Origin of the sequence: Pseudomonas sp. HPB0071 (assembly GCF_000478505.2) — a bacterium.
GTDB classification, from domain to species: domain Bacteria; phylum Pseudomonadota; class Gammaproteobacteria; order Pseudomonadales; family Pseudomonadaceae; genus Chryseomonas; species Chryseomonas luteola.
Window position 1 is genome coordinate 1770828 of sequence record NZ_KI517367.1, and the last position, 102317, is coordinate 1873144.

The 102317-nt window shown below is 57.0% G+C and carries 80 protein-coding genes, 3 tRNA genes, 3 rRNA genes and 1 pseudogene (1 of these 87 only partly in view); 54 read left to right on the top strand and 33 right to left on the bottom strand.

Annotated features, from left to right (window positions below; all coding sequences use genetic code 11):
• Positions 1–594, bottom strand: partial view of a dipeptidase gene (locus tag HMPREF1487_RS08410; RefSeq protein ID WP_010796208.1) — the 5' portion only. The gene continues 384 nt to the left of window position 1, outside the view; the window shows 594 of its 978 coding nt (coding positions 1–594); its start codon is at positions 592–594; the stop codon falls past the left edge of the window.
• Positions 595–1182: 588 nt separating this feature from the next.
• On the opposite strand from HMPREF1487_RS08410, the gene HMPREF1487_RS08415 reads away from it, so the two are divergent.
• Positions 1183–1431: a hypothetical protein gene (locus tag HMPREF1487_RS08415; protein WP_010796209.1), complete on the top strand. Its 249-nt coding sequence runs from the start codon at positions 1183–1185 to the stop codon at positions 1429–1431.
• A gap of 18 nt (positions 1432–1449) precedes the next feature.
• Here the strand turns inward: HMPREF1487_RS08415 and HMPREF1487_RS08420 are convergent, their stop codons facing one another.
• Positions 1450–2550, bottom strand: a complete 1101-nt coding sequence (locus HMPREF1487_RS08420) for a choline metabolism transcriptional regulator GbdR (protein WP_010796210.1) — start codon at positions 2548–2550, stop codon at positions 1450–1452.
• Positions 2551–3960: 1410 nt separating this feature from the next.
• Here HMPREF1487_RS08420 and HMPREF1487_RS08430 point away from each other — a divergent pair.
• The 5 genes from HMPREF1487_RS08430 (at position 3961) to betB (ending at position 9340) form a co-directional block, all read left to right on the top strand.
• Entirely contained in the window at positions 3961–4896 is a 936-nt protein-coding gene (locus HMPREF1487_RS08430; protein WP_010796211.1) for a choline ABC transporter substrate-binding protein, read from the top strand.
• Between the two features lie 88 nt (positions 4897–4984).
• Positions 4985–5827 carry a choline ABC transporter permease subunit gene (gene choW / locus HMPREF1487_RS08435; protein WP_010796212.1) on the top strand — a complete coding sequence of 281 codons (843 nt, stop codon included), beginning with the start codon at positions 4985–4987 and terminating at the stop codon, positions 5825–5827.
• Positions 5827–7062: a choline ABC transporter ATP-binding protein gene (gene choV / locus HMPREF1487_RS08440; RefSeq protein WP_010796213.1), complete on the top strand. Its 1236-nt coding sequence runs from the start codon at positions 5827–5829 to the stop codon at positions 7060–7062. The genes choW and choV overlap by 1 nt, the downstream gene beginning before the upstream one ends.
• Positions 7063–7256: 194 nt before the next feature.
• Complete coding sequence (gene betI / locus HMPREF1487_RS08445; protein ID WP_010796214.1) at positions 7257–7850, top strand: transcriptional regulator BetI; 594 nt, start codon at positions 7257–7259, stop codon at positions 7848–7850.
• Between the two features lie 17 nt (positions 7851–7867).
• Entirely contained in the window at positions 7868–9340 is a 1473-nt protein-coding gene (gene betB, locus HMPREF1487_RS08450) for a betaine-aldehyde dehydrogenase (RefSeq protein ID WP_010796215.1), read from the top strand.
• Here the strand turns inward: betB and HMPREF1487_RS27915 are convergent.
• Positions 9322–9456 (bottom strand): hypothetical protein, encoded by a 135-nt coding sequence (locus tag HMPREF1487_RS27915; protein WP_256205514.1) that lies wholly within the window; start codon positions 9454–9456, stop codon positions 9322–9324. The two genes, betB and HMPREF1487_RS27915, sit on opposite strands and share 19 nt — an antisense overlap.
• Between HMPREF1487_RS27915 and betA the strand changes: the two genes are divergently transcribed.
• The 3 genes from betA (at position 9455) to HMPREF1487_RS08465 (ending at position 12735) form a co-directional block, all read left to right on the top strand.
• Positions 9455–11179, top strand: coding sequence for a choline dehydrogenase (gene betA, locus HMPREF1487_RS08455; RefSeq protein ID WP_010796216.1), 1725 nt, complete (start codon positions 9455–9457; stop codon positions 11177–11179). The two genes, HMPREF1487_RS27915 and betA, sit on opposite strands and share 2 nt — an antisense overlap.
• Positions 11180–11208: 29 nt before the next feature.
• Positions 11209–11284 (top strand) — tRNA-Thr (locus HMPREF1487_RS08460).
• 515 nt (positions 11285–11799) lie between these two features.
• Positions 11800–12735, top strand: coding sequence for a DUF808 domain-containing protein (locus tag HMPREF1487_RS08465; RefSeq protein WP_010796218.1), 936 nt, complete (start codon positions 11800–11802; stop codon positions 12733–12735).
• A 475-nt stretch (positions 12736–13210) separates the two neighbouring features.
• Here the strand turns inward: HMPREF1487_RS08465 and HMPREF1487_RS08470 are convergent, their stop codons facing one another.
• Positions 13211–13456: a hypothetical protein gene (locus HMPREF1487_RS08470; protein ID WP_010796219.1), complete on the bottom strand. Its 246-nt coding sequence runs from the start codon at positions 13454–13456 to the stop codon at positions 13211–13213.
• A gap of 108 nt (positions 13457–13564) precedes the next feature.
• Positions 13565–17041, bottom strand: coding sequence for an acyl-[ACP]--phospholipid O-acyltransferase (locus HMPREF1487_RS08475; RefSeq protein WP_010796220.1), 3477 nt, complete (start codon positions 17039–17041; stop codon positions 13565–13567).
• 153 nt (positions 17042–17194) lie between these two features.
• On the opposite strand from HMPREF1487_RS08475, the gene HMPREF1487_RS08480 reads away from it, so the two are divergent.
• The 4 genes from HMPREF1487_RS08480 to HMPREF1487_RS08495 all read left to right on the top strand — a co-directional run bounded on the left by HMPREF1487_RS08480 (position 17195) and on the right by HMPREF1487_RS08495 (position 23508).
• Complete coding sequence (locus HMPREF1487_RS08480; protein WP_010796221.1) at positions 17195–17956, top strand: helix-turn-helix domain-containing protein; 762 nt, start codon at positions 17195–17197, stop codon at positions 17954–17956.
• 422 nt (positions 17957–18378) lie between these two features.
• Complete coding sequence (locus HMPREF1487_RS08485; RefSeq protein WP_010796222.1) at positions 18379–19995, top strand: hypothetical protein; 1617 nt, start codon at positions 18379–18381, stop codon at positions 19993–19995.
• 208 nt (positions 19996–20203) lie between these two features.
• Complete coding sequence (locus HMPREF1487_RS08490) at positions 20204–22003, top strand: sensor histidine kinase (RefSeq protein WP_010796223.1); 1800 nt, start codon at positions 20204–20206, stop codon at positions 22001–22003.
• 86 nt (positions 22004–22089) lie between these two features.
• The gene (locus tag HMPREF1487_RS08495; RefSeq protein ID WP_010796224.1) at positions 22090–23508 is read left to right on the top strand and encodes a sigma-54-dependent transcriptional regulator; all 1419 of its coding nucleotides are present in this window, start codon (positions 22090–22092) and stop codon (positions 23506–23508) included.
• Positions 23509–23658: 150 nt separating this feature from the next.
• On the opposite strand, the gene rrf is transcribed toward HMPREF1487_RS08495, so the two are convergent.
• The 5 genes from rrf to HMPREF1487_RS08520 all read right to left on the bottom strand — a co-directional run bounded on the left by rrf (position 23659) and on the right by HMPREF1487_RS08520 (position 28825).
• A 5S ribosomal RNA gene (gene rrf / locus HMPREF1487_RS08500) occupies positions 23659–23774 on the bottom strand.
• Between the two features lie 119 nt (positions 23775–23893).
• Positions 23894–26784: ribosomal RNA gene (locus tag HMPREF1487_RS08505) — 23S ribosomal RNA — on the bottom strand.
• 247 nt (positions 26785–27031) lie between these two features.
• Positions 27032–27107: transfer RNA gene (locus tag HMPREF1487_RS08510), tRNA-Ala, on the bottom strand.
• 6 nt (positions 27108–27113) lie between these two features.
• Positions 27114–27190, bottom strand: a tRNA-Ile gene (locus tag HMPREF1487_RS08515).
• Positions 27191–27288: 98 nt separating this feature from the next.
• Positions 27289–28825, bottom strand: a 16S ribosomal RNA gene (locus tag HMPREF1487_RS08520).
• Together the 16S, 23S and 5S rRNA genes with 2 tRNA genes alongside form the textbook arrangement of a ribosomal RNA operon.
• Positions 28826–29377: 552 nt before the next feature.
• Between HMPREF1487_RS08520 and HMPREF1487_RS08525 the strand changes: the two genes are divergently transcribed.
• A complete protein-coding gene (locus tag HMPREF1487_RS08525; protein ID WP_256205516.1) occupies positions 29378–29899 on the top strand; it encodes a lysozyme inhibitor LprI family protein in 522 nt (173 codons plus the stop codon).
• A gap of 31 nt (positions 29900–29930) precedes the next feature.
• Here HMPREF1487_RS08525 and HMPREF1487_RS08530 read toward each other — a convergent pair whose 3' ends face one another.
• Complete coding sequence (locus HMPREF1487_RS08530; protein WP_010796226.1) at positions 29931–30242, bottom strand: antibiotic biosynthesis monooxygenase family protein; 312 nt, start codon at positions 30240–30242, stop codon at positions 29931–29933.
• Complete coding sequence (locus HMPREF1487_RS08535; protein ID WP_244294470.1) at positions 30242–31054, bottom strand: CTP synthase C-terminal region-related (seleno)protein; 813 nt, start codon at positions 31052–31054, stop codon at positions 30242–30244. The genes HMPREF1487_RS08530 and HMPREF1487_RS08535 overlap by 1 nt, the downstream gene beginning before the upstream one ends.
• 32 nt (positions 31055–31086) lie before the next feature.
• Here HMPREF1487_RS08535 and HMPREF1487_RS08540 point away from each other — a divergent pair, with 32 nt between their 5' ends.
• Together HMPREF1487_RS08540 and HMPREF1487_RS08545 are read left to right on the top strand one after the other, a co-directional pair.
• The gene (locus HMPREF1487_RS08540) at positions 31087–31980 is read left to right on the top strand and encodes a LysR family transcriptional regulator (protein ID WP_010796228.1); all 894 of its coding nucleotides are present in this window, start codon (positions 31087–31089) and stop codon (positions 31978–31980) included.
• Positions 31981–32232: 252 nt separating this feature from the next.
• Entirely contained in the window at positions 32233–32448 is a 216-nt protein-coding gene (locus HMPREF1487_RS08545; protein WP_010796229.1) for a hypothetical protein, read from the top strand.
• 61 nt (positions 32449–32509) lie between these two features.
• Here HMPREF1487_RS08545 and HMPREF1487_RS08550 read toward each other — a convergent pair whose 3' ends face one another.
• Both HMPREF1487_RS08550 and HMPREF1487_RS08555 read right to left on the bottom strand, forming a co-directional pair.
• On the bottom strand, positions 32510–33340 hold the full coding sequence (locus HMPREF1487_RS08550) for an NAD-dependent protein deacetylase (RefSeq protein ID WP_010796230.1): 831 nt from the start codon (positions 33338–33340) through the stop codon (positions 32510–32512).
• Between the two features lie 235 nt (positions 33341–33575).
• A complete protein-coding gene (locus tag HMPREF1487_RS08555) occupies positions 33576–33989 on the bottom strand; it encodes a hypothetical protein (RefSeq protein ID WP_037029850.1) in 414 nt (137 codons plus the stop codon).
• On the opposite strand from HMPREF1487_RS08555, the gene HMPREF1487_RS08560 reads away from it, so the two are divergent.
• The 3 genes from HMPREF1487_RS08560 (at position 33988) to HMPREF1487_RS08570 (ending at position 36568) form a co-directional block, all read left to right on the top strand.
• Complete coding sequence (locus tag HMPREF1487_RS08560) at positions 33988–34665, top strand: response regulator transcription factor (protein ID WP_010796231.1); 678 nt, start codon at positions 33988–33990, stop codon at positions 34663–34665. The two genes, HMPREF1487_RS08555 and HMPREF1487_RS08560, sit on opposite strands and share 2 nt — an antisense overlap.
• Entirely contained in the window at positions 34662–36050 is a 1389-nt protein-coding gene (locus HMPREF1487_RS08565; RefSeq protein WP_010796232.1) for an ATP-binding protein, read from the top strand. The genes HMPREF1487_RS08560 and HMPREF1487_RS08565 overlap by 4 nt, the downstream gene beginning before the upstream one ends.
• 62 nt (positions 36051–36112) lie before the next feature.
• The gene (locus tag HMPREF1487_RS08570) at positions 36113–36568 is read left to right on the top strand and encodes a YiiD C-terminal domain-containing protein (RefSeq protein ID WP_010796233.1); all 456 of its coding nucleotides are present in this window, start codon (positions 36113–36115) and stop codon (positions 36566–36568) included.
• 2 nt (positions 36569–36570) lie between these two features.
• Here the strand turns inward: HMPREF1487_RS08570 and cysQ are convergent, their stop codons facing one another.
• Together cysQ and nudE are read right to left on the bottom strand one after the other, a co-directional pair.
• Complete coding sequence (cysQ, locus tag HMPREF1487_RS08575) at positions 36571–37407, bottom strand: 3'(2'),5'-bisphosphate nucleotidase CysQ (protein WP_010796234.1); 837 nt, start codon at positions 37405–37407, stop codon at positions 36571–36573.
• A 53-nt stretch (positions 37408–37460) separates the two neighbouring features.
• The gene (gene nudE, locus HMPREF1487_RS08580) at positions 37461–38027 is read right to left on the bottom strand and encodes an ADP compounds hydrolase NudE (RefSeq protein WP_010796235.1); all 567 of its coding nucleotides are present in this window, start codon (positions 38025–38027) and stop codon (positions 37461–37463) included.
• A 135-nt stretch (positions 38028–38162) separates the two neighbouring features.
• Here nudE and yrfG point away from each other — a divergent pair, with 135 nt between their 5' ends.
• The 8 genes from yrfG to HMPREF1487_RS08620 all read left to right on the top strand — a co-directional run bounded on the left by yrfG (position 38163) and on the right by HMPREF1487_RS08620 (position 46726).
• Positions 38163–38849 carry a GMP/IMP nucleotidase gene (gene yrfG, locus HMPREF1487_RS08585; protein ID WP_010796236.1) on the top strand — a complete coding sequence of 229 codons (687 nt, stop codon included), beginning with the start codon at positions 38163–38165 and terminating at the stop codon, positions 38847–38849.
• A 141-nt stretch (positions 38850–38990) separates the two neighbouring features.
• Positions 38991–39596, top strand: a complete 606-nt coding sequence (locus HMPREF1487_RS08590) for a chorismate mutase (protein WP_010796237.1) — start codon at positions 38991–38993, stop codon at positions 39594–39596.
• Positions 39597–39729: 133 nt separating this feature from the next.
• Entirely contained in the window at positions 39730–40617 is an 888-nt protein-coding gene (locus HMPREF1487_RS08595) for a LysR family transcriptional regulator (protein ID WP_010796238.1), read from the top strand.
• A 115-nt stretch (positions 40618–40732) separates the two neighbouring features.
• Positions 40733–41581, top strand: a complete 849-nt coding sequence (gene fdhD / locus HMPREF1487_RS08600; protein WP_010796239.1) for a formate dehydrogenase accessory sulfurtransferase FdhD — start codon at positions 40733–40735, stop codon at positions 41579–41581.
• A 2-nt stretch (positions 41582–41583) separates the two neighbouring features.
• Positions 41584–43905 (top strand): FdhF/YdeP family oxidoreductase, encoded by a 2322-nt coding sequence (locus HMPREF1487_RS08605; protein WP_010796240.1) that lies wholly within the window; start codon positions 41584–41586, stop codon positions 43903–43905.
• A 96-nt stretch (positions 43906–44001) separates the two neighbouring features.
• A complete protein-coding gene (locus HMPREF1487_RS08610; RefSeq protein ID WP_010796241.1) occupies positions 44002–44568 on the top strand; it encodes a nucleotidyltransferase family protein in 567 nt (188 codons plus the stop codon).
• A 120-nt stretch (positions 44569–44688) separates the two neighbouring features.
• Positions 44689–45696 (top strand): LLM class oxidoreductase, encoded by a 1008-nt coding sequence (locus HMPREF1487_RS08615; RefSeq protein WP_010796242.1) that lies wholly within the window; start codon positions 44689–44691, stop codon positions 45694–45696.
• 40 nt (positions 45697–45736) lie between these two features.
• Entirely contained in the window at positions 45737–46726 is a 990-nt protein-coding gene (locus HMPREF1487_RS08620) for a zinc-dependent alcohol dehydrogenase family protein (protein ID WP_010796243.1), read from the top strand.
• Here HMPREF1487_RS08620 and HMPREF1487_RS08625 read toward each other — a convergent pair.
• Positions 46723–47199, bottom strand: a complete 477-nt coding sequence (locus HMPREF1487_RS08625; protein ID WP_051370220.1) for a GNAT family N-acetyltransferase — start codon at positions 47197–47199, stop codon at positions 46723–46725. The genes HMPREF1487_RS08620 and HMPREF1487_RS08625 overlap by 4 nt on opposite strands.
• Before the next feature lie 141 nt (positions 47200–47340).
• Between HMPREF1487_RS08625 and HMPREF1487_RS08630 the strand changes: the two genes are divergently transcribed.
• Together HMPREF1487_RS08630 and HMPREF1487_RS08635 are read left to right on the top strand one after the other, a co-directional pair.
• Positions 47341–48453: a cobalamin-independent methionine synthase II family protein gene (locus tag HMPREF1487_RS08630; RefSeq protein WP_010796245.1), complete on the top strand. Its 1113-nt coding sequence runs from the start codon at positions 47341–47343 to the stop codon at positions 48451–48453.
• A gap of 235 nt (positions 48454–48688) precedes the next feature.
• Complete coding sequence (locus HMPREF1487_RS08635; protein WP_010796246.1) at positions 48689–49162, top strand: glycine zipper domain-containing protein; 474 nt, start codon at positions 48689–48691, stop codon at positions 49160–49162.
• Between the two features lie 59 nt (positions 49163–49221).
• On the opposite strand, the gene HMPREF1487_RS08640 is transcribed toward HMPREF1487_RS08635, so the two are convergent.
• From HMPREF1487_RS08640 to HMPREF1487_RS08670, 7 genes are all read right to left on the bottom strand, one after another.
• Positions 49222–50439, bottom strand: a complete 1218-nt coding sequence (locus tag HMPREF1487_RS08640; RefSeq protein ID WP_010796247.1) for an aldose 1-epimerase family protein — start codon at positions 50437–50439, stop codon at positions 49222–49224.
• A 184-nt stretch (positions 50440–50623) separates the two neighbouring features.
• Positions 50624–51952 (bottom strand): MFS transporter, encoded by a 1329-nt coding sequence (locus HMPREF1487_RS08645; protein ID WP_010796248.1) that lies wholly within the window; start codon positions 51950–51952, stop codon positions 50624–50626.
• Positions 51953–52032: 80 nt separating this feature from the next.
• Positions 52033–53418 (bottom strand): sugar porter family MFS transporter, encoded by a 1386-nt coding sequence (locus HMPREF1487_RS08650; RefSeq protein WP_010796249.1) that lies wholly within the window; start codon positions 53416–53418, stop codon positions 52033–52035.
• A gap of 196 nt (positions 53419–53614) precedes the next feature.
• On the bottom strand, positions 53615–54763 hold the full coding sequence (gene dgoD, locus HMPREF1487_RS08655; protein WP_010796250.1) for a galactonate dehydratase: 1149 nt from the start codon (positions 54761–54763) through the stop codon (positions 53615–53617).
• 55 nt (positions 54764–54818) lie between these two features.
• Positions 54819–55445 carry a 2-dehydro-3-deoxy-6-phosphogalactonate aldolase gene (locus tag HMPREF1487_RS08660; RefSeq protein ID WP_010796251.1) on the bottom strand — a complete coding sequence of 209 codons (627 nt, stop codon included), beginning with the start codon at positions 55443–55445 and terminating at the stop codon, positions 54819–54821.
• Complete coding sequence (locus HMPREF1487_RS08665; protein WP_010796252.1) at positions 55438–56412, bottom strand: 2-dehydro-3-deoxygalactonokinase; 975 nt, start codon at positions 56410–56412, stop codon at positions 55438–55440. Before HMPREF1487_RS08665 ends, HMPREF1487_RS08660 begins: the two co-directional genes overlap by 8 nt.
• Entirely contained in the window at positions 56405–57208 is an 804-nt protein-coding gene (locus tag HMPREF1487_RS08670) for an IclR family transcriptional regulator (RefSeq protein WP_010796253.1), read from the bottom strand. The genes HMPREF1487_RS08665 and HMPREF1487_RS08670 overlap by 8 nt, the downstream gene beginning before the upstream one ends.
• Before the next feature lie 151 nt (positions 57209–57359).
• Here HMPREF1487_RS08670 and phoB point away from each other — a divergent pair, with 151 nt between their 5' ends.
• From phoB to HMPREF1487_RS08685, 3 genes are all read left to right on the top strand, one after another.
• On the top strand, positions 57360–58049 hold the full coding sequence (gene phoB, locus HMPREF1487_RS08675) for a phosphate regulon transcriptional regulator PhoB (RefSeq protein WP_010796254.1): 690 nt from the start codon (positions 57360–57362) through the stop codon (positions 58047–58049).
• A 17-nt stretch (positions 58050–58066) separates the two neighbouring features.
• The gene (phoR, locus tag HMPREF1487_RS08680; protein ID WP_037029852.1) at positions 58067–59401 is read left to right on the top strand and encodes a phosphate regulon sensor histidine kinase PhoR; all 1335 of its coding nucleotides are present in this window, start codon (positions 58067–58069) and stop codon (positions 59399–59401) included.
• A 69-nt stretch (positions 59402–59470) separates the two neighbouring features.
• Entirely contained in the window at positions 59471–60838 is a 1368-nt protein-coding gene (locus HMPREF1487_RS08685) for a hemolysin family protein (RefSeq protein ID WP_010796256.1), read from the top strand.
• A 57-nt stretch (positions 60839–60895) separates the two neighbouring features.
• Here HMPREF1487_RS08685 and HMPREF1487_RS08690 read toward each other — a convergent pair whose 3' ends face one another.
• The 8 genes from HMPREF1487_RS08690 to HMPREF1487_RS08725 all read right to left on the bottom strand — a co-directional run bounded on the left by HMPREF1487_RS08690 (position 60896) and on the right by HMPREF1487_RS08725 (position 72029).
• Entirely contained in the window at positions 60896–62800 is a 1905-nt protein-coding gene (locus HMPREF1487_RS08690) for a sensor domain-containing diguanylate cyclase (protein WP_010796257.1), read from the bottom strand.
• A 208-nt stretch (positions 62801–63008) separates the two neighbouring features.
• Positions 63009–63911, bottom strand: a complete 903-nt coding sequence (locus HMPREF1487_RS08695) for a peptidoglycan DD-metalloendopeptidase family protein (protein ID WP_037029854.1) — start codon at positions 63909–63911, stop codon at positions 63009–63011.
• Positions 63912–64022: 111 nt separating this feature from the next.
• Positions 64023–64871: a response regulator gene (locus tag HMPREF1487_RS08700; protein WP_010796259.1), complete on the bottom strand. Its 849-nt coding sequence runs from the start codon at positions 64869–64871 to the stop codon at positions 64023–64025.
• 127 nt (positions 64872–64998) lie between these two features.
• Positions 64999–65724: a phosphate signaling complex protein PhoU gene (gene phoU, locus HMPREF1487_RS08705; RefSeq protein ID WP_010796260.1), complete on the bottom strand. Its 726-nt coding sequence runs from the start codon at positions 65722–65724 to the stop codon at positions 64999–65001.
• 322 nt (positions 65725–66046) lie between these two features.
• Complete coding sequence (gene pstB, locus HMPREF1487_RS08710) at positions 66047–66868, bottom strand: phosphate ABC transporter ATP-binding protein PstB (RefSeq protein WP_037030598.1); 822 nt, start codon at positions 66866–66868, stop codon at positions 66047–66049.
• A 74-nt stretch (positions 66869–66942) separates the two neighbouring features.
• On the bottom strand, positions 66943–68613 hold the full coding sequence (pstA, locus tag HMPREF1487_RS08715) for a phosphate ABC transporter permease PstA (RefSeq protein WP_037030599.1): 1671 nt from the start codon (positions 68611–68613) through the stop codon (positions 66943–66945).
• Positions 68614–68673: 60 nt separating this feature from the next.
• Positions 68674–70929: an ABC transporter permease subunit gene (locus HMPREF1487_RS08720; protein ID WP_010796263.1), complete on the bottom strand. Its 2256-nt coding sequence runs from the start codon at positions 70927–70929 to the stop codon at positions 68674–68676.
• 128 nt (positions 70930–71057) lie between these two features.
• Positions 71058–72029 (bottom strand): phosphate ABC transporter substrate-binding protein PstS, encoded by a 972-nt coding sequence (locus tag HMPREF1487_RS08725; protein WP_010796264.1) that lies wholly within the window; start codon positions 72027–72029, stop codon positions 71058–71060.
• Between the two features lie 299 nt (positions 72030–72328).
• Between HMPREF1487_RS08725 and HMPREF1487_RS08730 the strand changes: the two genes are divergently transcribed.
• Positions 72329–73636, top strand: a complete 1308-nt coding sequence (locus HMPREF1487_RS08730) for an MFS transporter (RefSeq protein ID WP_010796265.1) — start codon at positions 72329–72331, stop codon at positions 73634–73636.
• 30 nt (positions 73637–73666) lie between these two features.
• Positions 73667–74845 carry a M20 aminoacylase family protein gene (locus HMPREF1487_RS08735; RefSeq protein ID WP_010796266.1) on the top strand — a complete coding sequence of 393 codons (1179 nt, stop codon included), beginning with the start codon at positions 73667–73669 and terminating at the stop codon, positions 74843–74845.
• Positions 74846–74869: 24 nt separating this feature from the next.
• Here the strand turns inward: HMPREF1487_RS08735 and HMPREF1487_RS08740 are convergent, their stop codons facing one another.
• Entirely contained in the window at positions 74870–76180 is a 1311-nt protein-coding gene (locus HMPREF1487_RS08740; protein ID WP_010796267.1) for an MFS transporter, read from the bottom strand.
• Between the two features lie 539 nt (positions 76181–76719).
• Between HMPREF1487_RS08740 and HMPREF1487_RS08745 the strand changes: the two genes are divergently transcribed.
• The 20 genes and pseudogenes from HMPREF1487_RS08745 to HMPREF1487_RS27285 form a co-directional block, all read left to right on the top strand.
• Positions 76720–77118: an acyl-CoA thioesterase gene (locus HMPREF1487_RS08745; RefSeq protein WP_037030601.1), complete on the top strand. Its 399-nt coding sequence runs from the start codon at positions 76720–76722 to the stop codon at positions 77116–77118.
• A gap of 355 nt (positions 77119–77473) precedes the next feature.
• Positions 77474–79036, top strand: coding sequence for a type VI secretion system protein TssA (tssA, locus tag HMPREF1487_RS08750; protein WP_010796270.1), 1563 nt, complete (start codon positions 77474–77476; stop codon positions 79034–79036).
• Positions 79037–79071: 35 nt separating this feature from the next.
• Entirely contained in the window at positions 79072–79578 is a 507-nt protein-coding gene (gene tssB, locus HMPREF1487_RS08755) for a type VI secretion system contractile sheath small subunit (protein WP_010796271.1), read from the top strand.
• A gap of 23 nt (positions 79579–79601) precedes the next feature.
• Entirely contained in the window at positions 79602–81077 is a 1476-nt protein-coding gene (gene tssC / locus HMPREF1487_RS08760; RefSeq protein WP_010796272.1) for a type VI secretion system contractile sheath large subunit, read from the top strand.
• A gap of 11 nt (positions 81078–81088) precedes the next feature.
• Positions 81089–81496 carry a type VI secretion system baseplate subunit TssE gene (tssE, locus tag HMPREF1487_RS08765; protein WP_112297931.1) on the top strand — a complete coding sequence of 136 codons (408 nt, stop codon included), beginning with the start codon at positions 81089–81091 and terminating at the stop codon, positions 81494–81496.
• 9 nt (positions 81497–81505) lie between these two features.
• Complete coding sequence (tssF, locus tag HMPREF1487_RS08770) at positions 81506–83323, top strand: type VI secretion system baseplate subunit TssF (RefSeq protein ID WP_010796274.1); 1818 nt, start codon at positions 81506–81508, stop codon at positions 83321–83323.
• Complete coding sequence (gene tssG, locus HMPREF1487_RS08775; protein WP_010796275.1) at positions 83287–84294, top strand: type VI secretion system baseplate subunit TssG; 1008 nt, start codon at positions 83287–83289, stop codon at positions 84292–84294. Before tssF ends, tssG begins: the two co-directional genes overlap by 37 nt.
• 11 nt (positions 84295–84305) lie before the next feature.
• The gene (gene tssH, locus HMPREF1487_RS08780) at positions 84306–86912 is read left to right on the top strand and encodes a type VI secretion system ATPase TssH (protein WP_010796276.1); all 2607 of its coding nucleotides are present in this window, start codon (positions 84306–84308) and stop codon (positions 86910–86912) included.
• Between the two features lie 10 nt (positions 86913–86922).
• Positions 86923–88428 (top strand): sigma-54-dependent Fis family transcriptional regulator, encoded by a 1506-nt coding sequence (locus HMPREF1487_RS08785; RefSeq protein ID WP_010796277.1) that lies wholly within the window; start codon positions 86923–86925, stop codon positions 88426–88428.
• 61 nt (positions 88429–88489) lie between these two features.
• Entirely contained in the window at positions 88490–88624 is a 135-nt protein-coding gene (locus tag HMPREF1487_RS08790; RefSeq protein WP_010796278.1) for a hypothetical protein, read from the top strand.
• Between the two features lie 18 nt (positions 88625–88642).
• Positions 88643–89860: a type VI secretion system-associated FHA domain protein TagH gene (tagH, locus tag HMPREF1487_RS08795; protein WP_010796279.1), complete on the top strand. Its 1218-nt coding sequence runs from the start codon at positions 88643–88645 to the stop codon at positions 89858–89860.
• A 5-nt stretch (positions 89861–89865) separates the two neighbouring features.
• Positions 89866–90339, top strand: coding sequence for a type VI secretion system lipoprotein TssJ (gene tssJ / locus HMPREF1487_RS08800; RefSeq protein WP_010796280.1), 474 nt, complete (start codon positions 89866–89868; stop codon positions 90337–90339).
• A gap of 4 nt (positions 90340–90343) precedes the next feature.
• Positions 90344–91675, top strand: coding sequence for a type VI secretion system baseplate subunit TssK (tssK, locus tag HMPREF1487_RS08805; RefSeq protein ID WP_010796281.1), 1332 nt, complete (start codon positions 90344–90346; stop codon positions 91673–91675).
• A 2-nt stretch (positions 91676–91677) separates the two neighbouring features.
• The gene (icmH, locus tag HMPREF1487_RS08810) at positions 91678–92553 is read left to right on the top strand and encodes a type IVB secretion system protein IcmH/DotU (RefSeq protein WP_010796282.1); all 876 of its coding nucleotides are present in this window, start codon (positions 91678–91680) and stop codon (positions 92551–92553) included.
• 19 nt (positions 92554–92572) lie between these two features.
• A complete protein-coding gene (gene tssM / locus HMPREF1487_RS08815; RefSeq protein ID WP_010796283.1) occupies positions 92573–96106 on the top strand; it encodes a type VI secretion system membrane subunit TssM in 3534 nt (1177 codons plus the stop codon).
• Complete coding sequence (locus HMPREF1487_RS08820; RefSeq protein WP_010796284.1) at positions 96107–96844, top strand: PP2C family protein-serine/threonine phosphatase; 738 nt, start codon at positions 96107–96109, stop codon at positions 96842–96844. It abuts the gene before it with no gap.
• Between the two features lie 11 nt (positions 96845–96855).
• Positions 96856–97842 carry a serine/threonine-protein kinase gene (locus HMPREF1487_RS08825; protein ID WP_037030602.1) on the top strand — a complete coding sequence of 329 codons (987 nt, stop codon included), beginning with the start codon at positions 96856–96858 and terminating at the stop codon, positions 97840–97842.
• Between the two features lie 141 nt (positions 97843–97983).
• Entirely contained in the window at positions 97984–100014 is a 2031-nt protein-coding gene (locus HMPREF1487_RS08830; protein ID WP_010796286.1) for a type VI secretion system Vgr family protein, read from the top strand.
• Positions 100015–100063: 49 nt separating this feature from the next.
• Positions 100064–102130: a hypothetical protein gene (locus HMPREF1487_RS08835; protein WP_010796287.1), complete on the top strand. Its 2067-nt coding sequence runs from the start codon at positions 100064–100066 to the stop codon at positions 102128–102130.
• A gap of 54 nt (positions 102131–102184) precedes the next feature.
• Positions 102185–102317: pseudogene (locus HMPREF1487_RS27285) on the top strand (IS5/IS1182 family transposase); the annotation flags it as partial.

Below are 102317 nucleotides of genomic sequence, written 5' to 3' on the forward strand. Positions count from 1 at the left end.
AAGCTCTTCGTCGGACTTGTTGCGTGGATGCTCCTTCAGGCCGGACGGTAGGCAGTGGGAATAACAGACCGGTTTTTGGGATTCGAGGATGACTTCTTCAGAGGTCTTGCTGCCCACGTGGGACAGGTCGCACATGATGCCGACGCGGTTCATTTCGGCAACGACCTCGCGGCCAAAACCGGACAGACCGCCGTCGCGCTCATAACAACCTGTGCCTACCAGGTTCTGGGTGTTGTAGCACATCTGCACGATGCCTACGCCCAACTGCTTGAAGATCTCTACATAGCCGAGCTGATCCTCAAAGGCATGAGCATTCTGAAAGCCGAAGATGATGCCGGTCTTGCCTTGAGACTTGGCCTTACGGATGTCAGCGGTGGTGTAGACCGGCATGACCAGGTCACTGTTTTCGCGCATCAGCTTCTTTTGCGCCGCGATGTTGTCCACGGTCGCCTTGAAGCCTTCCCAGACCGACACGGTGCAGTTGGCTGCCGTCAGCCCTCCCTTGCGCATGTCCTCAAAGAGCTCACGGTTCCATTTGGCGATGATCAGCCCGTCGATAACGATGCTGTCGGCGTGCAGTTCAGTGGCATTCATCAGGGCAGCTCCCAGGTTTCGCGACGCCGGATCATGTGCCGACGCTTTGAAAGGAGCATATCCCTCAGGTTTTCTGCGCTATCGCGTAAAAACGACAGGGGGATTACCAGAAGCGTCAATGCGCGTTCAACAGGCAGTAACGGCTGACCGCGCCCTGTCTCCAGCGCCAGCCAAAAGCCGGGCAGACGCCTGGAGCAGAACGTTCTAATGCAGACGAAAGACGGAAAAGCGAAAAAATGTCGAAAAAAAACCCCGCAATGCCTTAGCAAGCACGCGGGGTTAAAATGCCCTGTTGGGCCTCAGTGTGTTTCGTCCAGACCAAGCGTAAGGGCGCTTTTCCCGGAGATTCGAGGAGCTAAGCCGCTCAACTCGACAAGAAACGCTACTTTAGCAGCACCTTCCCAAAATCACCCTGTGACATATTGCCCCTCCCTGACGCCATTAGACTTTCGTTTTATTACAGATAAATAGTCATCGAACGCTCTGCTTGCTGGAAAGCGACCTGCGCGTATCCAATATCGTCTTGTGCACTTGCCTTGCCGTTGACCGCTGCCAAGAATCGGTACGGGATTTAACGGAGGATTCGTCATGATGCATGCAGACCTAATTGACCAGGACGACTTCAGGGACCGCCTGATTGCACTGGGTATCGCCGTACCGTCGGGTACTACTCCCGAGCAAGCCTGCCAGCAGGCGCTATGCGGGCTGAACCCTGAACGAGTCACAGCCCTGCGGCGTCTGGTCGAAGAACTCCTGTCAGGTCATGCGACACTATTACCGTCCGTTCGCGAAGCTATTGCTCGTCAGCTGCTACCTGCCCTGGCCCAGCATCGCTAGGCCAGGGCAGCACGTCTATCAGCCAAGCCTTACACTGGCAAACGTCGACTCTCCTTGCGCCTGACTGAGCGCGGCCAGGGCCGAGGATGTCGGGAGTAAGGCCAACTCCTGCGGAACCGGCACCAGCATCACAGGCTGCCCCATCGATACGCCCTGCCGCTCATCACGCGGGGGAATCCCAAAATACTCCCGGTAACACTTCGAGAAGTGCGGCGTGGAAACGAATCCGCATACCGATGCCACTTCGATGATAGACATGGTGGTCTGTTTGAGCAGTTGTCTGGCTCGAATCAGGCGCAGCTTCAGGTAATAGCGCGACGGCGAACAGTGCAGGTATTTCTGGAATAAGCGCTCCAGCTGGCGACGCGACACATTCACGTAGACGGCCAGCTCGTCGAGGTCAATGGGCTCCTCCAGGTTGGCCTCCATCAGCGCGACGATTTCCTGCAGCTTGGGTTGATTGGTGCCCAGCATATGTTTGAGCGGCACACGCTGATGATCCTGCTCGTTGCGGATACGTTCATAAATGAACATTTCAGAAATCGCAGCGCACAACTCGCGACCGTGCTCACGGCCGATCAGGTGCAGCATCATGTCCATGGGAGCAGTACCTCCCGAGGAGGTGAAGCGGTTACGGTCGATGGAAAATAGCCGCGTCGTCAGTGATACACGCGGGAAGGCTTCCTGCATGGAGGCCAGCATCTCCCAATGCACGCTGCACTCGTAACCATCGAGCAGCCCGGCCTTGGCCAGCGCCCAACTGCCCGTGCAGACAGCGCCCAGCTTGCGGCCCTGCCGTGCCTGCGCCTGCAGCCAGCTCACATGTTCCCGCATGACGCTTCGCTGAATGCCCACACCGCCACACACGATGACCATGTCCATGGCCGGTGCAGCCGCGACAGCACTGTCCGGAGTAATTTGCAGGCCGTCACTGGCCTGGACCGGACGGCCATCCAGGCTGAGCGTAGACCAGCGGAACAGCTCACGACCCGACAGCTGATTGGCCATCCGCAGTGGCTCTATCGCCGACGCCAGTGAGATCAGGGTGAAGTTGTCCAGCAGCAGGAACCCGATGGATTGCGGAACACGGTGTTGTGGCTGACTTTGATTCAATGACATTGGAACGCCCTCTTCACGCTAAGCCCGGTATGGCCTCATCGAGGCTCTTTTTATCGTCGTGAGTCGTGTCCAGCTGCTGACGGAATCACCCGTTGTCACGGGATGTAACATCGCCAGGCCGTATGACCTTGGATAGAGGCTTCGCAAATGTCATGCCTACCTTGAACAGCCATTCAATTAAAAAGAAAGAAAATGCTTGGCAAAGCGGTTCCGAGGCTGGTAGTGCCAAAGGCCATCAGTGACCGATGGGTCATGGCAGGCTGTGTCCGTGTGCAAATCCGTAGCAACTCGCAGAGCTGGCTTGTGTGGAAAAAGATTTCTACAGTAACAAAGGGCAGATCGAATTTTCGCTTTCTGCCAAGCAGTCCCCTGCACAAAGATGCGCCAAAAGGTGGCAAAGCTTTCCCGGCGTGTGCAAATTCAGTTCAGGCTCACTAATTACCCACGGATCGCATTGCGGTGACGCTCATTACTTAACGTGAAATCCCCCTCAAAAAGCATATCTATTCCTTTTAGGCCGCCCCGGTAATCAATAAAAAGGACTATTAACTGTCCTATCGCCTACAGCCCCTATAGGCCATGGTCTGCATGTCTTTAGCCTGTACACGTAGAGGCAAAAACAGCGTTTGGGACATAACAGGCGCAGCAACAGGTTGCAACATTGTCGGCTGCCTGGATGTTGGGTAACCTGAATGACTGAGCATGGCGACCGGCCATCTCGCAAGACGCTATCTCTGTTTCGAGCACGGCTTGCCGGCTCGATGAAACTGGATGAACCAGACAGCTTGGCTGCCATGGCTATTAGAACGATAAAACTACTCGGCACCGAACCGGGCACCTTCTCGCTTTACCTTTGCGCCAATTCCAGGGCAGAGGTCGCCGTCGCTTTCCCGTTAGAAACCGGAAATGTCCAGGCATGCTCCCTTGGTTACAGGGAAGCGCTCGCGCTTTGATGCGTGAAACCTGGGTTTATCAGGCAGGCCGCTCAGGTGCCCTGCCTCTTACCGGTAGATCCTCTCCCTTAATGAATGGATTCTCTCTCATTCGTGAGGTCACCCAGAAGGCGAAAGTCCTTACCTCTGGACCGCTTTCCGCCGCCTCAGGCACGGCCCTTTCCGGCCGCCCTGTTTCACCCGTTGTTTTAACGAACACTCCGATCATGAAATTGCCGCGGTCAGGGCCTGCCATACGGCACAACTGTGCTGGCTACGACGCCTCGACCTCTGGTTACGACGCCGCCTGCACTGGATGCGACGTGACTGGTAGGCGGTTGATGAACGATCGGTTACAGATAACCCATCACGCAGCGGAGTACATCGGCCTGACCCTTGCCGAACCACGCCCGTCTGCCACGATTTGCTGCCCTGCGCCTTATGCATGCGCGGCAGCATCAGGAAGGAGACATTCACCATGAAAGGTTGCAATGCGTTACTACTGGCCCTGAGCTTAGGCGCCCCGCTTATGGCCCAGGCGGCCGAGCCCGAGTCCTGCGCCACCGTTCGCTTTGCCGATGTCGGCTGGACCGACATTACCGTCACTACCGCCGTAACGTCCGAAATCCTGCAGTCGCTGGGCTACAAGACCAAGACCAACATGATCTCCGTTCCTGTGACTTACAAGTCGATGCAAAACAAGGATATCGATGTCTTTCTGGGTAACTGGATGCCGAGCATGGCGGCCGATATCAAGCCCTACAGCGACAACGGCAGTGTCGAAACCCTGCGCGCCAACCTCGAAGGGGCCAAATACACCCTGGCAGTCCCGGAATACGTGTACGACGCCGGTGTGAAGACCTTTGCCGATATCGTCAAGAATGCCGACAAATTCGGCGGCAAGATCTATGGCATCGAGCCGGGTAATGACGGCAATCGCCTGATTCAGAGCATGATCGACAAAAATGCGTTCGACCTGGGCAAGTTCAAGATGGTCGAGTCCAGCGAAGCGGGCATGCTCTCCCAGGTTCAGCGCGCCGAGCGTCGTAAGCAGTGGGTCGTCTTCCTGGGCTGGGAACCGCACCCCATGAATACCCGATTCAAGATGAAGTATCTGGGAGGCGGTGACGACTACTTCGGCCCCAACCTGGGCGGCGCCACGATTTACACCAATGTGCGCAAAGGCTACGTCCAGGAATGCCCGAATGTCGGCAAGCTGCTGACCAATCTGAACTTCTCGCTAGGTATGGAGAACCAGCTCATGGATGACGTACTCAATGGAGGTAAGACGCCGGAGGCCGCCGCAAAAGCGTGGCTGAAGGCAAATGCCCAGGTAGTGGACACCTGGCTGGCCGGGGTGACGACTCGAGACGGCAAGCCCGCCTCCGAAGTCATGGCCAAGCTCACGCAGTAACCACCCCAACGACCTGGACAGCCCGGCCGCTAAAGGCGGGCTATCCAGGTCGCTGGATTGTTGATACTCAACTCCAGGGATTTTATCTATGTTCCTTACCGACCATAAGCTCCCGCTGGGGCAAGCCATTTCCGATTTTGTCGACTGGCTGATCATGAACTTCTCGGGATTCTTTGACCTGATTTCCGATGCCCTTTCTACCGTCATCTCAAGCACCACGGGAGCCCTGCTCTGGTTCAACCCCCTGGCCCTGACCGCGATCCTTGTGGTGTTGGTCTACCTCATTCAACGCAGCCTTGCCCTCACGCTGTTTGCCGCCGCCTCGCTACTTTTGATCATTAACCTGGGATACTGGCAGGAGACCATTGAAACCCTGTCTCAAGTCATCTTTGCCACCCTTGTCTGTATCGCCATTGGCGTGCCGCTGGGTATCGTAGCGGCCCATAAACCCTGGTTCTTCGCCACATTGCGTCCGTTGCTGGACTTGATGCAGACCGTGCCGACGTTCGTGTACCTGATCCCCACGCTGACCCTGTTCGGCCTGGGCGTCGTACCCGGCCTGATCTCTACCGTAATCTTTGCGATCGCCGCCCCGATCCGCCTGACGTGCCTGGGCATTCAGGACGTTCCGGAAGAACTCATGGATGCCGGTAAAGCCTTTGGCTGTTCCCGCTGGCAACTCCTGACACGGATTGAGCTGCCCCATGCCATGCCCAGCATTGCCGCGGGTATCACGCAATGCATCATGCTGTCGCTCTCGATGGTAGTAATTGCCGCACTCGTAGGTGCCGACGGCCTCGGCAAGCCTGTGGTGAACGCTCTGAATACGGCAGATATCGCCCTAGGCTTCGAAGCGGGCCTGGCCATCGTACTGCTGGCCATTCTGCTCGACCGTGTCTGCAAGCAGCCCAATGCCAGAGGAGAACACTGATGAGCGCAATCCGTTTCGAGAATGTCGACGTCATCTTCGGCAAACAGACCAAACAGGCCGTCGAGCTGCTGGACAAAGGCCTTGGCCGATCCGAAATCTTCGAGCAGACCGGCCAGGTACTGGGCGTAGAAAATGCCTGCCTGGAAATCCAGAAAGGTGAAATCTGTGTCCTCATGGGGCTGTCCGGCTCAGGCAAGTCCAGCCTGCTGCGCTGCATCAACGGCCTTAACACAGTCAGCCGCGGTCGCCTGCTCATCGAGCACAATGGCAGCGAAGTGGACATCGCCAATTGCTCGCCCTCAACCCTGAAGGAAATGCGCACCTCCCGCATCGCCATGGTGTTCCAGAAATTTGCCCTTATGCCCTGGCTGACTGTTGCGGAGAATGTTGGGTTCGGCCTGGAAATGCAGGGCCGCTCCACGGCCGAGCGCAAGAAAATCATCGATGAAAAGCTGGAGCTGGTAGGTCTTACCCAGTGGCGCAACAGCAAGCCCTCCGCCCTTTCAGGCGGCATGCAGCAGCGCGTCGGTTTGGCCCGTGCCCTCGCCATGGACGCCGACATTCTCTTGATGGACGAACCTTTCTCCGCGCTCGATCCGCTGATCCGCCAACAACTGCAGGACGAGCTGCTCGCCCTACAGAGCAAGGTCAACAAGACCATCGTATTCGTCAGCCACGACCTGGATGAAGCGCTCAAGCTCGGCACCAATATCGCGATCATGAAAGACGGACGCATCATCCAGCATGGCAAGCCCGAAGATATCGTGCTCAATCCGGCAGACGACTACGTACGAACCTTCGTAGCCCATACCAACCCGCTCAACGTGCTATGCGGTTATAGCCTCATGAAGCCGATCGAACAGTGCCGCCGCGAAGGCAATGAACTCTGCCTGGACAGCACCCGTGACTACTGGGCCAGCCTGAGCGATGCACGCAACGTCAAATCACTGCGGCGCAGCGGCGACAGTGTCAGCGTACAGCGCTGGGCGCCTGGCGAGCCGGTCGAAGCGCTCAAGCGTCAGCCTACCCTGGTCGACGCCAGCATTCGGATGCGCGATGCACTCGAGATCCGCTATCACACCGGCAACAAGCTCATCCTTCAGCAAAACGGCTGCGTGGTAGGCATTCTGGGAGACACCGAGCTCTATCATGCGCTGTTGGGTAAAAACCTGGAGAAAAGCCATGAGGAGTCCGAGGTGACTCCTCTCCCGACCGCCTTTTCCCAGGCCGGCTGACCCGTGACAGGCCGCCCCACCCGGGCGGCCTTAATGCCTCTGACATAGATCGGCTTAGCCGTCCCGAGCCTAGTAAACACAGGCTTAGGGCTAGCACTCACACGTCCCGGGCTTTTTATTGATTGATCGTTCAATTAAAAAACAGTAGACTGAAGGCAACTCAGGTGATGCGTGAATGCGAGGAGATAACCGCAATGCCAAAAGTCGGCATGCAACCTATCCGTCGTTCCCAGCTGATTGCTGCCACGTTGGAAGCGGTTGACGAAGTCGGGATGAGCGAGGCGAGCATCGCCCTCATTGCCAAGAAGGCCGGTGTATCCAACGGGATCATCAGTCACTACTTCCAGGACAAAAATGGCCTGCTCGAAGCGACCATGCGCCACTTGATGTCAGCGTTGCGCACTGCGGTTCGCGAGCGTCGCGCCACGCTGACTGATAACAGCCCGCGCGCCCACCTGCGCGCCATTATCGAAGGCAACTTCGACGACAGTCAGGTTAACGGTCCGGCCATGAAGACCTGGCTGGCCTTCTGGGCCAGCAGCATGCATCAGCCGGCCCTGCACCGCCTGCAACGCATCAACGATGCACGGCTGTATTCGAACCTGTGCTGTGAATTCCACAAGGCGCTGCCTGCACAGGAAGCCCGCCGTGCCGCACGCGGTCTGGCCGCAATCATCGACGGTCTGTGGCTGCGCGGTGCCCTGGCGGGTGGTGAATTCGACATCGACGAAGCGCTGCGCATTGCCTTCGATTATCTAGACCAGCAGCTCGCCCGTGCGGCCGACTGAAAAGGGAGAGAATCATCATGACCCAGCTCGACACTCAAAAGCTCTATATCGGCGGCGGTTACGTCGATGCCACCAGCGGCAAAACCTTCCAGGCAATCAATCCGGCCAATGGCGAGGTCATCGCCAACGTACAGCAGGCCAGCCGGGAGGACGTTGATCGCGCCGTGGCCAGTGCTGCCGAGGGCCAAAAGGTCTGGGCCGCCATGACGGCCATGCAGCGATCCCGCATTCTGCGCAAGGCCGTGGATATCCTCCGTGAGCGTAACGATGAGCTCGCCGCCCTGGAGACCCTGGATACCGGCAAGCCGCTGACCGAAACCCAGGCCGTGGACATCGTGACCGGTGCCGACGTGCTTGAATATTACGCGGGTCTGATCCCCGCACTGGAAGGCGAACAGATCCCGCTGCGCGATACCTCGTTTGTCTATACCCGCCGCGAGCCGCTGGGCGTGGTCGCAGGCATTGGCGCCTGGAACTATCCAATCCAGATTGCCCTGTGGAAATCCGCCCCAGCCCTGGCCGCCGGTAATGCCATGATCTTCAAGCCCAGCGAAGTCACTCCCCTGACGGCGCTTAAGCTGGCCGAGATTTATACCGAGGCAGGTGTGCCCAATGGCGTGTTCAATGTGCTCAACGGTGCTGGCGCCGAAGTAGGCGTAGCCCTGACCGAGCACCCGGGCATCGAGAAGATTTCCTTTACCGGCGGCGTGCCCACAGGCAAGAAGGTTATGGCCAGCGCTGCCGGCTCGACGCTCAAGGAAGTCACCATGGAGCTAGGCGGCAAGTCGCCACTGATCATTTTCGATGACGCCGACCTCGACCGTGCGGCCGATATTGCCATGATGGCCAACTTTTTCAGTACCGGTCAGGTATGCACCAACGGCACCCGCGTCTTTGTGCCCAGCGCGCTCAAAGAACGTTTCGAAACCAAGATCCTGGAGCGTGTACAACGCGTTCGTCTGGGTGACCCGCAGGACCCAAACACCAACTTCGGCCCGCTGGTCAGCACCGCTCATATGGAAAACGTTCTGCGTTATATCGAGCATGGCCGCAGCGAAGGTGCGCGTTTGCTGTGTGGTGGTGAGCGTGTTACCACCGGCGAGTTCGCCAACGGCTGTTACGTCGCGCCAACTGTCTTCACAGACTGCCGTGATGACATGACCATTGCCCGCGAAGAGATCTTTGGTCCGGTCATGAGCATTCTGGCGTACGACACCGAGGAGGAAGTAATCCGCCGCGCCAACGACACCGAATACGGTCTGGCGGCGGGTCTTGTGACCAAGGACCTCGCCCGTGCTCACCGTGTGATCCATCGTCTGGAAGCCGGTATCTGCTGGATCAATACTTGGGGCGAATCTCCGGCCGAGATGCCTGTCGGCGGTTACAAGCACTCCGGCGTAGGCCGCGAAAATGGCCTGGTCACCCTCGGCAACTACACCCGCATCAAGTCCGTACAAGTTGAGCTGGGCGACTACGCCTCGATCTTCTGAATCGCATCACCGTTACCCGTAGGGTGGGTCAGCCGACGCGCATGACCCACCGCTTTCGCGCGAGCCGCTGCGTCACGCAGCCAATCTCGACGCCCTTTACGGAGGAGTGCCACCATGGCTAAAGAATTCGATTACATCATCATCGGTGCCGGTTCTGCCGGTAACGTTCTGGCGACCCGTCTCACTGAAGACAAAGACGTCACCGTCCTGCTGCTGGAAGCCGGTGGCCCCGACTATCGCCTCGATTTTCGCACCCAAATGCCCGCCGCCCTGGCCTACCCGCTTCAGGGCACCCAGTACAACTGGGCTTACCAGACTGACCCCGAACCACACATGAACAACCGCCGGATGGAATGCGGCCGCGGCAAGGGCCTGGGTGGCTCTTCGCTGATCAACGGCATGTGCTACATCCGCGGTAACGCTATGGACTTCGATGGCTGGGCCAAGCTTGACGGTTTGGAGGACTGGACATACCTCGACTGCCTGCCCTACTTCCGCAAAGCCGAGACACGTGACGTCGGCCCGAACGATTATCACGGCGGTGACGGTCCGGTATCCGTGACCACCTCCAAGCCCGGCGTGAACCCGCTGTTTGAAGCCATGATCGAGGCAGGTGTACAGGCGGGTTACCCCCGCACGGAAGACCTCAATGGTTATCAGCAGGAAGGCTTCGGCCCGATGGACCGTACCGTGACGCCCAATGGCCGACGTGCCAGTACCGCCCGTGGCTATCTGGATCAGGCAAAGGGTCGCCCCAACCTGACCATCATCACCCATGCCACCACGGACCGCATCCTGTTCAGTGGCAAGCGCGCCATCGGTGTTGCTTTCCTGGAAGGCAACAGCAGCGATATCACCACCGTGCATGCCAGTCGTGAAGTGCTCCTGTGTGCAGGCGCCATCGCTTCGCCACAGATTCTTCAGCGCTCCGGCGTAGGTGCAAGTGACCTGCTGCGTCAGTTCGATATCCCCGTCGTGCACGATCTGCCCGGGGTTGGCCAAAACCTGCAGGACCACCTGGAGATGTACCTGCAGTACGAGTGTAAGCAGCCGGTCTCTCTGTATCCGGCGCTGAAGTGGTACAACCAGCCCCAGATCGGTCTGGAGTGGATGCTCAAGGGCACCGGCATTGGCGCCAGCAACCACTTCGAGGCAGGTGGCTTTATCCGCTCCAGCGATGAATTCGAGTGGCCGAACATCCAGTACCACTTCCTGCCGATCGCTATCAATTACAACGGCAGCAATGCCATCGAAGCCCACGGCTTCCAGGCTCATGTGGGCTCCATGCGCTCGCCGAGCCGGGGTCGCGTTCACCTGAAATCACGCGATCCGCGCCAGCATCCCAGCATCCTTTTCAACTACATGAGCACCGAGCAGGACTGGCAGGAATTCCGTGACAGCATTCGTCTCACCCGCGAGATCATGCACCAGCCAGCGCTCGACCCCTATCGCGGTCGCGAGCTGAATCCAGGCGCGGATTGCGTAACGGATGCCCAGTTGGATGAGTTCGTGCGCCAGCATGCCGAAACGGCCTACCACCCCTCCTGTACCAACAAGATGGGTACCGACGACATGGCTGTTGTCGACGGGCAAGGCCGCGTCCATGGCCTTGAAGGCCTGCGTGTGGTGGATGCATCGATTATGCCGCTGATCATTACTGGCAACCTCAACGCCACCACCATCATGATTGGCGAAAAGATTGCCGACCACATCCGCGGCCGTCAGCCTCTGGCCCGTAGCACCGCCTCCTATTACATGGCAAACGGCGCTCCGGTACGCCAAACACCGGCTCGAAGTGAAAAAAAAGAAAATAGAGCAAATTCACCGGTTTACAACTGATTTAGAATCGTTATAATGCGCCCATTGATGCCGGTATAGCTCAGCTGGTAGAGCAACTGACTTGTAATCAGTAGGTCCCGAGTTCGATTCTTGGTGCCGGCACCATCAAATTCAAAGGCTCGCAGAAATGCGGGCCTTTTTCTTTTACGCTTGAAAAACCCTTGCGCCAGAACGCTTGGTTTACCTCTTTGCAAACAGAGGCGAAACATTCTGTTGCATCTTAACAATGCTATACATCCATCTGTTGAAACCTCGACTCACTCCGGGACTCAGGTCTATTGAGACAAGAGAAGAAGAGAGGTAAACGATGGCTAAGGCATTGATGAAATTCCTGAAAGCACCTACCGACAGAGGCGTATTCGACTGGTTAGGTGATATGGAAGGACGCCTCGAATAACAGCTCCTAATCAGCGAGATGTTATTCAGCCCGCTGGGAGCAGGTCGCACGCAGGAATGGCCGCACCTCTCCCAATCAGCCTCGCCTCCCCTACTTCAGTTTCTTGATCAGCTTCACCGCCCGGCTCCCTTATACTGGTGCCGCTTCGCTATCAAGCAGGCTCCAGAGTCGAACCTCGCCCGGTCGCGCGCTGGAAGGACATCTAACTTGAAAGGAAACCATTGTGGCAGCAGGTAGTTTTTTTGCACTTTTCGATGACATCGCCACGGTACTGGACGATGTCTCCGTCATGTCCAAGGTGGCTGCAAAAAAGACAGCCGGCGTATTGGGTGATGACCTTGCACTCAATGCGCAACAAGTAACTGGAATCAAGGCAGAGCGAGAGCTGCCTGTGGTCTGGGCCGTAGGAAAAGGCTCACTGATCAACAAGGCCATTCTGGTCCCCGCTGCGCTGCTGATCAGCGCCTTTGCACCGTGGCTGGTAACACCGCTCCTGATGCTAGGTGGTGCGTACCTCTGCTTCGAGGGTACAGAAAAGCTTGCGCATAAGTTTTTACCTTCTCATGGTCACGATTCTTCAGAGCACGTAAAAGCTGTCGCTGATCCAAACATTGACCTTGTGGCCTATGAAAAGGAAAAGATCCGCGGAGCGGTTCGAACAGACTTCATTCTGAGCGCGGAAATCATTGCCATCACCCTGGGTATCGTGGCTGAAGCGTCACTCATGCAACAAGTCGTGGTCATGTCACTGATTGCCATAGCCATGACTATTGGCGTCTATGGATTGGTCGCCGGTATCGTAAAGCTGGATGATCTTGGGCTGTATCTATCCAAGCGCGGCGGCTCGGCTGTACAGGCAATCGGGCGAGGCCTTGTGAATGCGGCTCCGATGCTAATGAAGGGGCTATCCGTTGTCGGAACGATTGCCATGTTCATGGTAGGCGGTGGCATTCTGACCCATGGCATCCCGGCTCTTCATCATCTGATTGAAACCCTGGAACACGTGGCTGCAGGCGTACCGGCAATAGGCCCTGTTCTAGGCGTACTAACGCCTACGCTGTTCAATATTGTATTCGGCATCCTGGCCGGTGCAGTGGTCATGATAGTGGTCGGCATCGCCAGCAAGCTGTTTCGTCGCAAACCGTCCGCTAGTCATTAAGCTCCGCCCGATCATAAGGCAGAACAGCGGTAGGCCCAAGTGGCATAACCACTTCGGCCTACCGTTAGCCTTCGCCATGAACTGCAAAGGCTGCGTTCATTTGTCAATGGCCGCCTAGCCCTATTGGAAGACTCAGCCCACGCCGTTTCTTGATCTCTGCTACGGCGGCTGCCAAGCCATGAAAGACGCCAGGATCCAGACTCAGCTACTGACACAGCACAACGATATATAAACAACACTGGAAGCGTACGACAAAGCCTACATTGAGCGCGCCAACTCTATCGTCACCTGCGTTAAGACCAGCCATAGGTATGACAGGCGTGGTATCAGGAGCTGGCAGGAGAAACAGGAGAGGAGGCTTTGACAGGAATTGAAAAGACGATTGGAAGAGGACAGTTAAAATGATTTTCAATCCTATCCATGCCTTATTTATGCCGCTTGCACAACGTTACCACCCCCATCTCAAGGGTTATACTCAGCCCTTGCGCAGCCTATCCAGAATCTTCTGTGTCTCCCGCTCTGCCTTGGCTTCGCTCGAAAGCTCTTTGGCCAGTATGCTCAATACCAGCATCAAATTGCCTCGACCTTCCTCGCTCAATACGTCCCACTCTTCAATCAGGGTCTCGAAAAGCAGGGCGCCTGTCATCGAGGGGCTGAAATCAGGTAGGTCACCTGAATCAATGGCACGAGTAACAATAGCGATCAGTTCTTTTTCGTTCATCAACAGCTCTCATGATGTTGGGCGAATACGTTAGAGCCTGATAGACAGCTATTGAGGCTCTAAAATACAAAAGGCCTGCATAAGCAGGCCTTAGCGTTAACGCGGAGCTTACTCAGAAGCACTGGCCTCCACGGCGGAAGTCAGCGCAAGCTTTTTGGCCGAGGCAATATCTGCCTTGCCGGAGCCTAGCTTAGGCAGCGCATCCACGTGAATCCAGGTAGAAGGCACCATGAGCGGGTTATAACCTGCTTCAAGCATGCGCTTTTCCAGCGCACCGGTGTCCAGAGGCTGCTCATGGAGAATCACTATGCGCTCGCCTTTCTTGGCATCCGGCACGTTGACAGCCATGACTTCGATTTCGGGGTTGTCGATCAGCTTGATGAGAGCCTGTTCAACAGAGCCCAGGCTAACCATCTCGCCCCCGATTTTCGCAAACCGTGAATACCGGTCCACGATGGTCAGGAAGCCATCCTCGTCCAGTCGTCCCTTATCGCCCGTCACGTACCAACGTACGCCGTCAAGTTCATGAATGGCGCTGGCTGTTTTGGCAGGATTGTTCAGGTAGCCCTGCATGACCTGAGGGCCGCCGATAAGAATCATGCCTTCTTGGCCTGTAGGTAACTCTTCAAAGCTTTCTGGATCAACGATCTTGAGACTGGTACCAGGTAACGGCATCCCTACTGTGCCCTGTTTACCGCCGCACTGTACCTGCATATAGGCTACATCAATGGCGTCCGGCAGGTTGACCGAGGCGACAGGCGCCGTTTCAGTCGCACCGTAGCCCTCATAAATCTCCTTGTTGAATTTGAGTTTGAAGGACTCGCGGACATCATCACTGAGCTTTTCGGCCCCTGCGACGATGATGCGCAAGCTGTCCAGCATAAGCGGGTGCACCTTGCGGTTACGGGTAAAGAGCCGCAGGAAGGTGGATGTGCCGCACATGATAGTGGCACGATACGTCGTGACTGCCTTGGCAATGCCCATGACATCGGTCGGGTCCGCATGGCAGACCATTGGCAGCCCTTCGATCAATGGCAGGAACTGTGTAACCGTCAAACCAAACGCATGGAACAGCGGCAGCGAGGCCATGACAACGTCGTCATTCTCAGTATTGAGCACATCGGATGTCTGCTTCAGGTTCGCCATGATATTACGATGACTGAGCATGACCCCCTTAGGCGCACCCTCACTGCCACTGGAGAACAGAATGGCCGCGGTTGCCTCAGGATTGTGCGCTCGACTCAGCAGCGGCCGCAGCATCCAGACAGGCAATAGGCGGATCGCCAGCCAGGTTGCCGCAAGCTCGGTCTTGCTGAACTCCTGTCGCATATCTTCCAGATAGACAACACGGCGCCCTTCCAGTACAGCCTTGACCGGCAACCCTCGCTGCTCGAGCTTTTCGACGAAACGCTTGGAGCTATAGACCGTTTGTATGCCGGCCTGCTCCAGTGCTGAGCGGAGGGCCTCCTGACTTGCCGTATAGTTGAGATTGACCAGCGTCTTGCCGGCCAGCAGGGTTGCCATATTAGCCAGCACACCACCGGCACTGGTCGGTAGCAACAGCCCTACGTTCTGCTCTGGGCTGAGCTTGGTGATACGACGCGCCATGGCACTGCTGGCGGCAAGCGCCTGAGCTGCCTTCATTGGCTTGCCGAGGCTGTCGGCAATCGTCAATTGCCCACTGCGACGCTTAACGGTTTCGATCCAGGCATCGGCCAGAGTTGGCAGGTCTTCCATATAGATCTGCCAAGAGCGAATGGTCTGGTCGAATATCCGGCGCTTGAGAACATCGGCAGGCGTGTCTTTGGGCAAAGTCTTGCCAAAGGCGACGACTACAGAACGGTGCAAAGGTGAGTCGCGCAGTTCCTTCAGCTTGCTGGACGAACGGGAGAACTGACTACCCCACAGACCACGCAGATAGAACGGTACGATCAGTACATCCGCATTGGCCTTTTCACATGCACGCTCGTAGCCCTTCCGAAACTCACCCAGCTGACCGTTGCGGCTGATGGCCCCTTCCGGGAATAGACAAACCACCTCACCGGCATTGAGTAATTCTGCTACCTGCTCCAGCGCCTGGGCAGCACCGGCACCCGGCTGAATAGGAATACAGCCCAGAGATTTGAAGAACCAGCGCATGAACCACAGGTTGTAGATATCCTTGAGCATCACGAAACGAACAGGCCGCGGGCAGGCAATCTGCACAATCGCCCAATCGACCCAACTGATGTGATTACCCAGCAACAATACACCGCCCTGCGCCGGCAGGTTTTGCAGGCCATGCACCTCCACCTTGTAATGACGGGTCATGAAAAAGCTGAGCAGAAAGCGGACCAGGCTCTGCGGCAACTTGCCTACGGTGTAAGCGCCACCTATCAACGCAACCAAGGCAATCAGGCCCAGCAGATAGCGACTATCGACGCCTAGCAGTGCAAAAACTGCCGTCAGGATCAGAAAGCCTAGCATGGACAGGTTCTGTATCCAGTTGCTAGCGGCAAGTACTGTTCCCAATTCCTTTTCAGGCGCGTGGAATTGAATCAGCGCGTTGAGCGGTACGATGAACAGGCCGCCCATCACACCGATGAAAACAAAGTTGAGCGCATGAGAGAGCGGTGAATCCAGCAGCAGCAAACCGCCCAGCCCCACGGCGATACCCAACGCCCCCAGCGGAACAAGGCCAGTCTCGATGCGATTGCGCGACAGGCTGCTTGCCAACGCCGAACCCAGCGCAATGCCGATACCGCTGCAGGCCAGGATGCCCTGGACGACCAGAGTATTACTGACGCCCAGACTGTCCTTGGCGTAGGACGGAAAGGCTGCCAGCATGACCTGCCCAACCGACCAGAATGTTGCCAGCCCAACAATGGCTAGGCGAATAACCGATTGCGCCTTGACCGTTTGCAGGTTTGCTACAGCCGCACGACCATGGATGTAATCCTGCCAGTTAAAGGGTCGGCTGGAGGCGGGTACTTCCTTGCCAGGCAAGCAGTACAACAGCGCCAGCTCAATCACGCTATTGATTACCAGAAGCCATCCGAGCGGGGCGATATCCCGCAGCATCTCGTCAGCTGTTTTCGACTCAGCAGAAAGGCTGCCTTCAAAAAGAGCGGTAAAGACAAACGTACCAGCCAATATCGCTACGATCGAAACAGCTTGAACCAGGCCATTGGCCTCAGCGAGCCGCGCCTTTCCAAACAAGGTCTTGATATAGCCGTACTTGGCCGGTGAGTAAAACGTAGCCTGTACGGCAAGCAGCAGCGTCATGGCAAACGCCAGCCAAAACCAGCCGGCATAGTACGACCAGGTAATCAGTCCGGTAATCCCGACAGCCGCCCAGGCTGATAGCCGCATGACGGATAGCTTGCGAAAGGTATCCGCCACATAACCGGAAGGGCTGAATAAGAGAATGAAAGGCAGAAGCATCAGTCCATTGACCAAGGCCGTCAGCACAATCTGAGTAGAGCCGTCATAGATTTTGAAGACGGTATTCTGAATGATGATCTTATGGCCCAGATCGACGAATGCGTTCAGAAAGATCGCGATCAGATAAGGCCAGGCGCCCGATAGTCGGTGCAGTTTGTCCATAACAAGCCTCTGGAGCGGGATGGAAGTGCAGGCAGACTGCCGGGGCCCTTCAAGATCCGCAACTAAAATACAAAACGTAGCGTTAAGAGATGTCTTAGGTATTAATTTTCGATACTTTTGGCCGCCATTACCTTTTCCTTTCGAGATGCCGAGATGGCCCAAGTTTCTTCCCTGATCGAAACCCTGAAAAAACAGCTCAAGGCACACGGTAAGACGTATGCCGATGTGGCAGCGGCACTTGACTTGAGCGAAGCCTCGGTCAAGCGTCTGTTCGCAGAAGAAAGCTTTACCCTGCAGCGCCTGTCACTTGTATGTAATGTGATCGACATGGACATTACCGAACTCGTGCAAGCCATGTCCGTGCAGCAGCGACAAACCGATGAGCTGAGCGAGGCCCAGGAGCAGGAGATTGCCAGCAATGGCCTGCTCCTACTCGTAGCCGTGTGCGTGATCAACGGCTATAGCTTTACCAACATCATTGAGCAGTATCAGCTGACAGCCGCCGAATGCACCCGATTACTGGTACGGCTGGATCGTTTGAAGCTTATCGAATTGCTGCCCAACAATCGCATCAAGCTGTTGATCAGCCGAAATTTTCGCTGGCGTCCGGGCGGTCCGATCCAGCAACTTTTTCAGGAGCAAGTCGCCAAGGATTTCTTTCACTCACGCTTCGAGGGTGAGTCGGAGCAACTTCTGGTCTTCAACGGCCTGCTATCACGCGCGGGAAATGCACAGTGGCAACAAAAGCTTCAGCGCTTGGGGCGAGAATTTAACAACCTGTGCGAGGAAGAGGCAGGACTGCCCATAACGCAGCGCTTTGGCACCACAACCGTTCTGGCAGTGCGGCAATGGCGCTACGGGCTATTCGAACGCTACAGCAAGCGCTCAGCCGAAGAAAAGAAGCCTGCACAATGAGAGGCCCCGGTAGTTTCTACTCTATTTCCCAAGCTTGATACAAAAGTTTGACTATTTTATGGGCAAGTTCAAATATCCAAAACATAGAGATACCCAACCTCGGCTATAACTTGACGCCCCTCCTCTACTTTCTAGACTTCGGGATGGCGCTCTGAAATCGTCTGTATTGTTTAGTGCCATCTGTACCAGGGTCACTGTTTCTAGGATCGACCCGCCACTTCGTCAGAGAAATTCTGATTTACAGCAGTGTGCGTAGCCATCGGAGCGCCCGCTCCAGACGCGTCTTCCGCCTGACGTTCATTGCCTGCTGATATTGCCGTCCTGACATACGCATGGAATGCCTGCCACCTGCCGGGCTATCTCCGCTTGTTCATCTGCGCCCGGCTTTTGAAGACCTTTCAGCTATGCCAAAGGGGGTAAAGATGAAGAGTTTGGGTTATTCGTTGGAAACGGCCACGTATTCGGAGCAAAAACCTTTCTATTTAGGAATAGTGGCCGTCTGTATCTTATTGGCCATCTCTCTTTTTTTCAGGCTACATGATTTTGAGAAGGTAACAGGCTCCCAGAACCTAGAAGCGAGTTACCACGTCCTGATTACTCTGAATGCGTTAAACGAGTCCGATGTCACGCACCATTGGTATCTACCCACCATTTCGCTAGGCGAAGAAAAGGACAAGCACATCGCCTGGGGCGCGACCATTCCTACACGAACAGGTGATTACGTCTATACCAGTTTTACGCCCTATGGCTTTCTGGCACCCTACTTTGCATTGAAGGTATCGGGCCAGAATATATCGTTGGAAAGCCTGGCCTTTTTCAATTTTGTCCTGGGCTCGGTCATCACACTGCTGCTGTTTACCTTCTTGTTCAAGGTCCTTCGCTTCAATGGTCTGAACGCGTGGTCAGCAGTCTCCGGCGCACTCATGGGTTGCGCGATTGGTATTTTCAGCCGTGAGGCTTTGCTTTCCCATGGCGTTATCTACTGGGTACAAAGCTTCTATCAGCTGATCCTGCTGTCTTCGCTGTTTGTCTTGTTCAAGTACTGCTCAGTGACCGATATACAGAGTCGTCAGCGCTACGCCTGGGCGCTTTGCGCGCTGGCCTTCTTCGGCGCATTAACCGAATGGACAGGATACTTCTTCAATTTCGGGCTGTTCTGCATTCTTTGGGTAAACACCCTGAGAATCGAGGGCTCACGGTGGCTATCCAAGAAAATCTGTATAGCCACTATCCTGGCAGGCGTTATCACTATCCTGCATTACAGTCTTGCTGCCGGTTTGCTGCCCACACTCAAAGCCTTCGCTAGACGCTTCCTGGCCCGTAGCGCGGGTGCCGGCAGTTTGTCCGATCTGCTGCATGCCTATGTGCTCTCCTATGGCTATTTCATCGCAGCCATGCTGATAACAGCGGCGGGACTCATCTGGCTGAAGAAAAGCCAGAGTACGTCAAACAGAGCATTATCGATTACGCTGGTGGTTCTCATCGCGGCCAGCGTACCGCTACTGGAAAACCTGATCATGCTTCAGCATGCCACGCAGTTTTCATTTGACCGTTTGAAGTTCATCTTCCCGGCAGCACTGCTGATTGGGTTGTCCTTGCTTTACTTCAGGACCAAAGGCAGAACCGTATTGGCAGGGCTGATCACCCTGGCAGCAATACAAGGCTGCATGACGTATAAGAAGGACATTAATAACTACGCGGCCTGGCCCCAGATTGATGAGCAAAACAAGCAGCTGGCATCGCTGGTCGAGCAGGAGCTGAATGTTAAATGTGCAGTGCTATCTACTGACATGAGCGTTCGCGGCTATGCAAACCTGCTCTTTCATCGGGGTATTTATGAGTTGCGACCGCAGCCAGCAGACTTTCGCAATGATCCGAGCAATTGTGGCGGGGTTTATCTGGAAGGCAGAGATTTTCAGGTCGACTTGCCTGAGTACACCAAGGCAACCATTACCGAGAAGGATAATCGCGTTGTGACTTTTGTGAAGGATCAAGGGCAGTGGCGGCGATTGGAACGGTTACAGCGACAGAAAGGATAAAGCCAGGCAGTTCTTAACCTGAATTATCCATGAGCGGCGCGGCTATTCCGCGGCAGGCGCGCCGTACGATATAACTGAAGTCATAATCAATCATTCTCCCTATCTTCTATATTTGCTGATCGTTCGGCTGGCAGCGAAGTCCTGTATCGACACCATAGGCCAGCGCATAATAGGAGCCATTATTTCACCGTGAGTGTGAGCAATATTTATGCTTCCCAACCGCCCTCGTTGGCGTACCTTGGCTGTATTGGCCCTTTTTCTTGCGCCCTTGCTTTGGCCCTTGCATTACGCGGCTCACAGATACTACAGCCAGCAATTGGCTGAGCAGAACCGACAAACGCTGGATCTCTACGTAGCGAACCTATTGGGTACGCTTCGGCGCTATGAAGTCTTACCGGATCTGCTGGGCGATATGCCCGCGCTTCGCGCCTCGCTGCATGATCCGGTCGATGCAGATACGCAAAGATCAGCTAATCAGTTGCTGGAGCGGATTCGGCAGCGTACCGGGGCAGACGTGATTTACCTGATGCGAGCCGACGGATACTGCCAAGCCACATCGAACTGGAATGAGCCGGACAGCTTTGTTGGGCGTGATTTTTCTTTCCGTCCGTATTATCAGGAAGCAATGCAGAACAAATCCGGTCGTTTCTTTGGACTTGGAACCACATCCGGTAAACGAGGCTACTATTTCGCAGCGCCCGTACATGATGGTGGAAACGTCATCGGAGTCGTGGTCGTCAAAGTAGACCTGGATGGCCCTGAAAAGCTCTGGGGACGAACGCCTGAACAACTCCTGGTCACCGACAGCTTTGGTGTAGTGATCCTGACCTCCCGCAATGAGTGGCGCTTTCGAGCCAGCCGCCCGTTGAATGATGAACAACGTGACGTTATCGCACGCAATCTGCCTTACCCCAGGGGCTCACTCGAACCCTTGGAAATTAGTGATAACCAGTGGCTAATCCAACAGCGCTTTCTAGATGAAATTGGCTGGACAGCACGAATCCTGGCTCCCCGTGATTTGCTTGAACGCCAGGTACGTAGCGTTCTATACATAGGAGGGGCGACATTACTGGCCCTGCTTCTCCTATTGGCCGTCATGACCTTAAGGCGTCGACATTATCTTGAGCGAATCGCATTGGATGCTCGGGCTAAGCGTGATCTGGAATTGAGCGTACAGGAGCGTACTCAGGACTTGCAGACGCTAAATCAACGTCTGCAACAGGAGGTGCACGATCGCGAGCAGGCTCAACGCGAACTTATGCGAGCACAAGATGAGGTTGTCCAAGCGGGGAAGCTGTCTGCTCTGGGCACCATGTCAGCCAGTATCAGCCATGAGCTGAACCAGCCGCTGGCGGCCATTCGCAGCTATGCCGAAAACGCGGCGGTCTTGCTGGATCATGGCCGAGTGGATGATGCCCGTGGCAATCTAAAGCTGATTGGCGAATTGACGACGCGCATGGCCAATATCATCTCCCACCTCAAGGCATATGCTCGTGGTGCACGAAGAGCACCAGAAAGCGTTGCGCTACAAGCGGCGCTGGAAGACTCGTTAGCATTACTGGCAGCCCGTCGGCGGGCCATGAATGTCGAGCTGATTCGGGATCTGCCTGACGCTCCATTATGGGTGCAAGCGGGTGAAACACGGCTACGCCAGATCATCAATAACCTGCTCACTAATGCTCTGGATGCATTGATAGAAAAAGGGCCACCTCGCCGACTTTGGCTGATTGCCAATCAGGATGAAAAAGGCGTGACACTGGTTATTCGTGACAATGGCCCAGGCTTTTCTGCTGAAGCACTGGCCAGAGCGCATGAGCCCTTTTTTACAACAAAGGCAACTACCCAGGGGCTTGGGCTGGGTCTTGCGATCTGCGATACATTGCTCCGTGCATTAGGTGGACATCTGCACCTATCCAATCATATGGAAGGCGGTGCCGAGGTTCGCCTGTTCTTATTAAACGGCAAGCCTGGCGTAGCATCAGTACCGCAAGAGGAAATGCGTGGCTGATCGCTCGGATCGCTCGGCTTATGCAAAACTTATGACGGCAACAATATTTCATTCGTGCTTAATGATGATCAGGTTTTAAATTACTCATGACGTCTCCTCTGCCTTTCGATACCAACAGCCAAGTGCTTTTGATCGACGACGACCCTCACCTTCGTCAGGCTTTAAGTCAGACACTAGACCTGGCAGGGCTTAAAGTTGTAACGCTTGCAGATGCGCGTACGCTGGACATGCAACTTGTACATGAATGGCCAGGCGTTGTAGTCAGCGATATCCGCATGCCTGGTATCGACGGTATTGAACTCCTAGGGCAATTACATAACCAGGACGCTGATCTGCCTGTCGTATTGATTACAGGACACGGCGATGTTCCATTGGCTGTTCAGGCCATGCGGGCAGGCGCCTATGATTTTTTAGAAAAGCCCTTTGCGAACGATGCCCTGCTTGATAGCGTGCGTCGTGCGTTGGAAGTTCGTCGCCTTGTACTCGAGAACCGCAGCCTTAGGCTGGCACTGGCTGAACGCAAGGAATTGCAGACCCGGCTGATTGGTCAAGCACCTAGCATGAGCCGCTTACGCGACCAAATCGGCGCGTTGGCCTCTACTCATGCTGATGTGCTCATTCTAGGAGAGACAGGAGCAGGCAAAGAGGTTGTTGCCCGGGCATTGCATGATCTTTCTACACGAAAAGGCGGGCCCTTTGTCGCTATTAATGCTGGCGCACTGGCCGAGTCGGTGGTAGAGAGCGAGCTTTTCGGCCATGAGCAAGGCGCATTCACAGGCGCCCAAAAACGACGCATCGGGAAGTTTGAGTACGCTAACGGCGGAACTGTCTTTCTAGATGAAATTGAAAGCATGAGCCTAGATGTTCAGGTCAAGCTATTGCGGTTGCTTCAAGAACGTGTTGTAGAAAGAGTTGGTTCCAATCAGCAGATACCGTTAGATATTCGAGTAATAGCTGCAACCAAAGAAGACCTGAGACAAGCGGCAGACCAAGGCCGCTTTCGAGCCGACCTTTATTACCGCTTAAACGTTGCCAGTCTGAAGATCCCGTCCCTTCGTGAGCGAAGCGAAGATATCCTGACACTCTTCCGTCACTTCAGCGAAGCAGCCGCAGCGCGGCATCATTTACCCTTACGGGAGCTGGATGGTTCACAGCGTGCTGCTCTCATGGGGCACCGCTGGCCTGGAAACGTTCGAGAGCTACAAAATGCAGCGGAACGGTTTGCACTGGGACTAGAGCTCGCTTTGGACAACCATGATGCTCATGGCTCTGCAGCTCCGTCCGCTCATGTTATGGAAATGCCAGGTTTGACCAGTAACCTGAGCGAGCAGGTGGAGTCATTCGAGCGGGCACTACTTGTGCAGGAGCTAAACCAATCACATGGCTCACTGCGCAGCATGGCGGAAGCGCTGGGGCTGCCACGCAAAACGCTTTCAGACAAGTTGAAAAAGCATGGCCTACATTTCAACGGTGGAGCAAGCGAAGATATTGAGCAGGGTTCTTAGCCTATAGGCTTCAAAACTTTTTAAGTATCTAAGGGCAGGCGTTGTGATACAGCCTCCCTTTTTAAGCTCGGGAAACAGCCCACCGCCGTTATTTCCTGCCACAAAAGCAAAACCCCCGGGCGGTTAGGCCTGGGGGTTTTGGGTATAGGTGCTTGACGATGACCTACTCTCACATGGGGAAACCCCACACTACCATCGGCGATGCATCGTTTCACTTCTGAGTTCGGAAAGGGATCAGGTGGTTCCAACGCTCTATGGTCGTCAAGCAATTCGGGTGGGGAACCGGTGTCTAGTCGTTTCCCCGAATGGGTATGTGATTGGTATTTTGCGGTTCAACCAAGCTTTCGGCTGGTCTTTACCAAACAACAGATTGTTTGGGTGTTATATGGTCAAGCCTCACGGGCAATTAGTATCGGTTAGCTCAACGCCTCACAGCGCTTACACACCCGACCTATCAACGTTGTAGTCTTCAACGGCCCTTCAGGAAGCTCAAGGCTCCAGTGAGATCTCATCTTGAGGCAAGTTTCCCGCTTAGATGCTTTCAGCGGTTATCTTTTCCGAACATAGCTACCCGGCAATGCCACTGGCGTGACAACCGGAACACCAGAGGTTCGTCCACTCCGGTCCTCTCGTACTAGGAGCAGCCCCTCTCAAATCTCAAACGTCCACGGCAGATAGGGACCGAACTGTCTCACGACGTTCTAAACCCAGCTCGCGTACCACTTTAAATGGCGAACAGCCATACCCTTGGGACCGGCTTCAGCCCCAGGATGTGATGAGCCGACATCGAGGTGCCAAACACCGCCGTCGATATGAACTCTTGGGCGGTATCAGCCTGTTATCCCCGGAGTACCTTTTATCCGTTGAGCGATGGCCCTTCCATACAGAACCACCGGATCACTAAGACCTACTTTCGTACCTGCTCGACGTGTCTGTCTCGCAGTCAAGCGCGCTTTTGCCTTTATACTCTGCGACCGATTTCCGACCGGTCTGAGCGCACCTTCGTACTCCTCCGTTACTCTTTAGGAGGAGACCGCCCCAGTCAAACTGCCCACCATACACTGTCCTCGATCCGGATAACGGACCAGAGTTAGAACCTCAAGCATGCCAGGGTGGTATTTCAAGGATGGCTCCACGAGAACTGGCGTCCTCGCTTCAATGCCTCCCACCTATCCTACACAAGCAGGCTCAAAGTCCAGTGCAAAGCTACAGTAAAGGTTCACGGGGTCTTTCCGTCTAGCCGCGGATACACTGCATCTTCACAGCGATTTCAATTTCACTGAGTCTCGGGTGGAGACAGCGCCGCCATCGTTACGCCATTCGTGCAGGTCGGAACTTACCCGACAAGGAATTTCGCTACCTTAGGACCGTTATAGTTACGGCCGCCGTTTACCGGGGCTTCGATCAAGAGCTTCGCTTGCGCTAACCCCATCAATTAACCTTCCGGCACCGGGCAGGCGTCACACCCTATACGTCCACTTTCGTGTTTGCAGAGTGCTGTGTTTTTAATAAACAGTCGCAGCGGCCTGGTATCTTCGACCGGCATGGGCTTACGGAGCAAGTCCTTCACCCTCACCGGCGCACCTTCTCCCGAAGTTACGGTGCCATTTTGCCTAGTTCCTTCACCCGAGTTCTCTCAAGCGCCTTGGTATTCTCTACCCGACCACCTGTGTCGGTTTGGGGTACGATTTCTAATTACCTGAAGCTTAGAGGCTTTTCCTGGAAGCATGGCATCAACCACTTCCTCTTCATAAGAAGAGTCGTCATCAGCTCTCGGCCTTAACTGTCCGGATTTACCTAAACAGTCAGCCTACCGCCTTAAACTTGGACAACCAACGCCAAGCTGGCCTAGCCTTCTCCGTCCCCCCATCGCAGTAATTAGAAGTACAGGAATATTAACCTGTTTCCCATCGACTACGCCTTTCAGCCTCGCCTTAGGGGTCGACTCACCCTGCGTCGATTAACGTTGCGCAGGAACCCTTGGTCTTTCGGCGTGCGAGGTTTTCACTCGCATTGTCGTTACTCATGTCAGCATTCGCACTTCTGATACCTCCAGCAAGCTTCTCAACTCACCTTCACAGGCTTACAGAACGCTCCTCTACCGCTCATCTTGCGATGAACCCGTAGCTTCGGTGTGTAGTTTGAGCCCCGTTACATCTTCCGCGCAGGCCGACTCGACTAGTGAGCTATTACGCTTTCTTTAAAGGGTGGCTGCTTCTAAGCCAACCTCCTAGCTGTCTAAGCCTTCCCACATCGTTTACCACTTAACTACAACTTTGGGACCTTAGCTGACGGTCTGGGTTGTTTCCCTTTTCACGACGGACGTTAGCACCCGCCGTGTGTCTCCCATGCTTGCACTTCTGGGTATTCGGAGTTTGCATCGGTTTGGTAAGTCGGGATGACCCCCTAGCCGAAACAGTGCTCTACCCCCCAGAGTGATACATGAGGCGCTACCTAAATAGCTTTCGAGGAGAACCAGCTATCTCCGAGCTTGATTAGCCTTTCACTCCGATCCACAAGTCATCCCCTGCCTTTTCAACGGAAGTGGGTTCGGTCCTCCAGTCAGTGTTACCTAACCTTCAACCTGCTCATGGATAGATCGCCCGGTTTCGGGTCTATACCCAGCGACTAAAACGCCCTATTAAGACTCGCTTTCGCTACGCCTTCCCTATACGGTTAAGCTTGCCACTGAATATAAGTCGCTGACCCATTATACAAAAGGTACGCAGTCACCCAACAAAGTAGGCTCCCACTGCTTGTACGCATACGGTTTCAGGTTCTATTTCACTCCCCTCTCCGGGGTTCTTTTCGCCTTTCCCTCACGGTACTGGTTCACTATCGGTCAGTCAGTAGTATTTAGCCTTGGAGGATGGTCCCCCCATATTCAGACAACGTTTCACGTGCGCCGTCCTACTCGATTTCACTCAAAAGATCCTTTCACCTACGGGGCTATCACCCACTATGGCCGCACTTTCCAGAGCGTTCGGTTAAAATCAATTGAGCTTAAGGGCTAGTCCCCGTTCGCTCGCCACTACTTAGGGAATCTCGGTTGATTTCTTTTCCTCAGGGTACTTAGATGTTTCAGTTCCCCTGGTTCGCCTCTCACACCTATGGATTCAGTGTGAGATACCTGACTTATGTCAGGTGGGTTCCCCCATTCAGAGATCTCCGGATCACAGTCTATTTGCCGACTCCCCGAAGCTTATCGCAGGCTATCACGTCTTTCATCGCCTCTGACTGCCAAGGCATCCACCGTATGCGCTTATTCACTTGACCATATAACCCCAAAGAATCTGAAGTTATGTCTGGTTTGGAACACGACATTCGCCGAAAACTTGCGCTTGAACTCGCAAATTTACCTTGACCACATAGTCTGCAGTGAAACAGCCTATGTGTTCGTACTTCTATCACATACCCAAATTTTTAAAGAACAGTCTGAAAACAAAGTTCAGAAGTCAATGCTCCGACCCAACCCTTAGGGGGGGGGTAAGCACTCAGTTCTGAGCTTTAACGCGGTGTTAGATGGTGGAGCCAAGGAGGATCGAACTCCTGACCTCCTGCGTGCAAAGCAGGCGCTCTCCCAGCTGAGCTATGGCCCCATCGATTGGTGGGTCTGGGCAGATTCGAACTGCCGACCTCACCCTTATCAGGGGTGCGCTCTAACCAACTGAGCTACAGACCCAATCGTCTAACGCTTGAGTCTTGACTCATCTCGCGTCTTTATTTCAGTGAATCAAGCAATTCGTGTGGGAGCTTATGCCAAAGCTGGGATCTATCGATTAAGGAGGTGATCCAGCCGCAGGTTCCCCTACGGCTACCTTGTTACGACTTCACCCCAGTCATGAATCACACCGTGGTAACCGTCCTCCCGAAGGTTAGACTAGCTACTTCTGGTGCAACCCACTCCCATGGTGTGACGGGCGGTGTGTACAAGGCCCGGGAACGTATTCACCGTGACGTTCTGATTCACGATTACTAGCGATTCCGACTTCACGCAGTCGAGTTGCAGACTGCGATCCGGACTACGATCGGTTTTATGGGATTAGCTCCACCTCGCGGTTTGGCAACCCTTTGTACCGACCATTGTAGCACGTGTGTAGCCCAGGCCGTAAGGGCCATGATGACTTGACGTCATCCCCACCTTCCTCCGGTTTGTCACCGGCAGTCTCCTTAGAGTGCCCACCATGATGTGCTGGTAACTAAGGACAAGGGTTGCGCTCGTTACGGGACTTAACCCAACATCTCACGACACGAGCTGACGACAGCCATGCAGCACCTGTGTCAGAGTTCCCGAAGGCACCTCTCCATCTCTGGAAAGTTCTCTGCATGTCAAGGCCTGGTAAGGTTCTTCGCGTTGCTTCGAATTAAACCACATGCTCCACCGCTTGTGCGGGCCCCCGTCAATTCATTTGAGTTTTAACCTTGCGGCCGTACTCCCCAGGCGGTCAACTTATTGCGTTAGCTGCGCCACTAAAGTCTCAAGGACCCCAACGGCTAGTTGACATCGTTTACGGCGTGGACTACCAGGGTATCTAATCCTGTTTGCTCCCCACGCTTTCGCACCTCAGTGTCAGTATCAGTCCAGGTGGTCGCCTTCGCCACTGGTGTTCCTTCCTATATCTACGCATTTCACCGCTACACAGGAAATTCCACCACCCTCTACCGTACTCTAGCCAGGCAGTTTTGGATGCAGTTCCCAGGTTGAGCCCGGGGATTTCACATTCAACTTACCAAGCCACCTACGCGCGCTTTACGCCCAGTAATTCCGATTAACGCTTGCACCCTCTGTATTACCGCGGCTGCTGGCACAGAGTTAGCCGGTGCTTATTCTGCTGGTAACGTCAAAATTGCAACGTATTAGGTTACAACCCTTCCTCCCAGCTTAAAGTGCTTTACGACCCGAGGGCCTTCTTCACACACGCGGCATGGCTGGATCAGGCTTTCGCCCATTGTCCAATATTCCCCACTGCTGCCTCCCGTAGGAGTCTGGACCGTGTCTCAGTTCCAGTGTGACTGATCATCCTCTCAGACCAGTTACGGATCGTCGCCTTGGTGAGCCGTTACCCCACCAACTAGCTAATCCGACCTAGGCTCATCTGATAGCGTGAGGTCCGAAGATCCCCCACTTTCTCCCGTAGGACGTATGCGGTATTAGCGTTCCTTTCGAAACGTTGTCCCCCACTACCAGGCAGATTCCTAGGCATTACTCACCCGTCCGCCGCTGAATCAGAGAGCAAGCTCTCCTCATCCGCTCGACTTGCATGTGTTAGGCCTGCCGCCAGCGTTCAATCTGAGCCATGATCAAACTCTTCAGTTCAAACATATCCGGGTTTTGAGAAAACCCTAAACTTGGCTCAGCAATCGCAAATAAACTCTCGAATTCACGAGTGTTACTTGTCTTGCTGATAATCTTGTCGATCCATCAGTCTTACAGCACAAGCACCCACACGAATTGCTTGATTCAACTTGTTAAAGAGCGGTTGGTTAAGACCTTGTCTCAACCGAGGCGCGCATTCTACGCTAACCTCTTGTCCTGTCAAGCATTTTGTTCAACCGGTCTAACCTGCTGAACCGCTTGCCGGACCTGCCGGATCAGGAAACCTGTTCTGGCAGCGGGAGGCGTATTCTACACAAGCCCAGGGGCTTGTCAACTACCGCTTCCCTCTTTCCGCTTCTGCCAGACCGGAGGCCTGACCCTGACTAAACAGCTAAACCATTGATCTACAAGGCTTTTTGCCGTTCCATTGCAGCGGAAGTGGGCGCATTATAGGCCCCTCCGCTCACAGGTCAAGCTTTATTTGAATAGGCTTCGATAAAATCCTATATATAGCTTCCAGACTGCCTCAAGGTGTTACTACACGCGGCTCTTATGGATGTACCGAGCTTCTCTTTCAGGACGTCTGATTCATACCACTTTAATAGTAGCCCTATTGTCTATCACCAAATCCTTTGGAAAAGCAGCACGCCAACAAGCGAGGAATACATGAGGTTCTACCTATTTGCTTTTGGACTTACCGCTCTTGTTGCCTTTCAACCGGCATTTGCAATGGATGAAGAGGATTACTCGGCTACCTTTAATACGTGCCTTGATGAGTCCAAAGGCACTACCAGAGACATGCTGAGCTGTATATCTGCCGAAACAAAGCTTCAGGATACTCGGCTGAATGAAGCCTATCAGAACACGATGGCTACCTTTAGCGATCCACAGAAAGCCAAGCTCAAAGAGACTCAACGGTTGTGGATCAAATATCGAGACGCCAACTGTAGCCTTTATACCAATGCAACAGGCGGTACGATTGATGCGCTGAATACGGCATCCTGCCTATTGGATATGACCAAAGCTCGTGCTGATGAGCTGAGCCGTTTTACAGAGCAGGACCCCTCTCTTTAAGTTGGCCGCACGTGGTCTCTTGTGTTTGCTCTTATAAAGAGTAAGCACGCTCCACTTTTACGATCTGCACACTGTACCCTTCGTACCACTTGGTGCGTCCCTGCCAGCGCGCCTGCTGGTGCTCAGGTTGATCTTTCCATGCCTTTATGGCCTTTTCATCGGTCCAATAAGAAATGGTGATTCCAGTACCGTTCTCGCCTCTTACGGAGAGGACGTCCAGGAACCCTGGCTGCCTTTTGGCCAATTCGAGCATGTGCTCGGCTGTTTCCTCATAGCCATCTTTTTGAGCACTTTGCTTGGAAACAAAGATGACTGCGTAGCATGGCGGAGAGGGAGGGCTCATTATTTGTTCCTCCCTGACGAAACGGCATGAGTGGCAGAAGCTTTTATAAAGGCTTTAACAAGGGGAGGCAGAAGTCCCTTCAAGGCCTGACGCTCGGATTGAAAGAGTGTTGCAATAAAGAAGGGATGATCATGCAGTTCGACCGCCCTCACCTCTCCAGCAGCATTGTGTCCGACGGCTTTAAGCTTGCCGGACAAGATCTCTAGCCCGACCGCTGTATTAAGACCATATGCACAGCGGTATTCCTCGTAGCTTTCTATAGCACCATACGCTTCGGCTATACGTGAGCTGGAAGTGAATTCTACCTGTTCGCCTCTTTCTATCAGCGCACAGGCTAGCGGAGAGACTATCGGGTTATCACGTTCCGGTGCTATTTCAGCATGCGCTGCGTTGGCCCGGTTCAGCTCATTGCGTGCATATTCGATCAATGCATACTGAAATCCTGCGCAGCTGCCTAAAAACGGGAGTGCGTGATTTCTGGCGTAGCGAATAGCAGATAGCGCACCTTCTTCATTGTCATACGGGCTTCCAGGCGTGCACCAAACGCCATTAGCTTCTTCGAAAGTCGTTTCTTCTATATTAGCTGTAGCGATCCACTCGAATACCAAAGGAATATTCAGAGCGGCTTGAGCCAAGTGCAACGCCTGGATGATGGCTTGGTGCGCCTTGATCTCAGGGTTGTAGTCACCTACCAGCGCAACCCGAACGCTTTGCCTACCTGATATAAGGTTTTTCACCGGTGCGCTCATAGACTTCTCCTCTATAGTTTTGCTTCTTGGGCAGGCACTATAAAAAGAGACCCTGTTGACCACTATTGGCGCCTCGGCAGACTGTCCTTGCACATATGCACAATCGACTCAACTATTCTGATCTTACGCTGATTCTTGCCTTGGTAAGGGGGGGCTCGCTTTCACGTGCTGCCGAGCGGCTTCGCGTAGACGTGTCTACCGTATTTCGCTCTATCAGGCGTCTTGAGGCGTCATTAGGGCTTGAGTTATTTGAGAAGAAACGGACCGGCTACTTACCTACGCCCACCGCCTTGCTGTTAGCGGATCAAGCCGAACGGGCTGAGCATGCCCTGGACAATGCGCGGGCCAGTCTTTTGGAAGCCGACTCCATTGCGGGCACCGTACAACTGACCTGTACCGAATCCGTACTGGCAAATCTTGTGGCCCCGGCGCTTGGAGATGTCTTACCAGACTATCCGCAGCTGATGCTGGAAATATCGACATCCGACGGTTTCGCTGACTTGAGCCGGCGGGATGCCGACATCGCTATACGGCTGACGAAGACACCGCCGGAACACCTTGTAGGTCGCTGCCTGGGAAAAGTGCCGTATGCCTTGTATGGACATACGTCTTATCTAAGTCAGATTCAGGATAAGCCGTGGGATGCGCTGACCTGGGTATCACTCGATGACTCTTTCAGCGATCACCCCACCGTCACGTGGCGCACGTTTAACTATCCAACCCTCGTCCCAAGGTATCGCTGCCAGAGCATACATGCCGTTACGCAGCTGGTGCGCTCAGGATTAGGCGTGGCCATCTTGCCCTGCTTTGTATTGCAAACAGCTCCCGAACTCTGCCCGTTAAGCGCTCCCTTGATCAACTGCGAAAGTGAGCTCTGGATTCTCATACGGGCAGGCGGTCGTGTATTGCAGCCAGTGCATACCCTTTACAGGGCCTTAAGCGAGACTATCCCTCTGAATCAGAACGGCAAGCGACCGACTCACTTATGAAGGCCCAGCATCCTTTAACCGGATCACTGTAGCCAAGGTTCCGCGACATAAATGTGAGGCGAAACGCTGCGCAAAAGAGGCCTTTAAATGCCATTGGTCGCCGAGGCACACCAAGAGTCAGTCTATATGCTCGCCGCATCAGATTTTATAGTTTGATTACTGTAGGCTGTGCGCCTCTTGGTTAATGGTGCGCTGTAACCCTGCTCGACACCAAGCCAACATACTTTGCTCATTTATGGAAAGCTTGCCGCTATGGCTCAATCAAATTCCTGCTTATCCGCACAGCAAGAAATTGACTCTCTGCTGGATCATTTACAGGCCGCCAATGATTTGATCGAGCACGCACTCGCCATGATTGCTCAGGTTCATCGTGGCGAAAAAAGCCCTGAAGAACTCAAGCCACTGCGCGATGCATTCAGCTCGGTGATCAGTCTGCAAACGCCTGAACGCTTCGCCATTCGGCATTAAAGAGTTGCGGTCAATCTGCTTTATTGAAAGGCGCCTCTGGCGCCTTTCTCTTGCCTGACCATTAAGGTTGCGCCATCAGCCAGGGCAGCACCTCCTGACAGGGTTGCTCAATCTTCAATGTGCATATCGTATCGGCGCGCGTCTTGCCGATATTGATCAGAATAAGAGGCCTGCCAAGCTCTACGATCAACTTGCATAGCCGAAAGCTCGAATAGGCCATCAGGGACGTACCGATTGCAACCAGCGCATCGGCATGCCGAACACCCTCCCATGCTGCCTCCGCCTCATGTGCAGGCACGCCTTCACCAAAGAACACGACATCCGGCTTGAGCCATTCACTGCCGCAACAGGGACAACCCGCCAGGCGAAAGCCTTCAAGATAGGACGCTGCGAGATGGGCATCGCCATCAGGTGCCAGGACAGCATCGATACCCTGTACATTCGGATTAAGCGCCCTCAGCTCGTTCTGGACGTCCTCGCGCCACATGCGGTTGCCGCAATCCATGCACACGACTCGGTGCAGGTTGCCATGCAGCTCCGTAACATGGTGACTGCCAGCCTTCCCGTGCAGCGCATCTACATTCTGCGTAACGATGCCCGAAATTCGCCGCCCCGCCTCCAATTCAGCCAGTGCCTTGTGCGTGGCATTGGGCATGGCATCACGCACGGCGGACCAACCTACCATGCTACGGGCCCAATATCGTTTTCGAGCCTCAGGGGAGTTCATGAACTCCTGAAACATCATGGGTGCCCTGCCCCGGCGCACGCCATTGACGTCGCGGTAATCCGGGATACCCGAGGCGGTGCTGATACCCGCGCCTGTCAGTATCAGCGGTTGATAGCGGTAGATAAGCGCTTTCAGATCAGACAGCTCGGTTTCAAAATCAGGCATGACGGCATCTATATCGTCTAGTAATGGATTAGCTTAGGCGATAACTCTGAACGCCAGCCTTGATAGACAGGAGCCGGCCAGCTTCAGTGCGCCTTTAACAAGAATGCCGTTGTCTCGCTGTAAAAGATGACCATTGGTCGCGCTTTGGTTCAAAAAACGTCGATCTCGTATCGTTCAGCTCTTGTTCAGCACGGATTCAGAAAGCATTCAGCCACCCTGGCGTAGTCTGAAACTGTCAGAAGATGCTCCAGTGAGGAGGCCCGATCATGATGTATCCCCAGCTGGCTGTTGCGTTCCCCGCTCCGATCGACGCAGCCAGTTCACATGCATCGGTAACCTCCTCATGTTCTTCGGCGATGTTCCTTGCAGCTCCATTGTGCACAGGCCAGTTCATCCCTGGTGGTGCATAGCCACTTTCCCCAGTGGCAGTTTCTCGATCCCCATGAAGTGCTCCTGACCTCTCCCCATCGGAGAGGTTTTTTTTGTCTGATACAAATGACGCATATCCAGAAACCTTTCCTTTATCCTCCTTTATCGAGTACTTGCCCTGATAGAGGGGCACATCACTCACCGTATTGGTCAGAAGTCGAGGATAATGCCCTATCGATTCGAGTTGACCTTTGTTTGCCGAACATTCAGGAACACCCATGAAAATTCTCGTCGTCGAAGACGAAAACCTGCTCCGTCACCACCTCAAGGTGCGCCTTAGCGAAGCTGGGCATGTGGTCAATGCCGTAGGCAATGCCGAGGAAGCCCTTTATAACGCACGCGAATTCCACCATGACCTGGCGATTGTGGACCTGGGTCTGCCCGGCATGAGCGGTCTTGATCTGATCCGTCAGCTTCGCACTCAGGGCATGGCCCTGCCGATTCTGATCCTTACTGCTCGCGGTAGCTGGCAGGACAAGGTGGAAGGCTTGGGCGCTGGTGCCGACGACTATGTCGTCAAGCCGTTTCAGTTCGAAGAGCTGGAAGCGCGCCTGAATGTATTGCTGCGCCGCTCGGCCGGCTTCATCCAACCCAGCATCAAGGCCGGTAATCTGCGTCTGGACCTTGGTCGCCAGCAGGCCTTCAACGAAGAGCAGCCTCTGCAGCTGACGGCTTATGAATATCGCCTGCTTGAATACCTCATGCGCAACCATCAACAGGTCATCACGAAAGAGCGCCTCATGGAGCAGCTCTACGACGATGACGGCGAGCATGACAGCAATGTCATCGAGGTACTGGTTGGCCGTCTGCGACGCAAGCTGGAAGCGTCATGCGGTATGCAGCCCATCGAGACCGTCCGCGGACGTGGATATCTGTTTACCGAGCGCTGCCAATGATTCGATCGTTCCGCCTGCGCCTGCTATTGAGTGCGGCGCTTCTGGTCATCATTTGCCTGGGCTTGATGATCCCAGCCATTGGCAAGGCGTTTGATGGGACGGTAGAAAACTTTGTGGCGGCGCGCCTTGAGGCTAACGCCAACACGTTGATTGGTGCGGCCCGGGCCATTGATGGGCGTCTGGCGATGCCGGAGATGATTGCAGAGGAGGTCTTTGACCGTCCGCAATCGCCGATTCTGGGTTATGTGTACGACCAGAACGGTCGTCTGCTATGGCGCTCCCGCTCCGCTGTACGCGAGCGTCCCAACTACCGGCCCACCTTCGACGGGACCGGCGTTAAATTGGTCAAGACTACGGATGACGAGGGGCGCGGCTTTTTCGTCTTTGACCGAGAGGTCTTGCTGGGCAACCCGCCCGTAGCAGGCTTCAGTATCGTCACCATGCAGCCGGCCGAGGAATACGATCGCCTGCGCAGCGGCTTTATGCACCAGGTTACGCTCTGGCTGAGCGGAGTGTTATTCGCTCTTCTGATTTTTCTGGCCGTGGGACTGCACTGGAGCCTGCGTCCACTGCACCGTTTGAGCCGCCAGCTGGATGCTATCGAGACTGACCAGCGCGATCTGCTCGACGAGAAGAATGTACCTAGCGAGATTAGCCGCCTGATCCGCTCCCTCAATCGCCTTCTCGATTTCGAGCGACTGCAACGGGAGCGCTATCGCGATACGCTGGGTGATCTGGCCCATAGCCTGAAGACCCCACTGGCCGTTCTGCAGGGTGTGACAGAAGACCTGCGCCGAAAACCCAGCCTGGAGCAGGAGGTGTCTGCGCTTCAGGTTCAGATTGAGCGCATGAATCAACAGGTTGTTTTCCAGCTGCAACGTGCCACACGGCGCGGTGCGGTATTGAGCCGGCCACTGGAACTGCAGCCGCTCGTGGAGTCCTTGTTCAGTACGTTGGACAAGGTGTACGCCGAGAAGAAAGTCCAGGCGTCACTGCATTTCCCGCCGGGTATGAAAGTTCAGGCGGAGGAAGCCGCCATGCTGGAAGTCTTTGGTAACCTGCTGGAGAACGGTTATCGCCTGTGCCTGACTCAAGTACAGGTCAGCGCTGAGTTCATCGACGACAGCTGGATCATCGATATCGAGGATGATGGCCCCGGCATTCCAGCCGAGCGACGCGAGACCGTCCTGCGGCGAGGCGTACGCATCGACAGCCGTCACCCTGGTCAAGGCATCGGACTGGCCGTCGTGCAGGATATCCTTGAAGGCTACCGTAGCGCCCTGACGATTGACGATTCTTCGTTAGGTGGTGCTCGTTTTCGCTTCCGTCTGCCGAGTGTCTCCCCTGAACGTCCCCGATTAGGGCACAATGAAGTCCGGACGTGACTTGCAAGTCAATGTTTGCGTCTGCCCTGTTACCCCCGCCATTTGCTCTATAGGACCCCGGCATGGAACGCGATTGCCGCCACCTGGAATCACTGCTGTACCGCGATATCCCGATCACTCAAGCCCTTGGCCTACAGGTGAAGAGTTGGGAAGCGCATTCCCTGCGTCTGCATGCGCCGCTCGATGCTAACGTCAATCATGCCCACACGATGTTTGGTGGAAGCCTCTATTGCATCGCCGTACTGGCGGGCTGGGGCTGGCTCTACCTGCGCCTGCGCGAAGCAGGCCTGGAAGAAGAAGGCCATATCGTGATTCAGGAAGGTCAGATTGCCTATCCGCTGCCTGTGACCACAGACGCCATTGCGCTGTGCGATGCGCCGGACGAGCGTGACTGGCAGCGTTTCGAGACCATGTTCCGCCGTCGCGGTCGTGGCCGCTTGACGTTGCACTCACGTATTCTGGCCGCCAACGGTGAAGACGGCGTGCGCTTCACCGGGCAGTACGTGCTGCACAAGTAATATCAGGCCTGGCGGGATGCCAGCTCAACGAGCGTGTCCCGCCAATGTGCCTCGGCCGGCAAGGCCAGGAAGTAGGGATTGAGAAAATCTTCCCTCGCCTCATATGTCAGTGGCTCACCGTTCAGGTTGAGTACGACGCCACCTGCCCCTTCCAGGACGCCCTGAGCCGCTGCCGTGTCCCATTGAGAGGTTGGCGCCAGTCGGGGATAGCAGTCCGCCGCACCTTCAGCCAGCAGACAGAACTTCAGCGAGCTGCCGACATTGGCCAGCTTGATCTCGCCCATATGCTCACCCAGCCCAGCCAGAAGTCGCTCCTGAGTAGGACTGCTGTGTCGGCGGCTGGCAACGACGGTAAAGCCTTGTACAGGTGTAGGCCGGACATTGATCTCTTCGCCGTCCTCTCCCCGTATACGCCAGGCGCCCATTTCTGTTCCGCCACAGTAATACAGGTCACGGGTGGGCACACCGACCACACCAAACACAACGCGCCCCTCTTCCACCAAGGCGATGTTGACGGTGAACTCCTCGCTGCCGGAGATGAACTCCTTAGTGCCATCCAGCGGATCGACGACCCACCAGCAGCGCCAGCGGGCACGCTCCTCCAGCGAGATATCACACGCTTCCTCCGAGAGTACCGGAATGTCCGGGGTCAGCGCGGCCAAACCTTCGCTGATGATGCGGTGGGCAGCTAGATCAGCGGCGGTAACCGGCGAGGCGTCGGCCTTTTCCGTCACGGCCACGTCATTGCGCCAGAAAGGAAGGATTGCGGCACCGGCCTGGCGGACCAGGTCGACAACGTTGAGCACCAGCGGTGCGGTAATGGAGACGGGCACCATCATAAAAACCTCCACAGGCAGATGAGGCCGCCTCAATAACGACCGCACAGTAAATGTCAGGCGACGAACTCGCCACGCTGGATCAACAGATCCCGCACTAAATAGAGCGCAGCCAATGCGCGTCCTTCGGTAAACCGGGGATTATCCATCAGACTGAATAGCTCGCGTAGGCTGATCTTGTCTACCTCGATCGGTTCGGGCTCATCGCCCTGCAAACGCTCGGGATAAAGATCGCGCGCCAACACGACATGAATTTTCTGATTCATGTAGCCGGGCGACAGAGAGAGCTGCGTCAGATATTCGAGCTGGCGGGCACCGTAACCGGCTTCTTCTTTGAGCTCACGGTTAGCGCCCTCCAGTACGGTCTCGTCCATCTCGACAAGCCCCTTGGGCAGGGACAACTGATAGTCTTCGGTGCCGCCACAGTATTCTTCAATCAACAGGGCATGCTCATTGTCCAGCATGGCCACGACCATGACCGCGCCCGGGCCGGTCCCCTTGTTGGCCAGTCGTTCATAGGTGCGCTCTTCACCATTGGAAAAACGCAGCTCGACTTCTTCAACCGTGAAAAGACGACTCTTGGCAACGATCTGCCGGGCAAGCACAGCGGGTTTCTGGCGCATAAACGGCTCCTGAGCGAATCGGGTCGGCTATCATAACGCGCCTTGTTTAATAATCCGTGGCCGGGACGATCTGTCTTGGCGTAATCACGAAGAGATGGCTCACCGCGGTTACGGTGGAGTCTAAAAGAGGAAGCCATGCCTACCCTTGCCTGGAATCAGATCGACACCGTCTTGCTGGATATGGACGGCACGCTGCTCGATTTACACTTCGACAATCATTTCTGGCTGGAATATCTCCCGCAGTGCTACGCCAAGCATCATGGCCAGTCCTTTGAGTGGGCCATGGCCGAACTGGAGCCACTGTTCGAGGAGAATGCCGGCAAACTGACCTGGTATTGCCTGGACTACTGGAGCGCTCAACTGGGGCTTTCGATCGCCGCACTAAAGCGGGATATTGCCCATCTTATTGCCTTACGTCCCGATGCCGACACGTTTCTGTCTGCCATTCAGGCAGCAGGCAAGCGGGTCGCCCTGATCACCAATGCCCATCGGGACTCGCTCTCCCTAAAGCTTGAACGTATCGAGCTTGCGCCTTATTTCGACCGGATGATCAGTTCCCATGACTATGGTTTCCCCAAGGAAGACCAGCAGTTCTGGTTTGCACTGCAGCAGGACTTCGGCTTTGATCCGGCCCGTACACTGTTCATCGACGACAGCCTATCCGTTCTGCGCAGCGCCCAGCGGTATGGCATCGCTCATCTTCTGGCGGTACGCAATCCCGATAGTCGCCAGGGCCCGCGGGACACCGCTGAATTCGAGGCGGTAGACGATTATCGAGAGCTGCTACCATCCCAGGAGACGGTGGCTACGTCACACTCCTGAGCGTGACCCACGCACAGACGCCTCATGCCTGGGTTGACCCTGCCGGCGAAGCGGCGCAACGTTTCAGCGCGACCCAGTGTGGAGTGATGATGCACTGGGCCGGCGTTTAGTCCCCTGGTTAACCTTTTCAGGACTGCCTCTATGAACGCTTTTCGACGCACCCTGCCGCTTCGCGGCGCTGTTTGGTTGTCTGCCATTACCCTTGTGTTCTGTGCTTCGGCCAATGCTGCCCAGAGCACAAGTGGCTTTACGCCTTTGCTTGATAAGATCAACGCTCGCACCTCAACGGCCGATCAGGTTGCGCTGAGCAAACGGGACAGCGGCAAGCCGGTCCTCGACACCCAACGAGAGGCGGATGTCCTGGCCCGGGTTCGTAATGAAGCCGCCGCTCACGGTTTGCAGCCCGATGATGCGCAGCGCTTCTTTTCCGATCAGATCGAGGCTAACAAGTGGGTCCAGTATGGGCTGCTGGATCGCTGGCATGCCATCGATAAGGCACCCAACAAGACGCGCCCGGACCTTGCCGTGGTTCGTAAGCAGCTCGATCAGCTGCAGAACGAGCTGCTCGATGCACTCCAGGCTGCCGAGCCGCTACGCAAGGCGCCGGACTGCCCACATGTCGCAGCCCGTGCGGTGAGCACCTATGCCACGGCACATGCACTTGATTCTCTGCATCGGCTGGCGTTGGTCCGCGGTATGGCCAATGTCTGCCAGGGGCCGCAGCAGCAGGTGGCTGCCACCGATTAACGTACGGCCTGACGTGCCTGCCATGGGGAACCCGGCAGGCACCCTTCGTCATTCAATTCTGTTCCTTACTCTATCTACGGCGCTATGCTGATAGATTCTGCCTTCATGCTGCCGGAAGCCTGTCCGCCTGATCATGGACATCAAACAGCTCAAATTCCTGATTGCCCTGGATGAAACGCGCCACTTCGGCCAAGCGGCCGAACGGTGCTACGTCACTCAGCCAACCCTTTCTATGCGCCTGCGCAGCCTTGAAGAAGAGCTGGGACTTGAGCTGGTACGTCGGGGTCAGCGCTTCGAAGGCTTTACCGAGGCGGGCCAGCGTATTCTGGCCTGGGCCCGGACCCTTATGGCGGCACATGAGGGGCTCTATGCGGAAGCCGCCGCCTATAAAGGGCAGCTGGTTGGCACCCTGCGCCTGGGGATCGTCCCCCTGGCCAGCTATGACCCTATGCCTCTGCTGCATCACCTGCGCCAGTTGCACAGCAATCTGCGCTTTCAGTTATCAGTGTTGAGTACCGAGCATGTTCTCGAACAGCTGGCGAGCAACCAGCTCGACCTGGGAATCTCCTATCTCAGCCATCTCAACGATCAGATGTTTGAAAGCCAGTCCCTGACCGAAACCCGAATGGGCCTGTTGTTCGACCAGCGTCATTTTCAGTTCGACGAGCAGGAGCTGAGCTGGGAACGGGTAGCCGATCTGCCCCTGGGTCTGCTCACGGGAGGAATGCACTTTCGCCAATCGGTCGATCACGGTTTTCGCAGTCGCGGCCTCACACCCCGGCCTGTACTGGAAAGCGATGCCGTGCATCTGCTCCTGCAAGCAGTCAATGCGGGACTATGTTGCGCCGTGATGCCACTCAAGGGTGGGTTCGACGCGCTGACTGAGCACTCCTGCCTGCTTCCGATTCAGGGTGGGCGAGCCCTGGCACCGCTTGGGCTGATCATCCGGCGTACCGCGCCGCGCCTGCCAGTGGCCGAAGCCTGTTTTGCTGAAGCGCGCCTGCTGTACTCAAGTAAATGAAAACGGTCGCTTGATAAGCCCCATCTATCGCCATATCGGTACCAGCGATTAGACGTCGCACCTTAATAGGCTTAGGCTTTGATCTGTGTCAAACAGCCGCAGGCCAATTGCTGCTATGTCCCGCTCGAATCCGCATGCTGATACACCCTCGGAACAGCCCGCCAGCCAAGCGCTGCACGGGTATATCTATGCCGAGCTGAAGAATTCGGAAGTCACTGGCCAGACGCCATTGGCTGAAGAGTGTGCTGTTGCCATTTCCTATAATGGCATCAGCCACACCGTCATGATGGCTACACCTGCCGACATCGAGGATTTCGTTGCGGGCCTGAGTTTAAGCGCTGGAATCATTCATTCCATCGACGACATCTATGGCATGCAGGTACGCCGCGTCGGTGAAGCCCTGAATGTTGAGGTCGAAATTTCCAGCCGGACGTTCTGGGCCTTGAAAAGCCAGCGTCGCCAGATGGCCGGAACCAGCGGATGCGGCCTGTGTGGCGTCGAGGCGCTTGAGCAGGCACTGCCGCAACTGGATCGGCTGCGTAAGGTGCAGCTGCCACCTGCCGAGCATCTGGCCAATCTGCGCCAGCGTATCAACGAGGCTCAGCAGTTGGGTCAGCGTAGTGGCGCCGTCCATGCGGCACTGTTTGCCAATGCCGAAGGTGAGCTAGGCCTTTGCCGTGAAGATATCGGCCGCCATAACGCGTTGGACAAGCTGATCGGCGCCTTGATGCGCCAGAAGATCAATACCCGTGCCGGCTTTGTCGTGGTGACCAGCCGCTGCAGCCTGGAGCTGATCCACAAAGCGGTTCGCGCAAACCTGGCAACGCTTGTCACTCTGTCCGCGCCCACTGGCCTCGCCGTGGAATGGGCCCGTCGGCATCGTCTCAACCTTATTCATTTACCTCATCAGTCTCCGCCTCGCGTGTACAGCCCGGCGCCGCTCATTCCAGAACATCGGGAGTAGTCATGAGCAAGCAAAAATCTTCTTACAAACCCTATCAAGGCCCTGCCGCGGGCTGGGGTGCGCTGAAAAGTGTCGTGCACTTCTGGCTCGACAGCGGCAAGGCCGTCAAGAATATCCGGACCCTGCTCAAGACTAATCAGGACCACGGCTTCGACTGCCCTGGCTGCGCCTGGGGTGAAGCACCGGAAAACGGCCTGGTGAAATTCTGCGAGAACGGCGCCAAGGCGGTGAACTGGGAAGCGACCAGCCGCCGTGTAGATGCTGCGTTCTTTGCCAAGCACAGCGTCAGCAGCCTGAGCACGCAAAGCGATTACTGGCTCGAATACCAGGGCCGCTTGACCGAGCCAATGCGCTACAACCCGGCGACTGATCACTATGTGCCGATCAGCTGGGATGATGCCTTCCAGACCATCGCCAAACACCTGAAGACGCTGGAAAACCCTAACCAGGCCGAGTTTTACACTTCCGGTCGCGCCAGCAACGAGGCTGCCTTCCTGTATCAGCTGTTCGTGCGGGCCTATGGCACCAACAATTTCCCGGACTGCTCCAACATGTGCCACGAGGCCAGTGGTGTAGGCCTGGGCCGCAGCATAGGCGTTGGCAAGGGTACGGTGACCTATGAGGACATGGAGCACGCCGATGCGATCTTCGTGGTGGGCCAGAACCCTGGTACTAACCATCCACGGATGATCGAGGTGTTGCGCAACGCTGTGAAGCGCGGTGCTCAGGTAGTCAGTTTCAATCCGCTCAAGGAGCGTGGTCTGGAGCGCTTCCAGCATCCCCAGAGCCCAGTCGAGATGCTGACCAACAACTCGCGCCCGACCAACACGGCCTATTTCCGCCCAGCCCTGGGCGGCGATATGGCGGCCATGCGCGGGATAGCCAAATTCCTGCTGCAATGGGAGCGTGAGGCGCAGCTGAACGGCACGTCACCGGTGTTCGACCATGACTTCATTCAGAAGCACACCCTGGGTGTCGATAGTTATCTGGCCGTGCTGGATGCTACGTCTTGGGAACAGATTGTAGAGCAGTCAGGCCTGACCCTGGCGGAGATCGAGCAGGCTGCGCGCATGTATGCCAGAGCTGAGCGAGTGATCATCTGCTGGGCCATGGGTGTGACCCAGCATCGCCACTCCGTGCCCACCGTTCAGGAAATCGCCAACCTGCAACTGCTGCGCGGCAATGTGGGCAAGCCGGGCGCTGGCCTGTGCCCGGTTCGCGGTCACAGCAATGTGCAGGGCGACCGTACCATGGGGATCGATGAGAAGGCTCCGGCCTGGCTTAGCGATGCCCTGGAAAAGCGCTTCGACTTCAAAGCGCCCCGTAATCGCGGCCATAACACGGTGGAGGCCATCGCTGCCATGTTGGCGGGCGATGCCAAGGTCTTTATCGGACTGGGCGGCAACTTTGCCCAGGCGACACCGGATACACCGCGGACTCATCAGGCACTGCGCAATTGCGACCTGACTGTACACATCGCGACCAAGCTCAACCGTAGCCATCTGGTGACAGGCAAGCAAGCGCTGATCCTGCCATGCCTTGGCCGTACCGAGCTGGATTTGCAAGCCAGCGGCAAGCAGGCCATTACGGTAGAAGACAGCTTCAGCATGGTCCATGCCTCGGCAGGGGTGCTCAAGCCACTGTCTCGCCAGATGCGCTCCGAGCCGGCCATTGTTGCAGGGATTGCCAAGGCAACACTGGGCAACCACCCTGTGGATTGGGAGTGGTTGATTGAAGACTACGACCGCATCCGCGATCTGATCGCCGATGTGATCCCGGGCTTCAAGAACTTCAACGTGCGCCTGGACAATCCTGGCGGCTTCTACCTGGGCAACAAGGCACGTGATCGCGTCTGGAATACGGCAACCGGCAAGGCTAACTTTGCGCCCAGCCAGCTGCCAGAGAATCTGATCCCGGAAGCGGCTCGCCAGAATGGCCAGAAGCCTGACCTGATCCTGCAGACCATGCGTTCGCACGATCAATACAACACAACGGTGTACAGCCTGGATGACCGTTACCGGGGTGTAAAAGGTCAGCGTGACGTGGTCTTTGTCAACGAAGCGGACATCCGCCGCCTGGGTTATGAGCCAGGCCAGAAGGTGGACATGGTCTCGCTGTGGGACGATGGGATCGAGCGTCGTGTCAGTGGCTTTACGCTGCTGCCGTTCGATATTCCTGAAGGTCAGGCGGCTGCCTACTATCCTGAGACCAATCCGCTGGTGCCGTTGGAAAGCTACGGTAAGGACAGTTTTACGCCTACCTCCAAATTCGTAGCCATTCGCGTGGAGCCAGCGCACAGCAACACGATCGCTTCGGTCGCCTGATACCGAGCGAACAGCTTGCCGTCTATACAGGCGGCAGGCTGCTTTTTATGGCCGGGCTCTATACTGAAGGGACCAAGGTCACCCCCTCTCCTTCCCATGTATCGCCTCTCTGACTGGATAGCTGAAGATCCGCTGCGCTGCCAAGTGCTGGCCTGTGTTGCCCAGTTGCACTTGCCGGATGCCTGGGTAGCCGCCGGATTCGTGCGCAATCTGGTCTGGGATCGCCTGCACGGTTACACGGTTCCTACCCCGCTGACGGACATCGACGTCATCTATTTTGACCCTGTCTGCCGTGACCCTGAGAGAGATACTGAGCTTGAGAACCGGCTCAGGGCCTGTGCGGCCCTGCCCTGGTCCGTCAAGAATCAGGCCCGCATGCATAAGCGCAACGGGGATGCGCCCTATCACTGCAGTCTGGATGCCATGAGCTATTGGGTAGAAGTGGAAACGGCCTTAGCGGCCCGCCTCCTGCCCGGTGGGCAGATCAAAATCGCCAGCCCGTTTGTTCAGCATGGTCTCTTCAAGCTGCACGTAACACCGAACCCCAAACGTTACAAACCGGATGTCTTCAGGCAACGACAGCACGAGAAAGGCTGGGCGCGCCGGTGGCCGAAACTTCGGTTTCCACCTGCAGTACATATACCGCCCCAACTGCCGGACTGATTGCCGTACAGGAAAAATTGTTTTTCGAACTCGAACAACCCATGAGACTCCATTGCCTACCGATTACACTCATGGAAGACCGGTCATCATGGATATCAGGCTCAGGGACCCAGGAACCTTATGAACGCTGCATCGCTCCCCCTCGATCATCCCTTTGCTCACCACAATGGGTTTAACCGGGTCTTTGCGCCGGACAGGCTTACCCTGGGCTTTATTCTGCCGGTGGCAAGCTACCCGAACGAGCCGGGACCTTCGCTTGAGCATCACGCCGAGCTGACGCAGCTGGCCGATCAGTTAGGCTTCGCTGCGCTCTGGGCCAGAGACGTACCGTTTTACGATCCAGGCTTTGGCGACATGGGGCAGGTCTTCGAGGCGTTTACCTACCTGGGCTTTCTGGCCGGCACCACCAAACGTATTACGCTGGCGACCGGCAGTGCCGTTATCACCCTGCGCCACCCGCTGCACCTGGCCAAAATGGCCGCCTCGGTCGACCAGCTCTCCAGCGGGCGGCTCGTGCTGGGTATCGCCTCGGGAGATCGACCTGTCGAGTATCCCGCCTTTGGCCTGGAAGATGAGTACGAGCAGCGCGGCGACCGCTTCCGCGAAGCGTTCGAGATGTTCCGCCTGGCCAGCGAAACGCCTTTCCCCAACGGCGATTTCGACCGCTTTGGCGATCTGCAGGGGCTGGCCGATCTGGTCCCCAAACCATTCAACGGCCGCATCCCTGCCTTCGTTACAGGTCGTAGCCGTCAGGCAATGGACTGGATTGCCGCCAATGCCGACGGCTGGTTCTACTATTTCATTGGCGTCGAGCATGTCTCGGCCATTACCACGTTGTGGCGCGAAACCATCAAGCGCGTCACGGGCGAAGAGACGTTCAAGCCCTTTGCCCAGGGCATGTTCTTCGATCTGGCTGAAGATCCGGACCAGGCCCCCATGCCTATTCATGCCGGACTCAGGATTGGTCGTCGCTACCTGGTGGATTATCTTGAGCATATGCAACGCCGAGGGGTGAACCACGCCGCGTTGAATCTGAAGTCGTCCCGCCGCCCGGCCAAGGAAGTGGTTCAGGAACTGGCTGAGTATGTCTTGCCGCACTTCCCCTCCCATGAACCTCTTGAGCCATAAGAACTCAAGAGAACTCAGACTTAACAAGGGAGAGTGCTCCATGCCCCGTACCGTACGCTTTCATGAAACCGGTGGCCCAGATGTACTCAAGATCGAAGACGTAGACGTCCGCCCACCTCAGCCAGGTGAAGTACAGATTCGCACCAAGGCGCTGGGCCTGAACCGTGCTGAAGCTATGTATCGCGCTGGCCAATACACGCATCAGCCAGTCTTCCCCGCCATTCTTGGCTACGAGGCCGCGGGTGTTGTCGAGGCAGTCGGCGAGGGTATTACTGTGTTTGCCGTAGGCGACACCGTAAGCGTCATACCGGCATTCTCGTTCGAACAGTATGGCTTGTACGGAGAGTTGGTAAATGCGCCTGCCCATGCCGTCGTCAAGCACCCCGACACGCTTTCATTCGAAGAGGCTGCCGCTACCTGGATGATGTTTGCCACGGCCTATGGCGCGCTGGTCGATATTGCCGGACTGAAGGCGGGCGATACCGTTCTGGTTCGTGCGGCCTCCAGCAGTGTTGGCCTCGCTGCGATCCAGATTGCCAATTTTGTCGGTGCAACACCGATTGCCCTCACCCGGACGAGTAACAAGCGGCAGGCCTTGCTTGAGGCAGGCGCGAAACATGTCATCGCAACGGAAGAACAGGATCTGACGGATGAGGTGCTAAAGCTCACCGATGGCAAGGGCGCGCGCATCGCCTTTGACCCGGTGGGTGGGCCAGACGTGCCCAAGATTCTGAAAGCGCTCTCGTTCCTGGGCATTTTCTTCCAGTACGGCGCCTTGAGCACTGAAAACCTGTCATTGCCAGTGATGGATGTGCTGGGTAAGGACCTGACCATTCGCGGCTATCAGCTGTTCGAAATCACTCAGGATGCTGATCGATTGGCCAAGGCCAAACACTTCATTCTGGACGGCCTGACCCAGGGCAAGTTGAAGCCACAGATTGCTAAGACATTCCCGCTGGACCAGATCGTTGAGGCGCACCGGTACATGGAGTCCAATCAGCAGGTTGGCAAGATCGTCGTAACGGTTTAACCCAGCGACGAGCCGTCCCGATCTCCAGCGCCGGGACGGCTTTCCATCTCCGCGGTCAGGTGCATGACCTTCTCCCACTGGCCCGTCATGTCATCGAAGCGCTCGTCCATAGTCCTGAAACCATGCCGCTCGTAAAAGGCTACCGCACGGCTGTTCATGCTATAGACAGACAGTTCGAGGCGCGACTCAAGGGACTTGGCGTGCTCCAGCAGCGCGCTGCCAATGCCTTCGCCCTGGTGGTCCGGATCGACAAATAAGGCTGCCAGCACATTCTGTTGCAGCGAGAAGAACCCGAGAACCGTATCGTCCCGTACATATACCCAGTTCTCGGCGCTGGGCAGGTACTTTTCCTTCATATCCTGCCGCTGGCTACGCCAGAAGTCGGGCGCGACACCATCATGGGCCAGGATGGAGGCGGCCAGCCAGATCGAAACCATGTGCTCATATTCATCGTCTTTTGCTTTTCGAAGCATGTGTATCCCTACTTTCAGCCAGGCTGAAACAATACCTTCATGAATGATCTTGATAGTGACCATGAAGCATAGACGCTAGAAATGTTTAGTCTACTGAATGATCATGAGGGATATTCATTTAGCTAGTCGCAAGGTAAGTCTATGTCCAGCCACTTCCCTCGTTTTCGTGCCGACTCTGTAGGCAGCCTGTTACGCAGCCCGATTCTGAAGGAGGCCCGTCGCCGCTATCAGACCGGAGAAATGGAGCGAGACGTACTGCGTGCGGTTGAGAATGATGAGATCCGCAAGATTGTTGCCAAACAGGAAGCAATTGGCCTTCCCGCCGTAACGGACGGAGAATTCCGCCGCGCCTGGTGGCATTTCGACTTTCTTGAGCAACTTGGCGGCGTAGAAGGCTACGAGGCAGACCAGGGTATTCAGTTCCAAGGTCAACAAACCAAATCCCGAGGAATCAAGGTCACGGGTAAATTAGACTTCACCCAACATCCGATGCTAGAGGACTTCAAGTTTCTGGCCAGCGCTACTACTCGCAGTGTGGCCAAGATGACTATTCCAAGCCCTAGCGTGCTGCACTTCCGGGGCGGACGGAAGAACATCAGTGAAAGCGTCTATCCGGATATGGAAGAGTTTTTTGCTGACCTTGCCAGCACCTACAAGAAAGCCGTGAATGCTTTTTACGAGGCGGGATGCCGTTATCTCCAACTCGATGACACCGTCTGGGCTTACCTCTGCTCAGAAAAGGAAAAGGCCGCCGCCCGCGAGCGCGGTGATGATCCGGAACGTCTGGCCGAGATCTATTCAAGCGTGCTCAATCAGGCGCTGGCTGGTCGCCCGGATGACTTGCGCATCGGCCTGCATGTCTGCCGGGGCAACTTCCGCTCGACCTGGATCAGCGAAGGTGGCTACGAGCCGGTGGCGGAAGTGCTGTTTGGCAACACGGATATCGATGCTTTCTTCCTAGAGTACGATACCGAGCGTGCCGGTGGTTTCGAACCCCTGCGCTACCTGCCCAAGGGCAAGCGTCAGGCTGTATTGGGACTGGTCACGACAAAAAGCGGCGAACTGGAAAGTCCGGATGCTCTCAAACGCCGTATCGAGGAAGCCTCGCGGTATGCCAACCTGGACCAGCTCTGCCTGAGTCCGCAGTGCGGATTTGCCTCGACAGAGGAAGGCAACCTGCTCTCGGAAGAGGAACAGTGGGCCAAGCTGCAACGCGTAGTAGACGTAGCCCGTGAGGTCTGGGGAGAGGCCTGATCAGCGCATGACTGGCTGACTGGAAAGGGGCGCTTTAGAGCGTAAACCCGCCCTTTTCCGCTACATTTCGATCAAGATAAAAAGGTGCAGACTACCGTTCCGTAATAAAGTTTCTGTAATAAATTCATACATTTGCCTTTTGTGGAAGTTATCGCACCCTTAAGCAGATTCCACTTGCCAAGCGAAGCGGTAATCACGAGGATCGGCGCCATCATCCTCACAGTGAGTTTTGATTATGAAGTACTCCTCGATCCTTCTGTTGTCCCTGAGCCTGGTAGGTACTAGCGCGATGGCGGGCGACGATATGCAGGCCGGTATCGGTGGTGCGCTAGGCGGGGTGTTAGGCTCGGTTGTAGGAAATGCCGTAGGCGGAAGCACAGGCTCCACGATCGGTGCAGGTCTGGGTGGTGCTGCGGGCGGTGCGGTAGGCGCCAAGCGTGGCGATAAAACAGAAGCAGCCATTGGCGGCGGTCTTGGCGCCGCGGGTGGCAACGTATTGGGCAAGGCCGTAGGCGGCAGCACAGGCGCTATGGTAGGTGCCGCCTTGGGCGGCGGCGGCGGTGCAGCCCTTGGCAGCAGCATGGGCGATTCGGGCGACCGTCACCACAGTGGCCGTCGCTACGATGACCGCCGTTATGCCCATGACAACGGCTGGCACCGTGGTCACCACAAGAAACACTGGAAGCGCCACGGTCGTTGGGACGATTGATCCCTACCCTAGCGCTAAAAGAAAGGGCCACGTCTGTGGCCCTTTTTCATTTACCGTCACTATTTCTCTTTGCTCAGGTCCACCAGCGGTGTTTCACGTACATCGGTCTGGCGGCCTTGCTGGATCGTATCGACACGCTTGAGTGCCTCGTTTACCGCACCCGCATCACTGAGCAGGCTGTAGGTGATCTCAAAGTCACGAGTCTCTTTTGGCCCGATCTTGGGTACTAGCTTCAAGTCACGCTGGAAGCGTCGGTTATAGGAAAAACTGGTGCCTGGCTCCAGACCGGTCACATAACCCTGCCCCTGGGTGTCCGTGTTTTTCCACAGGGAAAAGGCGGGTAACTGGTTAACGTTGAAGGCGAGGCTGACGCCCTGCTTGCCGGCTTTATCATGTAATACCGCCAGGCTGTTGCCCTGGGCATCTCCATAAGGAAACAGGTTGTACACCATCTCGTCGAAGCCTTTGGTAGGGCCCCGGTAGGTTTGCCAATCTTTCAGGTCACGCTTGGCGTACTCGTTGAATGGCGAGACCTCACGCACTGGCGCGGCGAACTTGGTACCCTCCTCCAGCAGTGGCGTACCGAAATTGCTATGGTAGAGCGCTTGATACTCTTTCTCGTAGTCGCCCTGGTTGGTCAGACGATCATGAAGGGTAAATTGAGTGGCGCCCGGTTGCGTGGTCAGCTGAGTATCGACCAGAAAATCCACCTTCTTGAATGCCTGCTCGCGCAGCTCGCCTTTCAGGTGAATGGCATATGGCGGCTTTTCATCGATGGTCAGCACGACCTTGGACGCCGGGATATTGGCCGCACGGCCATGCAGAGTCAGCAGCTCTCCATTATCCATGCCCGGATGGCCAACCCACTCGTAGCCACAACGGGTTACCATCTCGTTGAAACCCTCCAGCCAGCCCAGCCCGCCACGACCATTGAGCTCGATAAAGGCTGGGTTGACGACCTCATGCACAGGCGAGTCCCACCCCAGTCGTACAGTACCGGCGGTGGCGTAAAGCACGTTCATGCCGCGGTTTGGCACAACGGTCATTTTCATTGCGCCGGTATCGATTTCGATCAGGCTTACCCCTTCCTGACGACCGCCATGCAACGTCTTGAGAGTGACTGAAAAAGGCTTGTCCGTTTTGACGCCAAGCTGCTCGCTGGTGATGCGCCAGTTTTCAGCAGGCTTGTTCGAGTCGATCAGCGTGTAATCCCAGGCAAACGCTGGAGAGGCAGCTGCCAGCAATCCGAAGCTGGCAAGCAGAGCAGATGCGTTCATGTCCGATTTCCTTTTTGTTTGTTGTTATACCTCGCTGCCCTTTGGCTGAAACGATTTAGCAGCGTGAGAAAAGTGTAGAACAACCCTGCACGTTTGCATGTGTCGGATTTCGGATTTACAAGGTTGGAGACAGGAAACGAGAGGTAGGTCAAGGTGCCTGCCCGGCACCTTGACTTGAGGGTTATTACTCTTCGAGGCGCTCGACCTTGCCGACGACGAGCCCGTAACTCAGCGCGCCGACCAATGCCGTGATGCCGATATAGGTGATAGCCGGGGCAAAGTTGTTGCCATCCACCAGTAGGCCAACCACGATCGGCACACTGATGGATGCCAGGTTGCCGATGAAGTTGAACATGCCTCCCGTCAACCCCAGCAGGCGTGCAGGTGCCAGGGCCGACACCATTGACCAAGTGATCGACGCCAGACCGTTACCAAAGAAGGCGATTGCCATACAGGCAATGATCAGCGCTGGCGTGTCAACAAAGTTCGCGCCGATGATGCAGGTGGAAATCAAGAGGCCGCTGATGATGGGCAGCTTGCGTGCCATGCCCAGCGAAACGCCACGGCGCACCAGCCAGTCGGATAGCAGACCCGAGCAGATCACGCCTAGAAACGCCGCCAGGAACGGCACCGAAGCCAGAAAGCCCGCCTTGATGAAATCCATGCCGCGGTATTTGACGAGGTAGGTCGGGAACCAGGTCAGGAAGAACCACAGCGTAGAGTTCAGGCAGAACTGACCAATGTAGATGCCCCACAGCTTGCGCTTGTTGAGCACGGCCCACAGATCCGTCCAGCGAAACGCCGCGCGGGACTGATTCTTTTTCTCCAGATCTACAAGGCCGCCGCCCTGCTCGATCAGCGCCACTTCGGCAGCATTGGCACCTTTGAAGTCTTTTGGCTCACGGTAGATCAGATACCAGATCGCCGCCCAGACGATACCGATCCCGCCTGTTACCACAAAGACCATGTGCCAGCCGAACGTCTGTTGCAGGTAGATGAGTACTGGGGTCAGGAACGCCAGCCCGACGAACTGTCCGGACGTATAAAACCCGATGGCGGTGGCGCGCTCCCCCTCCGGGAACCACGTCGTTACCACCCGGTTGTTGATGGGATACGCCGGCGCTTCCAGCGCACCGACTGCAAGACGCAGGATTACCAGGCCGATAAAACTGCCAACAAAGCCTAGGCCGATAGTTGCCAGGGACCAGAGCGCGATGGCAATCGGGTACAGCACCCGCGGGGATACCTTGTCTACCAGCCAGCCGCCCGGGATCTGCATGGCGGCATAGGTCCAGCCGAACGCCGACAAGATCAGCCCCATGTGCACGGGATCGATGTTCAAGTCCTGAGCCAGGTGGGGCGCGGCGATGGAAAGGTTGCTGCGGTCCAGGTAGTTGATCACTACCGTGACGAACAGCAAGACCATGATGAAGTAGCGCGAGCGTGACGCAGGCTGGGCTTGCACCTGGGCCTGGGTCTGGCTGTACGCCGTGCGGGTTGAAGAATGTTGCATCACCGTTACCCTGTCTTGGACTTGTTATACACAACGGGGATGACTCACCGGCGACAGCCGCCGGTGGTCTCCTGCAAACGTTACTGCCCGATATCGCGCAGTGGTTTGCCGCTCATGAGGTTACGTTCGATCTGCTCCAGCGTTGCACCCTTGGTTTCCGGAACCAGCCAGAACACCAACAGGATGAAGAAGGCGTTCAGTGCGCCATACAGCCAGAAGGTTGCAGCGTTGCCGATGACGTTAAGCAGTGTCAGGAAGGTAGCGCCGACGATCATGTTGGCGATCCAGTTGGTGAACGTGGAGCAGCCGATACCGAAATCGCGGCCCTTGAGTGGCTGCACTTCGGAGCACAGTGTCCAGATCAGCGGACCGGCCGACATGGCAAAGCCCACGATAAAGATCAGCAGCATGGCAACGGTGAAGATCTGCTGGCCGTGACTCAGCGTACCCATGTTCATCATGGTGCCCACGATGCCCATACCGACCGCCATGACGATGAAACCGGTATAGAGAATCGGCTTGCGGCCCCAACGGTCCACCAGGAAGATAGCAATGAAAGTTGCCAGTACGTTGGTCAGGCCCACCGCAGCGGTAAACCACATCTGCGCATGCGTGTCGTAACCCATGCCTTCGAAAATACGCGGTGCGTAGTACATCACCACGTTCATGCCGGTGAACTGCTGGACGATCTGCAGGAGTACGCCCAAACCAACGGAGCGGCGGAAGTTGGCGTTCTCCTTGAACAGCTGCCAGCCACGCTGCGGGATGCGCAGCTGCTCTTCGATATCACGCACTTCCTGCTGGATCACCTCTTCATTGCCGCGCAGCTTGTGCAGGACGTCCAGTGCCTCTTTCTTGCGGCCCTTCATGATCAGCCAGCGCGGGCTATCGGGCAGTGCCAGAACACCCAGCAGGAACAGCACACCGGGGATAGCGATGATACCCAGCATCCAGCGCCAGGCACCGCTGTAGCTGAAGGCAGTATCCGACAGGAACGCAGCCAGGATACCGACCGTGATCATCAGTTGATACAACGAGATCATTGAGCCACGGATCTGCTCAGGCGCCACTTCAGCCAGATACAGCGGAGCAGTAAAGGAGGCGATGCCGATGGCCAGGCCCAGAATGAAGCGGCCGACGATCAGTGAGTTCGGCGACCAGGCGAAACCGCACAGTACCGACCCCAACACGAACAGAATGGCACCCAGAATCAGCGAACGCTTGCGACCCAGGGCAGCGGACATCCAGCCGGCACCAAGTGCACCAAGGGCAGCGCCAAGCATCATGCTGCTGACGATCCACTCGATCACGCGGTCGGAAACTTGAAATTCTTGCTGAATGAATTGCGTGGCGCCGGAAATCACGCCGATGTCCAGGCCGAACATCAGCCCGGCCAAAGCCGCCAGAATGCAGGTGAACACCGCGGTTCCCTTGGTCTTCTCGGCGGTATGAGTACTACTCGTCATAAACTGGACTCCTGCCTTTTTGGGCGTTGTTTTTGTAATGCCGGTCCCTCAGCAAATGCAGGCATGTGAATTTGCTATCAACCTGGCTTTCCAGTGACTCGTCAGGCTCTGCTCAGGTTCGTTACAAGATGTGAAAAATGCCGAGCCAGACGCATTTCTTGCGTCCGGCTCGTCTTCACGACCTGAAGGCCAGGGCTTACCACTCGGCGAAGCTGCCGTCCTTGTGGCGCCAGATCGGATTACGCCAGCGGTGGCCAATGGCGGCACGCTCGATCACGTACTCTTCATTGACTTCGATACCCAGCCCCGGGCCTTGCGGGATCTTCACGTGGCCATCGCCATAATCGAAGACTTCCGGGTTCTTGATGTAGTCGAGCAGGTCATTGCCCTGGTTATAGTGAATGCCCAGGCTCTGCTCCTGGATAAAGGCGTTGTAGCAGTTGGCGTCCAGTTGCAGGTTGACCGCCAGGGCAATCGGGCCGAGCGGGCAATGCAGCGCGATGGCAACATCGTAGGCCTCGGCCATGTTGGCGATCTTCCGCGTTTCGGTGATGCCACCGGCATGGGACGGGTCAGGCTGAAGGATATCCACATAGCCGTCCTGCAGGATGCGTTTGAAGTCCCAACGGGAATACAACCGCTCACCCAGCGCAATGGGCGTATTGCTCATCAGAGCGATTTCCTTGAGCGCCTCATAGTTCTCGCTGAGCACCGGCTCCTCGATAAACATCAGACGGTAGGGCTCAAGCTCCTTGATCAGGACCTTGGCCATCGGCTTGTGAACACGACCGTGGAAATCGACACCAATGCCAAAATGCGGGCCACAGGCGTCGCGAATGGCCGCGACGTTGGCGATGACCTGATCGACCTTGTCGAAGGTATCGACGAACTGCATCTCTTCCGAGGCATTCATCTTGATAGCGGTAAAGCCCTTTTCCTTGCGCTCCAGGGCATGGGCCGCTGTCTCGGCTGGACGGTCGCCGCCGATCCAGGAGTAGACGCGGATGCTCTCGCGGACCTGGCCGCCCAGCAGATCGTGTACCGGTACGCCCAGCGCCTTGCCCTTGATGTCCCACAAGGCTTGGTCGATACCCGCCAGGGCGCTCATGTGGATACCGCCGCCCCGGTAGAAACCACCGCGATAGAGTACGGTCCAGTGATCCTCGATATTGCGCGGGTCCTTGCCGATCAGATAGTCGGCCAGCTCTTCCACAGCCGCCGCCACACTATGGGCGCGGCCTTCAAGGACTGGCTCGCCCCAGCCGGTGATGCCTTCATCGGTTTCAATCTTCAGAAAGCACCAGCGCGGAGGAACGATATAGGTAGTCAGTTTGGTGATTTTCATTGTTATGCCTCGATGCGTTCAGGGCCGGCGGACCGACCCAGGTCAAATCCGATGGTTACTGGCCAGTCAGCGCTTTCCAGCCATTGGCAAACGCGTGCGCGCTGCGGCTGACGTCGTCAGGAGTCATGCCCGGCTTGTAAATGGCCGACCCCAGGCCAAAGCCATTGGCGCCCGCCTTGACGTATACGTCCATGTTGTCGGGCGTAATCCCACCGACCGGCAGCAGGGCCGTTTCCTTCGGGAAGACCGCACGCCATGCCTTGACCACCGCCGGACCCAGCTGCTCAGCCGGGAACAGCTTGAGCGAGTCGGCTCCCGCCTCCAGCGCAGCAAAGCCTTCGGATGGCGTTGCCACGCCCGGTGCACTGATCAGCCCGGCCGCCTTGGTCGCGCGGATCACCGCCAGGTTGGCATTGGGCGACACAATCAGTTTGCCACCGGCAAAGGCTACGTCCGCCACCTGGCGCTCGGTCAGTACGGTTCCGGCACCGATCAGGCAGTCGTTGCCCAACTCGGCAGACAGCAGACGGATGCTTTCCAGAGGCTCAGGCGAGTTCAATGGAATCTCGATCAGACGAAAACCGGCCTCGTACAGGGCCTTGCCGACCGGCACGATCTCCGCAGGCGTAATGCCGCGCAGAATGGCAATCAGGGGCAGTTGTTTCATGCAGGCGTCAAACATGGCGGGTATCCTCCTGAGAAGGGGTGGCGGCAGTCACCAGACCGGCTGCACAGGCGATGCGCCATAAGCCGGTACGGGTGGCCTGCTCAAGCAGACGTACATCGGTAATTTCGAAAAAGGCCAGGGCGTCCTGATAGCGGCGACACAGCGCCGGATCGCCAATCAATACCAGCGGTGGGCAGACGGCTCCCTTCAGGCTGGCCACAACACTGCGCAGCTCTTCACCGATCAGCAAGCCCGAGAGGTAGTCCAAGCTGTGGCGCGCGGGCAGATCACCGGCCAGGAATAGGCTGCGGGTGGTGAACAGACGGCCAATAACGCCTTCCGCCCCACTCTCACGGGCATTGGTGAGGCCTCGCATAAAGGCGTCGTTGGACGGCTCGCTGCTCTCCTCCCGCGCAGGACGACCCAGAATCGAATGCTCACGCAGGACGGCAAACAGCTCGCCGGTCATATAGGTGGAAAAGTGATCGAGCCGGCTGCCGCGGATCGTTGCCCACTTGCTGTGCGTGCCGGGCAACACCAGCAAGGCATGATCTGCCAGGGCGGGCTCCAGTTCGAGCGCGCCAAAGATCTGGGTCTCCTCGCCTCTCAATACGTTTGGCAGTGCGCCACGCTGCATCACGCCGGGGATCAGGCTCAGCTCACCGCAACCGCTGTCGAACGTCAGCAGGCCTTTTGCCAAGCTATCCACATCGGCCGGGCAGTCCACATAAGGAACCTCACGCCAGCCCTGTCGGCTGCCGATCATGCCGGCGGCAATGGCGGGTACGGATGGCCATTGTGCGCGCCAGTCACCGACCAGCTCACGAAAGGCCTTGGCGAAATCACCTTCAGGCGTATGCAGAATGCCCCAGGGCTGCGAGCGGGTATCCACTATCTGGCCGTTATCTCCCAGCAGATACGCGCGTAGTGATGAGGTGCCCCAATCGAGGCCGATCAGACGTGGCGTTGCCGTTTCATTCATGACTGACTCCACCCGAGGTTGTCCATCCAAGGTCAAAGGAAATGGCCCGTGCGCAAGCGATGACATCCGGGCAAAGATCCCGCAGGCGTGCTTCAGGCATATAGGGAATCGCGCTGGCGACACTCAAGGCCGCCACGATGGCGCCGCTGGCATCGCGGATAGGCGCGGCCACGCAGCGAATACCCAACTCGTTTTCTTCCAGATCAAAAGTGTAGCCACCTGCGGCATAGGCCTGCTGCTGGGCCAGATAGTCCGGCCAGGGCGTAAAGTCCTCGCGCAGGCCCGGTTGCCCGGCGCGCCGCCTGAGGCCTTCCTCGTAGAGCAGGTGCCATTCGGATTCGGGCAGATCAAGCATGAGGGCCTTGCCTACCCCGGTCAGGGCCAACGGCATGCGCAGCCCGACGCGCGAGCGCATTTCAAGGCCGCGAGCTCCGGGAAGCTTGTCCAGGTAGAGCACGTCGCCGCCCTCCCGCACGCCCAGATGAACGGTGTCCTGGGTCAACGCCGCGAGCCGCTGCAGGTGGGGCCGCGCCAGGTTGGTCAGCGGCAGCTGGTCACGGGCCTTGAAGCCCAGCTCGATAAGCTTAGCTCCCAGTTGATACTGACCGGCAACGCTACGCAGATAGCCAGCCTGTACCAGTGCATTGACCAACCGATGGGTGGTGCTGCGCGTACAGCCGATCACCTCGCCGATGGCAGCCAGCGTACGGGCGCCCTGAGCGATGGCATCGATAACGGCCAGGCCTCGAAACAGTGCCTGAGCGCCAGCAGGCGCGTTGTTGTTTTGATCAGACATGGCGCTCACTCTATTCCTTTAAAACTGCAATCTCAACATGTGAATACATATCCCATATTATGGGATAAAGAAGTGTTCGACGACTTGTCACATGACTGCAACAATTTGGTTATCTAATGCGCGAGCATCGTGCAGAACAGTGAGGAGAACCATGGCGGGCAAGTCGATTCTTATCGTCGATGACGAGGCGCCCATTCGCGAGATGATCGCGGTTGCGCTCGAAATGGCGGGTTATGAATGCCTGGAAGCAGATAATGCGCAGCAGGCTCATGCCCTAATCGTCGACCGCAAGCCCGATCTGGTCCTGCTCGACTGGATGCTACCAGGCACATCCGGCCTTGAGCTGGCGCGCCGCCTGAAGCGTGACGAGCTGACGGATGCGATCCCGATCATCATGCTCACCGCCAAGGACGACGAGGACAATAAGGTCCAGGGTCTGGAAGTAGGAGCCGATGACTACATCACCAAGCCCTTCTCGCCTCGCGAGCTGGTCGCCCGGTTGAAAGCGGTACTGCGCCGTACAGGCACATACGACAGCGAAACGCCGATTGAAGTGAATGGCCTGATTCTCGATCCCATCAGCCACCGCGTGACCATTGATGGCTCACCGGCTGAAATGGGACCGACCGAATACCGTCTGCTGCAGTTCTTCATGACGCACCAGGAACGTGCCTACACCCGTGGTCAGCTGCTGGATCAAGTATGGGGCGGCAACGTCTATGTCGAGGAGCGTACGGTAGACGTGCACATTCGCCGTCTGCGTAAGGCCTTGGGTGAAACCTACGAAAATCTTGTGCAGACCGTACGCGGAACGGGCTATCGTTTCTCGACCAAACTTTAAAAACGGGATGTGCTGCCTTGAACATGGATTGGCGTTCACTGCTGGCCCGCCATATCTGTCTGCTCCTGGCTATTTGCCTTCCCCTGGGCTGGCTGACAGACGCTTATGGCGCCATGCTGGCTGCCGGCCTGTTCATCTATCTGATATGGATGTCCTACCACATCGTCCGTCTTCAGAAGTGGCTGGCCACGGCCGAAGAAGGGGTGGAACCCCCGGAGGCCAATGGCTTCTGGGGCGAGATCTTTGACAGTCTCTATTATGCCCAGCGCCGCGAACGTGAAAAGCGCCACGCCTTGGAAGCTGTGATCGAACGTGCCCAGGCCTCTACTGCGGCGCTGCGGGATGCCATTATCCTCATCGACCGCAACGGCAACCTGGAATGGTGGAACCGTGCCGCCGAACAGCTCCTGGGGCTGCGTCAGCCGCAGGATTATGGTCAGCCCATCGCCAACCTGGTCCGCCATCCCAAATTTTATGAATACTTCAACAAGGGTGACTATCAAGAGCCGCTGGAACTGGCCTCGCCCGTGAATGCCAATCAGCACCTTCACATTCTGATTACGCGCTTCGGTGAAGGTGATCGTCTCCTGCTCGTCCGGGACGTGAGCCGCCTTCATCAACTGGAACAGATGCGTAAGGATTTCGTTGCGAACGTCTCCCACGAGCTGCGTACGCCTTTGACCGTGATCGCTGGCTATCTGGAGACCTTGGTCGATAACGCCGCCGAAGATACCAATCCGCGCTGGCTGCGGGCCCTTGGCCAGATGCAGCAACAGGCCAGCCGCATGCAGCACCTGATTGATGACCTGCTGCTATTGGCCAAACTGGAAGCGACCGACTACCCTGCCGAAAACAAACCCGTCGCCGTAACACCACTTCTGCAAATCATCCAGCAGGATGCACGTGCGCTCTCAGGCCAGCGCGGCCACAAGATCACCCTGGATGCCGACGCGAGTCTGGCCCTGAAAGGCAGCGAAGCCGAGCTGCGCAGTGCCTTTTCGAATCTCGTTTTCAACGCTGTGAAGTACACGCCGGACGGTGGTCAGATCAGGATTCGCTGGTGGCAGGACGCCCATGGTGCCCAGATGTCGGTTTCCGATAGCGGGCCGGGCATCGAAGCGCGTCACCTACCCCGTCTGACAGAGCGCTTTTATCGGGTGGATGCCAGCAGAGCCTCCAGCACCGGCGGTACGGGCCTGGGGCTGGCCATCGTGAAACATGTCCTGATCCGCCATCATGGACACCTTGAAATCGAGAGCACTCCCGGCAAGGGCAGTGTTTTCACCTGTGTTTTCGAATCCTCCCAGACGGCCTCCATGACGGCCTCTGCAATAGCCGTACACCAACACTGATGAGCGAGACTTGAAAGTCGCTCGTCAGACCCCCATGCTAGGGCCAACTTTTATCACTTTGAACCCCTAATGGACCCTTCCCCTAGTTTCGATACCTCAGTACTTTTCGCTGACTTCGGTCTTGTTCTTTTTGCGCTGCTGCTGGTGCTGCTCAACGGCTTTTTCGTAGCCGCCGAGTTCGCCATGGTCAAGCTGCGCGCCACACGTGTAGAAGGTCTGGCTGAAAGCCATGGCTGGCGCGGCCGTATCCTGCGTACCGTGCATAGCCAGCTCGATGCCTATCTGTCCGCCTGCCAGTTGGGTATTACCCTGGCCTCCCTGGGTCTGGGCTGGGTGGGCGAGCCTGCCTTTGCCGAGCTGCTGGAGCCTCTGCTCCGCATGGCTGGAGTAGATACGCCCGAGCTTGTACATGGCATCGCGTTCTTTACAGCCTTCTTTATCATCTCCTATCTACACATCGTGGTCGGCGAGCTGGCGCCCAAGTCCTGGGCTATCCGCAAGCCGGATCTGCTATCGCTATGGACAGCCGTCCCGCTATACCTGTTCTACTGGCTGATGTATCCCGCCATCTGGCTGCTCAACGCCAGCGCAAACGCCATTCTGCGTATCGCCGGCCAGGGCTCGTCCAATGGCGATCACGAGCACCATTACAGCCGTGATGAGCTCAAGCTGATCCTGCACTCCAGCCGCGCGCTGGATCCTACTGACCAAGGCATGCGTGTGCTGGCGTCGGCGGTCGAGCTGGAAGAGCTGGAAGTAGTGGACTGGGCGAACTCACGTGAGGACCTCATCTACCTGGACCACACGGCCTCGCTGGAAGAGATCCTGACCATCATCCGTCGTCACAAGTACAGCCGCTACCCGGTTTACAACGAGGAAGAGAACGTATTCATCGGTGTCTTGCATATCAAGGACCTGTTGCTGGCAATCGCCGGACTGGATTCCCAGGCCGAGTCGTTCGAGTTGGACGAGTTGATCCACCCGCTTGAGCGTGTCTCCAAGCACATGCCGCTCAGCCGCCTGCTCGAGCAATTCCGCCAGGGCGGCGCGCATTTCGTGCTGGTCGAAGAGGCTGACCACAAGGTCGTAGGCTTCCTCACTATGGAAGACGTCCTGGAAGTGCTGGTCGGCGATATTCAGGACGAGCACCGCAAGGCCGAGCGTGGCGTGTTGGCCTATCAGCCCGGCAAGCTGCTCGTACGTGGCGATACCCCGCTGTTCAAGATCGAGCGCCTGTTGCACATCGACCTGGATCATGTCGAAGCGGACACCATGGCCGGTCTCGTCTATGACAGCTTGAAGCGCGTACCCGAAGAGGACGAGGTTCTGGAAGCCGAAGGCCTGCGCATCATCATCAAGAAGATGAAAGGTCCGAAGATCATTCTGGCCAAAGTCATCAAGCTGGGCGGCGAAGAAGATGCCCTACGGCATCATTGATCGATGCCTATAAAAAAAGGCCGGCATTGATGCCGGCCTTTTTCTTTTCATGCACGCTTAGACTTCGCCAAAGTAGGCGCGGTTGCGGCCTTCCTGTTTAGCATGGCTCAACGCCTTGAGCGCCGTGTTGATCAGACTCTTGTCACTGTCGTCCAGGGTCGGCACGATACTGGCGATGCCGGCGCTAACGCTGAAGCTGACGGTTGCACTGCCGTACTCCAGGCGCAGCATACTTGTTTCGGCGCAGATCCGATTGGCCAGCGCCACTGCATCAGCCTCGCCAGCGGCCGGCAGGACAAGCACGAACGTGTCATCCCGGAAGCGGGCGGCCATGTCGCCTGCGCGCTTAGTGTAGTTCTTCAGCAGACCGGCCAGCGCCCGCAGGCATTCATCGCCGAGCGGGCTGCCAAAGGCATCGTTGATTTCCTTGAAATGGTCAATGTCGATCACGACCAGCGACACAACCACCTGATTGCGCTTGGCGCGGTTGACCTCTTCGGTGAAGTGGCGATCGAAGCATGGACGGCTCAAGGCTCCGGTCAGGGTATCGATCGTACTCAGACGAATGACCTCGTCATTGGCTGCTCGTAATGCCTCATTGGCCCGCTCGAGCACATCCACCTGCGCCTCGATATGCTGTTGCAGCTCCTCATTACGCTTGTGCTGCCGCTCCAGTGTCTGCTGCTGAGCCTGCAAAGCCTGCTTATGCCGCTGCACCTGCTGATTGCTGGCCAAAAGGGCTTCCTTCTGTATGTTCAAACGCTCGGCGCCCTCATGGTCATGGCGGATATCCAGCGCAACGGACAGCAGCATGAACTCGAAGGCAAAGCCGATGATTTGCACATCCAGGATAAACGGTGACAGCGTGATCCAGTCCAGGATGGCCATGAGCATCAGTATCGTGCTCACCGCCAGTACGGACCAGGCAATGGCCAGGTACTTGGCCGACGGATTGCCCTTTCGCCACAACGACAGGGTCATGGCAATCCCCAGCAGGCAACTCACAAGACCTGCCGGCTCGATCATCAGGAAGCGGACCAGCATCGGCTCGATAGCAATCAATGCTGCTGCCAAGGCCCAATAACCGATCAACCCCAGGACGACCAGCCGCCATCCCCGGTAGCGATCCACATTGAGGAAGCGCCGGGCAAACACGATGGCCGTAAGAAAGCTCAAGCAGCCAAAGCCTACATAAGTTCGGATGGAAAACGCAGGCCACTCCGGCCACAGATAGCGCTGACCGATGCCGGTCAGGCTGAGTTCATAGCCCAGGATGCTGACCAGGTAGAGGCAATACCATAAATGATTGGGGTCGCGCTGCCGCCAGTACCGGCTACCGTTATAAACCAGCAGGGCCAGCATGAAGCCAAAGAAGAGCGTCAGCAGGGCGAGCGAAGTCTTCTCCTGCGCCTGGTAATGCTCCGGTGTCATCAGCCACATCGGAACCAGCATCGGCTCATAGGAGCGCAGGCGCAGGTAGACGAACGCCTTGTCACCTGCCGAAAGGGTTAGAGGAAAGACAAACGCCCGCTCCTTGAGGGAGCGTATGCTCATGGGCAAGCTATCCCCAGCGGTTTCGACCGGCCCCCATGACTCGCTGGACTGGGAGCGAACCCGCACATCGACCTGATTGAGAATGGGTGGCTGAATCACCAGGTAGCGCTGCTGAGCTCGATCGGTGGGGTTATGCACTTCGAAGCGTAGCCAGGCGCCGATCTGTTGCCGACCCAGATTGACCGTCTCATCCCCCAGTGACTGCCAGCGATCCTCAAGCCCTGCCGCCGCTGCCTGCTCAAAGGTCAGGGTAGCGGAAGCCTGCAGGTAGCTCACCGAGTGTAACGAGACCTTCTCCTGCGCGTCGTTCAGGATCACCGCCCGGGGCAATGGATCGAACAAGGTCTCAGCCTGCAGCGACGCGCTGAAGAACACGATCCAGAACAGCATTACCCCATACAGACGCATCAGTCATTCCTCGACCAGACCTGAGAATGCTCGGTTCATACGTTAAGAAAGCAAGGCTTTCTATGCAGCATTCCATCACTGCAAACAACCGAAAGCTTGCAATTACTGGGCGTTCCCAACAACCCGCCGCTCTCTAATGAGACAAGTATGGCGAGTCAGAACGACGCTAGAAAGAAATTTGAGAGGTAAACCGCAAAACAATCAAGCGTTACGGCCCACCCACAGCAAAATTAGGCAGGCTGTCGACCGGCTGGGCAAACCGGAATGGAATCGACTCCAACGCCAGTCCTGTGTTGCGCTGTACCACAAAATGCAGGTGCGGACCGGTGCTGTGACCCGTGTTGCCGGACAGCGCCAGCGGCGTACCGGTCACTACACGCTGCCCCTCCCGCACCTTGACTGAGCCCTGCATCAGGTGCAGGTACACACTCATGGTGCCGTCATCGTGCAGGACACGCACGAAATTGCCCGAAGGGTTGGCGCTACGGCCCTGCTGCTGACTATTTTCAACCTTGACCACTGTACCCGGACGCGAAGCAATGATAGGCGTACCTTCCGGCATCGCAATATCGATGGCGTAACGTCCTCTGGGCGTGTTGTGGCTAAATGCACCGTTTGCCCCCTGACTGATCCGGAACGGCCCTCCCACCCATGGCAGCGGATAGGCATAATCTCGCGCGCCCTGCCCTGGGTCGCCCATCGCATAGTTGAAGGTCGGCTTGTAATGAATCGCCACACCCTGCACCTCTTTTTTCAAGCGCATCAGGGTGGTGGTGCTGTTGGGTGGTAGAACGCGGCGGACCGAAGCCGACTCGTTGATACCAGCCACGTTCTTGAGCTGATCCAGACGAAGCTCGACCTGAACCGGCACCAGCAGGTCGTTACGAGCCTCGAAAACAGTCTCGTTGCCCAGTTTTTTCGTATTCAGCCGAACCTGACGCTCGATACGCTCGTTGGTATCGTCCTCAAAGACAAGTACCTTGGCGCCCTTGGTAACCTTGTCCGTATAGGTCACCACACCGTTGGCATCCGTGTATTTGTAGATGGGCGAAGCCCACGTCGCTGCCGCCAGCGTGAACGAGCCACATAGCAAAAAGAGACGTTTCAACATGCAGGTGCAGAACCAAGCGCTTTTCAGGCGGCGCAAGCCTATCAGTGGAACACGCTCCCGACGAGGCTTCACTCGTCGGGATGTGATGATCGGCATCGGCATGATGGAAGCTTACGCGCCGGGAACGTAGTGCTTTTGCGCCGTACCGCGGGCGATCAGGCGGGACAGGTATTCCAGCTTGGCCGGGTCCTTATCCACAAAGCGGAAGAACAGCTGCAACCATTCGCTGGAAGGCTTGGGCTCTAGGGCTGCAACGGAGTGCAGATAGCCGTTGAGGCGGGCAATCTCCTGCACCTCCTCACCCTGCTCCAGATCCAGTACAGCGTTATCCAGCACCTGAGGCAGGATATCGCCCCGCTTAACGATCAGAACGGCTTCCTTGAGGCTCAGGGCCTTGATTACACAAGCCATGCCAGCATTGGCCAAGCGCAGCTGACCTTGACCGAAATTAACTTTTCCGCCACCAGAAGAGCGCGCCGCGGCTTGGCCCGGCTGGCTATTGGTCAATGCACTCAACGAATCGTTGGCAAAAGCTGATGCTGCACGCTGGGGGCCACGAGCCACGAGCGCTTCCAGCTTGCCGACGCGACTCAAAGCCTTTTTGACCTTAGTGATCAGTTGCTCATTGGTGAACGGCTTGCCGATAAAGTCGGAAACACCCGCCTGAATGGCCTGCATGACGTTGTCCTTGTCGCCACGGCTAGTCACCATGATGAAAGGCGTTTTCTGATGAGCCGGCTCGCTTCTGCACCATGTCAGCAGCTCAAGACCCGACATTTCCGGCATCTCCCAATCGCACAGGATCAGATCGAAAGACTGCTTGCTCAACATTGTCTGAGCCTTGCGTCCGTCCGCTGCATCCTCCATTTCGATACCCGGAAGTTGGCTACGTAGCCCTTTCTTGATCAAGTCGCGGATAAATGGTGCGTCATCCACAATCAGTACAGATACCTTACCCATCGATTACTCCATGAAGCCCCGAACGCAGCTTCATGGATCGCTGAACGCCACGTCGGGAAAGCAAGCTTACTCGCAGCCCAAAAGCGTAGCTGAGAACATGGCCGCCTTCCTGTCGGGGGCCATGGCATCAGTCACGCGGTTTGTTGACTTCCTCTGCCATCCGGGTCAGTCCCAGGTGGCGTACATCCGTTCCACGGACCAGGTAGATCACCAGCTCCGCAATATTGCGGGCGTGATCGCCAATGCGCTCCAGCGAACGCAGCGCCCAAATGACGCTGAGTACGCGAGAAATTGCCCGCGGGTCTTCCATCATGTAGGTCGCCAGTTCGCGGATCGCCGTCTTGTATTCACGGTCGACGATCTTGTCGTGCTGGGCGACGGAGAGGGCCAGCTCAGCATCGAAGCGCGCGAACGCATCCAGTGCCTCCTGAACCATCTTGCGTACCTGTTCGCCAATATGGCGCACTTCCACGTAGCCACGCGGGGCTTCACCGTCTTCACAGAGTTCGATGGCACGACGTGCAATCTTCGAGGACTCATCGCCGATCCGCTCAAGGTCGATCACCGACTTGGAAATGCTGATGATCAGACGCAGGTCCGACGCTGCCGGCTGCCGACGCGCCAGGATGCGCAGGCATTCTTCGTCGATGTTGCGCTCCATCATGTCGATCTGATCATCGATTTCCCGCACCTGCTGCGCCAGACCGGAGTCGGCGTTGATCAGGGCACTTACGGCATCACTGACCTGCTTCTCGACCAACCCACCCATCGCCAGCAGATGGCTACGGACTTCTTCGAGTTCGGTGTTGAACTGCTGCGATATGTGGTGGTTGAGGCTTTCTTTGCTGATCATGGCGTTGTCGTCCTGTAAAGAATGGAGCCAACCCCCTCGGGCGGCGCTCCCTGGAACAGACCGCATCAACTACGTGGCACTGCTTCCTATAAAGCTGTGATTGCCACTGTATCGTCAGACTGCCCGGTTTATTTAGATTCCTTTCTGAAAAGATGCTGAGCGGTAACACCACCTGAAGCCATGCGCAGCGCCCGATTGGGTTATCGGCAAAAACGCGCTTGGGTATAGCGGCAGTGATTGACTTCCTGGTCAGCAACACCTTTCAGTGGGAAACCCGATAGTTAAATAGACATAAGGTAGGCTATAGAGTGTGACGGTTTCATTACCCGTAACGCCCTGTAATGTAATCTTCGGTCTGTTTCTTGGTCGGGTTGGTGAACACGGTGTCGGTATCGCCATACTCGATTAGCTTGCCCATATACATGAAAGCCGTGTAATCGGATACACGAGCGGCCTGCTGCATGTTGTGCGTCACGATGACAATGGTGTATCGCGTCTTCAGCTCATAGATCAGCTCCTCGATCTTGAGCGAGGAGATCGGATCCAGGGCGGAGCTGGGTTCGTCGAGTAGCAGCACTTCCGGCTGCACAGCGATGGTTCGGGCAATCACCAGACGCTGCTGCTGCCCGCCGGAGAGGCCCAGTGCCGACTCATGCAGGCGATCCTTGACCTCCTCCCAGAGTGCAGCCCCCTTGAGCGCCCACTCCACGGCCTCGTCAAGCATGCGCTTTTTCTTGATGCCCTGAATGCGCAGGCCATAAACCACATTTTCATAGATGCTTTTGGGAAACGGGTTGGGCTTCTGGAATACCATGCCGACCCGGCGCCGCAGCTCGGCCACGTCGGTCCCCTTGGCAAAGATATTCTGTCCGTCCAGGCGAATCTCGCCATTGATCCGGCAGCCATCGACCAGATCGTTCATCCGGTTGAAACAACGCAGCAGCGTGGACTTGCCGCAGCCCGAAGGCCCGATAAAAGATGTGACACGCTGTTTGGGAATGTTCAGGTTGATGTCGAACAGCGCCTGCTTCTGTCCATAGAACAGGTTCAGACCGGGTACTTCCAGGGCCACGGGCTCGGCCGCCGGGTCAAGCCCTTGCCGCTCACGCCTACCAACATTGAGCCCAAACCTCGGCCGTTGCATTTCACGCATGGATGACTCCATTGGGCCTCTCGGCCGCGTTGGGGCGCCACGGTATGCCGAGCGCCCGGATTCGTTTAGTTGTCCATCGCCCGATACTTCTCCCGCAGGCGATTACGGATCGCCACCGCCGAGAGATTGAGCGCAGCAATCACCAGGACCAACAGCAACGCCGTGGCATAAACCAGCGGCCGGGCCGCTTCGACGTTCGGGCTCTGAAAGCCGACATCGAAGATATGAAAGCCCAGGTGCATGATCTTTTGATCCAGATGCAGATAGGGGTAATTCAGATTCACGGACAGTGTTGGCGCAAGCTTTACCACGCCCACCAGCATCAGCGGCGCCACTTCGCCCGCTGCGCGCGCAATCGCCAGGATCAGCCCTGTCATCATGGCCGGGCTGGCCATCGGCAGCACGACGCGCCACAGGGTTTCAGCCTGAGTCGCACCCAGCGCCAACGACCCTTCGCGTACGCTTCTTGGAATTCGGGCCAGTCCTTCCTCGGTCGCTACGATCACCACCGGTACAGCCAGAATAGCCAGGGTCAGGGAGGCCCACAGCAGGCCGGGTGTCCCAAAGGTCGGAGCCGGCAGCGACGCGCGAAAGAACAGTTGATCAATCGAACCGCCCAGCACGTAGACAAAAAAACCCAACCCAAATACGCCATAGACGATGGCTGGAACACCGGCGAGGTTGTTGACGGCAATACGGATCAGGCGCGTCATCAGTCCCTGCTTGGCATATTCGCGTAGATACACAGCAGCAATCACCCCAAAGGGCGTCACGATCACAGCCATGATCAAGGTCATCATCACCGTTCCGAAAATAGCTGGGAACACCCCGCCTTCGGTATTGGCCTCGCGTGGATCGGAAGACAGAAACTCCCATAATTTGGCGAAATAGAAGCCCAGCTTCTGAAGGCTGCTCATGGCGTTGGGCTGGTAGGCGTGGACGACGTTACCCAGGCGAATCTCGGTTTCCTGCCCGGAGGCATCCCGCACCGTGAGGCTGTCGCGTTCGAACTCCTGGCGCAATGCGTTCAGCTGTGTCTCGAGGTCATGGTAGCGGGCATCCAGCTCGCTGCGCTCGGCAGCCAGATCCGCCTGGGCAGCCGCGTCAAGCCGATCGTCCAGCTCAAGGCTACGCATCTGGAGCCGGAGACGCTCGATATTGTGGTTGACACCACCAATCTCGACCTTCTCGATACGGCTGATCCGGCTGGCCAGCGAATCGATGCGCTTGAGACGTTCACGCATCGCCGGCAGAGCCGCATCCCCTTCCGCAACGACCCTGCCCGCCTCCTTGACGTTGACCAGATAACCGTAGAAGTTGCCCCATTCGCGGCGCTCCAGCGCAATAGCATCCTTAGGGGATTTCTGTTCCTGAAGCCAATCACCTACGACCCAGACGAAATCACTGCCGTACAGCTCCCGGTTGCCCAGCTTGACGAGCTCCCGGGTCATGAGGGTCGATCCTTCCGCCTCGACAGGCAGTCCGGCGCTCTTGAGTCGCTCCCGAGGTACCTCTTCGGTTTGGACAACCTCACCCATGATCATGCGGGGCGTCTCGCCGGGTACGGCATAACGCGCCTCGATCACATCAGACGGCCAGAAATGGGCCAGACCGCGTACGGCGATGATGGCGATCAAACCAATGGTCATGATCACAGCAATGGCCACGGCGCCCCCGCTCAACCAGATGCCCGGCGCACCGCTTTTGAACCACTGCTTCAGGGAGTCCTGCTTCACGGAGTTCTTCACTTATCAGTTCCAGCCCCTTCCAGGGTGCTACAGCCGCCAGGGCAGCGCTTACAACGAGGCATATTTCTTACGCAGTCGATGACGGATCATTTCCGCCAGCGTGTTCATCACGAAGGTGAAGGAAAGCAGCACCAGTGCCGCCAGGAACAATACGCGGTAATGCGTGCCGCCAACCTCCGACTCCGGCATTTCCACCGCCACGTTGGCCGCCAGGGTCCGCATACCTTCGAAGATATTGGCATCCATGATGGGGGTGTTACCGGTAGCCATCAGTACGATCATGGTCTCGCCCACGGCACGCCCCAGACCGATCATCAAGGCTGAGAAAATGCCTGGGCTGGCCGTCAGGATCACGACCCGGGTCAGGGTCTGCCACGGCGTTGCGCCCAGCGCCAGCGAACCGTAAGTCAAGCTGCGCGGCACGCTGAAAATGGCGTCTTCGGCAATGGAAAAGATATTCGGGATGATGGCAAACCCCATCGCCAGGCCTACGATCAAGGCGTTGCGCTGGTCATAGGTAATGTGGTGCTCATGCAGCCACAAACGCATATCACCATTGAACCACCAGGTTTCCAGATGAGGGCTCATGCTCAGCGCAAACCAGCCTGTAAGCAGCACCACAGGAATAAGCAGCAGGCTTTCCCAGCCGTCGGGCAGGCGAAAGCGAATGGATTCAGGCAGACGCGACCACACAAGCCCTGCCAGGACAATGCCGATCGGTACCAGCAGGATCAGGCTGAAAATTCCCGGCAGATGGCCCTCTACATAAGGAGCCAGGAACAGACCGGCGAAAAAGCCCAGAATTACGGTAGGCAGCGCTTCCATCAGTTCAATGACCGGCTTGACCTTGCGGCGCATGCGCGGCGCCATGAAATACGCGGTGTAGACCGCGGCAGCAATAGCCAGCGGGGCCGCCAGCAGCATGGCGTAGAACGCGGCCTTGAGCGTACCAAAGGTCAGTGGTGCCAAGCTCAGCTTGGGCTCGAAGTCATTGCTTGCCGAGGTGGATTGCCAGACATAGGACGGCTTTTCGTAGTTTTCGTACCAGACCTTGCCCCACAGGGCTGACCAGGAAATTTCCGGGTGTGGATTGTCCAGCGCGAAATTCATGAGCTGGCTGTCACGCTCAAGCAGGACATGGTTGGCCCGCGGCGAGAGCGCCAGCCGGCCGTTGCCGTCAGCGATCTTCTCGGCCAGCACCGTACGCCCGGCGGTGCTGTGGAAAACGCCCAGGTTGCCCTTTTCATCCAGTGCGATGAATCCCTTGCGCCGCTGCTCGGCCACGATCTGCGTGATCGGCGCGTCCTTGAGATGGAAAGTGCGAATGTGCTGAAGCTGGGGTTCGCCGTCCTTGCCACGTGCCATGAACCATTGGCTGATACCTCCCTTGGCATCGCCTACGAGCAGCGAAATCCCGCCAAGCAACTGCGCCGTCACGGTAACCTGGTTATGCGCATCATCGATCAGTCTGTAATGACCATTAAGGGTGCGGTCGCGCAGATCAAAAACATCTGCTGCCGAGCGCCCATTAATCACATACAGCCATTGACCCCGAGGGTCCAGATGCAACGCCTGCACCGTTTGTGAGAGGCGAGGCAAGTCGATTCGCTGCTGCTCAAGGGTGGTTTCGCCCGTCAGCATGTCTTCCGTACGGGTCAGCTTGAACACCAATAGTTCGGATGCATTGGACGCGGCCAGGGTCAACTCGCCTTCGCCTGCCGTCAGGCTCAGATGCTCCAGGGCGCGCCCCTCAGGATCGACCACGACCGGTGCCGGCCCGTAGGGATAATCGACCTGAGGCACGATGACCCGCTTGTTTTCAGGATAAGTCGACTTATAGATGTGTCGGACCAGCAGTGCCCGCCCATTGGAGAGCCCTAGTGCCAGCACCGGCTTAACCAAGTCCTGGGCAACCGAAACCACCTGGGTACCCGAGGGAATTGGCAAAGCCTGCCGACTCAGCTCCGTACCATCCTTGACCCTGAAAAAGACCAGATCGCCCGCCGGGGTGACCTGCATGCCGACTTCGTTCTGTTCCTCCACGCTAAGTACAAGTGGCGCTCCGGCCTGTTGTAGCCAGGCAGGTGTCTGTACGGCCTCGGCTGTCAGCGTAGCCCCTTTGAAGAGCGGCAGGACCACATAGGCCAGGTAGAAGAAGATCAGAGTGATCGCCGCCAGCACGGCCAACCCACCGACCAGCACGTACCACCGCGTGAAACGATCCATGCTGGCTCGCCAGCGGCGCTTGCGACGCATCGCAGGCGTATCGAAATCGATGCGTGCAGGGGATCGGGTTTGGTTCATGAATAGGAAGCCTGGTCCTTCGTCGCGCAGAGCCTAAAGACGAGATATGACAATCAGATGACAGTAATAAGACACGCCAATGCCCACCCGTGCAGAACACGGGCGGGCAACTGTAAAAGAAGCCGGGCTCAGAAGCCCAGATCTTTCCTGGCTTTTTCGGCAACCTTGGCTGGAATCGGAATATAACCGTCCTTCACGACTGCCTCTTGCCCTGCCTTGGACAGCACCATCTTCAGGAACTCGCTCTCCATCGGACTTAGGGGCTTGTTGGGTGCCTTGTTCACATAGATATAAAGGAAGCGGGACAGTGGATAACTACCATTCAGGGCATTCTGCTCAGTGTCTTCCACATACTTATCCGATCCTTTTTTAGCCAACGGTACGGTTCGCACGCTGGATGTCTTGTACCCGATACCGGAATAACCGACGCCGTTGAGCGACTGGCTAATGGATTGCACGACCGAAGCGGAGCCCGGCTGCTCATTCACGTTTGGCTTGAAGTCGCCCTTGCACAGCGCTTCTTCCTTGAAATATCCGTACGTGCCGGATACCGAATTTCGGCCAAACAACTGAATAGGCCGGTTGGCCCACTCGCCCGTCATGCCCAGGTCACCCCAGGTTCTGATGTCCTGTTTGCCACCGCAAAGTAGTGTGGATGAAAAGATGGCATCCACCTGTTCGATAGTCAGCCCCTTGATGGGGTTGTCTTTGTGGACAAACAGCGCCAGCGCATCCACTGCCACCGGGACCGCAGTCGGTCGGTAGCCATATTTCTGCTCGAACGCCTGAACCTCAGAATCCTTCATCCTGCGACTCATTGGTCCCAGGTTGGAAGTACCCTCGGTCAGGGCTGGAGGGGCCGTCGAGGAACCGGCCGCCTGCACTTGAATGTTTACACTGGGATAATTGCGCTTGTAGGTCTCGGCCCACAGAGTCATAAGGTTCGCGAGAGTATCCGAACCGACACTGGACAGGTTACCCGATACCCCACTGGCCTTCTGGTAATCCGGAAGCGCCGGGTCGATGGCCGCTACAGCAGTCGTTGCGCTGAGTCCCACAGCGGCAAACGTCATGGCGGCCATCAGCCTTTTGAATCTCATACCACATTCCTTGCAAGAATGATTGGGTGGCGCCCATTAGCGATAAGTGGGCATTGAGCCACTATATGACCAAAATATGAACATATTGTGACGCCACCCAAGCCCATGGGCCGTCGCGTCCATCCTATTAGGTGCACAGTGCACCATCGTAGCGCCTGCCTGCTGCGCTCAGGCGCCTGTACAGCACAGATTCTTCCCTCAGTTTCTAGCCGATCAGGCCACTTTCAGCGTGTTGACACCCTCCGGCGCGAACCTTGCTTGCCTAGCTATCGACCTCTGGCCGTCCAAGGAGATACCCCATGGCTCATGCGCTTCCTTCGCACGCCACCTCCGTTACGCCATCGGCAGTCGCCGCCCCACTCCCCCGCGCCAAACTGATCGCTGCTGCCAGCCTGGGTAACGGGCTGGAGATGTTCGATTTTACCGTCTTCAGTTTTTTCGCCAGTCTGATCGGCCAGTTGTACTTTCCCTCGGATACACCCTACGGTTCGCTGCTCATGGCCGTTGCTGTCTTTGGCGTTGGCTTTGTGATGCGCCCCCTGGGCAGCATGGTCCTGGGTGCCTATGCCGACCGTGCCGGACGCAAGGCGGCCATGCTGCTGACCATTCTGCTCATGGGATTGGGCAGCCTGTTTATCGCCTTGACGCCTACCCATGCCCAGATCGGGATTTTCGCACCCCTGCTTCTAGTGGTGGGGCGTCTGTTACAAGGCTTCTCAGCCGGTGGCGAGATTGGGGCAGCCACCGCGTTACTATTGGAATCAGCCAGCCGGGGTCGGCGCGGCTTTTATGTCAGTTGGCAAGTCATCAGCCAGGGCGGCAGCTCCCTATTGGGCGCCATGCTGGCTGCGATCCTGCACGGCTCGCTCAGCGAAGAGGCGCTGCATAGCTGGGGTTGGCGCGTACCCTTTCTGATCGGTCTACTGATTATTCCGGTTGGCCTCTACATCCGAGCCCACGTTGATGAAACCTACCAGCCACAAAGCGCTGACAAGCCAGAAGCCGCCCCGGTCATGGCTTTTCTGCGTAGCCATACCCGAGGGTTCCTGCTGGGCCTTTTGATCATCATGTCGGCCACGCTGATGACCTACATCATCCTGTTCTACATGCCGACGTACACCACCCGGGTCTCGCACCTTTCAGCCACAACGGCCTACTGGATGGGTACCGCCAGCAGTGCTGTCCTGATGATATCCGCCCTGTTCGCAGGGCTGGCGGCCGACCGCTTCGGCCACCACAAACGTCTGGCTGCTGTCGCCCTGGTGGTTGCCATTCTGGCTATCTACCCTGCCTTTGCCTGGCTGGACTCATCCGATACACAGGGGCTGGCTCTACTGTGCCGCCTGATCGTCGTTGCCGCTCTTGGCATGAACATGACGGCCGGTCTACTGCTTATCAGCGAGTCCCTGCCCCGCCCGGTCCGGGCGACCGGTCTTGCCATGACCTATGCCATCGGCGTCACCCTGTTCGGTGGCACGGCACAGTTCATCGTGACCTGGCTGCTGCAAGTCACACAAGCTCCACTGGCACCTGCCTGGTACCTGATCAGCATGCTATGCATCGGTCTGGCCGGCCTACTGGCCTTCCAGGAGCGCCACCTCGACTGATCTCGCCATGCGCCAACAAGAGGAATCCAAATGCCTATCGATACACTTCTTCGTGACGACGCTGCCTTGAGAATCGAAGACTTTCTACCCGACATGGTCAACCTCCGGCGGGATATCCACCAGCATCCTGAGCTGGGCTATGAGGAGCGTCGCACCAGCGACCTGGTAGCCGCCTCGCTCAGCGCCTGGGGGTATGAAGTCCATCGGGGGCTGGGCGGCACCGGCGTGGTTGGCACGCTCAGGGTCGGCTCGGGCAGCAAGCGACTTGGCATCCGCGCAGACATGGACGCCCTGCCCATTGTAGAGGCCACCGGTCTGCCCTATGCCAGTGCCAATGCCGGCCGGATGCACGCCTGCGGGCATGACGGTCACACCACAACCCTGCTGACAGCGGCCCGCTATCTGGCTGAGACACGCGCTTTTGACGGCACCCTTCATTTGATTTTTCAACCGGCCGAGGAAGGACTTGGCGGCGCATTGCGGATGATCGAAGACGGCTTATTCGACCTCTTTCCCTGCGATGCCGTGTTTGGCTTCCATAACATGCCGGGTGTACCGGCCGGCCACTTCTGCTTTGTAGAAGGACCGGCCATGGCCTCCGCCGATACTGCCGACCTGCGTATTGTCGGCCAGGGTGGTCATGGCGCCGTACCGCACAAGGCCGTCGACCCTGTTGTCGCCAGTGCATCGACAATCATGGCGTTGCAAAGCATCGTGTCGCGCAATATCGATCCGCTGGAAACAGCAGTCATCAGCATAGGAAGTATTCATGGCGGCCATGCCAATAACGTCATTCCCGATGCGGTAGACATGAAGCTGACGATTCGCGCCTTCAGCAACAGCGTGCGTGATCAGCTGGAGCAGCGTATCCGCGCGGTTACCCAGGCCCAAGCGGAAAGCTTTGGCGCGACTGCCCAGCTGGATTACCGTCGCGGCTATCCGGTACTGGTCAACCATACCCAGGAAACTGCGTTTGCACGATCAGTGGCAGAAGAGTGTTTTGGCAGCCAGTCCATTGTGCCGAATTTTGCGCCTATCAGCGCCAGCGAGGATTTCGCCTATATGCTTGAGCGGTGTCCGGGGTGTTATCTGTTCATTGGCAATGGCAACAGCGCCAGCCTGCACAACCCCGCCTACGACTTCAATGACGCCCTGCTGCCCATTGGGGCACGCTACTGGGCCAAGCTTGCCGAACGCTACCTCGTCTGAGGCAGCGTTCGAGTACGCGAAGGATCAGGCCGCAACCGGTACGACACGGCGCTCCTGGCTAAGCAGCCAGGCGCCCACCAGCATGCCCAGAATGGCTAGGCCGACCACGTAATAGGCCGGCCCCAACGGATGCTGCTTGAGCATCAGCGTCACGATCATCGGCGTCAGGCCGCCAAAGATGGCATAGGCTAGGTTATAGGAGAACGACAGGCCCGAGAAACGTACCTCGGCCGGGAACGCCAGTACCATGACACGCGGCACGCTCCCGATCACCCCAACTGACAAGCCTGCCAGCGCATACAGCGGGAACAGCCATTCCGGATGCGTCTTGAGGCTGGCGTACATCGTCCAGGATATGATTCCCAGGAGCGCACCGCCGATCAAAAAGATCCGTCCGCTGCCAAAGCGGTCGGACAGCGAGCCCGATATGATGCAACCCACGGTCAGGAACACGATTGCCAGGCTATTGGCTCTGAGCGCTACCGCGGCAGAGAAGCCATATTGAGTCTGCAACAGCGTGGGCGTCATGAGAATAACGACCACGATACCGGCGGTCAGCATCCAGGTCAGCAGCATGGATACGACAACGGCTCCCCGGTGATCACGCAGGACCGCCTTGAGCGGCACTTCACTGGCCAGCGACTTGCGTAGCTGAAGCTCAGCGAAGACCGGGGTCTCATGCAGCCAACGGCGTAAATACACCGAGAATAATCCGAATACGCCACCGATCAAGAAAGGAAAACGCCACGCATAATCGTGCACTTCAACGGGCGTAAATACGGTATTGATCAGCGTCGCCATCAGCGAGCCGAGCAGGATGCCAAAGGTCAACCCGGCCGTCAGCGTACCGCAGGCATAGCCCACATGACGATTCGGGACATGCTCGGCCACGAATACCCACGCACCCGGCACCTCACCGCCAATGGCAGCCCCCTGGATGATGCGCAACAGCAATAGTAGCAGCGGTGCAGCAATGCCGATCTGGGCGTATGTTGGCATCAGGCCCATACCCAGCGTGGGCAGTGCCATCATGAAGATGCTGAGCGTAAACATCTTCTTGCGTCCTAAGAGATCGCCAAAGTGGGCCATGATCACGCCCCCCAGCGGACGTGCCAGATAGCCCGCGGCAAAGATGCCGAAGGTCTGGATCTGGCGCAGCCACTCGGGCATCTCGGCAGGAAAGAACAACTTGCTTACTACGGCGGCGAAAAACACGAAGATCACGAAGTCGTAAAATTCGAGCGCGCCACCCAAGGCGGACAGGGAAAGGGTCTTATAGTCACTGCGCCCTAACGGGCGTGATTCGGGCAAGGCGGAATGGGATTGCGGTCTCATGGCTCAAGTCTCGTTAGAATTATATGCACACGTTCGCGCTAGACCGTGGAACCTGGACAAGCAGGGTTTTCCCGCACACAGGTTCGAGCTACACCGGTGAACGTCTCCCCTAGTTAAGCAGGGAGACCGTAAATCCGCACAAGGCGGAGACGAGACATTAATACAAGAGCGAGAACCAGGGAAATGAAAAGCCGTGTGAGCACTGGGCCGTGATACGTTCGCTCCGTCATCTTGTGGACAACATTGCGAACCTGGCCCGAACCGGTTGAACGCAAACCATCACCTGTGTAGCCATGACACGGCCCGGTCGGGTCTGTCATGTGCAAACCTGCACGATATCAAATTCAAATACCGACGCCCAAGCCGTTCGGCGAATTTATTTAAACTGTCAACACCCTGTCGTACCTGACCGGCACAGTCTATATACTGCCCAGGATCAGACGACATTCGACACGCCCGGTCAGGTTGGCCATATTCTTGCTTTAAAAGGTCTCCCAGCCATCAAAATTGAAAAGGGCTCCAGGGGCGCCCCGCGCATGATTGAAGAACTCGAACAAGAAGATCCAATACCTCAAGGCGATCTGGCCATGCAGATCACCGCACTCCCACGCGAAACGAACGGGTTTGGCGATATCTATGGCGGCTGGCTCGTCGCCCAGATGGACCTGGCCGGCACGTCCATGGCCAGTCGAATCGCTCAGGGTCGCGTCGCCACGGTTGCCATCGACCGCATGGCATTTCTCGTCCCGGTTCCGGTGGGTGCGCAGCTTTCTTTCTATACCCAGGCGCTGGAAGTAGGTCGTAGTTCGATTCGCATGATGGTTGAAGTTTGGAGCGATGATCCTCTCTCCAACGAATGGAGCAAGGTGACCGAAGCCGCCTTCGTTTTTGTCGCCATCGACGGCAGCGGCCGTACCCGCTCCGTTCCTCGCCGCTAGATTCTGCGAAAAAAGCGGGCAGCCAAGGGTGCTTTTTGTTAAGCGCCCTATGCAAAGCACGTCACGCTTGGTAGCAAATTGCCCACTCTAGACGCAACGGTTGCCACAGGTAACCGTTCGTTTCGGTAACAAATACCGCTGGGTCATCAATTCTTCTAAATGTTCAAACGGTCACATTTGCCGCCTTGTTCTAGAGGGCTTCGCTCTTTAGGATGCGCACCATTACTCATGTGCGCAATTTGCTGCACATTGAGCTGTGCAATGAATTGCACAGAATTTCGTGGGGACGATTGGCCTGGATGGCCGCTCACTATCGCTCCCCCTAAAGCAATGGATGCTTCAGCAAGGTCACGGAATGACGTTCTCCAGTTCACTCGCTACGCATTATCTGGCCCTGGCCGAACAGCCCATCGAAGCGGGCAACTTCGGCGGCGAGGACGCGCGATATTCCAGCGAGTATGAACAGCTCGAAGCCGAGCTAGCCAAAGCCTCTTCCCTTCATCAAAGCGGCCAGATCGATTGGCAGATGATTTGTGACGGCAGCGAATCACTGCTGCGTACCCAATCCAAAGACCTGCGTGTAGCCGCCTGGCTGGTCTGGGCCTTGTATCAGCGCGAGCGCTTCACTGGCTTGCAGGCAGGTATCGCCTTGCTTCATGCCCTGTGCACCCAGCATTGGGATGCGCTACATCCACGCAAGGTACGTACGCGCGGTGCGGCCCTGGGCTGGCTGCTGACGCGTCTGGAGCCTGTACTGTCGGACTGCGCGCCAACCTCCGAACAGCTCCCGCTGTTCCAGCAACTGATAGAGCACCTGAAGGCACTGGATGCCTGCCTGTCCACACATCTAGGCGAAGAGGCTCCCTTGTTACTGCCGCTGTGCCGGCGGGTAGACGATCAGGTAAAGCGTGCCGGTCAGACGGCGACCCCAACGACAGCATCCAACGCCCCTTCGGTTGCACCCACGCTGGCTTCGTCTTCATCCAACGTGCCAACCGGGCCGATCGAAAACGACAAGGATGCCCATAAGGCCCTTCGCGCCCAGCAGGACAGCGCTCGTCTCCTGTGCACTTGGTGGACCCGGCAAAAGGCGACGGACATTCGTCCGCTACGTCTGAATCGTGCCCTGCTGTGGCTGGGCATCGACAGCGTACCCGAGCACAACGCCGAACAGATCACGGCGCTTCGTGGACTTCCCACCGACAAGATCGCCTCCTATAAGGAGCGTTTCGAGCAAGGTCAGTATGCTGAATTGCTGGTGGATCTGGAGGCCAGCCTGGCACGTGCACCCTTCTGGTTCGATGGGCAACGCCTGGCCTGGGAATGCCTGCAGGCACTAGGCGCTGAAGCCTCCCTGAGGGAAGTCGAAATGCCCTTCGCCCTCTTTCTGGCCCGCGTACCTGGCATCGTGGAGCTGCGCTTCCATGACGGTCAGCCCTTTGCCGATGCCGAAACACGCGCCTGGATCAGCGCCCATGTCATCCCACATACCCAGGCTCCCAGCGCGCCACGCGAGGCGGCTTCGAATAGTGGCAATAATCGTCCCGCCTGGGACGAAGCACTGGCTGCACTGCTGCCTACCCTGCGAAAGGATGGCCTCAAGCAGGCGGTTCAGACACTCAAGCAGGGCATGACCACCGCACAAGGCGGCCGTGAGCGATTTTTCTGGCAACTCACCCTCGCCCGCCTCTGCTTCCAGGCCAAGAAATACGACCTGGCCAAGACCCAATTGCAAACACTCGACGAGACCCTGCAACGCAGCGGTCTGGCCGACTGGGAACCCGAACTCGCCCTGGAGGTTTTGCAGCTGCTCTATCAGTGCTGCGAACTGCTGCCTCAGAACCCTGGACTACGAGACTACAAGGACGAGCTTTACCGCAGGTTGTGCCACATCGATCTCGAAGTGGTACTTGATTGAGGCCGCACGGCCTTCACACAGAAAGGAGAAATGCCATGGCCAAAGAAGGCTCGGTAGCCCCCAAGGAACGCATCAACGTCACCTTCAAACCCGCCACTGGCAATGTTCAGGAAGAACAGGAACTGCCTCTGAAGCTAATGGTTCTGGGCGACTTTACCCAGCGCGCAGACGATCGCAAGGTCGAGGATCGCAAGCCGATCAGCATCGACAAGAACAACTTCGATGAAGTCCTGGGCAAACAGGAACTGGCGCTGAACCTGAGCGTACCGAACCGCCTGCAGGATGATGCGCAAGGTGAAGAGCTGAGCGTCAGCCTGAACATCAATACGATGAAGGACTTCAACCCTGCCAACATCGTGGATCAGGTGCCGGAGCTGAAGAAACTGATGGAACTGCGTGATGCCCTCGTCGCACTGAAAGGCCCGCTGGGTAACGCCCCTGCTTTCCGCAAGGCTATCGAAAGCGTACTGGCGGACGATGACTCCCGCGAACGCGTACTGGGCGAACTCGGTTTGGCCGCCAAAGCCGACCAGGACGCTTGAACCAAGGACAAGGAAGAGTTCAGATGAGTACCAATACCGCTCTCGAAGCGACTCAAGTAACAGGCGAAGCCGGCATTCTTGACCGTATCATCGCTGAAACCAAGCTCACACCTGATGACGAAGCTTATGGCATTGCCAAGCGGGGCGTATCTGCCTTCATCGAAGAGCTGCTCAAGCCGCAGAACGAAAAAGAGCCGGTCAAGAAGGCCCTGGTCGACCGCATGATCGCCGAGATCGATGCCAAGCTCAGCCGCCAGATGGACGAAATCCTTCACCACGCCGAGTTCCAATCGCTGGAGTCCTCCTGGCGTGGTCTGCAGATGCTGGTCGACCGCACCGATTTCCGTGAGAACAACAAGGTCGAGATCCTGAACGTATCCAAGCAGGACCTGCTGGAAGACTTCGAGGACTCGCCGGAAATCGTTCAGTCCGGCCTGTACAAGCACATCTATACAGCCGAATACGGCCAGTTCGGTGGCGAGCCGGTTGGCGCGATCATTGCCAACTACTTCTTCGACCCGAGCTCTCCAGACGTGAAGACCATGCAGCATGTGGCCAGCGTTGCGGCCATGGCGCATGCGCCCTTCGTTGCGGCAGCCGGTCCGAAGTTCTTTGGTCTAGAGGCGTTTACAGGTCTGCCCGACCTGAAAGACATGAAAGATCACTTCGAGGGCCCGCAATTCACCAAGTGGCAGAGCTTCCGCGAGCAGGAAGACTCCCGTTATGTAGGCCTGACCCTGCCCCGCTTCCTGCTGCGTACGCCTTATGACCCGGAAGAAAACCCGGTCAAGAGCTTTGTCTACAAGGAAAACGTCTCCAGCAGCCACGAGCATTACCTGTGGGGCAACACCGCGTATGCCTTCGCGACTCGCCTGACCAGCAGCTTCGCCAAATTCCGCTGGTGTCCGAACATCATTGGCCCCCAGAGCGGTGGCGCGGTAGAAGACCTGCCCCTGCACCATTTCGAAAGCATGGGTGAAATCGAGACCAAGATTCCGACCGAAGTGCTGGTTTCAGATCGCCGCGAGTACGAGCTGGCCGAGGAAGGCTTCATCGCGCTGACCATGCGCAAGGGTAGCGATAACGCGGCATTCTTCTCTGCCAACTCCGTACAGAAGCCGAAGTTCTTTGGTAACAGCGAAGAAGGCAAGAACGCCGAGATGAACTACAAGCTAGGCACCCAACTGCCCTACCTGTTCATCGTCAGCCGTCTGGCGCACTATCTGAAGGTCCTGCAGCGCGAGCAGCTGGGCAGCACCAAGGAACGTACCGACCTTGAGCTTGAGCTGAACAAGTGGATCCGTCAGTACGTGGCCGACCAGGAAAACCCCAGTGCTGAGGTTCGCGGTCGCCGTCCTCTGCGCGCTGCCAGTATCAAGGTCACCGAGGTGGATGGCGAGCCGGGCTGGTACCGTGTCGGCCTGAGCGTGCGTCCGCACTTCAAGTACATGGGCGCGGATTTCACACTGTCCCTGGTTGGCAAGCTGGACAAAGAGTGAGCAGGAGCCAGGTGATGAGCTACGGCAGTCTGTTCGAGCGTCTTTCCGGGGAAGCGGATCAACGTGCCCGCCTGACCCGGGAGCAAGCCGTTACGGCATCGGTCGCCTCTCATCTGGCCAAAATGCTCAGCACCCGTGCGGGCAGCGTGCAAACGCAGCCCGACTACGGGTTGCCCGATCTGAACGACATGCGTCTGTCCCTGCATGATTCGCTGAATCAGGCGCGTGTCGCTATCGAACGCTTTATCGACGCCTACGAGCCCCGTTTATTCAGCGTTCGAGTGTTATCCCTGCCCCGCAGTCATGATCCGCTGACCCTGAGCTTTATTCTCGAAGGCTGGCTGGACGTGGACGGGATCAAGAAGCAGGTCAGTTTTACCGCACGCCTGGATGGCAGCGGACAAGTGAAGGTCAGCTAAGGAAAGCACATGTCGTTCAATCACTATTACCAGAGCGAGCTGTCCGCGCTACGGCAGCTGGGCAAGCGCTTCTCCGAGCGCAGCCCGGCCCTGGCACCGTTCCTGGGTCAGGGCGGTCGGGATCCGGATGTCGAGCGCCTGATGGAAGGTTTTGCCTTTCTGACTGGACGCCTGCGCCAGAAGCTCGACGACGAGCTGCCAGAGCTGACCCACTCCCTGATGCACCTGCTGTGGCCAAACTACATGCGCCCGCTACCGGCGTTCAGCATGCTTCAGTTCGACCCGCTCAAGCGTCCCGGTGGAGCCATTACCGTTGCACGCAACACGCCGGTGGAAGCGCGTCCGGTACAGGACGTAAGCTGCCGCTTCCGGACCTGTTTTGCTACGGACGTGCTACCGCTGGACCTGTCCGCACTGGAGTATTCCGCTAAAGGCGAAGGTGCCCTGCTCAACCTGCGCCTGACCCTGAGCGCCGAAGGCCACCTGGGCGATATCGGCCTCAAACGCCTACGCCTGCATCTGGCCGGAGAGCGTTACATCAGTCAGACCTTATACCTGGCACTGCTGCGTCATCTGGAAGGTGTCCAGCTGATACCGCTGGATGCCGACAACAAGCCGGTCAAGTCTCCCGACGATACGCCAATCCAGTTCAAGCTGGGTGCTGATCGACTGCGTGCGGTAGGTGTCGACGAGGAAGAAGCGCTGATCCCTTACCCGCACAATACCTTTCGGGGTTACCGCTTCCTGCAGGAGTACTTTGCCTTCCAGGACAAGTTCCTGTTCGTCGAGCTTGATGGGCTGAGCATCGTCAATGCGCTGCCTCAAGAGATCATCAAGAAGACGCGCGGCCTGGAGCTACGCTTCGATCTGCGCAAGGTGGGCAGCCAGCGTCTTCGCCCCACCCGTGACAACGTACGCCTCTATTGCACGCCGATCGTAAACCTGTTCAACCATGACGCCCTCCCCATCCGCCTGGATGGCAAGCAGGACGAGTACCTGTTGCTGCCGGCCGAATACGATACCGAGCACTGCGGCGTCTATTCCGTTGAGCGCGTGACCGGCTGGCGACCCGGCGGCATGGGCTATGAAGACTATGTGCCGTTCGAATCTTTCGAGCACGATGCAAGCTTCGATGTGCCCAAGGCGCGCCCGCATTACAGCGTGCGCCAGCGCACCTCGATCCTGCATGACGGCGTCGACACGTATCTATCGTTTGGCATCCAAGAGTCAGGCAGTCGCTTTGGTGATGCCGTAGCCCAGGAGCGTCACGAGACGCTGTCTATCGAGCTTGTCTGCACCAACCAGAACTTGCCGTTGCAGCTCAAGCTGGGCGACATCTGCCTGCCTAGTGAAGACACGCCGGAGTTCTTGAGCTTTCGCAATATCACTACCGCGACACCGTGCTATGCGCCGCCCCTATCGCGTGATTTCCTGTGGAAGCTCATTTCCAATATGTCGCTGAATTACCTGTCGCTCTCCGATGTAGAGGCGCTCAAGGTGATTCTCGAAACTTACGACCTGCCGCGCTACTACGACCAGCATGCGGAAAAGATCAGCCGTCGCCAGTTAGGTGCCCTAAAAAGCATCAGCCACAAGCCGGTTGACCGACTCCACCGTGGACTACCCGTTCGCGGTATCAGCACCGAGCTGACCATGGACCCGGAAGGCTTTCTGGGCGAAGGCGATCTGTTTGTCTTCGCCTCGGTCCTCAATGAATTTTTCGCGTTGTACGCCAGCCTCAATTCCTACCATGAGCTGCGCGTGAAAAGCACACAAGGAGAGGTGTACCAATGGACGCCGCGCATGGGGCAACAGCCCTTGCTTTGAGCTCGCTGAGCTGCGGTATCCGTGAGTACACCCTCTTCCAGGGCATACAGCGGGTACTGGAAAAGCTTAGACAGAACAATCCCGGCCTGGATGACGAAGCGCTCTATGACCGCCTCGAATTTCAGGCCAACCCAAGCCTGGGTTTTCCGGGTAGCGACATCGATCGTATCGAGTTCTTCGAAGAAGACGGTGAGATGCGCGCGCGGATGCGCCTGAACCTGGTCAGCTTGGCGGGTGCCGGCTCGCCCTTGCCTGCGTTTTATAGCGAGCAGGCATTGGGGGATGGCCCCTCCGGTAATCCGACCCGCGAGTTTCTGGATCTTTTCAATCATCGCTTCCAGCGCCTGTTGCTGCCGATCTGGCGTAAATATCGATACAACGCCAGCTTTCAACGTGGCGCTGTGGATAACTTTTCCGCACAGCTGTTCGCCCTGATCGGCCTGCGTGGAGAGACGATTCGCCAGTCGCAGGAACTCAACTGGAAACGCCTGCTGCCCTATCTGGGCCTGCTGAGCCTGCGCGCTCACTCGGCGGCCTTGATCGAAGCAGTGCTGCGCTACTACTTCAAGCATGCCGCCATGCATATCGAGCAGTGCATCGAGCGTCAGGTGCAGATCTCTACCGATCAACAGAACCGCCTGGGCCTGGGCAACAGCACCCTGGGTGAGAACCTGGTGCTGGGGCAGCAGGTGCGTGATCGCAGCGGCAAGTTTCGTATTCATATTCGCGAGCTGGACTGGAACCGCTTCCACGAATTTCTTCCCATTGGCGCAGGTTATGCGCCGCTATGCGCCCTGGTGCGCTTCACGTTGCGCGATCCGCTGGACTACGACCTGCGTCTGGAATTGCGCACCGATGCCATCCGCGAGCTGCGGCTTGGCGCCGAGAACCCGTGCCGCCTGGGTTGGACCAGCTGGCTTGGCCATGAACATGCGGACGGCGTCGTAACGCTGGCCGGCAAGACTCATTAAGGACTGATGACATGATCAACGTTGACCTGCAACAGTTGGTACAGGCACTGGATGCCGACACCCGCCGCGACCTGGAACAGGCCGCCCAACGCTGCCTGACCCGTGGGGGCAGCAAGATCCTGGTCGAAGACCTGATGCTAAATCTGTTGGAGCGTACCGACAGCTTGCTGGCTCGCGCCCTGCAGGATGCAGGCGTCGAATCGGGTGAGCTGGCGCGCACTCTGCAACCTCGCGGAGAAGCCAGCGAGTCCCGTAATCCGGTCTTTTCAGCGGAGCTGGTGCAGTGGCTTCAGGATGCCCTGCTGGTGGCTAGCCTGGAGCTGGGTCAGAGCCACATCGACCCCGCCGCGCTTATCCTGGCTCTGCTGCGCAATCCGATGCGCTATGCGGGTACGCAGTACCAGCCCTTAATCGCCAAGCTTGATGCCGAGCGTCTACGCGACTATGCCCAGTCCCAGAAGCCGCAGGCTGCCTCGGCACAAGCGGCTTCCGGTGAGTCCTTCCTGGCACGCTTTACCCATAACTTCACGCAGCAGGCCTGTGATGGGAAGCTCGATCCAGTCCTGTGCCGCGATGAATCCATTCGTCAGATGATCGATATCCTGGCCCGTCGCCGCAAGAACAACCCCATCGTGGTGGGCGAAGCGGGCGTGGGCAAGACTGCTATCGTCGAAGGTCTGGCGCTGCGTATCGTCGCCAGTGAAGTGCCGGAAGCTCTTAAAGGTGTCGAGCTGCTATCCCTGGACCTGGGCCTGCTACAGGCTGGCGCCAGTGTCAAAGGTGAATTCGAGCGCCGCCTGCAAGGCGTGATTGATGAAGTCAAAGCGTCGCCCAAACCGATCATCCTCTTCATTGACGAAGCCCATACCCTGATTGGTGCCGGCGGCCAGGCAGGTGGCTCTGATGCGGCTAACTTGTTGAAGCCTGCGCTGGCGCGTGGCGAACTGCGCACCGTGGCCGCCACGACCTGGAGCGAGTACAAGAAGTATTTCGAAAAGGACCCGGCCCTGGCGCGCCGTTTCCAGCCGGTCAAGCTGCTGGAGCCGACTGTTACAGAAGCCGTTACCATCCTGCGCGGCCTGGCTTCCGTTTATGAGAAAAGTCATGGCATCTACCTGCGTGACGATGCCGTCGTGGCTGCTGCGGAGCTGTCCGCACGCTATCTGGCCGGACGTCAGCTACCCGACAAAGCGGTCGATGTGCTCGACACTGCCTGCGCCCGAGTCCGTATCAGCTTGGCCGCTGCGCCAGAAGCCGTCGAGCGCCTACGCAGCGAAATCGCCCAGGGCGAGCACCAGTTTGCTGCGCTGAGCCGTGATCAGGAGTCCGGCCTTGCCATTGACGGAGAAGCGTTGAACCGTCTGCAAGACCGTCTGGCGGAAGCCCAGGACGAATTGGCGCAACTGGAGACGCGCTGGAGCACCCAGCGTGATCTGGCCACTCGCCTTTTGACGCTTCGCCAGCAGTGCGCAAAAGCACGCATGAAGCAAGGCAGCATAGCTGCCGAAAGCGATACAGCCGAAGAAGTTGACCTGCCCGCACTGGAGCAGGAGCTGGCAGCCGTTCAGGCTGAGCTTTCAGCCGCCCAGGCGGAAGAGCGCTTGGTCAGCTTTGAGGTCTGCCCGCGTCTGGTAGCCGAAGTAATCAGCCATTGGACAGGCGTACCCCTGTCCCAGCTGGCCCGCGAGCACAATACCAAGGTTGCCCGCTTCGCCGATGATCTGGGCGCACGCGTTCGCGGCCAGAGTCAGGCCATTGAGGTGCTCAATCGGGCCATGCGCGCAGCCGCCGCGGGTTTGAACAATCCCGATGCACCTGTCGGTGTATTTCTGCTGGTAGGGCCCAGTGGCGTAGGCAAGACCGAAACGGCATTGGGGCTCGCGGACCTGCTGTATGGTGGCGAGCGCTTCCTGACTGTGATCAACATGTCCGAATTTCAGGAGAAGCACACAGTTTCTCGTCTGATCGGCGCACCGCCCGGCTATGTTGGCTATGGCGAGGGTGGCATGCTGACCGAGGCTGTACGTCAGAAGCCTTATTCTGTCGTCTTGCTGGATGAGGTCGAGAAAGCCGATCCGGACGTCCTGAACCTGTTCTATCAGATCTTCGACAAAGGCGTTGCCAATGACGGCGAAGGCCGCGAGATCGATTTCCGCAATGTTCTCTTCCTGCTGACCTCCAACCTGGCCAGCGACCGTATCGCCAGCCTGTGCGAAGAGGGCCAGCGTCCACCCGTCGATGAACTGGAACAGGCCATTCGCCCTGCACTGACCCGCCATTTCAAGCCGGCCTTGCTGGCCCGTATGCGCGTTGTCCCCTACTACCCCGTAGGTGGCGACGTGCTGCGTGAGCTGGTAGGCGTGAAGCTGGAGCGCCTCGGCCTGCGTCTGGCCCGCCGTCAGCTGACGCTGAGCCACAGTGAAGCGCTGGTCGATCATCTGACCGAACGCTGCACCCAAAGCGACAGTGGCGCCCGCCTGATCGATCACCTGCTTGATCAGCACCTGCTGCCCCGCATTGCCGACCGTTTGCTGGAAGCCATGGCGGCAGGGGAAACATTGACCCGCGTACACGCCACGCTGGATGGCGATGGTGCGGTCATGTGTGAGTTTGCCTGAGGTGGTCGCAATGCTTCCCGAAGCCATTCAGCCCCTGCGCCCGACCGAAGTGTTGCTTCAGCGCTTCGCGCGTCTGGCACAGGAGGCCAGTCGCGACAGCTTGCTGGGAGAGCTGATCGAAGCGGCTGCCCAGCTCTCTCAGGCTGATCTCTGTCAGCTGTATCTTCTGGACGCCACGCATACGTCGCTGAACCTGTCAGCAGCCTGGCTGGATGAGCAGCGTCAGTCCTGCCACGACGATAGCCTGCCCGCCGATTACGACGGCCAGCTGTTGCAGTACTGCCTGTTCCAGAATCGTCCGCTGGCTCTGACCGAGCTTCACCCCAGCCTGCATGCCGTCGATTTTCTACCAGCAGGTTATACCTGGAAAAGCCTGCTGTGCCTGCCGCTGGCCGATGCACAAGGCAGCGTACAAGGTGTCATGGTATGCGCGACACACCGTACCCGCGACTTGGAGACCTTAAGTGGCCTGCTCTCGCCGCTGGGCACCTTTGCCATCGCTCAGCTCAACCTGTTGCAGCGCCTGCAGACATCCGAGCCGGAAACCGCTCCGGTAGTCGAGTCGGTCAAGCCGTGCGCCAGTGGATACGGCATGATTGGTGACAGCGTCGCGATGCGTGGCGTATACCAGCTGATCGGTAAGGTGCTGCATAACCCGGTCACGGTATTACTGACCGGCGAAACCGGCACAGGCAAGGAACTGGTTGCCCGCGCGATTCATGACTGTGGTGCTCGCCGTACTCAGGCGTTCGTGGTTCAGAATTGTGCGGCACTGCCGGAAAATCTGCTCGAAAGCGAGCTGTTCGGCTACCGCAAAGGGGCCTTTACCGGTGCCGACCGGGATCGCCAAGGCCTGTTTGACGCTGCCAATGGCGGCACCCTGTTTCTGGACGAGATCGGCGATATGCCGTTGACGCTCCAGGCCAAGCTTCTGCGCGTCTTACAGGAAGGCGAAGTGCGCCCGCTCGGCTCTACCGAGACACACAAGGTCGATGTTCGCATCATTGCCGCGACCCATCGCGATCTCTACAACCAGGTGCTACAGGGCAATTTCCGAGAGGATCTGTATTACCGCCTCACGCACTTCCCCATCGAGCTGCCAGCACTGCGTGAGCGTGGCGACGATATTCCCCGGCTGGCCCGCCATTTTGCCGAGAACGCCTGCTCCTTTTTGCAGCGCGAGCCCTGCCGCTGGACAGAAGCCGCCCTGGATCGTCTGGCAGGCTATGCCTTTCCAGGCAATGTCCGGGAACTCAAAGGCCTCGTTGAACGCGCGGTTCTGCTGTGCGATGGCAATGAATTACGACCCGAACATTTTCCGCTGCGCCAGGAGACGACCCCGGAAGTCGGCCTGACCCTGCGCGAGCGGATGGACCAGCTGGAGCGCGGACTCGTCATTGACTGCCTGCGCAAGAACAACGGCAACCAGACCCACGCTGCCCGTGAGCTTGGTCTGCCACGCCGCACGCTGCTGTACCGCATGGAGCGGCTGAATATCAGCCCGACTGACCTATGAGCCGGTCCATGCCCGTTTTACCCATTTCACACCCCTACACGCATCACTTGAGGTAGCCAACATGCCCACTCGACTCTGGATCGCCGCTCTACTGACCCTGACGCTGGGCGTGGCTGGCTGCTCCAGCAACCCCAAGAGCACCGATAAGGACTATCGCCCGCTTGGCGACCCGAAAGCACTCAACCGCGGCAATTGACGCAAGGAGTACATCACCATGGAACTGGTTTTTGATCTGGTCAGCGCCCAGCAATTCGTACCCGGCATGTTGTCGACGCGAACCTTCAAACAGGTCGGCGGCATCATTGGCCGCGCCGAGGACAGCGACTGGGTGATCCCGGATCGTAATCGCGTCCTGTCCGGCCACCATGCACTGGTCAGCTACCGTGACGACGCGTTCTATCTCACGGATACCAGCAGCAACGGCATCACGCTCAAGGATAACGGCGCCCGCTTGGTCAAAGGCCAGCCCCATCGTATCGAACACGGCAACACGTTCTGCCTGGGCGATTTCGAAATCCGTGCCCGCCTCCTGCAAGACCCTTCGCGCTTCGATCTGGACCTGGGCCGCCCCATGCCGGCAAACAGCGCCAATGGTCTGATCCCGGATGATGCCTTTCTCGAATTGGACCCGCTTACGGCCCTCGACCGTCAGGATCAGGGCTATACGGAGCCCGACGAGTTATCCAGCCTGGTAAGTCCGCGTGTCGATGAATCCCGTGCCGACTATGCCCGTGTCGATATGGAAAGCCTGACCGTACCCAAGCTGATTCCCATACCTGAGCCGGAAGTAGTACCACAGCCGGAACCGGTACGGGCGGCGCCACCCAAGCGGCAATCACAGGAGTTCTGGGACCGCTACGGTCAGGCGCTTGGCCTGGATCTGTCCAGCCTGGACGACGAAGCACGCGAAGCCTTGGCCCTCAATGCGGCGCGTCTGCTGCGTCAGAGCATGAATGGGCTGCAACAAACCCTGCGCACCCGCAGCGAGGTGAAGAACGAGCTGCGCCTGTCTCTTACGACCGTTCAGAGTGCCGGTAATAATCCGCTCAAGCATGGCGCTGACAGCACTGAAACGTTGGGACACATGCTCAAGGGCGACAAGCCCGGCCAGCTACCGGCAGATCAGGCCATCACCCGTGCCTACCGGGACCTTCAGGCTCATCAGGTTGCCCTGCTTGCTGCCAGTCGCGCGGTAGTCAAGGCGACGCTGGATCAACTGGACCCTGAGCAGCTGACCCTGCGGTTCGAGCGCGAGGGCCGCAAACCTTTATTCGCTACCGCCGGCAGCCGCTGGCGTGCATATCGTCGTCATCACCACAGCCTGCGTCAGGATGGAGACTGGAGCGAGCGCCTGTTCGCCCGCGATTTCGCTACTGCCTATGAAGAGCAGGTCCGTCTGATCGCAACGCTCAACACCGATTTTCAAGGATGAAACCCATGATCCGCTTCGCTCCCCTGGCCCTGCTGGCCGCCATGACCCTGACAGGCTGCTCGTCCCTGAGCTCCGATATGTCCAAGCTCGACCTGAGCCTGTCGGGTAGCGATACCCTGAACCCGGACCTCAATGGTCGTCCCTCGCCTATCGTGATCCGCCTGATCGAACTCAAGCATCCGGTTGCCTTCCAGAACGCGGATTTCTTCTCGCTATACGAGCGCCCGCGCGAAGCGCTGTCGCCGGATCTAGTCGCCTCCGAAGAGATCGAGCTGCGCCCGGGCGAGAAACGTGACCTGAAATTATCCGTCCAGAACGATAGCCGCTATGTTGGTGTGCTGGCGGCGTACCGTGATCTACCGGAAACCCAATGGCGCTACGTGATTGAAGTTCCGGCCAAGCAGATCACCCGTGCGGATCTATCCCTGGATGCCGAAGGCATTCACTCCGCCGCGCCTGAAAAAAAGGCCAAGGACTGATCCCATGACTGCACATAAAGTGATCTGGCAGGAAGGTATGCTGCTGCGCCCACAGCACTTCCAGCAAAGCGATCGGTATCACGATGATCAATTGAAGGCACGTACACGCCAACTGGGCAGCTATGCCTGGGGCTTCTTCAATCTGGTCATTGATCGCCAGTTTCTGAGCATGGGCAAACTCGTGATCAGCCAGGCCTCCGGCGTTCTGCCGGATGGCACGCTGTTTGAGCTGACCAGCGAGGGCGAGCCCCTGGCACTGGACATTCCCGCCAATACTAGTAGCACCTCCGTGTATCTAGCCCTGCCGCTGGTCACGGGCAACCATGTCGAGACACGCCGTCCCGAGCAGAAGGATGTGTTGGCTCGCTACCGTGCCTATGAGGCGGAAGTGGCTGACTCGAACGCTGGCGAGAGCATTATCAGTCAGGTCAGCTGCGGTCGCCCGGACTTCAAGCTGCTGCTTGGCGAGCGATCCAATGATGAAGCCTTCGTCAGGCTCAAGGTCTGTGAAGTGCTGGACACAACGCCGGACGGCGTCATCAGCCTGGATGGGGACTTCACCCCAACCTATCTTCATGTTCATGCTTCGGACTATCTGTTGTCCTGCCTGAAGGAGGTCATCAGCATGCTGGCCCACCGGGGCGACATCTTGGCCGAGCGTATCCGCGCCACCGGCAAGTTAGGCACCGCGGAAGTGGGCGACTTCATGATGCTCCAGCTGATCAATCGCTACGAGCCGACCCTGCGCCACTACCTCACACTTGAGCAGCTGCATCCTGAACCAATCTTCCGCGAATTACTTGGTCTTCTAGGTGAACTGGCCACCTTCTCGAACGAAACCAAGCGCCCGCGTCTGGATAACCGCTATCAGCACAGCGATCAGGCACAGAGCTTTCGCAAGCTGATGGATTCGCTGCGCCATGTCCTGTCGATGGTGCTGGAGCAGCATGCGGTCGAGCTGATCCTGCAGCAGCGTCAGTACGGCATTCAGGTATCGCCACTGCACGACCACAGTCTCATCACCTCCGCCTCCTTCGTGCTGGCGGCCAGTGCGCAATGCGACTCGGAAGAGCTACGCCAGCGCCTGCCGGCTCATCTGAAGATCGGCCCGGTCGAGCGTATCCGCCAGCTGGTCAACCTGCACCTGCCCGGCATCCGGATCAAGCCCATGCCCGTTGCGCCGCGGCAGATTCCGTTCCATTCCGGCAAAACCTACTTCGCCCTCGAACTCAGTGCCGACGAACAGGCGCAACTGGAGCAGTCGGGCGGCTTCGCCATTCACGTGTCCGGTGATTTTCCCGGGCTCGAACTCAAATTCTGGGCAGTCAGGAGCTGACGATGATCAAGGATCACGATTACGGTCAGGATGATAAAACCGTTGTGCTGAGCCGCCAGGGTACGGCGAGCTCGGCCCACAATCCGTTAACCGATTTTGCCGACTCGCCTCGCGTTGAGCAGCTGGAAGAACGGATGATCTATGCGGCCCGCCTGCGTCCGGCGGAAAGCTTCAACTTGAGCGTGAACCCGCTAATTGCTGCCGCCTCCGGCCTGCTGTCCGAAGTAGTTCAGTTAAAGCACAGCTATCACGCCGAAGACCTGTACGCCCTGAAAGAGCGCCTTACGACTGCCATCAAACTGTTCGAGCATCGAGCCTTTGGCGAAGGCGCTGAAAGCGGCCAGGTCATGGCAGCGCGTTATGTGCTGTGCACCGTCATCGACGAAGCCGTGGTCACAACACCGTGGGGCAATGAAAGCGAATGGTCTCAAATGAGCCTTCTGAGCACCTTTCACAACGAGACCTTTGGTGGCGAGAAGTTTTTCCAGTTGCTGGAGCGTCTGACGCGCAACCCCGTCAAACATCTCCAGATGCTTGAACTCATGTACCTGTGTCTTGCATTGGGTTTTGAGGGCAAGTATCGGGTCCTGCCCCGCGGCATGCTGGAACTTGAAGCGATCCGCGACAGCGTTTACCGGCAGATTCGTCAGCTGCGTGGCGATATTCCCCGTGAGCTGTCGCCCCACTGGCAAGGTTTGCAGGATGGTCGCCGCAGCCTTGTACGCATTGTTCCGTGGTGGTTGGTCGCCCTGTTCACCCTGATGTGCCTGGGTGTGTTATACGGTGGCTTCGCCTGGGTATTGGGCGAGCAACGCGAAAGCGTGCTGCAGCCATACGAGCAGCTGACTACGGCCAAGATGGCCGAGCCAAATACGTGACGACAGGGATGTTTGCGCAATGAAACAGTTCTTCCGCAATCTGGCGGTTATTTTCCGTAAGACCTGGGTCTGGAGTCTGACCCTGGTTTTGGTTCTGGCTCTATTGGTCTGGTTTGTCGGCCCGTTGCTGGCCGTTGCCGATCATAAATTCTGGGCACCGGCTACCACGCGGCTCGTCACTCTCAGTGCCCTATTCCTCTGCTGGGGCCTCTTCATTGTATTCGTCAGCTGGCGCAGCGGCGTGCGTAAAAAGCGCGCCCTCGAGACCGAGGATGGCCAGGAGCGCCTGCGTCGCCACGAGCAGATCACTGAAGAGCAACAGGAGCTGCGCAGTCGTTTCAAGGATGCATTGCAAACGCTGAAAAGCTCCAGCCTGTACCGCGCCCGCAGCGAACGCTGGAAACAGGAATTGCCTTGGTATCTGGTGATCGGCCCCCAGGGCAGTGGCAAGACCTCCCTTCTGGATTTCTCCGGTCTTGAGTTTCCGCTTAACCGTGACGCCAACCGCCTGACCAAGGATGTCGGCGGCACCCGCCACTGCGACTGGTACTTTGCCGATCACGGTGTCCTGGTCGATACCGCAGGCCGCTACCTCAGCCAGCCGGATGCCGCTGTAGATGCCAGCACCTGGCAAATGCTGCTGACGCTTTTGCGTCGCCGCCGTCGCGCACGCCCGCTCAATGGCGTACTGGTTACCGTACCGGTCGATCAGTTGCTCAATGGTACCGAAATCGAACTGGAAACCCTGGCTCGCCAGATTCGTGCTCGCCTGCACGACATCCATCAGCAGCTGAAGGTCGACGTTCCGGTATACCTTGTCCTGAGCAAAGCAGACCAGGTACTGGGCTTTGAAGAGTTTTTCGACCAGTTGTCCCGTGAGGAAAGCGAGCAGGTCTTTGGTACCAGCTTCCGCAAGGAACAAAATGCTACAGACGCGGCAGTGGTTCGCCAGGAGTTCGAAGAACTGCTGCGCCGTCTGAATACGCAGGTCATTCAGCGTATCCACCAGGAGCGCGATACCCTGCGCCGTGGTCGTATCCTCGACTTTCCTCACCAATTGGCACTGATCGGTGAGCGTCTGTGCCTGTTCGTCGAATTGGCGTTTTCTGGAAACCGTTATCAGCGTGCCAGCCAGCTACGTGGCTTCTACCTCACCAGCGCTCCACAGCTGGTCAACAGCCTCGACCCCAGCACAATGAACATCGGCCGTAACCTGGGCCTGCCCAGCAATGCCCTGCCGACCTACCGCACCGGCCACTCTCGCTTTATCCACCAGCTGCTCAGTCGCGTCATCTTCCCGGAAGCCGACCTGGCAGGTCTGGATCAGCGTGAAACGTCGCGTATCAGTTGGGGCCAGCGCGGCCTCTATGCAGGCGCTGCCGCCTGCCTGGGCCTGTTCGGTGTACTGTGGGCCACAGGATTCAGTGCAAACCATGACCGTCTCGAACAGTTGCGTACCCTGGGTCAGCAGCTGAATGATCAGCACAAGACGCTGACACCCTCCGATGATGCCATGGCAGCGCTGAAATCCCTGGATAGCGCCTATGTCGCAGCCAATGTCTTTCCAGCTGCCAGCGATGTAGCACTGCATGAACGCAGCGGTCTGTATCAGGGCAATAAGGCTCGTCCAACCCTGCAACAGGCCTATCATCAGGAACTGGTAGATCAGTTGCTGCCCCGTGTGGCGCGCCAGCTGGAAGAGCAGATCCATGCCAACCTCAACGACCGCGAACGCCTGCTAGGCAGTCTGCGCGCCTACCTGATGCTGAACCTGGAAGAACGGCGCGACAATGGATTCCTGAAGGATTGGGTAGCGGCTGACTGGTCGACCCGCTACAGCGGCGACACCGTGGTCCAGAATGGGCTCAACTCCCACTTTGCCCGCCTCCTGGAGCAATCCTTTACCCGCTATCCGCTAAACGATGCACTCGTTGCCCAGGCCCGTCAGATCCTGCGTAGCGAATCACTGGCCAACGTGGTGTACCGCATGTTGCGTGATCAGGCGAGCAGCCTGCCGGCATACCGCTTCAGCCAACACCTGGGTCCGCAGGGTGCCGTGTACGGCGGTGCAGACTATGCTATTCCCGGCTTCTACACGCAGAAAGGTTACGAGCAGACATTTACGACCCAAGGCATCAACCTGGTCCGCAATATCATTGAAGACAACTGGGTACTGGGCGAAAGCGACGGTCTCTCCGGTATGGACCTTAAGCGCCTGATGGTTGAGCTGGAACAGCTGTATTTCAACGACTACGCCAACTATTGGAGCGAAGCAGTTACTCAGCTGGTACTGGCTCCGATTGGCGATGCGAATCAGGGTGCCATGCAGCTCTCAGCGCTGACAGCCTCCAACTCACCGCTGTTGCAAGTACTCAATGAGATTCGCGACAACACCCGCTTCCAGTCTGGCGGCAACGATGCAGCGGCTGCCATTGCAGAGGCCGCACCAAAGGGTAATGCGAAGCTGGCCAAAGCCGCTGCACTGGCCAGCGCGGCTGCCGATAAGGCGGGCGACGCGCTAGCCAAGAACCTGCCGGATACGGCCAAGAAAGCGCTGCAGAAACGCTTCGAGCCACTGCATCGCCTGCTGGACGATAACGGCGGCCCAGCGGCCGATATGGTTCCGGTCATGGCTGCACTGAACGACCTTCAATTGCAAATGGCAGGGCTTGCCCATGCCAGCGCCCCCGAGCAGGCCGCCTTTGAAATGGCGCGTGATCGCATGGCAGGTCAACGTGATGCCATCAACAGCCTGCGCAACGCGGCCAATCGCTTGCCGCAGCCGGTAAACAACTGGCTGAGCCTGCTGGCGGACGACAGCTGGATGATGGTGCTTAACGATGCCTATGACTACCTGAACCAGCGCTACCAGAGCGAGATGTATTCGTTCTACAACAATGCTTTGAACAAGCGGTATCCCTTCAAAGCTGACAGCGAGAGCGACGTAGCCATTGCGGACTTCCGTGAGTTCTTCAAGATGCAGGGCGTTGCGGACAAATTCTTTGACAGCTACCTGAAGCCTTTCGTCAGTGGTGATTCCGGCAACTACCGTCTGCGTAGCATCGACGGGCACAGCCTGCCGCTGTCCCGCGAGTTCCTCGCTCAGATGGGTCGGGTCCAGACGATTCGCCGCAGTTTCTTTGCCGAGAATCCGGCGGAGCCGCAGGTCATGTTCAAGCTTGAGCCCTACTCACTGGATTCCAGTCTGACCCGTGCCAACCTGCGCATCGGTAACAACCAGATGGAATACCGTCATGGCCCGATCGTGCAGACAGCGTTCCGTTGGCCCGCCGAGAATGACGAGAGCCGCGTCAGCCTCGTGCTGGAGGAGCTCAATGGTCGCCGTGTGGGTGTCGAGCAGAACAGCGGTCCCTGGTCCCTGTTCCGTATGCTAGATGCCATGAAGATTGAGCAGAACGGCAGCCGGGACGCCCTCATGGTCAAGGCAGATCTGGAAGGTCTGCATGCCAGCTATCTGCTGCTCAGCCAGCGTTCGCCGAATCCGTTCGACGTGGGCAACCTGCGCGGCTTCAAACTGCCGGCGTCACTCTAAATGGGTGACGTTGCCACACGTTGGCGCAGCGCAGCCCGTACCGATGCCGGCAAGGTACGAGCGCGTAACGAAGATGCCTTTCTGGACAGCCCTGAGCAAGGTCTCTGGGCTGTTGCAGATGGCATGGGGGGTCATAGCCAAGGTGATCTGGCCAGCCGCCTCATTATCGAAAGCCTGGCAGAGCTCCCCGTAGGCGCAGGCTTCGATGAACGCCTGCAACAGATCCGCCAGTGCCTTCATTGGCTCAACCGGCGGCTGAACCAGGAGCTCACGGTCATGGCCGACCAGACGGACACCATTATTGGAAGCACGGTAGTCGTCTTGCTGTGCGACGAAGAACGTGCGGCCTGCGTCTGGGCGGGTGATAGCCGGTGTTATCTCTGGCGTAGCGGTAGGCTCTATCAACTTACCAAGGATCATTCGGTACGACAGCGGATGATCGATGAAGAAAGACTGACGCCAGAACAGGCTGCTCGCCATCCTGCAGCACACGCCCTTACCCAGGCGATAGGCGCCAATGAAACGCTGGCGCTCGACATTCTTGAATTCAGCTTGATGCCGGGCGACAGTATGCTTCTCTGCAGTGATGGCCTGTACAAAGGAATCAGTCAGAACGCGATCGGTGCGGCGCTGTCCCTGCCGTCTGTCCAGGTTGCCCTGGAGCGGCTTTTCGATACTGCCTTGCTAGGCCCCGCACGCGACAACCTGACCGCCATCGTCATCCGTCGACAGGAGTAAGGATGTACCTCATGGACGAACTCAACGCGGCAGCTGCCGAAGACGAGCTGACCTATTTCGCCTTCGCCAACAAAACCCCTTCCGCATCGGAAACCCTGCCCAGGGCTCACGGCGTAAAGCCGTTACCCGATGTGCTCAGCGGACGCTACAAACTGGAGCGCCTATTAGGTGTAGGCGGTATGGGCGCGGTTTACCGCGCACGCGACCTGATGCGCGAACAGTACGGCGACCCCGAACCCTTTGTAGCCATCAAAACGTTGAGCGAGGACTTTGCGGAATATCCCGATGCCAGTGCATTGCTCTACAGCGAGTTCGCCCTGACAACCCGCCTCCGTCACCCCCATATTGTTCGCCTGCATGGCTTTGATATCGATCGGGAAAGCGAGCGTGCCTACATAACGCTGGAAATGCTCCGGGGTCTGACCTTGGACAAGTTGCTGTGTGATCACCCACAAGGCCTGGGCTGGGAGGCGCTGCGAGACATTGCCATTCCGCTATTGGAGGCATTGGCCTTTGCCCATAGTCAGGGAGTTCTGCATGGTGATATCAAGCCAAGCAATGTCATCCTGGCCGAAGACGGCCTTCGCCTATTCGACTTCGGTCTTGGTCAGCCGGTAGAAGGCGTGCTGCCCGGCCTGCCCCGCCTCTCGCGAAGCCGCTTTACCGCCTGGACACCACGTTATGCCTCCCTTGAACTGTTGGATGGAGCACCGTTGACGCCCTCGGCTGATGTATATGCCGTTTCCTGTGTCTTGTATGAATTGGCCACTGGTCAGCATCCCTATCGGCGCCTCAGTGCGAAACAGGCACGTGCCATGCAAATAGAACTCACACCTCCTGCCCAACTACCAAAGCCGTGCTGGCAAGCGTTGCGAACGGGGCTGCAGTTCGCAGAGCCCGATCGTCAGATCGATGCTAATGGTCTGCTGGAGGGTTTTCGCCATGTTAAACAGGCCTCTACCTTGGGTCGCTGGCTGGGTCTTCGCCAGTCCGCCTAGACCGTTCGTAGCCACAACGCTGACTTACGTCGGCTGCTGCTCAAGAAACGTGAAGCAATCACTGTTTCGTTGAGCGGCGGGCTTGAGTAAAAGCCGACTAGATCACATGATTCGCTCCCTATCAGACGCAAGGAGGCGCCTGTGTTTTTCGCAGCCAACGAAACGCATTTTTCTTTGGTTCTGGATGGCGTTGATACCGACTTCCAAGTCCTGAGCTTTACGGGACAGGAGTCGATCAGCCAGCCCTTTCGCTTTGACCTCGAACTGGTCAGCGAACGCCCCGACCTCGACCTTGAGGCCCTGCTGCATCAGCGCGCCTTTCTGGCCTTCTCGCCCAGCGGTAACGGCGTGCATGGTCAGCTCTACCAGATCGGCCAGGGCGATGCCGGCAAGCGCCTCACCCGCTATCACGTCGTGCTGGTGCCGCGTCTGACTTACCTTGCGCACCGTACCAACCAGCGCATCTTCCAGAAGCTCACCGTCCCGCAGATCATCGCCCAGGTGCTCGAAGACCACGGCATCCTGGCGGACGCCTACCGTTTCCAGCTGGGGCCTACGGTCTATCCGCCTCGCGAGTATTGCGTCCAGTACGATGAGACCGACCTGCACTTCATTCAGCGGCTCTGCGAAGAGGAAGGCCTGCACTATCACTTCGAGCATACCCAGGATAACCACGTCCTGGTGTTTGGTGATGACCAGACCGGCTTTCCCAAGCTCACACCACCGACTGCTTATGTACAGGGCTCGGGGCTTGTAGCAGACGAGCCGGTAGTCAAGCGCTTTGGCGTACGCCTGGAAACCCGTACCGCCCGTGTCTCCCGCCGCGACTATGACTTCGAGCAGCCACGACTGCGAATGGAAGCGGCCTACAAGAGTGACGCCAAACCCGACCTGGAAGACTATGACTACCCGGGCCGCTTTACCGATCGCACCCGCGGCAAGCACCTCGCCCAGCGCGCCCTTGAGCGTCACCGCAGCGACTATCAGCTGGCCGAAGGTGAAAGCGATCAACCCCAGCTGGTGACCGGTCACTTTCTGGAACTGTCCGAGCATCCCCGCCGCGACTGGAACCAGCTATGGCTACTGACCGGCCTCTGGCATGAGGGCAAGCAGCCACAGGTGTTGGAAGAGTCGGTTACCAGCGATGTGGACAAGCACGACGGCTTTACCCAGGGCTACCGCAACCGCTTCACAGCGACGCCCTGGGACGTGCTCTTCCGCCCTGCGCTTGAGCACCCCAAGCCCAAGATCCTGGGCAGCCAGACCGCGGTGGTCACTGGACCCAAGGGCGAAGAGATCCATTGCGATGAGTACGGCCGGGTCAAGGTACAGTTTCACTGGGACCGCGAAGGTCAGGCCAATGAGCAGACCAGCTGCTGGTTACGCGTCTCGTCCAGCTGGGCGGGTGATCGCTACGGCGGTATCGCCATTCCTCGCATCGGCATGGAAGTACTGGTCACCTTCCTGGAAGGCGACCCGGACCAGCCCCTGGTCACGGGCTGCCTGTTCCACATGGAACATCAGGTGCCGTATGACCTGCCGGCCAACAAGACCCGCAGCGTCTTCAAGACCCTGAGCACACCGGGCGGCGGTGGCTATAACGAGCTGCGCATTGAGGATAAGAAAGGTCAGGAACAGATCTATGTTCATGCTCAGCGGGACTGGGACGAGAACATCGAGCACGACCAGAAGATCCGCGTAGGGCATGAGCGACACGACATTGTCGAGGCCAACAGCTACACGGAATACAAGGCGGAGGAGCACCGCACCACGGATGCGGACCGCAAGGTTGAGGTCAAGACCAACGACCACCTCACCGTAGGGCAGAACCAGCATGTCCACTTGGGAACAGCCCAACTCACCCAAGCCGGCCGGGAAATTCACCTAAAGGCTGGTCAGAAAATGGTCATCGAAGCGGGAATCGAACTCAGCCTAAAGGCAGGCGGTAGCTTCATCAAGCTAGACCCCAGCGGTGTCACGATCATTGGTCCCATGGCCAAAATCAATGCGGGTGGTTCAGCCAGCAACGGCTCAGGTATTGCGATTGAGCTTCCGCGCTTACCGGGCGAGGCGGATGTAGATAAGGCTGGGGCATTACTCACTCAAGCCTTAGTAAACGAATCCGAAAAGATTAAACGCAAGCCCAAACGAATGTTGAATTTCTCTAGCTGATAGAAACAAGCAAACCTATCAGATAGTACATGGATTGTAGGTAATACAAGTGACAGAATTAAGTAGCGTTCAACAGTGGAGCTATCCCTTTAACTTAAAGGGAGAAGAAGGCCAATCCAGTAAGCCCGTAACTGACCCACTACAGTACTTTGATGCTCTGGCGAAAGCTAAGGGCGGCTATTATCCGATTGGTAAAAATGGTTTATGGCATGGTGGTGTCCATTTCGACAGTGGTACTGCCGCCTCTCTAGATCAATCTGCCATCCGCTGCATTGCAGATGGTGAAGTAGTTGCTTATCGAGTCGACGACACATACAAAAAGTCAAATTTCAGCAGTGGTGAAAAATTATTTTCTACCGGATTCGTTCTGGTCAGACATAAATTAGAGCTGCCTAAATTAAATGAACAAGCAAACGCTACCAATACCCCAACAGAACAACCCTCTTTAATCTTTTACAGCCTGTACATGCATCTATTGGATTGGGCAGGTTATACAAAAGAAAACGCACCTACACCGCCTAACTTTCTTAACAAAGCCGTATATAGCGTAAAGGCGGATAAAGCGACTGACGTGGTTAAGGGGCTACGAGTACGCACAGCACCTAGAAACGGCCAGATTAAGGCTGTCCTACCTAAGGGCACTAGAGTCAAGCTAGGTGAGCAAAGCGCGACCAATAATAAATGGTACCGCTTGATTAGTATCTTGGAAGGACAAGCGTTACCCGCCATTAATCTGGATGAGGAGTGCTGGGTATTTGAGGGCCAGCTTGACCATACCGATGTTTCAGATGAGCGTTTGGTTGGCGTCAAGGCTAATGACACTGAGCCGACACTGGCACCCCAGAAAGGACTAAACATACGTAAGGCTGCCACAGGTGCAGATAAAAAACTGCTTACAGGACTAATACCTGTAGATGTAACCTTTACTTTAGAAACAGATACTGGTCGTTATTGCAAGATCAAAGAATTTATTTCAGGTCAAAACATCCTTCCCCTTAAAGAAGACTGCATAAAGAATATTAGTGGTTATGTATATAAAGAATGTCTGCAGGCCAGTAGAATCCCGCCTACGCTAAATGATATTCATGTTCTGGATTCGCCCCACCCTATAAGGGCCGGAGAAATCATAGGACATTTAGGTATCTATCAAAACCACGATGATATTGCCGCTGAACCCATGCTCCATTTGGAAGTGTTTAGCTGTGAGGACGTCCCTGCGTTCATAGAAAAGACCAAAGCTGCAGCAGCGAGCCTTCCTGATGATAAAAAGAATTTACTTAAGATTCATAAGGAGGCTAGTAAATTAATAAGTCATCGCTCTGATATTAGCGCGTCTAATCCTCCCAAGCTTTCGGATACAGGGACCGTAATTGGGGTAGACATGATCTTTAATCTTGAGGTCCTCAATAATTATCCCCAAGATCGAAAAATCACGGTAACCGAAACATCACCGGGTAGTAAAACTAGCAAAACCAGAACTTGGTGGCGCCTAGATAATATCTTAGCGGACCAGCAGGGAAATAAAATTAGTGGATGGCTTACAGAACAGTCCGAACTTACTACGCGTCACAGTCCTTGGGAATGGGAAGGATTTGACTTTATTAGAGAAACTCCTTCTAACCTAGATCACCTGGCCAGTCATTTAACTAACACAAATCAAATCGATGAAATTGAACAAGCCAGTTATTCAGCAAACATCAAATACTCTGAAAGCGGACCTATAAAAGAAAGACTATACAAGATACTAGACCTAAATAACGATAAGGCTTTTACTCCTACTGAAACTAAGTTAGCGCTGAAAGAAGCGTGGCTCTCTCAATCCATCTATAAACTTATAACAAAATACGAAAGCGAATGGTTTTGGAAAAAAAATAAGTGGGAAGAAATAGATTCTATAATGCTATTAGGAGAAGAGAACAGTGATTGGAGTACGGAAAAAGAACGTATAGAGCAGTTATCTTGGTGGCACCAAGTAAACTCAATTCAAAATAAAGAAAATGATTTAACTACTATTCATAACCTTGAAAACCCCGTGACCTGGCACATATCTATAGCGGGATTAATAGATAACTTCAATACTTTTGAAAGTAACGCTATTACTCTAGGGAAGGTCTGAAAAAGACTTCCCGAATCTGGTGAAATACGCCGATCCCGCCAGCCGAGTTTTTCCATGAAGCAGATGACCTTCGCCGACGCCGAGTACGCCAGCAAGCGCAAGCAGACCCGTAAGGAATTGTTCCTGATCGAGATGGATCAGGTGGTGCCGTGGAAGGGATTGATTGCCCTGATCGAGCCACACTACC

Coding starts and splice junctions, on each gene's coding strand:
- HMPREF1487_RS08610 (WP_010796241.1), top strand. CDS start 44,002: ATGTATCGCCTCTCTGACTGGATAGCTGAAGATCCGCTGCGCTGCCAA.
- HMPREF1487_RS08740 (WP_010796267.1), bottom strand. CDS start 76,180: ATGAGACCGCAATCCCATTCCGCCTTGCCCGAATCACGCCCGTTAGGG.
- HMPREF1487_RS08690 (WP_010796257.1), bottom strand. CDS start 62,800: ATGCGTCTGTATGGGGTAATGCTGTTCTGGATCGTGTTCTTCAGCGCG.
- tssJ (WP_010796280.1), top strand. CDS start 89,866: ATGATCCGCTTCGCTCCCCTGGCCCTGCTGGCCGCCATGACCCTGACA.
- HMPREF1487_RS08615 (WP_010796242.1), top strand. CDS start 44,689: ATGAACGCTGCATCGCTCCCCCTCGATCATCCCTTTGCTCACCACAAT.
- phoB (WP_010796254.1), top strand. CDS start 57,360: ATGGCGGGCAAGTCGATTCTTATCGTCGATGACGAGGCGCCCATTCGC.
- phoU (WP_010796260.1), bottom strand. CDS start 65,724: ATGATCAGCAAAGAAAGCCTCAACCACCACATATCGCAGCAGTTCAAC.
- HMPREF1487_RS08540 (WP_010796228.1), top strand. CDS start 31,087: ATGCACAATCGACTCAACTATTCTGATCTTACGCTGATTCTTGCCTTG.
- HMPREF1487_RS08490 (WP_010796223.1), top strand. CDS start 20,204: ATGCTTCCCAACCGCCCTCGTTGGCGTACCTTGGCTGTATTGGCCCTT.
- HMPREF1487_RS08790 (WP_010796278.1), top strand. CDS start 88,490: ATGCCCACTCGACTCTGGATCGCCGCTCTACTGACCCTGACGCTGGGC.
- yrfG (WP_010796236.1), top strand. CDS start 38,163: ATGCCTACCCTTGCCTGGAATCAGATCGACACCGTCTTGCTGGATATG.
- HMPREF1487_RS08820 (WP_010796284.1), top strand. CDS start 96,107: ATGGGTGACGTTGCCACACGTTGGCGCAGCGCAGCCCGTACCGATGCC.
- HMPREF1487_RS08525 (WP_256205516.1), top strand. CDS start 29,378: ATGGATGTACCGAGCTTCTCTTTCAGGACGTCTGATTCATACCACTTT.
- HMPREF1487_RS08620 (WP_010796243.1), top strand. CDS start 45,737: ATGCCCCGTACCGTACGCTTTCATGAAACCGGTGGCCCAGATGTACTC.
- HMPREF1487_RS08685 (WP_010796256.1), top strand. CDS start 59,471: ATGGACCCTTCCCCTAGTTTCGATACCTCAGTACTTTTCGCTGACTTC.
- HMPREF1487_RS08645 (WP_010796248.1), bottom strand. CDS start 51,952: ATGCAACATTCTTCAACCCGCACGGCGTACAGCCAGACCCAGGCCCAG.
- tssM (WP_010796283.1), top strand. CDS start 92,573: ATGAAACAGTTCTTCCGCAATCTGGCGGTTATTTTCCGTAAGACCTGG.
- HMPREF1487_RS08545 (WP_010796229.1), top strand. CDS start 32,233: ATGGCTCAATCAAATTCCTGCTTATCCGCACAGCAAGAAATTGACTCT.
- HMPREF1487_RS08695 (WP_037029854.1), bottom strand. CDS start 63,911: ATGTTGAAACGTCTCTTTTTGCTATGTGGCTCGTTCACGCTGGCGGCA.
- HMPREF1487_RS08730 (WP_010796265.1), top strand. CDS start 72,329: ATGGCTCATGCGCTTCCTTCGCACGCCACCTCCGTTACGCCATCGGCA.
- tssB (WP_010796271.1), top strand. CDS start 79,072: ATGGCCAAAGAAGGCTCGGTAGCCCCCAAGGAACGCATCAACGTCACC.
- HMPREF1487_RS08565 (WP_010796232.1), top strand. CDS start 34,662: ATGATTCGATCGTTCCGCCTGCGCCTGCTATTGAGTGCGGCGCTTCTG.
- HMPREF1487_RS08480 (WP_010796221.1), top strand. CDS start 17,195: ATGGCCCAAGTTTCTTCCCTGATCGAAACCCTGAAAAAACAGCTCAAG.
- HMPREF1487_RS08550 (WP_010796230.1), bottom strand. CDS start 33,340: ATGCCTGATTTTGAAACCGAGCTGTCTGATCTGAAAGCGCTTATCTAC.
- HMPREF1487_RS08785 (WP_010796277.1), top strand. CDS start 86,923: ATGCTTCCCGAAGCCATTCAGCCCCTGCGCCCGACCGAAGTGTTGCTT.
- cysQ (WP_010796234.1), bottom strand. CDS start 37,407: ATGATGGTGCCCGTCTCCATTACCGCACCGCTGGTGCTCAACGTTGTC.
- HMPREF1487_RS08825 (WP_037030602.1), top strand. CDS start 96,856: ATGGACGAACTCAACGCGGCAGCTGCCGAAGACGAGCTGACCTATTTC.
- fdhD (WP_010796239.1), top strand. CDS start 40,733: ATGTCCCGCTCGAATCCGCATGCTGATACACCCTCGGAACAGCCCGCC.
- betI (WP_010796214.1), top strand. CDS start 7,257: ATGCCAAAAGTCGGCATGCAACCTATCCGTCGTTCCCAGCTGATTGCT.
- tagH (WP_010796279.1), top strand. CDS start 88,643: ATGGAACTGGTTTTTGATCTGGTCAGCGCCCAGCAATTCGTACCCGGC.
- betB (WP_010796215.1), top strand. CDS start 7,868: ATGACCCAGCTCGACACTCAAAAGCTCTATATCGGCGGCGGTTACGTC.
- HMPREF1487_RS08470 (WP_010796219.1), bottom strand. CDS start 13,456: ATGAACGAAAAAGAACTGATCGCTATTGTTACTCGTGCCATTGATTCA.
- HMPREF1487_RS27915 (WP_256205514.1), bottom strand. CDS start 9,456: ATGGTGGCACTCCTCCGTAAAGGGCGTCGAGATTGGCTGCGTGACGCA.
- HMPREF1487_RS08605 (WP_010796240.1), top strand. CDS start 41,584: ATGAGCAAGCAAAAATCTTCTTACAAACCCTATCAAGGCCCTGCCGCG.
- tssF (WP_010796274.1), top strand. CDS start 81,506: ATGTCGTTCAATCACTATTACCAGAGCGAGCTGTCCGCGCTACGGCAG.
- HMPREF1487_RS08700 (WP_010796259.1), bottom strand. CDS start 64,871: ATGGGTAAGGTATCTGTACTGATTGTGGATGACGCACCATTTATCCGC.
- HMPREF1487_RS08670 (WP_010796253.1), bottom strand. CDS start 57,208: ATGTCTGATCAAAACAACAACGCGCCTGCTGGCGCTCAGGCACTGTTT.
- HMPREF1487_RS08660 (WP_010796251.1), bottom strand. CDS start 55,445: ATGTTTGACGCCTGCATGAAACAACTGCCCCTGATTGCCATTCTGCGC.
- HMPREF1487_RS08420 (WP_010796210.1), bottom strand. CDS start 2,550: ATGTCATTGAATCAAAGTCAGCCACAACACCGTGTTCCGCAATCCATC.
- tssG (WP_010796275.1), top strand. CDS start 83,287: ATGGACGCCGCGCATGGGGCAACAGCCCTTGCTTTGAGCTCGCTGAGC.
- dgoD (WP_010796250.1), bottom strand. CDS start 54,763: ATGAAAATCACCAAACTGACTACCTATATCGTTCCTCCGCGCTGGTGC.
- HMPREF1487_RS08430 (WP_010796211.1), top strand. CDS start 3,961: ATGAAAGGTTGCAATGCGTTACTACTGGCCCTGAGCTTAGGCGCCCCG.
- betA (WP_010796216.1), top strand. CDS start 9,455: ATGGCTAAAGAATTCGATTACATCATCATCGGTGCCGGTTCTGCCGGT.
- icmH (WP_010796282.1), top strand. CDS start 91,678: ATGATCAAGGATCACGATTACGGTCAGGATGATAAAACCGTTGTGCTG.
- HMPREF1487_RS08665 (WP_010796252.1), bottom strand. CDS start 56,412: ATGAATGAAACGGCAACGCCACGTCTGATCGGCCTCGATTGGGGCACC.
- HMPREF1487_RS08415 (WP_010796209.1), top strand. CDS start 1,183: ATGATGCATGCAGACCTAATTGACCAGGACGACTTCAGGGACCGCCTG.
- HMPREF1487_RS08495 (WP_010796224.1), top strand. CDS start 22,090: ATGACGTCTCCTCTGCCTTTCGATACCAACAGCCAAGTGCTTTTGATC.
- nudE (WP_010796235.1), bottom strand. CDS start 38,027: ATGCGCCAGAAACCCGCTGTGCTTGCCCGGCAGATCGTTGCCAAGAGT.
- HMPREF1487_RS08595 (WP_010796238.1), top strand. CDS start 39,730: ATGGACATCAAACAGCTCAAATTCCTGATTGCCCTGGATGAAACGCGC.
- HMPREF1487_RS08590 (WP_010796237.1), top strand. CDS start 38,991: ATGAACGCTTTTCGACGCACCCTGCCGCTTCGCGGCGCTGTTTGGTTG.
- HMPREF1487_RS08530 (WP_010796226.1), bottom strand. CDS start 30,242: ATGAGCCCTCCCTCTCCGCCATGCTACGCAGTCATCTTTGTTTCCAAG.
- HMPREF1487_RS08555 (WP_037029850.1), bottom strand. CDS start 33,989: ATGGGTGTTCCTGAATGTTCGGCAAACAAAGGTCAACTCGAATCGATA.
- tssH (WP_010796276.1), top strand. CDS start 84,306: ATGATCAACGTTGACCTGCAACAGTTGGTACAGGCACTGGATGCCGAC.
- HMPREF1487_RS08625 (WP_051370220.1), bottom strand. CDS start 47,199: ATGCTTCGAAAAGCAAAAGACGATGAATATGAGCACATGGTTTCGATC.
- HMPREF1487_RS08475 (WP_010796220.1), bottom strand. CDS start 17,041: ATGGACAAACTGCACCGACTATCGGGCGCCTGGCCTTATCTGATCGCG.
- choV (WP_010796213.1), top strand. CDS start 5,827: ATGAGCGCAATCCGTTTCGAGAATGTCGACGTCATCTTCGGCAAACAG.
- HMPREF1487_RS08735 (WP_010796266.1), top strand. CDS start 73,667: ATGCCTATCGATACACTTCTTCGTGACGACGCTGCCTTGAGAATCGAA.
- tssC (WP_010796272.1), top strand. CDS start 79,602: ATGAGTACCAATACCGCTCTCGAAGCGACTCAAGTAACAGGCGAAGCC.
- HMPREF1487_RS08640 (WP_010796247.1), bottom strand. CDS start 50,439: ATGAACGCATCTGCTCTGCTTGCCAGCTTCGGATTGCTGGCAGCTGCC.
- tssK (WP_010796281.1), top strand. CDS start 90,344: ATGACTGCACATAAAGTGATCTGGCAGGAAGGTATGCTGCTGCGCCCA.
- HMPREF1487_RS08650 (WP_010796249.1), bottom strand. CDS start 53,418: ATGACGAGTAGTACTCATACCGCCGAGAAGACCAAGGGAACCGCGGTG.
- HMPREF1487_RS08720 (WP_010796263.1), bottom strand. CDS start 70,929: ATGAACCAAACCCGATCCCCTGCACGCATCGATTTCGATACGCCTGCG.
- HMPREF1487_RS08630 (WP_010796245.1), top strand. CDS start 47,341: ATGTCCAGCCACTTCCCTCGTTTTCGTGCCGACTCTGTAGGCAGCCTG.
- choW (WP_010796212.1), top strand. CDS start 4,985: ATGTTCCTTACCGACCATAAGCTCCCGCTGGGGCAAGCCATTTCCGAT.
- HMPREF1487_RS08570 (WP_010796233.1), top strand. CDS start 36,113: ATGGAACGCGATTGCCGCCACCTGGAATCACTGCTGTACCGCGATATC.
- HMPREF1487_RS08635 (WP_010796246.1), top strand. CDS start 48,689: ATGAAGTACTCCTCGATCCTTCTGTTGTCCCTGAGCCTGGTAGGTACT.
- pstB (WP_037030598.1), bottom strand. CDS start 66,868: ATGCAACGGCCGAGGTTTGGGCTCAATGTTGGTAGGCGTGAGCGGCAA.
- HMPREF1487_RS08725 (WP_010796264.1), bottom strand. CDS start 72,029: ATGAGATTCAAAAGGCTGATGGCCGCCATGACGTTTGCCGCTGTGGGA.
- HMPREF1487_RS08485 (WP_010796222.1), top strand. CDS start 18,379: ATGAAGAGTTTGGGTTATTCGTTGGAAACGGCCACGTATTCGGAGCAA.
- tssA (WP_010796270.1), top strand. CDS start 77,474: ATGACGTTCTCCAGTTCACTCGCTACGCATTATCTGGCCCTGGCCGAA.
- HMPREF1487_RS08560 (WP_010796231.1), top strand. CDS start 33,988: ATGAAAATTCTCGTCGTCGAAGACGAAAACCTGCTCCGTCACCACCTC.